This is a genomic window from Mycolicibacterium baixiangningiae (assembly GCF_016313185.1).
Lineage (GTDB): Bacteria > Actinomycetota > Actinomycetes > Mycobacteriales > Mycobacteriaceae > Mycobacterium > Mycobacterium baixiangningiae.
Window position 1 is genome coordinate 3271047 of record NZ_CP066218.1, and the last position, 115343, is coordinate 3386389.

A 115343-nucleotide genomic window follows, 5' to 3' on the forward strand; every position below is an offset into this window, starting at 1 on the left:
TCGCGGTGATCCAGCGGGGGTTGACCACGCGGGCGCGGAACACGCGGGTGGTCTCCTCGGACAGGGTCCTGGTCCGCACGGCGTCGGGCCGGGTGTTGTCCCCGATGTAGGCCGCGGGCGCCTTGCCGGTCAGCGCACGAACCGTCGCGACCATGCCACCGTGGTACTGGAAGTAGTCGTCGGAGTCGGCGATGTCATGTTCGCGGGTGTCGATGTTCTTGGCCGCCACCGCGATTCGACGGTAGCTGGTGTTCATGTCGTCGGCGGCAGGCCTACCGTCGAGACCGCGGCCGTAGGCGAATCCGCCCCACGCGGTGTAGACCTCCGCGAGATCGGCGTCGTCGCGCCAGTTGCGGCTGTCGATCAGCTGCAGAAGGCCCGCACCGTAGGTTCCCGGTTTGGAGCCGAAGATCCTGGTCGTGGCTCGTCGCCGGTCACCGTGCTCGGCGAGGTCCGCCTGCGCGTGGGCGCGGACGTAGTTGTCATCGTCGGATTCGTCGAGGCCCGCGGCGAGGGTGACGGCGTCGTCGAGCATGGTGACCACGTGCGGGAACGCATCGCGAAAGAAGCCCGAGATCCGCACGGTGACGTCGATGCGTGGGCGTCCCAGTTCCGCAAGAGAGATCGGCTCCAGGTCGACCACCCGGCGTGAGGCGTCGTCCCACACGGGCCGAATTCCCAGCAGCGCAAGGACTTCGGCGATGTCGTCGCCGGAGGTCCGCATGGCCGAGGTGCCCCACACCGACAGCCCGACCGAACGCGGCCAGGTCCCGTGGTCGTCGCGGTAGCGTTCCAGCAGCGAATCCGCCATGGCCACACCGGTTTCCCAGGCCAGCCGCGACGGCACGGCCTTGGGGTCCACTGAGTAGAAGTTACGCCCGGTCGGTAGGACGTTGACCAGGCCGCGCAGCGGGGAACCCGACGGGCCGGCCGCGATGTAGCGGCCGTCGAGGGCGCGCAACACCTGTCGGATCTCCCCGGCGGTGCCGGCCAGTCGCGGCACCACCTCGGTGGCGGCGAACCGCAGGATCGCGGCGACCTGTGCGTCGTCGGTGATCGTGTCCACGGCGGCGGCGTCCCAGTCGGCCGCCTGCAGCGCCGCCACCAGGTGGCGTGCCTGCGCTTCGACGGCGTCGACGCTGGTGCGTTCGTCGTGTCCGTCCTCGGCCAACCCGAGGGCCTGACGCAGCCCGGGAAGGGTCTGCTCCCCACCGAACAGTTGGCGGGCCCGCAGGATCGCCAGGACCAGGTTCAGTTCGGCGTCGTCGGCGGGCGGGGCGCCGAGGATGTGCAGACCGTCACGGATCTGGACGTCCTTGATCTCGCAGAGCCACCCGTCGACGTGCAGCAGCATGTCGTCGAACGAATTCTCGTCCGGGCGCTCCTCTAGACCCAGGTCGTGATCCATCTTGGCCGCACGCATCAGCGTCCAGATCTGTTGGCGCACCGCGGGAAGTTTGTTCGGATCGAGCGCGGAGACGTTGGCGTGCTCGTCGAGCAGTTGTTCCAGCCGGGCGATGTCACCGTAGGACTCGGCCCGCGCCATCGGCGGGATGAGGTGGTCCACCAGCGTCGCGTGGGCGCGCCGCTTGGCTTGGGTCCCCTCCCCCGGATCGTTGACCAGGAACGGGTAGATGAGCGGCAGATCGCCCAGCGCGGCGTCGGTGCCGCAGGCTGCCGACATGCCGAGTGTCTTGCCGGGCAGCCATTCGAGGTTGCCGTGCTTGCCCAGGTGCACGACGGCGTCGGCGCCGAAACCCGCGTCCAGCCAGCGGTACGCCGCGAGATAGTGGTGGCTGGGCGGCAGATCCGGGTCGTGGTAGATGGCCACGGGGTTCTCACCGAATCCGCGGGGTGGCTGCACCATCAGCACGACGTTGCCGGATTGCATTGCCGCGATGACGATTTCGCCATCTGGGTCATGGCTGCGGTCGACGAACAGTTCACCGGGCGGGGGCCCCCAGTGCTCGACCACGGCGTCGGTGAGCTCGGTCGGCAGGGTGGCGAACCATGCTCGGTACTCGCTCGCGGACAACCGAATCGGGTTGCCGGTCAACTGACCGTCGGTGAGCCAGTCCGGATCCTGACCGCCGCGTTCGATGAGGGCGTGGATCAACGCGTCACCATCACGCGCCTCGACACCGGGTACGTCACCGATGTCGTACCCGGCCTCGCGCATGGCTCGCAGCAGGGCCACGGCACTGGCCGGCGTATCGAGTCCGACGGCGTTGCCGATGCGGGCATGCTTGGTCGGATAAGCCGAGAATACGACCGCGATCCGCTTGTCCCGCACGGGAATCCGCCGCAGCCGCGCGTGGCGCAGGGCGATTCCCGCGACGCGGGCGCACCGCTCGGGGTCGGCGACGTAGGAGATCAGCCCTTCACTGTCGATCTCCTTGAACGAGAACGGGACTGTGATGATGCGACCGTCGAACTCCGGCACCGCGACCTGCGTGGCCACGTCCAGCGGCGAGAGGCCGTCGTCATTTCCGCTCCACTGCGCGCGGGAGCTGGTCAGGCACAAACCCTGCAGGATGGGCACATCCAGCGCGGCGAGGTGCGCGACGTTCCAGCTGTCGTCGCTGCCTCCGGCGCCCACCGCGGCCGGCGTGGCCGCGCCCGCCGCGAGCACCGTGGTGATGAGCGCGTCGGCGGACTCCAGGTGCGACAGTAGTTCGGGTTCGGCGCTGCGCAGCGACGCGCAGTAGACCGGAAGCGCCCGCCCGCCGAGGGTTTCAATGGCCTCGCACAGCGCCTCGATGTAGGCGGTGTTGCCGGCCAACTGCTGGGCGCGGTAGTACAAAACCGCGACCGTGGGGCCGTCGGTCGTCGGGGCGTCCCGCTCGAGCACTCCCCATGTGGGCGTGGCGACGGGTGGCGCGAAGCCGAAACCGGTCATCAGCAGTGTGTCGCAGAGGAACGCGTGCAACTGACGAAGGTTGTCGACGCCGCCCTGCGCCAGGTACACGTGGGCCTGCAGCGCGGCGCCCTGGGGCACGGTCGAGTGCCGCATCAGCTCCGCGTCGGGCGCCTGCTCACCGCTCACGACGACGGCCGGCACGCCGCTCGCGGCGACGGTGTCGATCCCGTCCTCCCACGCGCGGTGACCACCGAGGATCCGGATGACCACGACGTCGGCGCCGTCGAGCAACTCCTCGAGCTCCCCGGCGATCAGCCGGGACGGATTCGCCCAGCGGTACCGCGCCCCGCTGGAGCGGGCGGTGATCAGGTCGGTGTCAGACGTCGACAGCAGGAGAACGGTCGGCGCGGGGTGCGGCGGGGTCACTCACCATTCGTACCCCACCGCGTCGGTTCAACGGTCTGAGCCACCCCACCGGGCGTACCAGGACTGCTGGTAGGGCAGCCCGAGGAGAGTGACGAGGACGAACAGCGCCAGGACGATGGCGACGAGTGCAACCATGGTGCACGCCTTTCAGGTCAGTTACCGGTACCCGCGGTATCGGTTCACTGGAAACGTACGACGTGCACGGGGTTGGTGGCCACTGATTGTGCGGGACCGAATACCAGGGGCCAGCAAATGACCCATGTCACATCTTGAGGCGTTCGGGCAGCTCAGCGAGGGGTGACGAACCCTTGGGCGACCATCCAGTCGCGGGCGACGACGCTCGGATCCCGTCCCTCGACGTCGACTTGCTTGTTCATCTCGATGATGGCCTCGTTCGTCAGGGCGGCCGTCACCGGAGCGGTGACCTCGGCGATCTCCGGATGGGCGTCGAAGAACGGGCGCTTCATGGTCACCGAGGGGTTGTAGTGGGCGAAGAACTGCTTGTCGTCGGTCAGCACGGTCAGATCGAGGGCGGCGATCCGGCCGTCGGTGGTGAAGACCTCACCGAAATCGCACTGCCGCCCGTCGGCGGTGGCCTGGTAGATGATGCCGACCTGCAGGATCGGGGTCTGCGCCCGCGACGGGTCGAAGCCGTATGCGGCCGCCATCCCGGGGAAACCGTCCTGGCGCGCCCGGAACTCGGTGTCGACGCACGTCTTCGCCGCGGCGGGATTGGTCCGCACCAGGTCGGCGTACTGCGACAGGGTGCGTACGCCGGTGCGCTCGATGACCTGCTTGCTGGCGGCCAGCGCATACGTGTCGTCCATCGGACCCGGATCGAGCCAGACCATGTCGTTGCGCTCGAGGTCTTCGTCCCGCACGGCTTCGAACTGTTCGCGGGAGTCGGGGATCGGCTTCTCGTGGCCGAGGTAGTTGATCCAGGCGTTCCCCGTGAACTCGTAGGCCACGTCGACCTGACCCGACAGTTGCGCTCCGCGGGTGCTGCGGGAGCCGACGATGCCGGTCAGGTCGCGCACCTCGGCGCCGGCCGCCATCAGCGTGAACTCGAGGATGTAACCGAGGATGACCTGCTCGGTGTACTCCTTGGACCCGACGGTGATACGCACGCCCTCGAGTCCCGGCGTCGGGGTGATCGACCCGGGACCGACCATCAACGGCACGGTGCCCCCCGACCCGAGCCCGCACCCGCTCACGGTCAACAGCGCGACGATCACGAGCGTCACCACGCGATTTCGGCGTGCTCGGTTGCGCTGACCGCGACTGCGCACGCCGAAATCGCCGGTCATCGCAGCCCCTTGGGATTCAGGACGAACTCGGCGAGACCGCCCAGCCAGTCGACCAGCAGGGCCAGACACACCGCGAGCACGCTGCCCAGGATCAGCGTGACGTTGTCCTGCAGCTTGTACCCGGTGTCGATGAGGATGCCGAGCCCACCGGCGTTGACCAGGAACGACAGCGTCGCCGTACCGACGGCGAGCACCAGTGACGTGCGCAGGCCGGCGAGGATGTAGGGCACTGCCAGCGGCAGTTCCACCCGCAGCAGTAGCCCCGCGCGCGACAACCCCTGTCCAAGTCCTGCGTCGACGAGCGATCGGTCCACCTGATCGAGACCCAGGATCGTGCTGGCCAGCACCGGAAGCAGTGAGTACAGCGCGATCGGCAGGACCCCGATCCAGAAGCCGGTTCGTGCGGTGAGCAGGAAGAGCAGCACAAGCAGGCCGATCGCCGGCGCCGCCTGCCCGATGTTCGCCACACCGATGAACAACGGCCGCAACGCTTTTGCGCCCGGTCGGGTCACCAGGATGCCCAGCGGCACGCCGACCGCCAACACGATCGCCGTCACCGCGGCGGTGATGAGCAGATGCTGCCAGATCAGGGTCGCCACGTTGCCGGGGTTGATGTTCTCCTGCTGCGTCGCGGTGAGATCGCGGTTGAACGCCCAGAACACCACCGCCGCGCCGACCACCAGCACCAGCGCCGGCTGGATGAACAGCCGCAGCCGCTCGGCCGGTGTGGTGCCGGGTGCGGCCCGGTCGGTGAGAGTGCTCACGGCTCCGAGGTCTCCGCGTTGGCCTCTGCGCGGAGCCGGGTGATCGTGTCGATGAGCGTGTCCAGCGTGACCACACCGGCGTATCTGCCGCCGGGACCCGTCACCACGGCGGACGCATGTTGTTCGGCGAGAATGGCTTCAAGGGCGTCCTCGAGTGTCGAATGCGTGCTGACGACGCCGAGTTCCTCCACGGCCTCCGACAGCGTGGCGGCATGCCGCAGCCGGGCTTCGCGCACCCACTTGACCGGACGGTCACGCTGGTCGACCACGACCGCCCAGTCGAAGTCGCTGCCCGCCAATTGGGTCCGGACGTGCTCGACCGTGTCGTCGGCGGACACCGCCAGATGCTTGCGCAGTTCCACGTCCTTGATCCGCATGAGACCGAGCTGCCGCAGCGACGCACCGGATCCGACGAAACCGGCCACCGTCTCGTCGGCCGGGCTGGCCAGAATGGTCTGCGGGGTGTCGTACTGCAGGAGCTTCGAGCGAGGGCCCAGCACCGCGATGCGATCGCCGAGTTTGACCGCCTCCCCGAAGTCGTGGGTGACGAACACGATGGTCTTGCGCAATTCGCTTTGCAGCCGCAGTAATTCGTCTTGCAGGGTGCTGCGCGTGATCGGGTCGACCGCGCCGAAGGGCTCGTCCATCAACAGCACCGGCGGGTCGGCGGCGAGCGCCCGCGCGACGCCGACGCGCTGCTGCTGACCGCCCGAGAGCTGACGCGGATACCGGTCGGCGTACTGCCCCGGGTCGAGCCCGACCAGATCGAGCAGTTCGTCGACCCGAGAGTCGATGCGTTTTCGGTCCCAGCGCAACAGGCCGGGCACCAGGCCGACGTTCTGGCGGATCGTCATGTGCGGGAACAGGCCGGCCTGCTGGATGGAATAGCCGATCTTGCGGCGCAATTCGGTGGGTTTGATCGACAGCGCATCCTGATCGCCGATGCGGATGCGGCCCGAGGTCGGCTCGGAGAGCCGGTTGATCATCCGCATCATCGTCGTCTTGCCGCAGCCGGAGGGGCCGACGAAGACGACGATCTCGCCGGCGGGGATGTCCAGCGACGCATCGTCGACGGCGGGCTCGGTGGCACCCGGATAGATTTTGGACACGTGGTCGAGTTCGATGCGCACCCCGGAGGGGTCCGTCACCGTCGCACCGTTCTGTGGTGTCATCGAATGCCTTTCGATGTGGTGAGCCGCCCGATCAGAACCAGCACGGCATCGAGGACGAGCGCGAGGATGACGATCAGCAGCGTTCCGGTCAGCGCCATCGGCACTGCGGTGGGGCTGCCGACCCGGGCCAGGCCGGCGAAGATCAGGTTCCCCAGTCCGGGCCCTTTGACGTAGGCGGCGATGGCCAGCACACCCATCGACATCTGGGTGCTGATCCGCATGGCCGACAGGATGGACGGCCACACCAGCCGTAGCTCGACGCGGCCCAGCGTGGCCAGGCGGCTCATACCGATCCCCCGTGCGGCGTCGGTGAGCGCCGGATCGACGGCGTTGAGGCCGACGATCGTGTTCCGGATGATCGGGAGCAGCGAGTACAGCACCAGCGCCGCCACACTCGGGACGACGCCGAGCCCGAACATCGGGATCAGCAGACCCAGCAGTGCGAACGCCGGAACGGTCAGGATCACACTCGACGTCGCGGTGGCGAGATTGGCTGCGGTGGCGTTGCGGTACGTCAACACCCCGACCGCGACACCGATGACGGTCGCGAGGAGGACGCTCTGCACCACTGCGCTGACATGCTGGTAGGAGTCGAAGATCAGCTGTGCCTGGTGAGTTCTGAGGTAGTCCCACAGCTCCCCCACGACCACCTCCGCATGTTCGGCTCCCGGTGCCGGATTTGCTGGTACCCCCGCCCACGGGAAACGAAACGGCCCGCGCCCCGGACGGGGTTCGGTTCGCCGTGAGTCAAACCATGGTGTGCTCGGCCAGCGGCGGCCATCCTGACCGGCATGTCGTTACGTGTGGTGAAGCTGGGCGCGCACATCGGCGCCCGGATCGACGGTGTCCGCCTCGGCGGCGGGCTGGGCCCGGCTACGGTGGCCGCGATCAACGAGGCGTTGCTCGAACACAAGGTGATCTTCTTCCGCGGTCAGCACCACCTCGACGACGACGGACAGTTGGCCTTCGCGCGCCGGCTCGGCACCCCGACGACGGCGCATCCGACGGTCACCTCGCGCGGGCACCGGATCCTGCCGATCGACTCGCGGTACGACAAAGCCAACAGCTGGCACACCGACGTCACGTTCGTCGACCGCATCCCGAAAGCCTCACTGCTACGGGCGGTCACGCTGCCGGAGTACGGCGGGACGACGACGTGGGCGTCGACGGAGGCCGCCTACGATCAGCTGCCCGCACCGCTTCGCGCGCTGGTCGAAAACCTGTGGGCCGTGCACACCAACCAGTTCGACTACGCCGCCGACTACGACGGCCGCCGCGAGGCACTGACCGCGACCGAACGCGAATACCGCGACGAGTTCTACTCGGAGTACTTCGAGACCGAGCATCCGGTGGTGCGCGTGCACCCCGAGACCGGCCGCAAGGTCCTGGTGCTCGGCCACTTCATCAAGCAGTTCGTGGGCCTCGGCGTCGCGGAGTCCACCGCGCTGCTCGCGCTGCTGCAGAACCGGGTCACCAAACTGGAGAACACCGTGCGGTGGACCTGGGAGCTCGGTGATCTGGCCGTCTGGGACAACCGCGCCACCCAGCACTACGCGGTGGCCGACTACGACGACCAGTACCGGCGGCTGAGCCGCGTCACCCTGGCCGGCGACGTCCCGGTCGACGTGTACGGGCAACACAGCAGGGTGGTCGCCGGCGATGCGTCCGGCTACTCCGACGTGGTGCAGCCCATCGCGCTCGCGAGCTGAGCGCCCGCCGGTTCCTAGAATGGCCGGCAGTGACGATCCGATCCCGCGACCAGGACGCGTGCCCGGGTGCCCTCTCGGTGCACCGGGCGGCTGACGGCGCGCTGGCCCGGGTCCGGTTGCCCGGCGGCATGCTGTCCGGAGCCCAGCTCACCGCGCTGGCACAGGCGGCGATCCGCTTCGGCGCACCGGACCTCGAGCTGACCTCGCGTGGCAACGTGCAGATCCGCGGCATCACCGACACCGACGCGGTCGCGGTCGCCGACGCGGTCGCCGAGGCCGGACTCCTGCCGTCACCGACTCACGAGCGGGTCCGCAACGTCGTTGCCTCCCCGCTGTCGGGCCGCTCGGGCGGACTCGCCGACGTCCGGCCCCTGGTCGTCGCGCTCGATGCGGCCATTCAGCGCGAGCCGGCGCTCGCCGAGTCCTCCGGTCGGTTCTGGTTCGGTCTCGATGACGGCCGCGGCGACATCTCCGGTCTGGGTACCGACGTCGGTGTACACGCCGTCGACCGCGAGCATGCGGCGCTGCTGCTGGCCGGCCGGGACACCGGCGTGCGCCTGCGCCTCGACGTCGCGGTGCGCACGCTCATCGACGTGGCCGTCCGCTTTGTCAGGGTCCGGGGCACGGCCTGGCGGGTCGACGAGCTGCCCACCACACAGGATCTGCTCACGCTGCCGCCGACCGCGGAGCCGGGCGCGACCTGGCCGCCGGTCTTGCGCCCACCGGTCGGGTGGATCCCGCAGGACGACGGTCGGGTGACGCTCGGCGCGGCGGTACCGCTCGGGGTGCTGCCCGCCCGCACCGCCGAGTTCGTGGGGGCCATCGAGTCGCCGGTCGTCGTGACGCCGTGGCGCTCGCTGGCGATCTGCGACCTCGACGAAGGGGTCGCCGACGTGGCGCTGCGGGTGCTGGCGCCGATGGGGCTGGTGTTCGACGAGAACTCACGGTGGCTCGATGTCAGCGCCTGCACGGGAACCCCCGGTTGCGAACGCTCGGCCGCCGACGTGCGGGCCGATGCCGCCGCCGCGGTCGACGACCCCGCCGGGGGGCATCGCCACTTCGTGGGCTGTGAACGCTGCTGCGGCAGCCCACCGGTCGGTGAGGTGCTGATCGCGGGTCCGGACGGTTATCGGGCACGAGGGCGCCCGTCGTAGGGTGAGCGGCGTGCTGGACTACATCCGCGACGCCGCCGAGATCTACCGGCAGTCGTTCGCGACGATCCGCGCCGAGGCGGATCTGGCGCGATTCCCCGACGATGTGGCGCGGGTGGTGGTGCGGTTGATCCACACGTGCGGTCAGGTCGATGTGGCCGAGCACGTGGCGTTCAGCGACGACGTGGTGACCCGTGCGCACACCGCGCTGGCCGCGGGCGCACCGGTGCTGTGCGATTCGTCGATGGTCGCCGCCGGGATCACCCGGTCGCGGCTGCCCGCGGACAACGAGGTGGTGTCCTTGGTCGCCGACGCCCGCGCCCCCGAACTGGCGGCGAAGCTGGGATTCACGCGCTCGGCCGCGGCGGTCGATCTGTGGGCCGACCGCCTGGGCGGTGCGGTGCTGGCGATCGGGAACGCACCTACGGCCCTGTTCCGGTTGCTCGAGCTGATCGACCAGGGCGCCCCCGTTCCGGCTGCCGTGCTCGGCGGTCCGGTCGGATTCGTCGGCTCGGCGCAGTCCAAGGCGGAGCTCATCGCACGTCCCCGCGGAATGTCCTATCTCGTGGTGACCGGCCGCCGGGGCGGCAGTGCGATGGCCGCCGCCGCGGTGAATGCGATTGGGAGCGAACGCGAATGAGCCGGGGCACGCTGTACGGCGTCGGGCTCGGACCCGGCGACCCCGAACTCGTCACCGTCAAGGCGGCCCGGGTGATCGGGCAGGCCGATGTGGTGGCTTATCACAGCGCGCAGCACGGCCGCAGCATCGCGCGCCGCATCGCCGAGCCCTATCTGCGTGCCGGTCAGCTCGAGGAGCATCTGGTGTACCCGGTGACCACCGAGGTGACCGACCATCCGCGCGGCTATGCCGGCGCGATGGAGGACTTCTACCGCGAGGCGGCCGACCGCATCGCGGCGCACCTCGATGCCGGACGTGACGTGGCGCTGCTCGCCGAGGGCGACCCGCTGTTCTACAGCTCGTACATGCACATGCACACCCGCCTCACCGAACGGTTCGCCGCGGAGATCGTGCCGGGTGTGACGTCGGTGAGCGCGGCGTCCGCGGCGATCGCCACGCCGCTGGTGCAGGGCGAAGAGGTGCTCACCATCCTGCCGGGGACGCTGCCCCCCGACGAGCTCGAGCGCCGACTGGCCGACACCGACGCGGCCGTGGTGCTCAAGCTGGGCCGCTCGTATCCCGCAGTGCGGGCCGCCCTGGCGGCGGCGGGGCGGCTCGACGAGACCTACTACGTCGAACGCGCCAGCACCCCCGACCAGCGCTCCCTGTCCACCGCGGACGTCGACGGCGACGAGAAGGTGCCCTACTTCTCGCTGGCGATGATCCCGGGCGGTGCGCGCAGGCGTGCGGTGCCGGGCAGTGTCGCCGTCGTCGGGCTCGGACCCGGCGCGAGCGAGTGGATGACGCCGCAGAGCCGCCGCGAACTGGCCGCGGCGACGGACCTGATCGGTTACGGGCCCTACCTCGACCGGGTCGGATTTCGGGACGGCCAGCGGCGCCACCCGAGCGACAACACCGACGAACCCGCCCGCGCCCGGCTCGCGTGCACGCTCGCCGAGCAGGGCCGCGCCGTCGCGGTGGTGTCCTCGGGTGACCCGGGGGTGTTCGCGATGGCCACCGCGGTCCTGGAGGAGGCCAAACAGTGGCCCGGCGTCGAGGTGCGGGTGATCCCGGCGATGACGGCCGCCCAGGCCGTCGCCAGCCGCGTCGGCGCACCGCTCGGCCACGACTACGCGGTGATCTCGCTGTCGGACCGGCTCAAGCCGTGGGAGATCATCGAGGCCCGCCTGGCCGCGGCCGCCGCGGGAGACCTGGTGCTGGCGATCTACAACCCCGCGTCCAAGACCCGCACCTGGCAGGTCGCCGCGATGCGCGATCTGCTGCTGCGCCACCGCGATCCGGGTACGCCCGTGGTGATCGGCCGGGACGTCGCGGGACGACGCGAACAGGTCAAGGTCGTGCGCCTGGCCGACCTGGACCCCGCCGATGTCGACATGCGCTGCCTGTTGATCGTCGGTTCGTCGCAGACGCAGTGGTACACCGGCGATGCCGGCGACCGGGTGTTCACCCCGCGCTACTACCCCGGGTGATAGTGTCCCGCGTCACAGCGTGACGAAAGGTGGTGCCGTGCAGGCCCTCATTCCCGGTAAGCCCGCAGATGTCACCCCGGAATGGCTCGGGACTGCGCTGACCCGCGACGGCGTCCCCGTCGAGGTGGCGGCTGTCGACACCGTCCCCATCGGCACGGGACAGACCGGCGCCACCTACCGGGTGACCGTCACCTACTCCGATCCGCAACCCGATCTGCCGGTGTCGTTCGCGATCAAACTGCCGTCGCAGGACGAGACGGTCCGCGACCGTGTCGCGATCGGCTACCGCTCCGAGCATTCCTTCTACACCAACCTCGCCGATCAGGTGCAGATCCCGATACCGCCCTGCTATCACTGCGAGATCGCCGGCGACGGAATCGATTTCGTGTTGCTGCTGGGTGATATGGCGCCCGCGGTGCAGGGTGACCAGATCGCGGGCTGCAGCGCCGAGGAGGCGCGTCTGGCGGTCGAGGCGCTGGCCGACCTGCACGGGCCGACGTGGTGCGACCCGCAGTGGGCCGACTTTCCCGGCGTCGCCATGCCGAAGCCCGAACCCGCCTCGGCCAAGGGGTTCGGCGAGGTGGCCACCATGGCGGCCGGCATCACGCTGGACCGCCTCGGGGAGCGGATGCGGCCCGAGGACCGCGAGACGTTGACGGCCGCCATGGCGGTGGTGACGCCGTGGTTGCTGGCCGAACCGGAGCGATTCGCGGTGCTGCACGGTGACTACCGACTCGACAACATGCTGTTCGACCCGGACCGGTCGCGGATCACGGTGGTGGACTGGCAGACGCTGGGTTCCGGCCTGCCCGCCAGGGATCTCGCGTACTTCACCGCCACGAGCCTGCAGCCCGAGACCCGCGCCGCGGTCGAACGCGATCTGGTCGACGCCTACCACCGGCGGCTGCTCAGCCACGGCGTCACCGGCTACGATGTCGAAACTTGTTGGCGGGATTACCGGTTGGGCATGGTGCAGGCCCCACTGATCACCGTGCTCGGGTGCGCGTTCGCCACGTCGACCGAACGCGGCGACGAGATGATGATGGTGATGGCCGCGCGCGGATGTCAGGCGATCCGCGAGTTGGGCACCCTCGACCTCATCGCTCCTGCGACCTGACCCACGCGAGCGCGTCCTCCACGGTCGCCACCGTGCGGACTCCCGGCGGCACCGGTGGCCGGTCCACCATCACCACCGGTATGCCCAGGGCTGCCGCGGCATCCAGTTTCGGCCGGGTCATGTCGCCGCCGCTGTTCTTGGTGACCAGGGCGTCGATGCGATGGGTCCGCAGCACCGCGACTTCGTCGTCGTAGCGGTAGGGGCCGCGCGACAGCAGCAGGTGGTGGTGGCGCGGGAGCAGGTCGGCGTCGGGTGTGGTGACCGCCCTGATCAGAATCCACGCCTCGCTCTCACGGAAGGCGGCGACACCGGTGCGCCCGGTGGTGAGAAACACCCTGGAGAACCCCTGGTGTGCAACGGTTTCGGCGGCATCCCTGTCGGAGTGCACGACGATGGCGTCGCCCGCCGGCCAGGCGGGCCGGGCCAGCAGCAGGTGCGGCAGCGCCAGATCCGCGCACACCTCTGCGGCGTGCGCGGTGATGGTCGCCGCGAACGGATGGGTGGCGTCGACGACCGCGTCGACCGGGGTGTCGGCCAGCCAGCGTCGCATCCCGTCCACACCGCCGAACCCCCCGATCCGCACCTGCCCGACCGGCAGCGCCGGATCGGGCACCCGCCCGGCCAGCGAGCTGATGACCTCGACGCCGGGATGCAGGGCCGCGGCCAGTGCCCGCGCCTCCCCGGTACCGCCCAGCAGCAGGATCCGCATCAGTGTCGTCCGCGGCGTACGCGCCCCGAGGAGTACAGGTAACTGTCGGTGAACCCGTCGGCCGCCAGCACGTCACCGATGACGATCACCGCGGTGCGGGTGACGTCGGCTTCGTGCATCTGCGCGGCGATGTCGCCGAGCGTGCCGCGTAGTACGATCTCCTCGGGCCAGCTGGCGAATGCCACCACCGCACAGGGTGTTTCGGCCCGGTAACCACCGGCGAGCAGGTCGGGCACGATGTTGTCGATCTGCGCGGCGGCCAGATGCAGCACCAGTGTCGCGCCCGACGCGGACAGGGTGCGCAGATCCTCGCCCGGCGGCATCGCCGTCGACAGCGTCGCGACCCGGCTCAGGGTGACGGTCTGCGCGACGCCCGGCGCGGTGAGTTCGCGGCCCAGCGCGGCCGCCGCCGCGGCGAACGCAGGCACCCCCGGCACCACCTGGTAGTCGACGCCCAGCGCGTCGAGTCGCCGGCACTGTTCGGCCAGCGCACTGTAGATCGACGGATCACCGGAGTGCAGGCGCGCCACGTCTTTTCCGGCGGTGTGCGCCTTCGCGATCTCGTCGACGATCTGGTCGAGGGTCAGCGGACCGGTGTCGACGACGCGGGCGTCCGGTGGACACAGTGCGAGCAGGTCGTCGGGCATGATCGAGCCGGCGTACAGGCACACCGGACAACTGCTGAGCAACCGCTGACCGCGCACGGTGATCAGATCGGCCGCACCCGGACCCGCCCCGATGAAGTACACGGTCATGACTTGGTCACCGCCCACTGGGTGACCGGCATGGCGGGCCGCCACCCGGTGAAGGTGCCGACCGGCTCACCGCGGTAGTGCTGGTAGCGGCGCAACGTCCCTCCGATCTGCGAATAGTGTTGCAGTAGAATCACTTCCGACTCTGCGGTGACGGCGTTGGCGACCAATCGACCGCCGACCGGCAGGCGCTCGAGGCACGCGCCGAGGAGACCTGGATGCGTCAGCCCGCCGCCGATGAACACCACAGACGGCGGCTCCGCATCGCCGAAGGCAGACGGGACCGCGCCGTGCACGGCGACGTCGACGCCGTGTGCCGCGGCGTTGGCGAGGATCCGCTGCCGGCGCGTCTGGTCCTGCTCGAACGCGATCGCCCGGCAGCCAGGGCCGCTGCGGCACCACTCGATCGCGATACTCCCCGACCCGGCGCCCACGTCCCACAGCAGTTCCCCTGGGCGTGGTGCCAGCGCGGCGAGCGTCACCGCACGCATCGGTTGTTTGGTGATCTGGCCGTCATGGGCGAACGCGTCGTCGGACAGCACCTGGAACTGCCGAGCGTCGGGCAGGTAGCGCACCGCGACGACGTTGAGGGCGTCGACATCGCCTGGCGGGTCGGCCGCCCACTCCCGCGCGGTGGCGTCGCGTCGGCGCTCGGCGGGCCCGCCGAGTTGCTCGAGCACGCTCATCTCGGAGTCACCGCGTCCGGTGTCGGCGAGCACCCGGGCCAGCGCCGCGGGAGTGGATTCATCGCGTGACAGGACGACCGCACGGCCGCCGCGGCGCACCGCGGTCGGAAGTGGCGCGGTGACCAGGCTGATCACCTCGGTGTCCTGGACCGCCCAGCCGAGGCGGGCGCAGGCCAACGTCACCGACGACACATGCGGCAGCACCACGACACGGTTCGGGCCGAACACCCGCACCGCCGAACCACCGATCCCGTGCAGCATCGGGTCTCCGCTGGCCACGATGTGCACGTCTCCCGGCGGTTCGTCGCGGATGGCGTGCAGAGCGGGCACCAGCGGCGACGGCCATTCGCGGCGTTCGGCGCGCACGGTGTCATCGAGGAGGTCGAGTTGGCGCTTCGACCCGTAAATTGTTGTCGCGCCGCGCAGTTCGTCGGCGGAGGCGGGCGCCAACCCGGCCATACCGTCGGCGCCGATGCCGACCACGACGACCCTGCCCGTCACCGCGGCATCCTGCGCCACAGCGGTCGCGGCAGCATCCGCATCACCAGCACCGCGGCGCCCAGCGACCCCGGGATCCACACCGCGCGGCGCCCGTTGGCGAGTGCCCGCACCGTCGCCTCGGCCACCTGGGCGGGGGTGCTCGACAACGGTGCGGGGTCCATCCCTGCGGTCATCCTTCCGATCACGAAACCGGGCCGCACCAGCAGCAGATGCACACCCGACCCGTGCAGGGCGTCGGCGAGCCCACTGGCGAACCCGTCGAGCCCGGCTTTCGCCGAACCGTATACGTAGTTGGCCCGGCGGACGCGGGCGCCGGCCACCGACGAGAACACGACCATGGACCCGCTGCCCGCTTCGCGCATCGTGGCAGCCAGCACGGTGAGCAGGCTGACCTGCGCGACAAAATCGGTGTGCACGATCGCCGCCGCGTGCGCGGGGTCCCGCTCGGCGCGGGCCTGGTCACCGAGGATCCCGAACGCGACGACGGCGGTGCCGATCGGACCGTGCTCGGCGACCAGCTTCGCCACGAGTGGGGCATGGGAGGCCAGATCGTCGGCGTCGAACTCGGCGGTGTGCACCGCCGCCGCCCCCGCTTCCCGCACCGCGTGGACCTCCTCGTCGAGGCGGTCGGCGCGGCGCGCCGCCAGCACGACCGTCGCGCCCGGCGCCAACCGCTTCGCCACCTCGACCCCGATCTCGCTGCGCCCGCCGAAGATCACCACCACCTTGCCACCCGTGTCATTCACGGCTGCGATTATTCACCTGCGCTAGCGTGGACAACGATGGCTACATCAGGTCGCAAGGCCACCACGCGGCTCACCAGCGACGCGCTGGCGTTCCTCACCGAACGTCACCTCGCCATGCTCACCACCCTGCGATCGGACAACTCTCCACACGTCGTGGCGGTGGGGTTCACCTTCGACCCGAAGACCCACATCGCTCGGGTGATCACCTCCGGCGGCTCGCAGAAGGCGGTCAACGCCGAACAGCGCGGCGTCGCGGTGCTGAGCCAGGTGGACGGGGCACGTTGGCTGTCGCTGGAGGGCAAATCGACCGTCAACTCGGATCCCGACGCCGTCCGCGACGCCGAGCTGCGCTACGCCCAGCGGTACCGCACCCCCCGGGTCAACCCGGAGCGGGTCGTGATCGAGGTGCGCGTCGAACGCGTGCTGGGCTCCTCGCAGCTGCTCGACCGCTCCTCCACCGACTGACTCCTCCCCGCGAGCAGACAGAGAATCGCGTAATTTCTCGACCGATCACGCGATTCTCTGTCTGCTCGCGCAGGGACTCAGGCGGTCGCGTCCGGTCCGGAGGGCACCACGACGAGGTCATGCGGCCGGTTGTTCACCGACTCCACGCCGTCCGCGGTGACGATCACGATGTCCTCGATGCGCGCACCCCACTCGCCCGCGAAATAGATGCCCGGTTCCACGCTGAACGCCATACCCGCCTCGAGGGGCAGATCGTTGCCGGCCACGATGTAGGGCTCCTCGTGCACCGACAGCCCGATGCCGTGGCCCGTGCGGTGGACGAACGCCTCGGCAAGCCCTTCGGCGGCCAACACCTCACGCGCGGCGGCGTCGATCTGCTCGGCGGTGACGCCCGGCCGCACCGCCTCGACGGCGGCCCGCTGGGCACGCTGCAGGACGGCGTAGCGGCGCGCCACCTCGGGATCGGGTTCGCCGAGGCTGTAGGTCCGCGTGCAATCGGAGTTGTAACCCGGCTCGTAGGGTCCGCCGATGTCGACGACCACGACGTCGCCGGCCCGCAGTTCGCGGTCGGAGCATTCGTGGTGCGGGTCGGCGCCGTGCGGTCCGGACCCCACGATGATGAACGCCACCTCCGAATGCCCTTCGGCCACAATCGCTTCGGCGATGTCAGCTGCGACGTCGGCCTCGGTGCGCCCGGCCACCAGGAACTCCGGCACCCTCGCGTGGACACGGTCGATGGCCGCGCCGGCCTTGCGCAACGCGTCGATCTCGGCGGCGTCCTTCTGCATCCGCAGCCGCCGCAGCACGTCAGTGGCCAGCACGGGTACCTCGCCGAGCACCCCGGCCAGCGGCAGCAGGTGAAGCGCGGGCATCGAATCGGTCACCGCCGTGCGCGTCGGGCCGCCACCGAGCGCCTCGGCCACCAGCGCGTACGGATCGTCACCGTCGACCCAATCCCGCACGGTCACAACGAGTTCGGGGATGGCGGACTCCTTCAGTGCGGCCAACTCCAGACGCGGCACCACCACCGTCGGGTCGCCGTGGGCGGGTAGCACCAGGGCGGTCAGCCGTTCGAAGGTCTGCGCGTGCGAGCCCACCAGATAACGCAGGTCATAGCCGGGCGTGATGATCAGGCCGGCCAGTCCGGCGTCACCCGCCGCCGTGGCCGCGGCCTGCAGTCGGCGGGCGTAGACATCAGTGCTGAATCGGCTGCCGGTCATGGCAGTAAGGCTACTGCGGCGCAACGGGGCGCGGCCGGTAGCTTTGAGGACCATGGCCGCTCCCCTGTTGCTCCTCGACGGCGCCAGCATGTGGTTCCGCTCGTACTTCGCGCTGCCCTCGTCGATCACCGCGCCCGACGGGAGGCCGGTCAACGCCGTGCGGGGCTTCCTGGACACCGTCGCGATGCTCGTCGGCCGCGAGCGCCCGTCGCGCCTCGTGGTGTGTCGCGACGACGACTGGCGCCCGCAGTGGCGTGTCGACCTCATCCCGTCGTACAAGGCGCAACGGGTCGCCGAACCGCAGCCCGAGGGCACCGATGTCGAGGTGGTGCCCGACGACCTCACCCCGCAGGTCGACATGATCATGGCGATGCTCGACGCGTTCGGCATCCCCCACGCGGGCGCCCCGGGATACGAAGCCGACGACGTACTGGGCACGCTGGCCGCCGCCGAGACGCGGGACCGGGTGATCGTGGTCAGCGGCGACCGCGACCTGCTTCAGGTGGTGCGCGACGAGCCGGTTGAGGTGCGGGTGCTCTACCTGGGCCGCGGCATGTCGAAGGCGACGCTGTTCGGTCCGGACGAGGTGGCCGAGCAGTACGCCGTCCCCAAGGAGCGCGCCGGCGCGGCGTACGCCGAACTGGCGCTGCTGCGCGGAGATCCGTCCGACGGGCTGCCCGGCGTGGCGGGCGTCGGCGAAAAGACCGCCGCGACGCTGCTGGCCCAGTTCGGCTCGCTGGAGGCGATCGTCGCTGCCGCGCACGATCCGAAGTCGAAGATGTCGAAGGCGTATCGCAAGAAACTGCTGGCCGCCACCGACTACATCGAGGCCGCGGAGCCGGTGGTGCGCGTCGCCACCGACGCTCCCGTCACGATGTCCACGGCGTCGGACGAGTTGCCGCTGGCTGCAGCGCATCCGCGCAAGGTCGCCCAGCTGGCGGGCGACCTCGGCGTCACCTCGTCGGTCGGGCGCCTGCAGAAGGCGCTCGACTCCCTCGACTAACGGGGGCGGCCGACCTCGTAGGTGCCGTCGTCGTCCTGGAAGGTCACGGTGACTTCGCGTTTGGTGCCGTCGATGCTGACCTCGCAGTCGAACGTGCCGCCCTTCTTCACCTCGGGGCTCTCGCCGTTGTTGCACTTCACGTCGCGGACGTTCTTCGCGCCGTAGCCATTCGACTCGTCGGTGAGGATCTGCTGCACGCCGGATTGCGCGGCGGTGACGTCGAGCTTCGTCGTCACGAAGAAGCCGGGCTTCCAGAAGCCCAACACGCCGATCACCAGGAGAAGCACCACCAGCAAAGCGCCGACGATCCCGCCGATGACCTTCATCGACCGCTTTGAGCCCTCGTCACCGCCCGGGGGCGGGAACGCTCCGTACTGACCCGTCTGACCGTATTGCGGCGGCTGCTGACCGTACTGGCCCGGCTGACCGTACTGGGGCTGACCGTACTGCGGCTGCTGGCCGTACTGGCCCGGCTGACCGTACTGGGGCTGCTGCCCGTACTGCGGCTGACCGTATTGCGGCTGACCGTACTGTTCGGTCGGCGGGTAGGGCTGGTACGGCGGTTGCTGCCCGGTGGGCTGCGGGTACTGCGGATACTGCTGCGGCGTGTACGCCGGAGGCTGTTGCCACGACGGAGTCTCCGGGGTCCCCTGCTCCCCGCCCTGCCCGGGTGACTGCCAGTGCGTGTTCGACGGGTCGCCGGCCGGCTGATCCGTGCCCGCGTCCGGCTGTTGACCGGCCCACGGCTGCGCCGGATCAGATCCCTGCGGTCCGCTCATCGTGTCTCCTTGGTCTTCGCTCGGCTCGCTGGCACCACACACTACCCCGCATCAACTGCCACGACGCCGCGTCGAATGTCGTTGATCGCGCGTTTCGCGGCGGTGCGTAAAGCAGGCGTCGGCGCGGCATTGCGGACCTGGTCGAGCAGGTCGAGCACCTGCCGGCACCATCGCACGAAATCCCCCGCAGACAGGGGTGACCCACCGCCGGTGGCGTCCGACGCGGCCAGTGCGGTGGTCAGGTCGCCGGTCGTTGCCCAGCGGTAGATCGCGGTCACGAAACCCTCGTCGGGTTCCCGGCTGGGGCTGATGCGGTGGCGTTGCTCGTCGGCGCGCAGATCAGCCGAGACCCGTCGGGTCGCAGACAGCGCGCGGCGCACCTTCCCCGTAGGCGCCTCGGAACCGGCAGCGACACCGGGCGTGTCGCCGCGGGATTCGAACAGCACCGACGACAGCACCGCGGCCAATTCCGCGGCGTCGAGGCCGTCCCAGGTGCGTGCGCGCAGGCACTCGGCCACCAGCAGGTCGCTTTCGCTGTAGATGCGGGCCAGCAGACGTCCGTCGTCGGTAGCCGTCGGGTCATCGCCGGTGGTGTCGATGAAACCGCGTTCGCCGAGCAGCACGACGATCCGGTCGAAGGTGCGGGCCAGCGAGTTCGTCGCGGCGGCCACCTTGTTCTGGATCTGGGCGTTGTCCCGTTCGATGCGCAGGTAGCGCTCGGCCAGCCGGGCCTGCTCGTCGCGGTCGGGCAGGTGGTGTGCGGGGTGACGGCGCAACGTGTCGCGCAGCGATACCAGTTCCGGATCGGTGTCGTCATCCTGCTGGTGGGCGCCCTTGCGGCGGGGACGGCCCTCCGGCATCGCCATCCCGGCCGCCGCCGAGAGCAGCGCCGACGCCAGATCGCGGCGCACCCGCGGATTGCGGTGTTCGATGTGTTTGGGCAGCGTCATCGTGCCGACGCGGGGTGTCGCGCCGGTGTAGTCGGCGGAGGAGATGCGGCCGGCCCATCGGTGTTCTGTGAGCACGAGCGGCCGCGGATCGTCGGTGTCGCGGGCGGATTCGAGGACGACGGCCAGTCCACCGCGCCGTCCGTTGGTGATGGTGATGATGTCGCCGCGACGCAGCGCGCTGAGCGCGTCATCAGCGGCAGCGCGACGCTGCACTCGTGACGAACGCGACTGTGCGCGTTCACGTTCGGCAATGCGGGCCCGCAGCCGCACGTAGTCCAGGATCGGCGCGTCGCGGCCGCCGAGTTCGGTGGCGATGTCGTCGAGCATCCGTTCGCCGCGCTCGACACCGCGGCGCAGACCCACCACCGAACGGTCCGCCTGGAACTGGGCGAACGACTGCTCGAGGAGTTGACGCGCCTGCGCCGGCCCCATCTGCTGGACCAGGTTGATGGTCATGTTGTACGACGGCGCGAACGAACTGCGCAGCGGGAAGGTGCGTGTCGACGCGAGCCCGGCGACTTCGACCGGTTCCACGTCGGGGGTCCACAGCACCACGGCGTGCCCCTCGACGTCGATGCCGCGGCGCCCGGCCCGGCCGGTCAGCTGCGTGTACTCCCCCGGTGTCAGCGGCATGTGCTGCTCGCCGTTGAACTTGACCAGCTTCTCGAGCACCACGGTGCGGGCGGGCATGTTGATGCCCAATGCCAGTGTCTCGGTGGCGAACACCGCTTTGACCAGTCCGGCGGTGAAGAGTTCCTCGACGGTGTGACGGAAGACCGGCAGCATGCCGGCGTGGTGGGCGGCCAGGCCACGCAGCAGCCCCTCACGCCACTCGTGGTACTCGAGCACAATCAGGTCGGCCTCGGCGAGATCGGCGCAGCGGCGGTCGATGACCTCTGCGATGCGCACGCGTTCGTCGTTGGTGGTCAGCCGTAGCGGTGAGCGCAGACATTGTTTGACCGCGGCGTCGCAGCCGGCGCGGGAGAACACGAACGTGATGGCCGGAAGCAGTCCTTCGCGGTCGAGACTGGCGATCACGTCGGGCCGGGCGGGTGGCCGGTAGATCGTCGGCCTGCTGCGATGGCTCGACCGCCCCCGGCCGCGCGGCTGCCAGTCGGCGAGCCGGTCGGCTTCGCGCCGGTGGGCGATGTGGCGCAGCAGCTCCGGATCGACGACCAGTTCACGCCCACTGCGGACTTCGGTGTGTGCGCGGTAGTCGAACAGGTCGAAGAGTCGTTTGCCGACCAGCACGTGCTGCCACAGCGGAACGGGCCGGTGTTCGTCGACCACCACGGTGGTGTCCCCGCGCACGGTCTGGATCCAGCCGCCGAACTCCTCGGCGTTGCTCACCGTCGCCGACAGGCTGACCAGCCGGACCTCGTCGGGCAGGTGCAGGATCACCTCTTCCCAGACCGCACCGCGCATCCGGTCGGCCAGGAAGTGCACCTCGTCCATCACCACGTAGGACAAGCCGTGCAGCGCGGGCGAATTCGCATACAGCATGTTGCGCAGCACTTCGGTGGTCATCACGACGATGTCGGCGTCACCGTTGATGGACTGATCTCCGGTGAGCAGCCCGATCTTCTCGGGACCGTACCGGCGGACCAGGTCGGCGTGCTTCTGGTTGCTCAGCGCCTTGATGGGTGTGGTGTAGAAGCACTTGCCGCCCGCCGCCAGGGCGAGATGCACGGCGAATTCGCCGACGACGGTCTTGCCGGCGCCGGTCGGCGCGCACACCAGGACGCCGTGTCCGCTTTCGAGCGCCTCGCAGCCGCGGATCTGGAACGGGTCGAGCGCGAACGGCATCCCCGCGGCGAACGCCGCGAGCTGAAAGTCAGGTGGATTCGTCATGAAGGGTGGACCGCGACGGGGTCGACACCGCGCTGGGCGGCTCGATCGGTTCGACGCCGCCGATCGGTGCGGCCTCGTCCTCGGGCACGGACTGGGCGGCTTCCCGCTTCGCCTTGCGCTTGTCGTGGAGGCGGGCGACCTGGATGGCGACCTCGAGCAGCACGGTCAGGGCGCCAGCCAGCGCGAGCATGGAGAACGGGTCCGAGCCGGGGGTGAAGAAGGCCGCGAAGACGAACAGCCCGAAAATCAGGCCGCGACGCCACGCCTTGAGGCGCTCATAGGGCAGCATCCCGATGACGTTGAGCATCACGATCAACAACGGGAACTCGAAGCTGAACCCGAACACCAGCAGCAGGTTGATCAGGAAGCCGAAGTATTGGTCGCCAGACAGCGCGGTGACCTGAACGTCGCTGCCGACGGTGAGCAGGAAGCCCAAGGCCTGGGCGAGCACGATGTACGCCAGCACCGCGCCGCCGATGAACAGCACCGAGCCGACGGCCACGAAGGCCATCGCGAAACGGCGTTCGTTGCGGTACAGCCCAGGGGTGATGAACGCCCACAGCTGGTACAGCCACACTGGGCAGGCCATCACGATGCCCGCCATCAGCGCCACTTTCAGGCGCAGCATGAACTGGTCGAACGGGGCCGTGGCGAGCAGGCGGCACTGCCCGTCGTCGGTGATGGAGGCGCGCGCGTAATCCGGCAGCGCACAGTACGGACCACGCAGCCACTCGCCCAGGCTGTGGAAGCCGAAGATGCCGTGGCTGTACCAGAAGAACCCGAGAATCGTCGTCAGGACGACCGCCGCGGCGGCCACCAGAAGCCGGTTGCGCAGTTCGTGGAGGTGTTCGACCAACGACATGGTGCCGTCGGGATTGGCTCGGGCGCGCCGCTGGCGCGGGTTGAGCCGCTTGAGGAATCCGGGGGTTTGCACGTGTAGTCGCCTAGGGGCCGCCGACGGACGCCGACTGACAACGCGGCGTCAGGCCGCGTGGGACGGAGAGCGTGGGGTCAGGCCGGCCGTTTGTCGGACTGCTCGGCGGTGACCGTGGGATCAGCGGGGGTGACGCGCTCCGAGGCGATCGGCGTGGCCGGCGGGTTGTCCGTCTTGCCTTCCGCTTGCATCTCCTTGACCTCGGACTTGAAGATCCGCATGGACTTGCCCAGCGAGCGGGCCGCATCCGGCAGCCTCTTGGCGCCGAACAGCAGCACGAACACCGCGATGACGATAACCCAGTGCCAGGGTTGTAGACCGCCCAAAATGCACCTCCTCGAAGTCGTCGCCGAGTCTACCCGTCGGCGGGGTCTTTCTCGTAGGCGAGCAGCGCCGTGGCGGCCGATTCCCGGACCTTGTCCGCCAGGGTCTGCGGTTCGAGCACCCGCACCGCCGAGCCGAAGCCGAGCACGAAGCGCGCCATCCAGTCGTCCGAGGCGTAGGTCATCGCGGCTTCGCAGGCACCGTCGGGCAGTTCCCGCACCACCCGCAACGGGTAGTAGTCGAACATCCACGAGGCCGACCGGTCGATGAGCAGACTCGCCGACGGCAGCGCCGGATCGGCGTCGAACAGCGACGTATCGGGTCCGGCCTCCACCGCGGGCGGTGGCGGGACGGCGGGTTCGTCGAGCACACGGGCGTCGACGATGCGGTCGAAGCGGAACAGGCGCACGCCCTCGGCGGAGCGGCACCACGCTTCGAGGTAGGTGTGGTCGGCGACGAGGATCACCCGGATGGGGTCGACGACGCGGCTGGTCAGCATGTCGTGGGAGGCGGAGTAGTACTCGATCATCAGGGCGCGCGCGTTGCGCACCGCGGTGCGGACGGCGGTGGCGGCCTCGCTTTCCGCCGGCGCGGGTTCGTCGACGGCGGTGACCGCGTCGCCGATGTCTTGGCCCGCGGTTCCGGCGGCCTGCTCGATCTTCGCGATGGCGCTGCGGGCGGCTTCGGGGTCGACCATGCCGGGGACGTCCACGAGGGCGCGCAGCGCGACGAGCACGCCGGTGGCCTCGGGCGAGGTGAGCCGCAGCGGGTGGTCGATGCCGGCAGAGAAGGTGACCTCGATGGTGTCGCCGGAGAACTCGAAGTCGATGAGGTCGCCGGGTCCGTAGCCGGGCAGCCCGCACATCCACAGCTGGTTGAGGTCGTCCTGCAGTTGTTTGACGGTGACGCCGAGGTCGGAGGCGGCTTCGGCGTAGGTGATGCGAGGGTTGGCCTGGAAGTACGGGACCATGTTGAGCAGCCGGACCAGCCGGGTCGAGACGGCGCTCATGCGGTGGCCTGCGCTGTGAGACGGGCGATCACGTCGTCGCGCAGGGACTGCGGTTCGAGCGCGACGGCGTCGGCGCCGTAGCTGGCGATCTCGCGGGCGAGCTGGTCGAACATGCCGATCTCGACAGTGATGACCTCGCCGGTGCGGCCGCCCAGGGTCATAGGACCTTCGATGACGGCTTGGCGGCGCAGCGCGGTGGCGCGGCCGTCGGCGACCCAGACCCGGGCCTGGGTGCCGGTGGGCCATTCGGCGACGGCGCGGCGAACGACCTCGCGGAGGTCGATGTCGTCGGGCTTGTGGACGGCGCCGGGTGCACCGATGGTGGTGACGTCGTCGGCGATGCGCGACAGGCGGAAGGTGCGAGGGGCGTCGCGGTCGCGGTCGTGGCCGACGAGGTACCAGCGTCCGCGGTGGGTGACCACGCCCCAGGGTTCGACGGTGCGAGTGGTGTAGGGCTCGGAGCGGTCTCTGCGGTGACCGAACTGCACGGCCTGACCGTCGTCAATGGCTTGAAGCAGGGTGCGTAGCGTTTCTTCGTTGCCGCGGACGCCCGGCAGGGTGGCGGTGGAGATAGCAACGCCGTCGGCGGCGTCGACGTCCACACCGGCGGCGCGCAGTTTCAGCAAGGCGCCCTGGGTGGCGGTGACGAGTTCGGGTGACTCCCAGAGTTGGGTGGCGACGGCGACGGCGGCGGCTTCGTCGGCGGTGAGTTCCACGGCCGGGAGGGCGTAGGCGTCGCGGTTGATGCGATAGCCCTCGGTGGGGTCGAACTGCGAGACGCGGCCGGTCTCCAGGGGGATGCCGAGGTCGCGCAGTTCGTTCTTGTCGCGCTCGAACATGCGGGAGAACGCCTCGTCGCTGGGACTGTCGGCGTAGCCGGCGACGACCTGCCGGATGCGGTCGGCGGTGATGAAGGTGCGCGTCGAGAGCAGCGCGATGACGAGGTTCATCAGCCGTTCGACTTTGGAGGTCGCCACTCGTAGGAGCTTAGGGCGTCGGGGGGTTGGTCAGGGGTGACGACGCGGTGGTGGCCCGATTACTGCTTCACGACGATCCCGTCGCTACTCATGACGCTGACGTGCTGCCAGTACACCCAGTCGGCGATGGCAGCCCGCTGTGTGGTGGCATCGGCCGCTGTCTCTCGATCCGCCGAGGTGCTCATGAGTGGCTTCATCACCTCGAACCACAGCATTATCGAGTTGTCGGCTGGCGGAGCCGTGTGTCCGCGGGCGCAGCCGGCAGCAAGTCACCGAGCAGGGCGTCACCGACCGAGTCGAGTTGCCGCGCGGCACCCGGCGCAGCCGGGACATCGCCTGCGCCGAAATCGACGGAGGGGGATGGCGCCGTTGACGCACCTGCCGAGAGGTTCACACTAGGGCTCGACGTACGCACAGCGCTCATGACCCGCCCGTTATTCGGCGGAGAAGGTGGCCCGCCACCAAGATTCCCCGGGGGCCTGGCTGCGCTCTCCGCGATCCTGCCGACAGATTCCGCTCGGTCGAGGTTCGAAACAAGCGCAACAGGCGCCTGAGCTGGGCCGGACAGAGCAGGCGCCGGCTGGCGGCTGCAATCCAGATTCGCATTCCGAGTAAGCGTCGCGAGCGGCTCCTCCGGTGCCGAAGCCGAGGCTCGCTCCCCGCGCGACTCGCCATTGGACGCTCGCCCTCATCGAGGGCAGCTTCGGCGCCAGCGGCTTACCGCCCAGTGCTCCCGCCAATAAATTTACGAGGCGCAGGTTCTCGAGGTATTCCTTTTTAACCAGCTGTGAATGGCGTTGGAGGCATCGGTTTGATTTTCCGCAGCTTCTCGCTGCAGATCCGCTATAGCACCTTGCGTATTCTTGACGTTCGCTGCGATGGCATCTTTTGCACCAACGACAGAATTCGCCGCAACATTGCAACAACTGATCGCATCTCGAGATGTTGGTCATGATTTCCAAGTGCGACGGTATGTTTGTCTACTCGCGCGCCCGCTTTCCCCGCAGCCGTTGACAGCTGGCCAAGCTTCTCCCTTAGAGCGGCTTCGCGCTCCTCGAATATGGACTCGTTAGTTTCGGGCCACGCCCCCATGCGTCATTTCAGCGGCGTACGGCCCCGAAGGCTTGCTTACTACGCCGACGCTACGACTCAAGGCCACTATGCAACCGCCTTACAGGCCGAGTTCACCGTTCGCGCCAGGTAAGTCGCCGACTCCGATAAGAATCCGTCCTTCGACTCATATTCCGGAATTGTCAACGCAAAGGCTCGGCGATATTGCGCCGCCAACGCCGCAAGGTCTTCAAAGATTGGGTTCCGACTCTCGCGCCCTAATTCCTCCAGTACATCAGCATTGATGACCATGCTTTTCGCTGCAGCCTCATTTACCGACCTTTGCGCAGGACTCCAGTCCGGTGCTGATATTTGAGGATCAATTGCTAGCCAATCGGCGATCTTACGATCAAAATCAGAAAGTGATGACTCCCAGCCGTCACACGCTGGGTTGCTAGTAGTTAAGAACCGTTGAGGAGCGGCCCCGTCGTCTGGTAGTTCGACCGATGAAGGCGCGGGCGATTCCTCAACGAGTGGGGCAATTGGTTGCACGCTTCGATATTCGATTGCCGAGCATATGTGAGCAGCCGCAGTGCCCGAAGCATCCGTCACTACCGCGAGCCCATCGCTTTTTTCTGTGTAGCCCTCGAGCGTCGTGACGAATGCCGCCGAATAAGCGACAAATTGACCATACAACTCGCGCATCACACGGTGCGGCGTGGTCTTTGCAAGCTTTTCCGCTTGGCTCGCGGCGTCACGCATACCGTTGCTCACCACCTCATACATGTTGCGTTGTTCGGGTGTCCAGGCACTGGCCGGTATCGATGGATCCCGCTGCCCCCAGTTGACCGACTTAGACTTGTCCGAATACGCGCGAATAACCTTCCCCCACGCATCACACGTCGGATCTTCGGTGATGATATTGACCGGCCCGGTGTCGTTGGCGCTCGCGAACTCCGACGCCTGCCCGTCCCCCGGCGGCGTCGGCGAATTCCCATCCGACCCATCCCGCGTCACCAAGATCGTGACCGTCACCGCCAACGCGACGACCAGCAACACGATGACACCGCCGATGATCCACTTCCCCTTACCGCCGTTGGGCGGCGGAGGCCCAGAAGGCGGGCCACCCCACTGCGGTTGCTGCGGCGGCGGACCCCACGGCGGCGGCCCACTGAACTGCCCCTCACCCGCACCACCCGGCTGCGCACTACCCCACTGCGGCTGGCCTCCGTACTGGGGCTGCCCACCTTGCGGCGGCTGGCCACCATAGGGCGGCTGACCGCCGTACGGATTCGGAGGGGGAGGTAAAGTCATATGCGCACCTTCGCGTCAGAAACACTCACGGTCACAACACAATCGACGAGCCAGCGGGCCGAGTGGGCGCCGGCTTCGGCGCGGGCGGCGCAGTCTCTGGTGCGGCGTCGGCCTGTGGGGTCTCCGGCGCGGCATGGCGCGGTACGTATTCGGGTGCCCGCTCCCCAGCCGCGCCGCCATTAGCAGCACCCTCCGGCAGCGTCTCGTCCGCTGGATGGTCCTTCTTCTCGCGCAGTTCCTCTTCGAGCCGCTGCCCTCGCCTAATTGAGTCGCCCGATTGACCAAGACGGATTCATCAGTATCGGGCCAGGCGCCCGCGCCGCTCATCTCCGCCGCATACAGCCCTGATGGCCTCCCCCCGCTCGTCGTGGCCATTACGTCACGACCTCGCAGGCAACCAGGACAATATTCGTAAGGTATGTCGCGCTAGCCGAAAGGTAATTGTCCGCGCTGTGGTACTCGGGCACCGCCATCACGAATGCACGCCAGTACTGAGTTGCCAGGAAAGCGAAATCTTCGAATACGGGGTTCCCACTACCGCTGCCGAGCCTTTGCATAGTATCCGCGAGCGCTGACATTCGAGGTGTCGCCGACTCCACAGTGGCTCGTTCCACGGGTGTCCACTCGCTCGCAGGAATTTTGGTATTAACACCCCGCCAGTCAGCACTTTCGTCGGCAAACTTCATGGCTTCCGAATCCCACTCGGGGCAGGATGAGTTAGGCGATTGCAGAAACATTGTGGGTGCGGACATATCTGCCGGCGGCGCAACTTCTGACGGTGCGGGCACGGTAGGCAACAGCGGCGCAAACGCACGCGAGACGTCGTACGATATGGCAGAGCATACCGTTGATAACCCAGAGGAGAGGTTTTCTAAAACGACCGCTAGCCGGTTGTGTTTAGGTTCGTAATTCTGTAAAGACCCGGTGAATGAACGACTGTACGCGATGAATTGTTCGTACATTTCGCGCATCACTCGATTCGGAGTCGATCTCATTAAGTTAGCCGCCTTACCGGCAGCGAGTGTTATCGCCTCAGCAACGGACTCGTACTGCTGGCGTTGCTCTGGACCCCATGCCGCCCTCGGAACAGCATCGTTGCGATTAACCCAGTCAAGTCGAGAAGCCGTAACCGCCAGTTCTCGAGAAACTATTCCCCACGCTGGGCACGTCGGGTCCTCCGTGATGATGTTGACCGGCCCGGTGTCGTTGGCGCTCGCGAACTCCGACGCCTGCCCATCCCCCGGCGGCGTCGGCGAATTCCCATCCGACCCATCCCGCGTCACCAAGATCGTCATCGTCACCGCCAACGCGACGACCAGCAACACGACGACGCCGCCGATGATCCACTTCCCCTTACCGCCGTTGGACGGCGGAGGCCCAGGAGGCGGGCCACCCCACTGCGGTTGCTGCGGCGGACCCCACTGCGGTTGCTGCGGCGGACCCCACGGCGGCGGCCCACTGAACTGCCCCTCACCCGCACCACCCGGCTGCGGTCCGCCCCACTGCGGCTGTCCACCATAGGGAGATTGGTCACCGTACGAATTTGGTGGGGGTGGCAAAGTCATATGCGCACCTTCACATCCAGTCCTTCGGGCAAGTTCGGCCGACGGGGCGGCCGGTGGAGAGCAGCCTCGATTACTGCTTCACGACGATCGCGTCGCTACTCATCACGCTGACATGCTGCCAGTACACCCAGTCGGCGATGACTGCCCGCTGCGCAGCGGCGTCGGTCGCCGATTGCGCCTTGTGCAGCGCGAGTTCCAGGGCGTGGTTGGCGTAGTTCACCATCGCTTCCAGATGCGCGACTCCCCTATCCGCCGAGGTGCTCATGAGTGGTTTCATCACCTCGAACCACAGCATTATCGAGTTGTCGGCTGGCGGAGCCGTGTCCGCGGGCGCAGCCGGCAGCAAGTCACCGAGCATCGCGTCGTCCACCGAGTTGAGTTGCCGCGCGGCACCCGGCGCGATGACCTCCAGACGGGACCGGCCCGCCATGTCACCTTTCTCCGGAATGTCATCCGGCCTGAGGATCACGCGCGCCGCGCCTGGATCGAATCCGTCGAACTGCTCAGCCGTCGCGACCACGGCGCGCAACGGGACGTCATGATGCTGGGCCCAGCCATGTAACGCGAGCATCGGGAAAGTGGCCCACTTCGCGCGTTCTTCGAGCGGAATCGACTCGTCGGCGCTGACCATCTTCACGCCCTCAGGCAGCTTCACGTTGTCGGGGATGTAGCCGATTCCGTAGCTATTGGCCACCAGGATTGTGCCGTCCTTCGCGACGCCAGTGGCCCAGAAGAAGCCGAAATCCATTGACTCGACTGCATTTAGCGCCGCGGCAACGCGACGCGCGACCTGTACGGGGTCGCCGGTCGATTGACGGCGCATGGCGCCGGCGATGGCATCGCGCTCGGCGCGGGCTGCCGAAACCGGCACCGGAGCCGGAGCGCCGACCACCGAACCAGCGCTCGAGGGCGGAGCAGCGACCGGAGGGGGTGCGGCGGAGGCAGGCACGACCGGCGCAGCGGGCGATGGTGTCGGCGGCGGACCCAACGGCATCGGCGGCGGAGGCATCGCCGGACCGCCCGACATCGGGACACCACCGCCGCCACCCGACGGTGGGGCTACCGGTGCGACCGGCGTGTGCGCCGCACTGCTCGTCATAGGGTTGGAAGGAGCAGCCGAAGCTGGAGGTGCAGCATCCGTCGGTGCGGCCGGTGCGGCCATCGGCGCGGAGGCGGGCTGCATCGGAGGACCGATGTTCGACAAACTGTCCGCGATCGAAGGGGGCGGGACTGGCGCCTGCCCGCCAGAACCGGACGACGGGCCGGAAGCGCCCTTCGACGGGTCGACGCTTGGCTGGTCGCTAATCGACGATGGGCTGTCGCCGATTGGACTGCTTGAGGTGCCACCTCCCGATGTCCCGCCCCCGCTCGCACCGGACGAGGCGCCACCGCTCGAAACACTCGAGCTCCCGAGACTCGTCGCTCCGCCCGGCGTGGTCCCTCCGGTCAACGGAGACGATGGAGTCGCCGGCCCGGTTGGCATGCCTGGCGGAGAGGGCGTCGGCGGCCGGACCGGGGGCGCCGGCTGACCAGGACCAACGCCGGGTTGCATTTGGGGAGCTTGCTCCGCGCCGCGATCCGCTTCGCCACCTCTTAAGCCGTCAAAGGTCGGCTCCTGCGGTGGTGCAGCTGGCGGAGCGGCGGGTGAAGTGGTCAAGCCGGCCTCCGCCGTTCCACCCCGAGCAGGTATCGATTCCGGTCCTGGCCCTACCGGAGACCGGGTACCGACGTTTTCTGTGAGTCCTCCCCGTGTGAATGAGGCAAGGACTGTGCGTTGGGTCGACTCTTCCCCCTCCTCATTTCGTTCTTCACTTCGTTCCGTCGAGGTGGAATCGTCGTCGACATCGAATGGAGCTTCGGGCGGTCCTGGCGTTACTCCATATCTTGCCGCCAAGTCGCTTACGGTCTTGAAGTTCATGAAGTACCCGCCGTTAGCGAGGCATTGAACCGCACCCGTACAATCCGTATCGTTCGCAGCAGCTTCTTGCTCGACGCGGCGTATCTCATCCTGTACGAGTTTTACTTGGTCATGAATCGTTGCCTTTGCCCCGGTCAGGCAACTCGACGCCTCATTGCACCAGCTAATCGCCTCGCGGAGGCGCTGCTCGTGCCCCGAAATATCGTTGGAATGCTTGTCTACTCTTGAACCCGCCTTATTGGCCCCTTCGCCTGCCCAAATATGGTCGCCATTGAAGGTTTGCGCTTGGTGCCCGGCCCACGTTTGGTGCGCTTCCTGCAACATCGAGAGGGTGCGGCCAAGGGCAGCAGCACGATCGGAAAAGGTTGACTCGTCCGCCTGCGGCCAAGCGCCCTGTCCAGTCATTTCTTCTGCGTAAGGGCCGGACGGCTTGGAACTAACACTCTTGCCGATCATGAGGCGGCCCTACATGCGAAAGTTATCGACCGGCCTAGGTCACTCGCCGCTTCGGCTACGAAGTTGTCGTTCTGAGAATAGGCCGGGATCGCAGCAACGAAAGCTCGCCGATACTGCGCAGAAAGCGTAGCGAAGTCTTCGAGGACAGGGTTGTTGCTGTCACGTCCTAACTGCTCGGCCTTGTCCGCATTTCTCTCCATAACTGGTGCCACCGCTTCGTTCACCGCCCGTTGGTCTGGCGTCCAATCGGTGGCGGGCACACGAGGATCCGTCGAGCGCCACGATGCTATGGCTCGATCGAAATCTACCGCGGAGCGATCCCACTCTGGACAAATGTCGTTAGCTTCTGCAAGAAAAAGTTCTGATTGCGCCGTCGTGGCCGGGCGCGACGGGTCTTCAGGAGGCTCCGGTGCGCTGACCAATGGAGCCACTTGGGCTGCGCTTCGGAATTGAATTGCCTCACAGATATTTACCATCGAACTCTGCGTGGCATCGGACACAGCCAAGTAATTGTCATCATCCACGGTGTATGTCGGAATCAAGTCGACGAAGCGTGCTGTATAGGCCATGAACTGCTCATATAATTCACGCACAGCTCGGTGCGGTGTGAGGCGCACGAGACTAGAAGTTTGCTCGGCCGCTCTTGTCATTGCCGTCTTGGCGGACTCGTACATTGACCTCTGCTCAGGTGTCCATGCATTCGCGCCAATTGATTCGTTGCGGTTCTTCCAACCAAGGACGCTGAGCACGTCTGTGTACTCGCGGGCGATCCGGAGCCACGCATCACACGTCGGATCTTCGGTGATGATGTTGACCGGCCCGGTGTCGTTGGCGCTCGCGAACTCCGACGCCTGCCCGTCCCCCGGCGGCGTCGGCGAATTCCCATCCGACCCATCCCGCGTCACCAAGATCGTGACCGTCACCGCCAACGCGACGACCAGCAACACGATGACACCGCCGATGATCCACTTCCCCTTACCGCCGTTGGGCGGCGGAGGCCCAGAAGGCGGGCCACCCCACTGCGGTTGCTGCGGCGGCGGACCCCACGGCGGCGGCCCACTGAACTGCCCCTCACCCGCACCACCCGGTTGCGGACTACCCCACTGCGGCTGGCCCCCGTACTGGGGCTGCCCACCTTGCGGCGACTGACCTCCGTAGGGTGGCTGCCCGCCGTACGGATTCGGAGGGGGAGGCAAAGTCATATGCGCACCTTCGCGTCAGAAACACTCACGGTCACAACACAAACGACGAATCAGCGGGCCGAGTGGGCGCCGGCTTCGGCGCGGGCGGCGCAGTCTCTGGTGCGGCGTCGGCCTGTGGGGTCTCCGGCGCGGCATGGCGCGGAACGTATTCGGGTGCCCGCTCGCCGGTCCCCTCAGCTGGCGCGGCACCTTCCGGCTTCTGCTCGGACTCCTCGTCCTTCTTCTCGCGCAGTTCTTCTTCGAGCCGCGCCTTCTCGTCCTTTTCGGCGGACTCTTGCTCGCCGAACTGGCTCGTCATCTGCCCGATCTGCTGCAGCCCGCTCTGCACCCCCTGCATGATCCCCTGCGGAATCTGCATGGCCATGCCGGCGAGCTGCATCGGAATCTGAGCCGCCTGCTGCGCCATCTGCATCGGCATGCCCATCATCTGGCCCATATCCTGGCCCGTACCGGGAGCGCCAACCGCACCAGAAGGTGCACCGGCAGCACCACCTCCGACGGCACCACCAACTCCGGCGGCTCCACCAGTCGCCCCGACCGCACCACCTCCGCCCGCGACTTCACCAGCAGCCCCGGCTCCACCTCCAGCTGCGCCTCCACCGCCGCCCGGAGCCCCCGCGCCGTCCAACTCCGCCAACGCCTTGCGGATCTGGTCGGCGATCTGCTGATCGGTCTGCTCGTAGAGTCCGGCGGCTCGAATGATGTTCTCCGCGGTGGCCAGCGCTTCGGCTTTGGTCTTCGGCATGCCCTCGACGAGCGGGAGTTCGATCTCCTGCGTCTTGCTCTGCAGCGCCAGCGACAGGGCGTCCGTCCCGGACGTGACCAGCGGCTGCAGCGGCTCCGGTATGGCCTGGGCCCCGCTGACCAGACCACGGCCTCCGTTAGCCAGCTCCCCGGTATTGACCCTCAATTCGGTCATCGACGCCCCCAATCACCCAGTGCGCGAAGCGTCGCCGTCGGACCGCCCAGCAAGTGCTTCGCCGACAAGATCAGACCCTCATCTGCCTCAGGACACGTATCAGCCACCCGTTCACGAATCTTCCAGCAAATGTTACCTGAGCACGACTCAACCCCACTGCACGAAATCTGTGCGAGTGGGGCGAGAACTTACATGCTGGCGATGAGCCGCTTGACCCGCTCGTCGACCGACCGGAACGGGTCCTTGCACAACACGGTGCGCTGCGCCTGGTCGTTGAGCTTCAGATGCACCCAGTCGACCGTGAAGTCACGGCCGGCTTCCTGCGCGGCGCTGATGAACTCCCCGCGCAATTTCGCCCGCGTGGTCTGCGGCGGCGTATCGACCGCGGCGTCGATCTCCTCGTCGGTGGTGATCCGGGCCGCCAAACCCTTGCGCTGCAACAGGTCGAACACTCCGCGGCCGCGCTTGATGTCGTGGTAGGCGAGGTCGAGCTGGCTGATCTTCGGGTCGGACAGCTCCATGTTGTAGCGGTCCTGGTAGCGCTGGAACAGCTTGCGCTTGATCACCCAGTCGATCTCGGTGTCGACCTTCGCGAAGTCCTGGCTCTCGACCGCGTCGAGCTGGCGGCCCCACAGGTCCACGACCTGCTCGATCTGCGAGTTCGGCTCCCGGGTCTGCAGGTAGTCGACGGCCCGCGAGTAGTACTCCCGCTGAATGTCCAGGGCACTGGCCTGCCGCCCGCCGGCCAACCGCACGGGGCGCCGTCCGGTCAGATCGTGGCTGACCTCGCGGATCGCGCGGATGGGGTTGTCCAGCGAGAAGTCGCGGAACGGCACCCCGGCCTCGATCATCTCCAGCACCAGCGAGGCCGTGCCCACCTTCAGCATCGTGGTGGATTCGCACATGTTCGAGTCGCCGACGATGACGTGCAGCCGCCGGTACTTCTCGGCGTCGGCGTGCGGTTCGTCGCGCGTGTTGATGATCGGACGCGACCGGGTGGTCGCCGAGGAGACGCCCTCCCAGATGTGCTCGGCGCGCTGGCTCAGGCAGAACGTCGCGGCCTTCGGCGTCTGCAGCACCTTGCCCGCACCGCAGACCAGCTGTCGGGTGACCAGGAACGGCAGCAGCACATCCGAGATCCGGGAGAATTCACCGGCACGGACGATCAGGTAGTTCTCGTGGCACCCGTACGAGTTGCCCGCAGAGTCGGTGTTGTTCTTGAACAGGTAGATGTCGCCGCCGATGCCCTCGTCGGCGAGCCGCTGTTCGGCGTCGATGAGGAGGTCTTCGAGCACTCGCTCGCCGGCCCGGTCATGGGTGACCAACTGGATCAGGTTGTCGCATTCGGCGGTGGCGTACTCCGGGTGGGAACCGACGTCCAGATACAGCCGCGCGCCATTGCGCAGGAAGACGTTCGAACTGCGGCCCCACGACACCACCCGGCGGAACAGATATCGGGCGACCTCGTCCGGACTGAGCCGACGGTGGCCATGGAACGTGCAGGTCACGCCGAATTCGGTCTCGATCCCCATGATTCGTCGCTGCACCTCATCGAGCTTACGGGTTCGTCCCCGTTATCGGCATGCAAGCCGCTTGATGACGCGCCGTCACCGTGACATCGGACGAACGTTCTGTCACGTCGTGTCGGAGTCGATCCAACCCAGGCGGCGGCTGATGGCATCGGCGGCGGCGATGGTCTGTTTGGCGACCTCGCTGAACTTCTCCGCGCCCAGCCGGTACGACGGCCCCGACACGCTGAGTGCGGCGACCACCTGGGAGTCGGCATCGCGCACCGGGGCCGCGACCGCGTTGAGGCCCACCTCGAGTTCCTCGGTGACGCTGGCCCATCCGCGTTCGCGCACCATCGCCAGCTCGGCGAGCAGTTCTGCCGCCGTCGCGATGGTGTTCGGGGTGAACGATGCCAACGGATCGGCGAGCCGGCTACGCACCTCAGCCGGATCCAGCCCGGCCAGCAGCACCTTGCCGCTCGACGTCGTGTGTGCGGGGCAGCTCTGTCCGACCCAGGTCCGCAGCGTGATCTCGCCGGGCCCGATGGACTCGACGACGTTGACGATGCGGTCCTCGTCGAGGATGGCGACGTTCGTGGTCTCCCCGAGATCGTCGGTCAGGCCGTCGCAGATGTCCTGGCTCAACCGGCCCAGGTCGAGGTGGCCGCTGCTGGCGCGTGCCAACCGGGCGATCGCGAACCCGAGCCGGTATTTACCCCGGCCCGACACCTGTTCGACGAAGCCGCGCGACTCCAGCACCGCGATCAACCGCGAGGCCGTCGATTTGTGCACATCGAGCGCTGCGGCGATCTCGGTGACGCCGGCCTGGCCTGCCTTGGCCAGAATCTCCAGAACGACGAGGGCGCGGTCGACGGACTGCACCGCCGCCGCCGGCCTGTCGTCATCCCTGGGCATCGGCGCAAGCCTAAACGGGCGGGATGCCTGATTGGCGCACCCGCCGCTGGACGGCCGCGATCTCCCGCAGGCCTTCGTTGAGCAGGCTTCGATTGAGCGGCGACAATTCCGACATCGTGATGACGTCACCCGGGGTGTGCCCCGCGTCGAGTTGCTCCACCTGGTGGGTCATGCGCAGGCGCTGCAGCATCAGGTAGACGTCGCTCAGTGTGGTGGCGTCCTGCGCGCTGATGGCCCGGGCCTGCGCGGCGGCCGCCAGGCGGGCCGGGGTGGTCGCGGTGGTCAGTCCGGCCGTCAGGCCGCCCCACCGCGCCAGGTTGACGATCGGCGTGACGGCGTGACTCTTCAGATCGAAGGTGCCGCCGCGGCGGGCCAGGACGTCACGCAACGACCGGGTCCGCACCCGTCCCGAGAGCGCATCGAGCAGTTGCAGCCGCAGCGCTTCGGGGTGGTCGCGCGGCCGGCGATACGCGGCAGCCGCGGTGTGCAGGGCCGTGTCGCCCCACACCACGCGGGCGTCGATCAGCAGGGAGGACATCATGAGTCCGCGATCGCGCAGCGGATGGTCGAGCCACCCTTGCGCCGCGGTACGCCACTGCGAGGCCGGCCGGGAGAACCCGGCTTTGGTGGCGATGGCGCCGTTGCGGTCCGACGGCAGCCCACAGCCGTCGAGGATGTCGTGGGTTCGCTGAGCGATGGCGCGCAGTTCGGCTGCGTCCGACGAGAGTTCGTCGCGCCACGACAGGGCGCTGTCCACGTCCGAGGACGGCATCGCTTCCCGCCGCGCCACGCTGCCCAGGGTCAGCCACGCGAAATCTTCTGAGCCGGCGCCCGATTCGACGACGGCAATCTCGAGCGCTCGGCGCACCAGGCTGTCGACGACCACGGACAGCATCGCACTCGTCGCCGACGCTTTGGTGCCGTTGCGGAATTGTTCGCCGGCGATCCCCCGCACCCGATGCCCGACCCGCTGCAATTCACGGGCATCGGCCGCGGATCCGATCGAGCGGCGCAGGATGAAACTCTGCCGCGTCGACGCAGCGAGCAGATGCGCGTCCTCGAGCACACCGATGACGTCGCCGCGGCCCGTCAGCACCGGCATGTGCCGCACACCGCTCTCGAGCATCTCCATCAACACCGTCTCGGAGGTCAGGTCCGCGGTCACGGTGCGGGCCGGCGCACTCATCACCCGGCTGATCTCCACGTCGACCGGAATCCCCGCGGCCACGATCCGGGTCCGCAGATCCCGATCGGTGAAAATGCCCAATCCGCCGTCGGGCAGCCGGATCAACGCATACGACACCTGACGGTGCGCCATCTGGATGACGGCTTCCCGCACCGTGGTGCGCGGATCGACGAGGAGCACCTCGCCGTCCACCAACTCTCCGACCGGCTGACCACCTGACGTGTCAGACGGCCGCGGCGCGGTGGTCGCATTCCACGCCGACGAGGCCAGGAACGCCAAGCCGGCGGGGCTGGCGAACTGTGACCGCACCAGCCCGCCGGGCAGCCGGATCAGCCTGCTGGGCAACGCTGTTCGGGCTTCGAACTGCATCCCGCCGCCGACGAGCATCGGCGTGTAGCCGAAGACCCCGCCTGGGCCGACGGTGTCGATCACCGCGCCGTCGGCGCTGGCATGCAGGGTGACCTGGCCGTCGAACACCATCCAGACGTCGTCAGGAATCCGGCCGGTGTAGTCGGCGACCACGGTGCCCGCCGCGAACTCCTCGACGCGCGTGCCCCGGACCATCCGGTCGAGTTCCTCGGAGGGCATCGACTGAAACGGCGTGTGTTCGGCGAGGAAAGCCCGGACATCCCCGTCAGCGGTACCCATGCGCGGTCACGTCTTTCGGATCAGGTCAGCACATTTCTCGGCCATCGTCATGACCGTGATGTTCGGGTTGACCGCAGGCAGTTTGGGCATCGCGGACGCGTCGACCACCCGCAGCCGCGACACCCCCTTGACCCGTAGCTGCGGGTCGAGAACCGCCATCGGGTCCGACGGCGCGCCCATCCGCGCGGTGGCCGCCGGGTGGTAGACGGTGTTGTGGCACTGGTGGATGTAGTCGAGCAGTTCGTCGTCGGTGGTGGCGTCGGGACCCGGTGCGAGTTCGCGGTGCACCCACTCGGCCAGCGGAGTCTGCTCGGCGATCGTGCGGGCCAACCTGACCCCGGCCAGCATGATCCGTTCGTCGTAGCCGTCGGGGTCGGTGAAGTAGCGGGGATCGACACGCGCGCGGTCCCTGAAGTCCCGGCTGCGCAGCCGGACCGTACCGCGGCTGCGGCCCTGGGTGACGTTGGGTGTCAGGCAGAATCCGTTGTCGGTGGTCGGGTAGCCGCGCCGGAGAGTGTTCATGTCGAACGGCACACTGCCGTAGTGCATCATCAGGTCGGGCTGGCTGAGACCCTCGTCGATCGTGGTGAACAGCCCGATCTCCCACCACTGCGTCGAGGTGGTCACCATCGGGTGCGCGGCCTCCCAGAACACCAGACCCTCGACGTGGTCGTCGAGGTTCGCGCCCACCCCGGGCGAATCCACCCGCACCGGTATCCCGATCTCCCGCAAGTGGGCCGTTGGCCCGATCCCCGAGAGCATCAACAACTTCGGAGTGTCGATGGCGCCCGCACACAGGATGACTTCCCGCCGCGCCGTGACGGTGTCGTAGCCGGTCAGATCGGAGCGCTGGTAACGCACCCCGGTGGCGGCATTTGAGTCGTCGAAGAGGATCTCGGCGATCCAGCAGTCGGTGCGGACCTCGAGGTTGCGCCGGCTGTCGAGGATGGGATGCAGGAATGCGTGCGACGTGGAGTTGCGGGTGCCGTCGTCGTCGGCGTTGATCTGGAACCAGCCGGCGCCGTTGCGGACCGTCTCACCCCGGTTGAAGGCCACCGTGGGCAGCCCCACGAGCGCGGCCGCCTCCAGCACCGCCGCCCCGCACGGATCGTCGGGCGGCACGTCGCGCAACCCCACGGTCTTGGTCAATCTCTCGGTCAGCGGCAGGATCTCGGCGGCGCCCCAGCCGTGGGCGCCCATCGTCACCCACTCGTCGAGCGCCTCGGCCGGCGGCCAGAACGCGATGCACGAGTTGTGCGACGAGCAACCGCCGAGGACCCGCGCTCGGGCGTGCCGCATGAACGAGTTGCCCCGCTCCTGCGGTTCGATCGGATAGTCCCAGTCGTAGCCCGAATCGAGCAGGTGCATCCAGTCGGCGAGCACCAGGATCTTGTCGTCCCCGACGTCGGACGGTCCGGCCTCGACGAGGCAGACGGTGACGTCGGGATCCTCCGACAGCCGGGCGGCGAGCACACATCCCGCCGTGCCGCCGCCGGCGATGACGTAGTCGTAGGTGCCGGTTTCAGCCATCGAGGGCGGCGTCTTTCGTTGTCGCGGCGTGCGATTCGAGACATCCGATGTGATGGCGGCCCTTTACCGCGTACCAGAGCAACCCGGCGCCGAGGATGACGCCGATGTAGATGAAGGCGCCCCACTCGTAGTACCAACCTTCGCCGTACACGGCGGCCCGCGGCCACGCCAGGTTGAGCGCCATCCCGACGCCCCACACGACGGCGAAGATGTTCACCGGCAGACCCCAGCGGCCCATCGTGAAGTAACCGCCCTCTTTGAGGTCCTTGGGCGGCCACTGGCCCTGCAGGCGCTTCTTCAGCAGCGGTCCGGTCACCATCAGGTAGGCCAGGTAGATCATGATGATCGCGATCGACGTCAGCACGGTGAAGATCTTCGGCTGACCGATGTTGATGACGAGGATGATGACAGCGATGACGCCGATGGTCACCGCGGGCACGATCGGCGTCTGAGTCTTCGGGTTGACCGTGGCCAGCCGCTCCCCGAACGGCAGCGCATTGTCGCGGGCCATCGCGAAGGTGAGCCGGATCGCGGCGGTGTGCACTGCGAGCGTGCACACGGTGACCGCGATGACGATGCAGATCAAGAAGACCGTGCCGAGCGGCCCGGACAGCACCGATTGGAGGATGTACTGCAGGCCGCCAGTGCTCTCGCCGAGCGCGGGATCGTTCAGATCCGGTGCCGCCATCACGCCGAGGACCAGGATGCCGCCGCCGATCACGAACGACGCCAGGATGGCGCGGGCGATGGCTTTGGGTGCGGTGCGCCGCGGTTCGACGGTCTCCTCGCCCAGCGAGCTGGCGGTGTCGAAGCCGTACATCACGTATCCGGATGCCAGCGACGCGATCAGGAACGCCCCGAGGAATCCCATACTTTCGCCGGTGCCGTATCCATTGGTGGAGAAGAAGATATCGGGGCCGTGCTCGATATTCGCCGCGAACAACACGACGATCAGCACCGCGGCGATCAGTTCGATGAACACCCCCGCGCTGTTGATCCTCGACATCAGCTTGACACCCAGCGCGTTGATCAGCGTGGTGAACGCGATCAGCACGGTGCCGAGCAGCACGGCGTTCGCGGCGTAGTCGTACTCGCCGGTGCCGTCGCCGATGATCTGGAATCCGCTCCACAGCCGGGGCAGGTTCAACTGGTAAGCCAGCGCCACCGCGGAGATCGTCACGATGGACGCGGTGAGCATGAGCCAACCCGACATCCACCCGACCAGCCGGCTGGCGAGTTTCTTGCTCCAGTTGTAGACCGAGCCCGCCACGGGGTATTTCGCCGCGAGTTCCATGAAGCACAGAGCGACGGCCATCTGCCCGACGAACACGATCGGCCAGGACCACAGGTAAGCCGGTCCGGCGGTGCCGAATCCGAAGTAGAACAGCTGGAAGGTGCCGGTGAGGATCGAGATGTAGCTGACGCCCGCGGCGAAACTCGCGAACTTGCCGATGCTGCGGTCGAGCGATTCCCGGTAGCCGAAGTCCTCCATGCCACTGTCGGCCGACACATGCCCCGTCGCTCCGCTCGCCCCGGAAGGCTCTTTGATGACCACGATGGTGTCCTTTCTGCGGTCAGCCCTTGAACCAACCGGCCTTTTGCGGCGCGACGTTGTGCCAGATGTGTTTGGTCTCTTGGTATTCCGCGAGCCCGGTGGGTCCGAGTTCGCGACCGTTGCCTGACTTGCCGAACCCGCCCCACTCCGCGGCGGCGGTGTAGTAGCCGAAGTCGTTGAGCCACACCGTGCCGTGCCGCAAGGCCCGCACCACACGTTCGCCCCGCCCGGCGTCGGATGTCCGCACCCCGGCCGCGAGACCATACTGCGTGTCGTTGCCGAGGCGGATGGCCTCGGACTCGTCGGTGAACCGCTCCACCGTCAGGATCGGACCGAACGTCTCTTCGGTGACGATCCGCATCGACCGGTCGCACCGGTCGAAGATCGTGGGCAGGTAGTAACTGCCCTTCGCCAGCACGGGGTCACTCGGCCGGGCGCCACCGCACACCAGCGTGGCGCCCTCCGAGATGCCGAGCGCGACATAGGATTCCACTTTGCCGCGATGCTGCTCGGACACCAGCGGGCCGGTCTCGCTGGCGGGGTCCATCCCGTCGCCGACCCGGATCTTGGCCGCCCGCGCGGCGAGATCGGCGACGAAGTCGTCGGCGATCGACTCCTCGATGATGAGCCGGGTACCGGCCGAGCACACCTGCCCCGAGTGCAGAAACACCCCGGTCAGCACGTGGTCGACGGCGCTGTCCCAGCCTGCTGCCGTCCCGATGTCGGCGAAGACGAGGTGCGGGTTCTTGCCGCCGAGTTCCAGCGCCACCTTCGTGACGTGTTTGGCCGCGACCTGCGCGATCGTGCGACCCGTGGCCACTCCCCCCGTGAACGAGATGAAGTCGACCTCGGCGGTGTCGGTGAGCGCGTTGCCGAGGGTGGCGCCGCTGCCCTGGACGAGGTTGACCACGCCGGCCGGCACCCCCGCCTCCTCGAGGAGACGGGTGAACGCGATGGTGCTCAGCGGCGTGACCTCACTGGGCTTCACGACCATCGTGCAGCCCGCCGCCAGGGCGGGGGCGACCTTCCACGACATCTGCAGCAGCGGATAGTTCCACGGCGCGATGAGCACACACACGCCGACGGGTTCGCGCACCACGCGGCTGATGATCGACGGATCACCGACGTCGACGAGGCGGTCGGCCTGCACGGCGATCAAGCGCGCGTAGTAGCGGAACACCGATGTGATGTCGTCCATGTCGATGCGGCTCTCCGCCAGCGTCTTCCCGGTGTCGCGGGTCTCCAGCAGCGACAGCTCCTCCCTGTCGCGGACGAGCAGATCCGCCACCCGGTCGAGCAGGGCGGCGCGTTCGGCTACCGGCGTGGCCGCCCAGCTGCCGTCGTCGAAGACCCGTCGCGCGGCGGTGACGGCATCGCGGGCGTCGTGCGGGGTCGCCTCGTCGACGCGCGCCGCCAGGCTGCCGTCCGCCGGGTTGATGATGTCGCGGGTCGCACCGTCACCGGCATGACGCCATGAACCTCCGATGTAGAGGTCCGGTTCACCGTTCATGGGTCAACCCCTTGCGCAGCCGTCCGACGTGCCGAGACGGGACACTACCCACTGATGGAACTCCGCGAGGTGATGTTCGGCGGGTACGAGCACACCGCCGTGTCGGTAGGCCCGCGACGACATGGCCGGCTGGGTGCGTTCGCAGGCCTCGAAATCCTGCTGATTGACGCGGTGGAACAGCTCGACCGACCGGCTCACGTCGTGTCCGGCGGCCACGATGTCCGGTGCGTAGAGCCAGTCGCATTCGACGACGGTGCGGTCGGGTGCCATCGGATACATCCGGTGGAAGATGATGTGGTCGGGTACCAGGTTGACGAACACCGTCGGGCGCACGGTGATCGCGAAGTAGCGCCGGTCCTGGTTGTCGGACAGACCGGGCAGCGTGCCGAACCCCGCGGAGCCGTCGACCGTGAATCCGGTGACCTCGGAACCGAACTCGGCACCGTGACCGATGTAGGACTGGGCCGCCATACCCCGGGCGAACTCCGGCAGCACGTCGACGAGTTCGGGATGGATCGCCGCACAGTGGTAGCACTCCATGAAGTTCTCGACGATGAGCTTCCAGTTGGCGGCGACGTCGTAGACGATGCGGTGACCGAGATGAAGATCGTCGACGCCGTAGCGGGCGATGGCGTCCGCGTCACCGAGGCGCAGCGTCACCTCACCGACGACGGTGTCCTCGAAGGACGGCGGCGTATCGGCCAGACACACCCAGGCGTAGCCGAGCCATTCCCGGAGCGCGACGGGCACCAGCCCGTACCGATAGCGGTCGATGGCCGCGCCGGTGTCGTCGGTGAGCGCCGAGATGTTCGGTGCGGCGACGAGTTTGCCGTCCAGCGCGTAGGTCCATGCGTGGTAGGGACAGCGCAGTGTCCGCCGCACCTGGCCCTCGGATTCGGTGCACAGCTGTGCGCCCCGGTGCCGACAGACGTTGAGGAACCCCCGCAGCAGTCCGTCCCGGCCGCGCACCACCAGCACGCTCTCCCGGCCGATCTGGACCTTCTTGAACTGCCCCGACGCCGCCAGGTCGCCCACCCGGGCCGCGCAGATCCAGGAATCCTCGAAGATGTGGGTCTGCTCGGCGGTGAATATCCCCTCACTGGTGTAGAACTCGCCGCCCAGGGTGGCCAGCAGGGTCGCGGACTCATCGGTGGCGGTCATGCGTTCACCAGCCGGCGTGGGTCGAACAGGTCGATGGGGTGGGCGGTGGTGCCGGTGGTGGCGAGGTCGGCGAGGATCTCCCCGACCACCGGAACGAACTTGAACCCGTGTCCGGAGAAACCGCATGCGACGGTCACGTTGACGCTGTCGGGGTGGCGGGCGATCACGAAGTGCTGGTCGGGGGTGTTGGAGTACATGCACGTCGCCGAATGCACACACGGTCCGTCCAGTGCGGGCAGCAGCCGCGCCACCTCGTCGCGCATCTCGCGGATCTCCTGGTCGTGCACCACCCGGTCGATGGTTTCCGGGGTGCACACGACGCCCTTGCGGAAGAACGCGACCTTCACCCCGCCACCCGGCCCGTCGATCGCCGGGAAACCGTAGATCTGTTCGGCGCGTTCGTTCTCGGCGATGAAGATGGGGTGCCCGACGAACGGGTCGACGCCTCCGACCGGATCGAGCCAGTAGAGCACCTGGCGCTCGACCGTGATCGGGATGCCGAACTCGGCCAGCAGCTTCGGCGCCCACGCCCCGGGGCAGACCACCAATTGGCCCGCGGTGTACGTGCCGGTGGCGGTGGTCACGCGGACACCTCCGTCGGTGGCCGTCCACCCGGTTACCTCCTCCCCGAACCGCAGTGTGGCCCCGGCGTGTTCGGCGAGGTCGAGGTGTGCCTGCACCGTCATCTCGGGACGGGCGAAGCCTGCCTTCGCCTCGAAGAGGGCGATGTCGCCACCACGCGGCGTGAAGGCCGGATACCGGGTGCGGATCTCGTCGGCGTCGAGAACCTCGTGTGGCAGACCCCACTGCCGGCTCGCGAGCAGGCTCCCGGCCACCGTGAGGCAGTCGGGTGGTCCGATGAACAGGCCGCCGGTCAGCCGGTACACCTCGCGCGCCGAGTCGGTGGCGAGCTGCTCCCACAGTTCGTAGGCGCGCAGCAGTAGCGGAACGTAGGCGGGGTCCTCGAAGTAGGACTGCCGGATGATGCGGGACCCGCCGTGGCTGGAACCCTTGTCGTGAGCGGGGGTGAACTTCTCCAGCCCGAGCACCCGCTGCCCCCGGGCGGCGAGGTGGTAGGCGGCGGCGCTGCCCATCCCGCCGAGCCCGATGACGATGACGTCGTAGGACATGACTACCTCCGGATCCGCAGCATGTCGGGATCCACGACCGGTTCGCTGTGGATGGTGGCCGCGTGACGGGTGCCGCGATAATCGACGGTGACCGCGTCGCCAGTGTGTGCGTCGGCGGGCAGCCAGGCATAGGCGATCGTGCGCCCCACCGTCGGGGAGAAGCCTGCGCTGGTGACGTATCCGGCGCAGACACCGCCGAGGTATACCGGCTCCTTGCCGAGCACCACCGCGTCGGCGTCGTCGAAGACGATGCTGCGCATGATGTTTCGGGGCGGCGGAGTCTGGTCGAGTGCCGCTCGGCCAACGAAGTCACCCTTGTCCGTGCGCACCGCGAAGCCCAGCCCCGCCGCGGCGGGCTGGTGTTCGGCGGTCATATCGGTGCCCCAGCTGCGGTACCCCTTTTCGATGCGCAGGCTGTTGAATGCCACCCGGCCCGCAGCGATGACACCGTGGTCGCGACCCGCCTCGAACAGCAGATCCCACAGGGCGCTCCCGTATTCCGCGCCGGCGTAGATCTCCCAGCCGAGCTCACCGACGTAGGACACCCGCATCATGGTGACCGGGATGGCGCCCAGATGGGTGCGCAGGGCGCGGAAGTACCGGAACGCGGTGTGGGACAGATCGTCCGGGCACAGCGGCTGGACCATGTCGCGCGCCAGCGGACCCCAGACGCCGACGCAGCAGGTGCCGCCGGTGATGTCGCGAAGGACGACGTCATCGGGTCGGTGGCGTTCGAACCAGTCGTAGTCGCAGGGTGAGTTGGCACCCACCTGGAATGTCGTGGGACCGAGGCGGGCGACGGTGAGGTCACTGCGGACTCCGCCGGCGTCGTCGAGCAGCAGCGTGTAGGTGACCGACCCGACGCTCTTGTCGACGTTGTTGGTGGTCATCCGCTGCAGGAACGCCGCTGCTCCGGGACCGGACACCTCGTAGCGGGTCAGCGGTGTCATGTCGTACATCGCGACCCGTTCGCGGGTGGCGCGGGCCTCCGCGACGGCTATCGGCGACCAGTGGCGGGCCGACCACTCGTCACGGTCCGGGATGTCGACCTCACCCACCAGCGCGGCGTTGGCCTCGAACCATGCGGGACGTTCCCAGCCACCGCCCTCGTAGAAGTGCGCACCGAGTTCGACGTGTCGCGCATGGAACGGGCTGGTGCGCAATCCGCGCAGCGCGGTGCGGAACTGGTAGGGGTGGATGACGTCGTAGACCTCCACGAAGGCCTGTGAACTGGTGCGCATGATGAATTCGGGGCTGCGGGCCACGTCCTCGAAGCGGTACAGATCGCATTCGCTGACGTCGACGCCCGGGGTGCCGTCGAGGATCCACTCCGCGGTCGCCTTCGCCACGCCCGCGGAGTGCGTCACCCACACCGCCTCGGCCACCCAGAAGCCGGCCAGCTCTCGGTGCTCACCCATGATCGAGAAGCCGTCGGGTGTGAACGAGAAGATCCCGTTGAACGCCTCCTCCACCTTCGAATCCTCCAGTGTGGGAAGGAGTTCGACCGCGTCGCGCCACGCAGGCGCGAAGTCCTCGTCGGTGAACGGCAGCATCGACGGCATGGACTCGCCTGCGGTGTCGGCCATCAGCGTGGACATGTCGACCGGCATGGGCCGATGGCCGTAGGACCCGATGCCGATGCGGTCGACATGTTCGCGGAAGTAGAGGTCGGCGTCCTGATGGCGCAGGATCGGCAGACCGGCCTCGGTGCGCTCGGTGTTGCGGCCCACCAGGGGGGCGATCTGCCCGGTCCTGGCGTACTGGTGCGCCATCGGCACCAGCGGCAACACCAGGTCGACCTGTCTGGCCAGTTCGGCGCCCCAGAACCCGGCGGCGCACACGACGACGTCGGCGTCGAGCACACCGTTCGACGTCCGCACACCGGTGACCCGCCCTGCCTTCTCCACGACGCCGAGCACCTCGGTGTGCGGCAGGAAGGCCGCCCCCCGCGCCGTCGCTCGGCGGGCCTGCGCCTCGGCCGCCCGCACAGCTTTCGCCAAACCATCTGTGGGCGTGTGGAATCCGCCGAGGATGCGGTCGCGGTCGACCAACGGATGCAGGGCTGCGCACTCGTCGGCCGACACCAGGCGACCTTCCACACCCCACGCCTGCGCCCACCCCGCCTTGCGGTGCAGATCGGCCCAACGTTCCGGCGTCGCGGCGACCTCGAGTCCGCCGACCTGGTTGAACGCCCAGCCGTCGGGATGCTCTAGGGCACAGAACTTCTCGACGGTATAACGGGCGAACGCGGTCATCGTCTTGGACGGGTTGGTCTGGAAGACCAGGCCCGGCGCATGCGAGGTCGACCCGCCGGTGGAGAACAGCGGACCCCGATCGAGCACGGTGACGTCGGTGGCACCGCGCGCCGTCAACTCGTCGGCCAGCGACGTGCCGACGATGCCGGCACCGATCACGACGATCTTGGGCATGGGCGGACCGCTTCCACTCAGGGGAGTGATGTTGCGCTTTACGCAACTCGATGTTTATTACGCAACAGTGATCCTCCACCTACCCGGCGGTGGGCGCAAGACAAACACGCTTCGAGTTTCTTACGGCTGGCGCCTTCCCGCGAGACTGAACTCAAGCAGACCGGCTCTCTCGCACTTTCGCTGCGTGGCTTCAGCCTCGCGGCCGGCCTCATGGCACAGTCAGCTGGTGATGCGGGCGACGCAGCGCGGCGAATCGGCGCAGGTGGTGCCGTCGACGCTGAACAGGCAACCCGGTGCCGGGTCGGCCCCGACCACGCGCGACGGCGCCCGGTCCTCGCGGAGTTCGTCGACCAGACCAAGAGCGAGCCGGGCGTAGCGTCGGTCCGCGTTGGGTGTGCTCGCCCGGGCCATCGCGATTCCGAGCCCGGCGGCCTGTTCGCGCACCTCGCTGTCGAGGTCCCACACCACCTCGATGTGGTCGGCGACGAACCCGATAGGACAGATGATGACCGCCCTGGTTCCCTGTTCGGCCAGCGTGACGACATGGTCACCGATGTCGGGTTCCAGCCACGGGATCTGCGGCGGACCCGACCGCGACTGCCACACCTGGTCGAACTCGGCGTAGCCGGCCGCCGCGGCCACCAGCCGGGCGGCGTAGTCGACCTGGCGGCTGTACAGCTTCGGGCCGTGCCGCTCGTCGGCGGCGACCGGGATGGAGTGGGCGGTGAACACCAGCCGGGCGTCGTCGCGCAACTCGGCTGGAAGTGACTGCGCCGCAACGCCGATCGATTCGGCGAACATCTCGACCAGCAGCGGGTGGTCGAAGTAGTGCCGCATCTTCACCAGCTCGGGGGCGCCGTCACCGGCCGCCGCTCTGCCCCTGGCGATGTCTTCGTTGTACTGGGTGCAGCTGGAATACCCGCCCCACGCCGAGGTCGCGAACACCGCCGCACGCCGCACTCCGTCGTCGCGCATCGCGGTCACGGTGTCCTCGACGTACGGTGCCCAGTTGCGATTGCCGAAGTACACCGGCAACGTCTGCCCGCGGTCACGCAGTTCGGCCTCGATCTCGGCGATCAGCGCGCGGTTGATGCCGTTGATCGGTGAGACACCACCGAAGTGCAGATAGTGTTCGGCGACGCTCTCCAGCCGCTCCCGCGGGATCCCCCGGCCCCGGGTGACGTTCTCGAGGAACGGCATCACCTCATCGGGGCCCTCGGGTCCGCCGAAGGACAACAGCAGCAGCGCGTCGAACTCCACGATCTAGAGCAACTGGGTGCTGGCGCCGCCGTCGGCGTACACGATCGTTCCGGTGGTGGCCGGCAGCCAGTCGGACAGCAGCGCGCAAACCGTCTTGGCGACCGGGGTGGGATCCTTCATGTTCCAGCCGAGCGGCGCCCGCTGATCCCAGCCCTCTTCGAGCAGCTGCATCTGGGCACCGGCCTCGTCACCGAGGGCCCCACCGACGATCGCGCTCATCGCCAGCGTCCGGATCGGCCCGGCCGCAACGAGATTCGAGCGCACGCCTACCTTGCCGGCCTCGCGGGCCACGAACCGGTTGACCGACTCGAGCGCGCTCTTGGCGACCGTCATCCAGTTGTACGCGGGCATCGCCCGGGTCGGGTCGAAGTCCATGCCGACGATGCCGCCGCCGGAGTTCATCACCGGCAGCACGGCCTTGGCCAGCGAGGCGTAGGAATACGCCGAGATGTGGATGCCCTTGGCGACGTCCTCATACGGCGCGTCGAAGAACGGGTTGATGCCCATCCCGGTCTGCGGCATGAAGCCGATCGAGTGCACCACGCCGTCGAGCTTGTTGCCCTCGCCGATCACCTCGGTCACCCGGTCGGCGAGCGTGTCGAGGTGCTTCTCGTTCTGCACGTCGAGTTCGAGCAGCGGCGCCGGGCTCGGTAACCGGTCGATGATGCGCTGGATCAGGCGAAGCCGGTCGAAACCGGTGCACACGACCTCGGCGCCCGCCTCCTGCGCCACCTTGGCGATGTGGAACGCGATCGACGAGTCGGTGATGATCCCCGTGACGAGGATGCGCTTGCCTTCGAGAAGCCCTGTCATGTCCTGGTTCCTGTTCTGTCGAGATCCTCTAGTGGCCCATGCCCATACCGCCGTCGACCGGGATCACCGCACCGGCGATGTAGCTCGCATCCTCGGACGCCAGGAAGCTGACCGCCCCGGCGACCTCCTCGGCAGTGCCGACCCGCTTCGCCGGGATGAAGTCCAGCGCCCCCGCCTGGATCCGCTCGTCCAGCGCACGGGTCATCTCGGTGTCGATGTAGCCGGGTGCGACGACGTTGGCGGTGACGTTGGCCTTCGACAGCTCACGCGAGATCGAGCGGGCCATGCCGATCAGGCCCGCCTTGGCGGCCGCGTAGTTGGCCTGGTTGCCGATCCCCCACATGCCCGACACCGAACCGATGAAGATGATCCGGCCGAACCGCTTGCGCTGCATGCTGCGCGACGCGCGCTGGGCCACCCGGAACGCCCCGGTGAGGTTGGCGTCGATGACCTTCTCGAACCTCTCCTCGGTCATCCGCATGAGGAACGCGTCCTGGGAGATGCCGGCGTTGGACACCAGCACCTCGACCGCACCCTGGTGCTCCTCGACCTCCTTGAAGGCACGGTCGACGGCGTCGTTGTCGGTGACGTCACACTCGACGCCGAACAGGCCCTCGGGGGCGCCGGAGCCGCGATGGGTCACCGCGACCTTGTGACCGTCGGCTGCAAGGCGCTGCGCGATCGCCAGCCCGATACCGCGGTTGCCACCGGTGACCAGGACAGATCGCGATACGAACGGCGGCCTGCCGCCCGCTGACTGGCTTTCCGTCTCGGCCACTGCGCTGTCGGTCATGTCCGTCAACTTAACGTCTGGCCCGTCCTCCGCCGAAATCGACTCGGGCTCCGGCGTCATCCCGGCAGGCGCCGGTTGAACAGCAGTGCGGCCAGTGCCGAAAGTGCCAGCACCAGCGCACCCAGGCGCAGCCAGCCCACGCTGGCGTCGCCCTTGATGGTCTCGTAACCGATCTGCTGCTGCAGGTTGGCGTAGACCTCGCGCAGCTGCTCGAGGCTGGACGCGGTGAACGCCTCCCCGCCAGAGAGGTCGGCGATCTTCTTGAGCATCTGGTCGTCGACCGGAACCGGCTGTCGCTGCTCGTTGATCTCGACGTACCCGTACGGGGTGCCGAACGAGATGGTCGAGATCGGCACACCCTGGTCCTTCGCGGTGCGCGCCGCGGTGAAGGCGCCCTTGGGGTTGTCCGGATTCGACGGCACGGTCTCCTTGCCGTCGGAGAACAGCACGACGCGCGCCGGAGGCGGTTCGTCCCCGCCACCGATGACGGCGCCCACGGTGGCGATGGCCTGCAGCGCGGTGAAGATGCCCTCACCGGTCGCGGTCCGGTCGGCCAGTTGCAGTTTGTCGATCGCGTTCTTGGTGGCCTCGCGGTTGGTGGTCGGCGATACCAGCACCGTCGCGGTTCCCGCGTAGGCGATGAGGCCGAGATTGATGCCGGGGGTCAACTCGTCGGCGAACTGCTTGGAGGCTTCCTGGGCGGCGGCCAGCCGGCTCGGCGACACATCGGTGGCGCGCATCGACTGCGACACGTCGATCACCAGCATCACCACCGCGCGGTTCCGCGGGATGCGCACGTCACGCGTCGGACCCGCCATGGCGACGGTGAGCAGCACCAGCGAGGCGACGAGCAGGATCGCCGGGACGTGCCGCCAGCGGTTCGGCCGGTTCGGCGCGACGCTCTCCAGCAGCTCCATGTTCGCGAAGCGCAGCACCCGGCGCTGCCGGGCCAGGGCGACGATGACGTACAGGCCGACCAGGGCCAGCACGACGAGCAGGAACAGAAAGAACCACGGGTGTTCGAAACCCGACAGAGAAATCGGGCCGAGCAACGGTAATGTCATGTGCGGCTTGTCATTTCATTGTCACGAGACAGTGGACAGTTCTTCCGGCTACCGGGATCGTTTCCTCTTCGCGCAAGCGCTCATCGGGATCGTTTCCTCTTCGCGCAAGCGCTCATCGGCCGGCCATGGCCCCGCGCCGTCGGCTCGCCACGAACCTGACCACGTCGGCGATCCAGTCCCGGTCGGTCCGCAGGCTCAGCAGCGGGGCGTCGCAGCGCCGCAGCGTGCGGGCCACCTCGGCCCGGTGCTCGGCGGCCGCCCGCTCGAAGTCCTCACGCAGTTGGTGGTCGATGGTGAATTCCCGCGTCACGCCGGTCTCGGCGTCCTGCAGGATGACGTCGCCGACCTCGGGTAGCTCCACGTCGCGCGGATCGAGCACCTCGATGCCCAGCACCTCGTGGCGCCCGGCGATCGCGCGCAGCGGGCGCATCCAGTTGATCGGTCCGAGGAAGTCACTGATGACGACCACCATGCCCCGCCTGCGCTCGGGCCGGCGCAACGCGTCGATCGCCTCGGCGAGGTTGCCCCGCACGCCCGCAGGCGCCCGCGGCGTGGTGGCGATGGTGCGCAGGAGTTCCTGCTCGTGCATGCGGCCCGACAGCGCGGGCACGCGCCGCATGGTCTCGCCGTTGGAGATCACCGCGCCCAGCCGGTTGCCGCCACCGCTGTTGAGGAACGTGATCGCCGCTGCCGCCGCCACGGCGAGGTCGCGCTTCTCGCACCCCGCAGTGCCGAAGTCCAGGCTGGCCGACATGTCGACCACGAGCCAGGTCTCGAGCTCGCGGTCGGCGATCATCGTCCGCACGTGCGGAACCGTGGTGCGTGCGGTGACCGACCAGTCCATCCGGCGCACGTCGTCGCCGGGCTGGTAGATGCGCGACTCCCCCGGTTCGGATCCGGGGCCGGGGATGAGGCCGAGGTGGTCGCCGTGCAGCACCCCGTCGAGCTTGCGGCGCACCGTCAGCTCGAGTTTGCGCAGCGCGGCCGACAGCGCCGGATCGCGGATCTCGCCGCGTTCCAGTGACGGCAGGTCTACCGACCGGCCTTTGCCGTCGGTCACCGACCGCCCGCCACACCCGCCCCGGCCGGGACTGCGGGCTGTGCCGAAGGCCCTTGTTGCGGAATGGCATTGACCTGCGGCAGCGCGACGGTCTGCATGATCCGGTTGATCACCGTCTCGGAGGAGACCTCGTCGGCCAGCGCGTCGTAGGTCAGCACCAACCGGTGGCGCAGCACGTCGGGGATCACCTCGACGACGTCCTGCGGGATGACGTAGTCGCGACCGCGCACCAACGCCAGCGCGCGTGAGGCGGCGATGATGCCCAGCGACGCGCGCGGTGAGGCGCCGTAGGCGATCCACGACTTGGCGTCGGGCATCCCGAACTTCTCCGGCTCGCGGGTCGCGGTGACGATGCGCACCACGTAGTCGACCAGCGCGTGGTGCACGAAGTTGTTGGCGGCGACGTCCTGCAGGCGCAGCAGGTCACCGGGGGCGAGGATCTGCTTCGGCTCCGGCGGCTTCACACCCATCCGGTAGATGATCTCGCGCTCTTCCTCCGGCGTCGGGTAGTCGATGTTGAGCTTGAACAGGAAGCGGTCGCGCTGGGCTTCGGGCAGCGCGTAGACGCCCTCCTGCTCGATCGGGTTCTGGGTCGCCATGACGAGGAAGGGCTGGGGCAGCGGGAAGGTCTTGCCGCCGATGGAGATCTTCCGTTCGGCCATGACCTCGAGCAGGGCGGACTGCACCTTCGCCGGGGCACGGTTGATCTCGTCGGCCAGCAGGAAGTTCACCACCACCGGACCGAGTTCGATGTCGAACTCCTCCTTGCCCTGCCGGAAGATGCGGGTACCGACGATGTCGGTGGGCACCAGGTCGGGCGTGAACTGGATGCGCGCGAACGTGCCGCCGACGACCTTGGCGAAGGTCTCCACCGCGAGCGTCTTGGCGACACCCGGCACACCTTCGAGCAGCACGTGGCCCTTGGCGAGCAGGCCGACGAGCATCCGCTCGACCAACCGGTCCTGACCGACGATGATCCGCTTGACCTCGAAGATCGCGCGCTCCAGCGTGTGCACCTCAGCCTGCAGGCCACCGTTGTTCTGCGCGGAGCCCGGGCCCTGCGGCGCGGCGTGGGAACCGGCGGGATAACCCTGCGCGGGGTTCGGACCGGAATAACCTCCGGCGCCCTGCGGCGGCCCACTCGGTGACGTCATCGAGATCCTCCCACTGTTTTCGCTGGTCGTGCCATGGACGCGAGGGCGCCCGCCGTCAACTATTCCAGGCACTTCGGAATCCGTCGACGTTGCCCGCTCCGCCTCAGGCTGAACTCAGGATTCGATGATTCGGGCCACGTACGGCTGCAGGCCGGATTGGCGCACCGGGCTGATCGTCACCTTGCCCGCACTGCCCGACGCCTCGAGCATCCGCCCGTCGCCGAGATACATGGCCACGTGCTGGCTGCCGCCCGGACCCCAGAAGAGCAGGTCGCCCCGTTTCGCCTGCGAGGTCGGCACCTTGCGTCCGGTGTTGTACTGGTCGCCCGAATACTTCGGGATCAGCACCCCGACCCCGGCGTAGGAGAACTGGGTGAAACCCGAGCAGTCGTAGCCGACGGTGTTGGCGCCCGAATCGATGCCGCGGCTCGGGCCGTTCGGCTTACCGCCGCCCCACGAGTACGGCGTGCCCATCTGGGAGCCACCCCGCCGGATCACGTACTCGATGGCCTGCGGGCCACGCACCCGACCCGGGGCCACACCGGCCGGGGCGGCACCGCCGAGACCGATGCTCGACAGGAACTTTCGACCCATGTCCATGGTCACCTGGGTGGCCTGGGCGGTGGCCGCCAGCGAGGCGTTGGCGATCGCCAGCGGATCGCCCGGCGCGCCGGCGCTGAGCAGTTTGGGCAGGGTGGGGTCCCACTGACCGTCCTCGGGCGCCGCCGTCGCCGGGCCGGTCACACCGACCAGCATCGCGACCGCGGCCGCCGCCACCACCAACAACTTGACGCCGTGAAAAACTGTGCGGCGCAACAACTCCAACAATCTCACCATTCAATCAGCCGGGTGACGTACGGGGTCATACCGCTGGTGCGGACCGGCGAGATCTTGACCACCGACCCGGTGTAGGGGGCTTCGAGCATCTGACCGTCGCCGAGATACATCGCGACGTGCTGGCTGGCGTTGGGCCCGTAGAAGATCATGTCGCCGCGGCGCATCTGAGAGGTGGGCACCTTCCGGCCGGCGTTGTACTGCGAGCCGGAGTAGTGGTCGAGTTTGATGCCGACCCCGGCGAACATGTACAGCATCAGGCCGGAGCAGTCGAAGCCGACGGTCCCTGCGCCGGAATCGATGCCGCGGGCCGGGCCCGCCGCGTTGCCGCCTCCCCACGAGTACGGCACGCCCATCTGTGACATTCCGCGGCGGATCACGTATTCGGTGGCCTGGCGGCCGTAGACCCGCGGGATGGCCCCGTTGGTATAGCCGGTCGGGGTCGGCAGCAGGCCGATCTTCTGCAGGAACGAGCGGCCCAACTGCGAGGTGACCTGCGCTGAGGTCGAGGTGATTCCGAGGACGGCGTTGATGATCGCGATCGGGTCACCGCTGACGAATGCGCTGGGGATCGCGGGCAGCGTGGGATCCCACGCGGTGTCCCATTTGGCGGCCGCCGGTGCCGGAGCGCCGGTTGCACGGTCCCAATTCGCCGCGGGGCCGGATGCTTTGGCCTGCGGGGCGGCGGGCGGCGCCGCGGGTGCGAGTGTCGCGGAGGCCTTGCGGACCTCGGCGAGGCGGGCCTGGGCTGCGGCGCGCTCAGCGGTCAGACGGTTGAGCTCGGACTGCTGGCCGCCGAAGTTCTGCTGCGCTGCGGTGAGCGCCGCAACCGCATTGCGTTGACTGGCCTCGGCGTCCGCGGCGGCCTGGTCGGCCTTCTGCTTGGCCAGTCGCGCCGCGGACTCCTTGTTGACCTGCTCGGTACGCGCACGCTGCAGGTTCTCCATCACGCGGGCCGAACTGAGCGAGAGGGTCTCGGCTGTCGACGCGGTGTGCAGGACGTCGGCGGGATCCCCGGCGGTGACGTACGACGACGACGGGCCGCTGACGTAGGTGGCGGCGGCGAAGGTGTCGAACCGCTTCTGCGCCGCGGAGATTGCGATGGTGGCGTCTTCGATCCCCCGCTGGCTGGCCTCGAGGTCACGCTGGGCCGTCGCGGCCGCGTCGCGGGCGTTCTGCACGTCGAGGATGGCCTTGTTGACGCCTTCCTGCGTGCTCTGCACGGCGGCGCCGAGGTCCTGCAACTTCTGGTTGGCATTGGCCACGGCGGCCACGAGGGTCGCGACGTTTTCGGTGTCCGCCGACGCCGCACCACCCCACAGCGCCGTGGACATCAGAAGTCCGACGGTCAGGGGCAGTGCACACATCCGGCCGGCAAGCCGGGAAGCGGAGGCGCGAGCGGTGCGTCTCATTCGACTCAAGTCTCCTAGGGGTCGACGCGAACGTGGCGGCACGTTCGTGAGGGGCACCGATGCACACAAGTCACATCAGGCACAGCTACAACATTGGGTACCGAATGCACCGTACGTCACTATCGACGCTAAAGAAACTTTAGTAACAAATTACACGAATGTAATTGAATTAACCGTTATCGAACGGTGATCCTCGAATTTCCGCCCCATGGCGGCAGTGGGTGTCAGCCCACGTCAGCGTCGGTGGCAGAGGTCTCGGCGGCCGCCGCGCGTTTGCCTCGATTCTGTAACCAGCGGGTCGCCGCGGCCGCCGCGGCCACACCGATTACGAGGACAATCGTCAATGCCGTCCAGGGAAAGTCCGGAGTGGTGAGTTGGTCGACAAAATTCTTCGACGACTGCACCGGATCACCCGTCTTGGCCAGGTCCTGGCCGGCCTCCAGCGTGACGCGGTCGAACTCCGCGCTGTAGGTCCCGGCGTAGGACGGGCTCAGCGCCAGCACCGTGGACCCCGGGTAGGCGTGACCCACCTCGGTCGCGATATCGCGCAGCGGGGTGTCGATGTGCGGGTTCTCGTCGATGACGACGATCTTGAGGTCGATCCCGTCGGCCCGGGCCTCGGAGACCACCTGGCGCAGTGCCGCCTGGTCGGCGCCCGGCGCACTGACGCCGTCGTCCCCGACGTCGGCGATCACCTTGTCCATGTCGACGTCGGGCGGGATGAACGCGGGCAGGAACGGGATGACATGTGGCATGAGGCCGCCTTGAGTCACAGCACAGCACCGTACCGCGCGAGCGGGTATCCGAGTGGCAGCACCCGGGCGTGACGACAAGACTGGTCGACAAATCCGACACCGCCCTGGGGTGTTTGCAGGACAAGCGTACTGTTAGAATCAGCACGCCGCCGACACAGCCCGTCGCGGCGAGAACAACCGGGAGTTGATGTGAGCAGCAAGGATTCTTTTGGAGCCAGTGACACCCTGAGCGTCGGGGACAAATCGTACGAAATCTACCGCCTCGACGCCGTTCCCGGCACGGAGAAGCTGCCGTACAGCCTCAAGGTTCTCGCCGAGAACCTGCTGCGCACCGAGGACGGTGTGAACATCACCAAGGATCACATCGAGGCCATCGCGAACTGGGATCCCCAGGCCGATCCGAGCATCGAGATCCAGTTCACCCCCGCGCGCGTGATCATGCAGGACTTCACCGGCGTGCCCTGCATCGTCGACCTCGCGACGATGCGCGAGGCGGTCGGTAACCTCGGTGGTGACCCGCAGAAGGTCAACCCGCTCGCGCCCGCGGACCTCGTCATCGACCACTCCGTGATCGCCGACCTGTTCGGCACCGCGAACGCGTTCGAGCGCAACGTGGAGATCGAATACGACCGCAACGGTGAGCGCTACCAGTTCCTGCGTTGGGGCCAGGGCGCCTTCGACGACTTCAAGGTCGTCCCCCCGGGCACCGGCATCGTCCACCAGGTCAACATCGAATACCTGGCCAGCGTCGTGATGGAACGCGACGGTGTGGCCTACCCCGACACCTGTGTGGGCACCGACTCCCACACCACCATGGAGAACGGCCTCGGCGTACTGGGCTGGGGCGTCGGCGGCATCGAGGCCGAGGCCGCCATGCTCGGACAGCCCGTGTCGATGCTCATCCCCCGCGTCGTCGGGTTCAAGCTTTCCGGTGAGCGCAGGCCCGGCGTGACGGCCACCGACGTGGTGCTGACCGCCACCGAGATGCTGCGCAAGCACGGCGTGGTCGGCAAGTTCGTCGAGTTCTACGGTGAAGGCGTCGCCGAGGTGCCGCTGGCCAACCGCGCGACGCTGGGCAACATGAGCCCCGAATTCGGTTCCACCGCAGCGATCTTCCCGATCGACGACGTGACCATCGACTACCTGCGCATGACGGGCCGCAGCGACGAGCAGTTGGCGTTGGTCGAGGCCTACGCGAAGGAACAGGGCATGTGGCACGACCCGAGCCGCGAGCCGAAGTTCTCCGAGTACATCGAGCTCGACCTGTCCGACGTGGTGCCGTCCATCGCAGGCCCGAAGCGCCCGCAGGACCGCATCGCCCTCGACGACGCGAAGTCGGCGTTCCGCAAGGACATCCACAACTACGTCGAGAACGGCAACTCCGCCGCGCATTCCAACGTCGACGAGGCCGTGGAGGAGACGTTCCCGGGCAGCGATCCGGTATCGCTTTCGTTCGCCGAAGAGGACGCAGTGGACGTCGGCCCGTCCGCAGCCAACGGCGCCGAAGGCCGGCCCACCAAGCCGGTCACCGTGAGATCCGACGAGCGTGGTGAATTCGTGATCGACCACGGCGCGGTGGTGATCGCCGCGATCACCTCCTGCACCAACACCTCCAACCCCGAGGTCATGATCGGCGCCGCGCTGCTGGCCAAGAACGCCGTCGACAAGGGCCTGACCACCAAGCCGTGGGTCAAGACGACGATGGCCCCCGGCTCACAGGTCGTCACCGACTACTACGACAAGGCCGGTCTGTGGCCGTACCTTGAGAAGCTCGGCTTCTTCCTGGTCGGCTACGGCTGCACCACCTGCATCGGCAACTCGGGGCCGCTGCCCGACGAGGTCAGCCAGGCCATCAACGACAACGACCTGTCGGTGACGGCCGTGCTGTCGGGCAACCGCAACTTCGAGGGCCGCATCAACCCCGACGTGAAGATGAACTACCTCGCGTCGCCGCCGCTGGTCATCGCCTACGCACTGGCCGGCAGCATGGACTTCGACTTCGAATCGGACTGCCTCGGCACCGACACCGAGGGCAATCAGGTGTTCCTCAAGGACATCTGGCCGACACAGCAGGACATCAACGACACCATCGCCTCGGCGATCAACACCGAGATGTTCGTGAAGAACTACGCCGATGTGTTCAAGGGCGACGAGCGTTGGCGCAACCTGCCCACCCCGAGCGGTGACACGTTCGAGTGGGCCGAGGATTCCACGTACGTGCGCAAGCCTCCGTACTTCGACGGGATGCCCGCTGAGCCGCAACCGGTCAGCGACATCACCGGGGCTCGGGTGCTCGCTCTACTGGGTGACTCGGTGACCACCGACCACATCTCGCCGGCCGGCAACATCAAGGCGGGCACGCCTGCCGCGCAGTACCTCGACGAGCACGGCGTCGACAAGGCGGACTACAACTCCTACGGTTCGCGTCGCGGCAACCACGAGGTGATGATCCGCGGCACGTTCGCGAACATCAGGCTCAAGAACCAGCTGCTCGACGACGTCTCGGGCGGGTACACGCGGGACTTCACCAACGGCGGCGAGCAGGCATTCATCTACGACGCCGCGCAGAACTACGCCGAACAGGGCACCCCGCTGGTGGTGTTGGGCGGCAAGGAATACGGGTCCGGCTCGTCGCGGGACTGGGCGGCCAAGGGCACGAGCCTGCTCGGCGTGCGGGCCGTGATCACGGAGTCTTTCGAGCGCATCCACCGGTCGAATCTCATCGGCATGGGCGTCATCCCGCTGCAGTTCCCCGAGGGTGAATCCGCGGCGAGCCTCAAGCTCGACGGCACCGAGACGTTCGACATCACGGGAATCGAGGCGCTCAACGAGGGCAAGACCCCGAAGACCGTGCACGTCAAGGCCGGCAAGGAGGGCGGCGAGACCGTCGAGTTCGACGCGGTGGTGCGCATCGACACGCCCGGCGAGGCGGACTACTACCGCAACGGCGGCATCCTGCAGTACGTGCTGCGCAACATGCTGAAGTCCAAGTAGCAGGACTCGGACGATGCCGCGGGTTACCGACGATCATCTGGCGGCACGCCGCCGCCAGATCCTCGACGGCGCCCGGCGCTGCTTCGCGGAGTACGGGTACGACAAGGCGACCGTGCGACGGCTCGAACACACCATCGGGCTGTCGCGCGGCGCCATCTTCCACCACTTCCGCGACAAGGACACACTGTTCTTCGAGCTGGCGCGCGAGGACGCCGAACGGATGGCCGACGTCGCCTCCCGCGAGGGGCTGATCCAGGTCATGCGCGACCTACTGGCCGCGCCGGACCAGTTCGACTGGCTGGCCACCCGGTTGGAGATCGCGCGCAAACTGCGCAACGATCCTGTCTTCCACCAGGGCTGGGAGGAGCGCTCCGCCGAACTCTCCGCCGCCACCACAGCACGGCTGCGAAGACAGAAGAAGGCCGGCCGACTGCGAGACGACGTCCCCAGCGAGGTACTCCAGACCTACCTCGACCTGGTTCTCGACGGGCTCGTGGCACGGCTCGCCTCCGGCGATGACCCCAAGAAGCTGGGCGCCGTGCTCGACCTGGTCGAGGCGTCGGTGCGCCAGCAGGGTCCGACGTCAGGTGACGCTGGAACGACGCGAACGGTGGTTGGGCCCACCCCGGCTCCGCATCGTGGTCCCTGATTCGCGCAACATGCTGTGGATCGACCCGTACGAACGTCCGGTCGTCGCTACCAACGCACGAATGCTCGCACCCCCCTCGTACGCGGCCCGCAACTCGTTGAGCAGTTCCTCCCGGGACTTATTGTTGGACTTCTTCATGACATCTCCCCGCTGTTGATGCCCCGACTGCCTGGAGGGAATACCCAGCGGTCGGACGCCTAACCGGCGGCCCAGAGATTTCGTTAATCGGTTCGTAATGCGGCTCTCGCGAGGGTGCGCGACTTTGACTCAGGCCAGTTCGATGAGGTCCCGGTAGTCGTCCGACCAGTAGTCCTCGGTGGCGTCAGGCAGCAGGACCACCCGCTGCGGGTCGAGCGCCTCGGCGGCGCCGGGGTCGTGGGTGACCAGCACGACCGCGCCCTGATAGCTGCGCAGCGCGTCGAGCACCTGCTCGCGCGACGCCGGGTCGAGGTTGTTGGTCGGTTCGTCGAGCAACAGCACGTTCGCCGTCGAGGCCACCAAACCGGCCAGCGCCAGGCGGGTCTTCTCACCGCCGGACAGCGTGCCCGCCGGCTGATCGAGCTGCGGGCCGGTGAACATGAACGCCCCGAGCAGGCTGCGCAGATCCTGCTCGCCGGTATCGGGTGCGGCGTGGCGGATGTTCTCCCACACCGAGACGTTGCCGTCGATGGTGTCATGCTCCTGCGCGAAGTAGCCCACCTTCAGGCCGTGGCCCGGTTCGATGGCACCGGCGTCGGCTTTTTCCACCCCGGCCAGGATCCGCAACAGCGTGGTCTTACCCGCGCCGTTGAGCCCGAGCACAACGACGCGGGAACCCTTGTCGATCGCCAGGTCGACGCCTGTGAAGATCTCCAGCGAGCCGTACGTCTTGGTGAGACCCTTGGCCACCAACGGCGTACGACCGCATACCGCAGGCGTAGGGAACCTGATCTTGGCCACCTTGTCGGCCACCCGCTCGTCATCGAGCTCGGAGATCATGCGCTCGGCACGCCGCAGCATATTTTGTGCCGCAACGGCTTTGGTGGCCTTGGCGCCCATTTTCGCGGCCTGGGTGCGCAGCGCGGAGGCTTTCTTCTCCGCATTCGCCCGTTCCCGGCGCCTACGCTGCTCGTCGGTGGCCCGGGCGTCGAGATACTTCTGCCAGCCCATGTTGTAGACGTCCGCCTCGCCGCGCACCGCGTCGAGGAACCACACCCGGTTCACGACCGCGGCGAGCAGGTCCACGTCGTGGCTGATCACCACGAGTCCACCGGAGTGGTTCTGCAGGAACGTTCGCAACCAGCCGATCGAATCCGCGTCGAGGTGGTTGGTCGGCTCGTCGAGCAGCAGGGTCGTGTCCGAGCCTGAACCCGTATCGGACGCCGCGAACAGGATGCGGGCCAGTTCGACGCGCCGTCGCTGACCGCCGGACAGGGTGCGCAGCGCCTGGGTCAGGATCCGTTCGGGCAGACCGAGGCTCGCGCAGATGCGACCCGCCTCGCTTTCCGCGGCGTATCCACCGAGCGCGGAGAAGCGCTCCTCGAGTTCGCCGTAACGACGAACCGCCTTGTCCCGCGCCGCGTCGTCGGCGACCTCGGCCATGATCGTCTGCTGCTTCTCCAGGTCGGACAGCAGAGTGTCCAGCCCGCGAGCCGACAGAACCCGGTCGCGCGCCATCATGTCGAGGTCACCTTCGCGCGGGTCCTGCGGCAGGTAGCCGACCTCACCGGTGCGGGTGATGCTGCCGGCGTACGGTTCGCCTTCGCCGGCGAGGATCCGCATGGTGGTGGTCTTGCCCGCGCCGTTGCGGCCGACGAGCCCGATGCGGTCGCCCGGCTGTATGCGCAGCGCGGGCCCCTCGATGGACAGCAGCGTGCGCGCGCCGGCGCGGACCTCGAGGTCCGTTGCGGTGATCACGGGCACTGCTCCTTGCGGGGGTGTGAAGACGGATTCGGGCGTGGCAAAGCCGGCCGCCGAATGGAATGGCTGCTTCGAGGCTAGTCGCAGGCCGGCGCCGCGCGCCAACTGATAACGGCGGTCGTGGCGACGCTCACGGTTTGTCGTCGGTGAACACCGCGGGCCGTTGCTCGGCGCGCGCGGCGACCGCCTCCTCGAAATTCGCAGTGAGCAGGCGGACGTAGAGCTGACCGAGGCCTTCGGCCTGCATGTGTCCCTCGAGGCTGGTGGCATCCAGCCCGCTCCACAGCGTGCGCTTGGTCAACTCCACCCCGGGGCGGGAGAACCCCGCGATGCGCTCGGCCATCCCGCAGCACACCTCGAGCAGATCTCGCTCGGGGACTGTGTGTGAGACCAGACCGATGCGCTGCGCCTCGTCGGCGTCGACGTCACGGCCGGTCAGCATGATCTCGAACGCGCGCGACGAGCCGATGGCACGCGGCAGAAGGTAGCTCAGGCCCAGTTCGCTGGCGGTGAGGCCGTTGTTGATGCCGGCTGCCCGGAAGTAGGCACCCGAGGCCGCCACCCGGATGTCGGCGGCCAGTGCCAGACACAGACCGCCACCGATGGCCGCGCCGTTGACCGCCGCGATCACGGGCTGGTGCATCTTGCGCAGCGCGAGGATGACGTCGTCGAGGATCTCCATGGACCGCAGGCCGTACGACGGGCGGGTCAGCCCCTCGACGTGCGGCACCGAACCCGCCGATTTGTGGTCGGCGCCCGACGAGAATCCGCGACCGGCACCGGTCAGCACGACCGCGCGGACGTCGTTGTCGTAGGTGAGCTCGTGCAGCACGTCGCGCAGCGGCACCATGACGTCGAAGGCCATGGAGTTCATCCGCTCGGGGCGGTTGAGCGTCACGACCGCGACCTGCGGACGCGGGCGATCGACGAGCACGTGCGAGTCTTGAGCGGTCACGCAGAGCACGCTATCGCGTGCCCAACCTCACTCGGGCTGAGCGTTCCCCTGCTCGGCCATCGCGGCGTCGATGTCGAAGTCCTTGACCTTCTGCACTAGATCCTCGAGCGCGGCGGGCGGAAGAGCACCGGCCTGGTTGAAGACCAGCTTGCCCTTCTTGAACACCATCAGCGTCGGGATGGAACGGATGTCCGCCGCGGCGGCGAGCTGCTGTTCGGCCTCGGTGTCGACCTTGGCGTGGACGACGTCCGGATGCTTCTCGGAGGAGGCCGCGAAAGTCGGTGCGAACTGCTTACACGGCCCGCACCACGACGCCCAGAAATCGACGAGCACGATCTCGTTGCCGGCGATCGTCTCGTTGAACTGATCTGCGGTGATGTCTTGAGTAGCCATAGCTGTCCTAACGTTGTGACGAAGGTGTCTGTTCCCCGGTCGGCGCAGCGCAAACCCCGACCGCGAGCGGAACGACAGCCGCGTCCGAGGAGCTCGTACTCGCCTCGACGGTCAGGACAATGCGTCGTAGATCAGACCAAGGTAACGCTGCGTGCGGTCGCTTCCCACCACACCCGGGCCCATCTTGTTCATGACGTAGGAAACGGTGGCGCGTTGATCGGGGTTCATGGTCTGCCACGAACCACCCCATCCGCCCCAGTGGCAAATCTTGCCCTGCGGGACGAACGGGAACGTCGTGGGCTCGGGCAGCGCGAAACCGAGCCCCCACCTGATCGGCAGACCGGCCAGGATCAGATCGGGTCCGGCGATCTGCTCCCGGAATATCCGCTCGACCGTATCCGGGCGGATCAGCTGCACTCCCCCGACGGTGCCGCCCAACGAGATCGCCGAGAGTATTCGAGCCAGCGCCCTGGCGTTCGCGTGCCCGTTCGCGCCGCCGACATCGGCGGCGCGCCACGCGTCGGTGTTGGCCACCGTGGGGGTGGGCGCCAAGGGGGCCAACGTCTTCACCATCAGCTCAGGCCACTGCTCCATCGGTGGCACACCTGCGAACGGGTCGTCGGCTGGGACTATCTCGGCGATCCTCGCCGCGTCCTGAGGCTGCGCCCCGATCTGGAAGTCTGCCTCGAGGGGACCGGCGATGTCCTCGGCGACGAATTGCTTCAGAGTCTTGCCGGTGAGCCGGCGGAGCACCTCCCCGATCAGATGACCGAAATTCGTTGCGTGGTACCCCGACGCCGATCCCGGCTCCCACCACGGCGACTGGGCGGCGAGTGCCGTCGTCGATTTATCCCAATCGAGGATGTCCTCCAACACGACGGTGCGCTCCCAGCCGGACACGCCCGACGAATGCGTGAGCAGATGCCGAAACTCGATGCCGGCCTTGCCGTTCGCGCCGAACTCCGGCCACACCTGGGCGACCGGCGTACCGGGTTCGATCAAGCCGCGGTCGATCAGCATGAGACCGGCCAGGGCCGTGACGGTCTTGGTCGAGGACCATACGTTGACGATGGTGTCCGCAGTCCACGGGCGGCTGCGCGCCCCGTCGGCATGCCCACCCCAGATGTCGACGACGAGTTCGCCGTCGATGTCGACCGCGATGGCCGCTCCGACCTCCTCGCCGCTCTCGATCGCCTGGCCGAGTGCATCAGCCACCTTACGGAATCGAGCGTCGCAGTGGCCGTGCACATTCTCGTTCATACGGTTCATACGGTTCATACGGGCAAGAACGAGCCCTCACGGTAAATCATTCTGCCGCTGAGCCATGACAGAGCAACGAACGCCTCCGGCTTCTCCGGTCACGGGGCGACGCGGGCACCCACCGTGGGTCAGGAAATCGCCGACAGCCGGTCTCGAGACGAACGCCCTGGCCTGCGAGCTCACCGGGCACGGATCGCTAGACGGTGAAACCGAGCGCGCGAAGCTGGTCGCGACCGTCCTCGGTGATCTTGTCCGGACCCCACGGTGGGTTCCACACCCAGTTGATCTTGATCTCCGAGACGAGCCCGGCGCCCACCAGCGCGGTCCGCGACTGATCCTCGATCACGTCGGTCAGCGGGCACGCCGCGGAGGTCAACGTCATGTCGATCAGTGCCACATCCCCGGCGTCACCCTTCTCGACGCCGAGCCCGTACACGAGCCCGAGATCGACGACGTTGATGCCGAGTTCGGGGTCGACGACATCGCGCATCGCCTCCTCTAGATCGGCGAGCAGTTCCTCGTTGGGTGCGGTCATCTGCGTTGTCTCCTCTTCGCGCAAGCGCTCACTGGTGCACCATCCTTGTGTCGGTGATCTTGGATGGGTTGCCGATGCACCCGAGGTGCCGTCGGATCACTGCCACAAGCGCTGGACGCTGTGACGTCCTTGATGAGTTTTGCAGGACCCGGCGGTTACCCGGGGTGTGCTGACCGTCGACAGGGCTGAGCGCCACCGAGCGCCGAACAGTGAGCGATCCGGCCGCCGCGCCCCGGCACCGAAGTTTGGGTGCCTCCCCACTGGGACTAGCAGCGAGGAGGCTGTGATGAAGTATGCCCCACCGGTGTTGGCGCCGAAACCCGCCAACAACATGACCTGCGGAATCGACTGGGCTGGGCGCGATCACGCGATCTCGATCGTGATGCCCGTGGCAGCGAGATCCATCGAAGCGCCGTTGAGCACAACGCTGTCGGGCTGCGAGTTCTGCTGGGTCTGCTGGCCCGCATGGGAGTCAGCGAGGTAGCCATCGAACGCCCCGATGGGCCACTGGTCGAGGCGCTGCTCGACGCCGAGGTCACCGTCGTGGTGATCAGCCCCAACCAGCTCAAGAACCTGCGCAGCCGCTACGGCTCGGCCGGCAACAAAGACGACCGGTTCGACGCCTTCGTGCTGGCCGACACCCTGCGCACCGACCGCACCCGACTGCGTCCCCTGGTGCCTGACACCGCGGCCACCACCGCGCTGCGCACCGCCTGCCGGGCCCGCAAAGACCTCATCAAACACCGGGTCGCACTGGCCAACCAGCTGCGTGAACACCTCAACCGCGTCTTTCCCGGTGCCGTCGGATTGTTCAGCGATCTCGACTCGCCGATCAGCCTGGCGTTCCTGGCCCGATTCGACTGCCAAGACCGCGCCGACTGGTTGACCCCCAAACGTCTGAGCGCCTGGCTGGCCTCGGTCGGCTACACCGGCGGTACCGATCCCGCTGTGTTGCACGCACACCTGGCCAGTGCGCCTCACGGCATCACCGGCGAGCACAGCCGCGCTCATGCCGGCGTCACCGCCGCCCTGGTCACCAGCCTCAAGACCCTCGTCGCACAGATCAAGGTGCTGTACCGCCAGATCGGCGACCAGCTCGACGCTCACGTCGATGCGCACATCTTCACCAGCCTGCCCCGCAGCGGAACTGTCAGGGCCGCAAAGCTTGTCGCTGAAATCGGCGACTGCCGCGCACGATTCCCCACCCCCGAATCGCTGGCCTGCCTGGCCGGGGTCGCACCGTCGACCCGCCAATCGGGCACCATGCGTTCGGTCGGATTCCGATGGGCCTGCGATAAACACCTGCGCGACGCCGTCACCGACTTCGCCGCCGATTCCCGCGCCGCGAACCCCTGGGCTGAAAACCTCTACCGCCAAGCCCGATCCCGCGGACACGACCATCAACACGCCGTGCGCATCCTGGCCAGAGCCTGGCTCTACGTCATCTGGCACTGCTGGCAAGACCACACTGCCTACAACCCCGACCGACATGGGGCCCTGCAGGCATTCCTGCGAAGCCAACCACCCACTGCTTGACACAGGGCTACTCATCGGCGCTCCTCCTGGGAATCGTGGGACGCCTGGGCCACCGCGTCCTTGAAAGCCATCCACCCGAGCAGCGCGCACTTCACGCGTGCCGGGTACTTCGAGACACCGGCGAAGGCGATGCCGTCGCCGATCACGTCCTCATCCCCGTCGATGGTGCCCCGTGACGAGACCATCTCGGTGAACGCGGCCACGGTCTTGAGCGCGTCACCTGCACTCACCCCGATCACCAGATCGGTCAGCACCGACGTGGACGCCTGGCTGATCGAACACCCTTGTCCGTCGTAGGACACGTCCGCGACCGTTTCACCGTCGTCAGCCAGGGCGACCCGCAGCGTCACCTCGTCACCACATGTGGGGTTCACGTGGTGCACCTCGGCGCCGAACGGTTCACGCAGCCCGCGGTGATGCGGATGCTTGTAGTGGTCCAGGATGACTTCCTGGTAGATCTGATCGAGGCGCACGCGAAACCTCAACCCCTGCCGAAGAATTCGACGGCGTGACGGACACCGGCCACCAACCGCTCGACCTCGTCGAGGGTGTTGTACACGGCGAACGAGGCCCGCGCGGTCGCGGTGATACCGAACCGGCGGTGCAGCGGCCACGCGCAGTGGTGGCCGACGCGGACCGCCACCCCGTCGTCGTCGAGCACCTGGCCAACGTCGTGGGCGTGAACCCCGTCGACGACGAACGACACCGGCGACCCGCGATCGGTCATCGAGTGCGGTCCGACGATCCGGACGCCGTCCACCCCCGAGAGCCCTTCGAGTGCGGCGGCCACCAGTTCGGCCTCGTGCGCCTCGACTTCGGCCATCCCGATGGCCGACAGATACCGTGCCGCGGCCGCCAACCCGACGACCTGCGACGTCATCGGTGTGCCCGCTTCGAAGCGCTGGGGTGCGGGCGCGTAGGTGGCGCCCGCCATGGTGACGGTCTCGATCATCGACCCACCGGTGAGGAACGGCGGCATCTCGGCCAGCAGCTGACGCCGCCCGTAGAGCACGCCGATTCCGTTGGGCCCCAACATCTTGTGGCCGGAGAAGGCGGCGTAGTCGACACCGAGCGCGTGGAAGTCGATCGGCTGGTGCGGTACCGACTGGCAGGCGTCGAGCACCGTGAGCGCCCCGACCGCCTTCGCCCGCGAGACCAGTTCGGCGACCGGGGCCACCGCGCCGGTCACGTTGGAGTGGTGCGTGAAGGCCACCACCTTCACGCGCTCGTCGAGCGCCAGCGAGTCGAGGTCGATGCGGCCGTCTTCGGTGGCGCCGTACCAGCGCAGCGTCGCACCGGTCCGACGGGCCAGCTCCTGCCACGGAATCAGGTTGGCGTGGTGTTCGAGTTCGGTGGTGACGATGACGTCACCCGGGCCGACCGCATGGCCCTCGAACCGCTCGTCACCCAACACATAGGCGACGAGATTGAGCGCCTCGGTGGCGTTCTTCGTGAACACCAGCTCGTCGGTGTCGGCGCCGACGAACGCCGCAATGGCCGCGCGACCGTCCTCGTAGGCGTCGGTCGACTCCTCCATCAACTGGTGAGCGCCGCGGTGCACCGCACCGTACGACGTGATGAGGAAGCCCCGTTCGGCGTCGAGCACCTGCAGCGGACGCTGCGAGGTCGCACCGGAATCGAGGTAGGCCAGCTGATTTCCGCCGCGCATCACCCGCTGCAGGATCGGGAAGTCCGCGCGGATCCCCGCCACGTCCAGCCGGCTCGCCGCGGTTGTCATGGCAACAGCCCCTCAGGCGCCCGTCGAGGCAGCCTGCGCGGAGAACCGCTCGTAGCCGTTGGCCTCGAGTTCGTCGGCCAATTCCGGACCGCCGGACTCGACGATGCGGCCACCGACGAACACGTGCACGAACTGCGGTTGGATGTAGCGCAGGATGCGGGTGTAGTGGGTGATCACCAGGACGCCACCGTCGTTGTCCCGGGCGTAGCGGTTCACGCCTTCGCTGACCACCTTCAGCGCGTCGACGTCGAGACCGGAGTCCGTCTCGTCGAGGATCGCGATCTTCGGCTTGAGCAGCGCGAGCTGCAGGATCTCGTGGCGCTTCTTCTCGCCGCCCGAGAAGCCTTCGTTCACACTGCGTTCGGAGAAGGACGGGTCGATATCGAGGTCGGTCATCGCGCCTTTGACCTCTTTGATCCAGTGCCGCAGCTTCGGCGCCTCACCGCGCACCGCCGTCGCCGCCGTGCGCAGGAAGTTCGACATCGACACCCCGGGCACCTCGACCGGGTATTGCATGGCCAGGAATAGCCCGGCGCGCGCCCGCTCGTCGACGCTCATCTCCAGGACGTCCTGGCCGTCGAGGGTGATCGAACCGGACGTCACCGTGTACTTCGGGTGACCGGCGACCGCATACGAAAGGGTCGACTTCCCGGACCCGTTCGGGCCCATCAGCGCGTGGATCTCGCCCGAGTTCACGGTGAGATCGACGCCCTTGAGGATCTCCTTGGCCCCGCCGTCGGCGCCGCTGGCATCCGCGCCGGCGGCGACGGTGACGTGGAGGTCCTTGATTTCGAGTGTGGTCATGACTGGTTTCCTTCAGTGAGGGCTAGCTCGCGTTCGATGGCGTCGGTCAGGCGTTCGCGCACGGCGGGCACGGCGATCTTCGAGATGATCTCGCCGAAGAACCCCCGCACGATGAGCCGTCGGGCCTGGTCCTCGGGGATGCCGCGGGCCTGCAGGTAGAACATCTGCTCGTCGTCGAAACGTCCGGTGGCGCTGGCGTGGCCGGCGCCGACGATCTCGCCGGTCTCGATCTCGAGGTTGGGCACCGAGTCGGCGCGGGCGCCGTCGGTGAGCACCAAGTTGCGGTTCGCCTCGTAGGTGTCGGTACCGGTGGCCTCGGCGCGGATCAGAACGTCACCCACCCAGACGGTGTGCGCATCGGGTTTGTCGGAGTTCGGATCGCCTTGCAGGGCACCCTTGTACAGCACGTCGGACTTGCAGTTCGGGTGCGCGTGGTCGACGAGCAGGCGCGCCTCGAGGTGCTGACCGTCGTCGGCGAAGTAGGTGCCCAGCATCTGGGCGTCGCCACCGGACGCGGTGAACCGCACGGTCGCCGAGGTCCGCACGACGTCGCCGCCGAGCATGACGTTGACGTGGCCGAGCACGGAGTCCTTGCCGAGGCGGGCGTGGTGGGCGCTGACGTGGACCATGTCGTCGGCCCAGTCGGCGAGCCAGATAACCCCGACACCCGCGGCGTCGCCGACGATGATCTCGACGTTGTCGGCGTAGGTGCCGCTGCCGCGCAGGTCGACGACGACGATGGCCTTGGCGAGCTCCTCGACGCGGATCTGCAGATGCCCGTAGGCGACCTTGCCCTCGCCGGGTCCGGCGACGGTGATCTCGATCGGTTCGGCCACCACGGTGTCACGCGCGACGGTGACCACCGTCGCGGACTCGAACGAGGAGAAGGCTTGTGCCGCAACCCGATCCGCGGGCACACCGCCCTGACCGAGCCGTTCGTCGCCGCGCTGCACCGTCTCGACCGTCACACCGGGGCGATCCGCCACCTCGATGCGGGCGGTGCCGGACGCGACGGCCGAACCGTCGTGCAGCCCGCGCAGCCGGCGCAGGGGGGTGAACCGCCAGATCTCGTCGCGGCCACCGGGGACCTCGAAGGCATCGACGTCGAACGAGGTGAACACCTCACCCTTGTTCAACGCCGATCCGGCCGGAGTCCCTTCTGCCGCAGTTGTCAGCTCTGAGGGCACTTATCCCACCGCCCCTTCCATCTGCAGCTCGATGAGCCGGTTGAGCTCGAGCGCATACTCCATCGGCAGCTCCTTGGCGATCGGCTCGACGAAGCCGCGCACCACCATCGCCATCGCCTCGTCCTCGGTCATCCCGCGGCTCATCAGGTAGAACAGCTGATCCTCGCTGACCTTCGACACCGTCGCCTCGTGGCCCATCGTGACGTCGTCCTCGCGGATGTCGACGTACGGGTAGGTGTCGCTGCGGCTGATCGTATCGACCAGCAGCGCATCGCATTTCACGCTCGAGCGCGAACCGTAGGCACCCTTGTTCACCTGGACGAGGCCACGGTAGGAGGCGCGGCCGCCGCCGCGGGCGACCGACTTGGACACGATGTTGCTCGAGGTGTGGGGCGCCAGATGCAGCATCTTCGCGCCGGTGTCCTGGTGCTGACCCTCACCCGCGAACGCCACCGAGAGCACCTCGCCCTTGGCGTGCTCACCGGTCATCCACACGGCCGGGTACTTCATCGTGACCTTGGAGCCGATGTTGCCGTCGACCCACTCCATGGTCGCGCCGGCCTCGGCGCGGGCCCGCTTGGTGACCAGGTTGTAGACGTTGTTCGACCAGTTCTGGATGGTCGTGTAGCGGCATCGGCCGCCCGGTTTGACGATGATCTCCACGACCGCGGAGTGCAGCGAGTCGCTCTTGTAGATCGGTGCCGTGCACCCCTCGACGTAGTGCACGTAGGCTTCCTCGTCGACGATGATCAGGGTGCGCTCGAACTGGCCCATGTTCTCGGTGTTGATGCGGAAGTAGGCCTGCAGCGGGATGTCGACGTGCACGCCCTTCGGCACGTAGATGAAGGAACCACCCGACCACACCGCGGTGTTGAGCGCGGAGAACTTGTTGTCCCCGGCCGGGATGACGGTGCCGAAGTACTGCTTGAACAGCTCCGGGTGCTCCTTGAGCGCGGTGTCCGTGTCGAGGAAGATCACGCCCAGCTTCTCCAGGTCCTCGCGGATGGAGTGGTAGACCACCTCGGACTCGTACTGTGCGGCGACGCCGGACACCAGGCGCTGCTTCTCCGCCTCGGGGATGCCGAGCCGGTCGTAGGTGTTCTTGATGTCAGCGGGCAGGTCATCCCACGTCGCGGCCTGCTTCTCACTGGACCGCACGAAGTACTTGATGTTGTCGAAGTGGATGCCTTCGAGGTCTGAGCCCCAGTTCGGCATGGGCTTCTTGTCGAACGTGCGCAGCGCGCGCAGCCGGACGTCGAGCATCCACTCCGGCTCACTCTTCTTGGCCGAGATGTCGCGCACGACGTGCTCGGACAGTCCACGCTGGGCGCTGGCGCCCGCGACGTCGGAGTCCGCCCAGCCGAAGCCGTAACGACCCAGCGAGGCGATGGCCTCCTCCTGCGACAGCGGCTCCCCGATCGTGTGCTCGGGGGTGACGCTCGTCGTCTCCGGGGTGGCGGTCATGTCGACGCTCCTTGAGGGGTCGTAACGGATCCGGCGCGGGCTGTGCGCCGGGAGGATTCTTGCGTGTCGGGCTGTAGCGGTACGTGGGTAGTGCAGGCGCAGTCGCCGTTGACGATCGTGGCCAGCCGTTGCACGTGTGTGCCGAGGATGTCGGCGAACGCCTCGCGCTCGGCTTCACACAACTCCGGGAACTCCTCGGCGACGTGCGAGACCGGGCAGTGGTGCTGGCAGATCTGCACACCGCTGATCGGGCCGCTTACCCGGGTCGTGGTGGTCGCGTACCCGGCCTCCGTCAGCGCGTCGGCCACTCGGTCCGCAGTGGGTTCAACACCGTCTGCAACACCATCGACCCCCTCGGTTACTCCCGAGAGGATGGTGTCGATGCGCCGCCGGGCGAATGTACGGACGGCGTCATCGCCGCCGATCTCCCGGAGCTGCCGGATCGCGGCGAGCGCGAGGTCGTCATAGGTGTGGCCGAGCTTCGCGCGGCCGGCCGCCGTCAGCCGGTAGCGCTTGGCCGGACGCCCCCGGCCGCTGTGCTGCCACGCCGCGGCGGCGGCCGCCTGCGCGTCGCCCGCCTCGATCAACGCGTCCAGATGTCGCCGCACCCCGGCCGCAGAGATGCCCAGCCGTTCGCCGATCGCCGATGCGGTGACCGGACCCTGCAGCAACATCTGGATGATCGCACTGCGGGTGTGCCCGTCCGAGACATGCGCAGCGGACGCGCCGGCAGCCTCAGTAGGGATTTTCACAACACCATTGTGACGGAATTCCCCAGACGGTTCCACCAAGGTCACCCTTACTGGAGCGTGATTGTGCCCATAGGCCTGGCGGCTAGTCTGCTCGAATGGCTCGTTTCGCCGGGCGGCTGCAGTCCTTCAGTTCCTCGATCGCCCGCTGGCACGGCGACGAGCGAACCGTCGGCTCACCGCTCACCGAGGCCGATCTGGTCGCATTGCGCAGAACGCGGCTGTTCGGGGCCACCGGCACGGTGCTGATGGCGATCGGCGCGCTCGGGGCCGGGGCGCGGCCCGTGGTCCAGGACCCGACCTTCGGCGTCCGGTTGCTCAACCTGCCGTCCCGCATCCAGACCGTCTCCCTGACGATGACGACCACCGGCGCGGTGATGATGGCCCTGGCCTGGCTGATGCTGGGCCGATTCGCCCTCGGCAGCCGCCGCATGTCGCGCAGCCAGGTCGACCGCACCCTACTGCTGTGGGCGATACCGCTGCTCATCGCGCCCCCGATGTACAGCAAAGACGTCTACTCCTATCTGGCCCAGAGCGAGATCTCGCTGCAGGGCCTCGACCCGTACAAGGTCGGCCCCGCCACCGGGCTCGGACTCGACCACGTGTTCACGCTGTCGGTGCCCAGCCTGTGGCGCGAGACGCCCGCGCCCTACGGACCGCTGTTCCTGTGGATCGGGCAGACCATCTCCTCCATCACCGGCGAGAACATCGTCTGGGCGGTGCTGTTCCACCGCTTGATCGTGCTACTCGGCGTCGGCCTCATCGTCTGGGCCACCCCGCGACTGGCCCGCCGCTGCGGCGTCGCGGAGGTCAGCGCGGTGTGGCTGGGGCCCTGCAACCCCCTGCTGTTCATGCATCTGGTCGCCGGCATCCACAACGAGGCGCTGATGCTCGGCCTGATGCTGGCGGGCACCGAATTCGCCCTGCGCGGCGTCGACGCCTCCCGACCGCTCGTCCCGCGACCGTTGCACTGGCCGTCGGGACGCCCGCAATGGGCGCGCTGGTACCCGATGGCGATGCTGCTCGCCGGCACCGTGCTGATCGCGATGTCGTCCCAGGTGAAGCTTCCGTCGTTGCTGGCGCTCGGCTTCGTCGCGATGGCGCTGGCCTGCCGGTGGGGCGGCACGGTCAAGGCGTTCTTCATCGCCGGCGGTTCGCTGACCGCGGTCGCGGTGGCGGTGATGGCGCTCATCGGCTGGGCCAGCGGGCTGGGGTTCGGCTGGCTGTTCACCCTCGGCACCGCCAACGTGGTGCGCAGCTGGATGTCCCCGCCGACGCTGATCGCGCTGGGCACCGGTCAGGTCGGCATCCTGTTGGGACTCGGCGACCACACCACCGCGATCCTCGCGCTCACCCGAGCCATCGGCGTCAGCATCATCGCCGTACTGGTCAGCGGTCTACTGCTGGCGGTGCTGCGCGGACGGCTGCATCCGGTCGGCGGTCTTGGCGTCGCGCTGGGTGCGACGGTGCTGCTCTTCCCCGTCGTGCAGCCCTGGTACCTGCTGTGGGCGATCATCCCGCTCGCGACCTGGGCCACCCGTCCTGGCTTCCGCGGCGCGACCATCGCGCTCACCCTGATCGTCGGCATCTTCGGGCCCACCGCCAACGGCGACCGCTTCGCCCTGTTCCAGATCGTGATGGCGACACTGGCCAGCTTGGTCATCGTCGCTGCGCTGATGGCGCTGACGTGGCGGCGACTGCCCTGGCAACCGCTGCCCGAGGGTGACCCGCCGGCCATGCCGGGAATCCCTGCCCCGTCTCCTGAACCCGCCGAATCCGGTCCACGACCACCGCAACCACGGTCGGCCGCGCCGGGCGCATACGCTGATTCCCCGTGACCACCGGACCCGAAGCCGTCGGCTCTGCGCGCGAGCGCTCGTCCGCTCAGCCTGTGCGGCTGCGCGGGGTGACCAAGCGCTACGGGTCGACGACGGCGGTCGACGGGCTCGACCTCGACGTGCACCGCGCAGAAGTGCTGGCACTGCTGGGACCCAACGGCGCGGGCAAGACGACGACCGTCGAGATGTGCGAAGGGTTCCTGCGCCCCGATTCGGGCAGCATCGAGATCCTCGGCATGGACCCGGCGGCCCACAACACCCGCGTGCGCGAGCGCATCGGCGTCATGTTGCAGGGCGGCGGAGGCTATCCGGCGGCCCGGGCCGGCGAGATGCTGAACCTCGTCGCCGCCTACGCCGCCAATCCGCTCGACCCGCAGTGGCTCCTCGACACCCTCGGGCTGACCGACGTCGCGCGCACCACCTACCGCAGACTCTCCGGCGGCCAGCAGCAGCGGCTGGCGCTGGCCTGCGCGGTCGTCGGCCGTCCCGAGCTGGTGTTCCTCGACGAGCCGACGGCCGGGATGGATGCGCACGCCCGCATCGTCGTCTGGGAGCTGATCGACGCGCTGCGCCGCGACGGGGTCACCATCGTGCTGACCACCCACCAGCTGACCGAGGCCGAACAACTGGCCGACCGGCTGGTGATCATCGACCGCGGGGTCGCGGTGGCCACCGGAACGCCTACCGAGTTGATGCGCAGCGGCGCGGAGAACCAGCTGCGGTTCAGCGCGCCACCCAAGCTGGATCTATCGCTGCTGATGACTGCGTTGCCGGAGAGCTACCGCGCCACCGAGGGGTCACCGGGCGAATACCTCGTCGAGGGTCACGTCGACCCGCAGGTGCTGGCCACAGTGACGGCCTGGTGCGCTCGGCTCGACGTGCTGGCGACCGACATGCGCGTCGAGCAGCGCAGCCTCGAAGACGTGTTCTTGGACCTGACCGGCCGGGAGTTACGGAAATGACGCGGGCGAGGCGGTCACCGAGACTGCGCACAGATCGTCGCCGCGGCCGGAATCGTGATCTCACCGCGGTCTCGACGAAGGGCGGGCGATCGTGACGACCAACCAGTTCGCACCGGGCACCTTCACGCCCGACCCGCGGCCCGCCGCCGTGCCGAAGATGCTGGCCGCCCAGTTCGGCCTCGAACTGCGGCTGCTGCTGCGCAACGGTGAACAGCTGCTGCTGACGATGTTCATCCCGATCACCCTGCTCGTCGGCCTGGTCCTGTTGCCGCTGGGCGACTTCGGCGACGACCGGGCGGGCACCTTCGTACCCGCGATCATGGCGCTCGCGGTGATATCGACGGCGTTCACCGGCCAGGCCATCGCGGTGGCGTTCGACCGTCGCTACGGCGCGCTCAAACGGCTCGGCGCGACCGCGCTCCCGGTCTGGGGCATCATCGCCGGCAAGTCGCTGGCCGTGGTGGCGGTGGTCTTCCTGCAGTCGATCCTGTTGGGCGCCATCGGTCTTGCGCTCGGCTGGCGTCCCGAGGTGGTCGGGTTACTCCTGGGCGGGGTGATCATCGCGCTGGGCACCGCGGGTTTCGCGGCGCTGGGCCTGCTACTCGGCGGCACGCTGCGCGCCGAGATCGTGCTGGCGGTCGCCAACCTGCTGTGGTTCATCTTCGCGGGGCTGGGCGCGCTGACGCTCGAGGGTCAGGCCGTGCCCGGCCCTCTCGCATGGGCCGCGCGGCTCACCCCGTCGGGTGCGCTGACCGAGGCGTTGACCCGGGCGATGACGCTGTCGGTCGACTGGCTGGGGCTGGCCGTGCTCGCTGTCTGGGGTGGCGTGGCGGCACTATGTGCGCTGCGCTGGTTCCGCTTCACCTGAGACCAGCGCCGGCAGCAGATACTCCAGCTGACCGACCTCTTCGATGTTGTGCCGCACCCACGCGCGCAGCTTGTCGTCGGGAAAGTGCCGCGACACCAGCCGGTTGACGGGTGTGAGCAGCGCCGAGCGTGCGCCGAGATCCATCACCGTCACGTAGTGCGCCCCGTCCGCCCCGGCCGACCACGTGTGCTCGAGCTGGAAGAACACCGCGCCCGCCACCCTTTTCACCAGCCGGATGCCCGTCTCGTCGAGTTTCTCGACCCGCGCCACCTCGTCGATCGTGAACTCGGGCCGTCCGCCGAACGCCTCCACCATCCGGAACCGTGCCCCGTCGGCCGCGCCGCCGCCGGGCGCCGGCCGCGCGAGTTCCCATCGGATGTGGTCGATCGGGTGCCAGGCGAGGTAGCGGTGGATCACCTCGCCGCCGTAGGTCATCGTCTCGCCGAGGTGGGTGAACCAGTCGAGGAGCATCGCGGGCGTCACACCGGCGAGCGGTCGATGGTCGATGGTCACGCGCCGGCGGTGCCGCGGCGCGGCGATGATGTGCACCGCGGCGGTGTCGACCGAACGCAGCGGATACAGCACGGGACGGGCCATGGCCTACCTCCGAGATACGGTTTCGTTTCTTGAACCGTAGAAGCCCGCGATAGGATACGCAAGCGTCTCTTAGAGGAGGTCCCATGGCCCGGCGACACGGTGCAGAACTCGACACCGCCATCCGCACCGCCGTGCTGAGCCTGCTTGCCGAGCGCGGGCCCGGCGGCGTGACGATGGAATCCGTCGCCGCGGCGGCGCGCACCAGCAAGCCGGTCCTGTACCGGCGGTGGCCCGACCGCGCGAGCCTGCTGCGGGACACGCTGATGCGGATCGCGACGACGGCCATTCCGCACGAGGACACCGGCAGCTTCCGCGGCGACATGCTGGCGGTGCTGCGCGGGTGGGCCGCACTGTTCACCGGACCCGAAGCCGCGGTGCTGAAGGCCGCCGTCGCGGCCGCCGCCCACGACCAGGAGCTGACGGCCGCCTTCCGCGACGACGTCATCGGCTGGCGGAAGCGCGAGATGGCCGCTCTGCTGCAGCGCGGCGTCGACCGCGGTGACGTACGACCGGACGTTCCGGTGGAGATCGCCCGCGAACTCGGCCAGAGCGTGCTGTGGCACCGGCTGCTGATCACCGGCGATCCGATCACCGACGACCTGGTGGTCCGCCTGGTCGACGACGTGCTCGTACCGTTCGTCGCACCGCGGTGACGGCCGGGCCTACTACGAGGCGTAGTTAGGGCTGCTCTACCATCGATTCGTGCCCGTCAGACGACTCTTCCTGCGGCTGGTCGACCTGCTGCCGCTGCCCAGTCTGCGGGTCCAGCGCGCGATCGCGTTCGCGGTCATCCTGACCCAGGGCGGCATCTCGGTCACCGGTGCGATCGTCCGCGTCACCGCATCCGGGCTGGGTTGCCCCACCTGGCCGCAGTGCTTCCCGGGCAGCTTCACCCCCGTGCCGCACGCCGAGGTCCCCGGCATCCACCAGGCCGTCGAGTTCGGGAACCGCCTCATCACGTTCCTGGTGGTGCTGACCGCCGCGGCCGCCGTACTGGCCGTCACGCGCGCCCGGCGCCGTCGGGAAGTCCTCGTCTACGCGTGGTTGATGCCCGCGTCGACAGTGGCGCAGGCGGTGATCGGCGGCATCACGGTGCTGACCGGACTGCTGTGGTGGACGGTCGCGATCCACCTGCTGGTCTCCATGGCCATGGTGTGGCTGTCGGTGCTGCTCTTCGTGAAGATCGGCGAACCCGACCCGGCGGGCGGGGGCAGCGCTCCGGTACGGACGGTGCCGAAACCGTTGCGCCAGTTGACCTTCTTGAGTGCCGTGGCTCTATCCGCCATCCTGGTGACCGGCACCCTGGTGACCGGCGCCGGCCCGCACGCCGGCGACAAGAGCATCGAGGAACCCGTGCCGCGCCTCCAGGTCGAGATCACCACCCTGGTGCACCTGCACTCATCTCTGCTCGTGGCCTACCTGTCGCTGCTCATCGCGCTCGGCTTCGGCCTGCTCGCGGTGCGGGCGCCGCGGCCGGTGATGATCCGGCTGTACGTCCTGGTCGCGGTCGTCGTCGCGCAGGGCTTGGTCGGCGCCATTCAGTTCCTCAACGACGTACCCGCCGCGCTCGTCGCGGTGCACGTGGCCGGCGCGGCCGCCTGCACGGCGGCCACCGCGGCGCTATGGGCGTCGATGCGACAGCGGACCGAGCCCGAGGCGCTCGAGCGCGACCTCGACGGCGACGGCGAAGTCGCGCTGGCGGTCCGCACGCGTGGCGGCGTCGACTTGCCGCCAACCCAGTGACGGTTCCACCAGTTCCACTTCGAGCACCTGCGCATCGTCGCGGTCGCCGATGACGTCGACGCGGGCGTAGAGGAACTCGGCGGCGGTGATCCCGAGCGTCGCCGCGGCCGCCCGCAGCGCGGCGTGCCCGACATCCCACAGTTCGAAATCCGGCTCTGCGGGCGTGAGCATCTCCACGGCGTAGGTACCCGACTCGTCGAATACGGGCGGACCGTCCGGTGGCAGGATCGCGGCCTTGGTGAACGCGTGCGACTGCTCACCGCCGAGGAACACCAGCGCGGTCTCCCCGTACTCCACCCGCGCGTCGTAGGGCTGCACGAGCACCGCGCGCCCCTGCGCCTGCAGGTCTGCCGCGTGTCCGGCCGCCGCTTCGGCGTCGGTGAACCGCTGCGCTCCGGCCGAACCCCCACCGACGGCGGGTTTGACCACGACCTCACCGGCGGGCACGGCGACGGCGTCCCCCGCGGCGAAATAGTGGGTCGGCACCGTCGGCACCCCGTGGCGCGCCAGATCCACGAGGTAGCGCTTGTCGGTGTTCCACGCCACCACCGCCGGGTCGTTGAGCAGGTGGCGCACCCGCCGCGTCCATGCCAGGAATTCGTCGAGGCGCTCGATGTAGTCCCATGTCGCACGCAGGATCACCACGTCCGCGTCCAGGGTCCCCGGGTCGTCCCAGGGCAGCCAACGGGCGTGCAGACCCCGGCCGCGCAGGGCGTCGACCAGCCCGTCGTCGTCGCCGTCACCCTGCGGCAACGCCGGGCAGGCGGCCAGCACGATGCGCGGATGGAACACGTCGGGACGCGCGAGCCTCACCCGGGTCATGCTAAGCGGTGGATGATGGTTCGCATGTACGCCATCGAAGTCTCCGAAACCGGCGGTCCGGAAGTCCTCAACCACGTCGAGAGGGCGCAACCCGCCCCCGGCCCGGGTCAGGTCCTGATCAGGGCCGAGGCCATCGGCGTCAACTTCATCGACACCTACTTCAGGTCGGGTCTCTATCCCCGTGAGGTGCCGTTCGTCGTCGGCACCGAGGTGTGCGGGACCATCGAGGCCATCGGCGACGACGTCGCGGCGTTGCGGGTCGGGGATCGGGTGGTCACCGACAAGGCGGTGGGTGCCTACGCCGAATACACCTTGGCCCCAGCAGATTTCGTGGCCTACGTACCCGACGGGGTGGCTCCCGCGGTCGCCGCCTCCGCACTGCTGAAGGGGATGACCGCCCACTACCTGATCAAGTCGACCTATCCGGTCGCCCAGGGTGACACGGTTCTGCTGCACGCGGGCGCCGGCGGGGTCGGCCTGATCCTCACCCAGTGGGTGACAAGCATGGCCGCCAAGGTCATCACGACGGTGTCCACGCCGGAGAAGGCCGAACTCTCCCGCCGGGCCGGGGCCATCGAGGTGCTCGACTACCCGGACGACCCACAGGAATTCGGCGCGAAGATCCGAGAATTGACCGGCGGCAACGGCGTCGCCGCTGTCTACGACGGGGTGGGTGCCGCGACGTTCGACGCCAGCCTGGCCAGTCTCGCGGTGCGCGGCACGCTGGCGCTCTTCGGCGCCGCGAGCGGACCCGTCCCGCCGGTCGACCCGCAGCGGCTCAACACCGCCGGCTCGGTGTTCCTGACCCGCCCCAACCTGGCGCACCACACCCGCACCCCCGACGAATTCTCCTGGCGTGCAGGCGAAGTGCTCGACGCCATCGCCAAGGGTACGTTCGCGGTGACCGTCAGCGAGCACTATCCCCTCGGCGAGGCCGAGCGGGCACATCGTGATCTTCAGGGCCGTAAGACGGTCGGCTCGGTGGTGCTGGTGCCGTGACGGCGTGACGCGAGACCTCGTCGTGACACCGACGTTCGTCGTGCCCGCATCGGAGTTGAGCGAACGCTTCTCCAGGTCCTCGGGCCCGGGCGGCCAGGGCGTCAACACCACCGACAGCAGGGTCGAGCTGTCCTTCGACGTGGGGCGAGCACCGTCGGTGCCGCCACACCTGCGTCATCGCATGCTCTGCCGGCTGCGCGGTCGGCTCACCGCAGGGGTGCTCACGGTGACGGCCAGTGAGCATCGCGCACAACTGCAGAACCGCACGGCGGCCCGCGAACGGATGGCCCGCCTGCTGCGCGAGGCCGCGGCCCCTCCCTCGCCTGCGCGCCGGCCGACCCGGCCCACCAGGGGGTCGAAGGAACGCCGGATCACCGCGAAGAAGCAACGGGGCCAGACCAAGCAGGGTCGCCGCACCGGATGGGACCCGAGCTAGCCGAACAGCGTCGCGCAGACGCCCGCCGGGATCAGAGCCAGGTAGCCGACACGCTGTCGTCGCCGTCGGTCGACCGGTACACCGTCGCCCCCGCTTCTTCGGCGATGAGCGCCCCCGCAGCCCAGTAGTGGCCGCGAGGTCGGCTTCCACGAACGCATGCAGACTGCCGTGGGCGACCAGGCACAGGTCCACAGCCGCGGCGCCGAACCGGCGCACGTCGATGTGGTCGGCCAGCAGGGCGCCGAGGTCGCCGGGAGCTGAAGCGGCAGCACCGACCGCTGCGCCGGTGACCTCAGCTGCGCACCTGTCTGGGCGGCGGTCAGCTCAGCAGCGTCGGCAGCGCCAGCACCGAATCGACTGCCAGCGCGCAGAACACCACGGCCAGATAGTTGTTCGACTGCAGGAACAGCCGCAGCGGCTTGACCGGCTCGCCGCGCTTGACGCCGCTGTAGAGCTGGTGGGCCATCACCAGGAACCAGGTGCCCGCGAGCAGCGCCACCACGGCGTAGAGCCAGCCGGTGGCCAACGCCAGCACGAGCGTTGTGAGCACGGTCAGCCAGGTGTAGATCAGGATCTGGCGGGTCACCTGGCGCTCGGTGGCCACCGCGGGCAGCATCGGCACACCCGCCGCTTTGTAGTCGTCCTTGTACCGCATCGCCAGCGCCCAGGTGTGCGGCGGTGTCCAGAAGAAGATGATCGCGAACATCACCAGCGCTGGCCACTGGACCGTGCCGGTGACCGCAGACCAGCCGATCATCACCGGCATGCATCCGGCCGCCCCACCCCACACCACGTTCTGGGAGGTGCGGCGCTTGAGCAGCAGGGTGTAGACGAAGACGTAGAACGCGATGGTCGCCACGGCCAGCAGGCCGGACAGCAGGTTACTGGTGGCCCACAGCCAGAAGAACGATCCGACCGACAGTACGAGCCCGAAGATCAGGGCGTTGCGGGTGGGGACGGTCGCGCGCGCCAGCGGACGGCGCGCGGTCCGCTTCATCATCTTGTCGATATCGGCGTCGGCGACGCAGTTGAGCGTGTTCGCGCCCGCCGCGGCCAGCATTCCGCCGATGAGGGTGTTGAGAATCAGCAGCGGTTCGACCGTGCCGCGATCGGCCAGCAGCATCGCCGGAATGGCGGTGACCAGCAGCAACTCGATCACACGTGGTTTGGTCAGCGCCAGATATGCCAACACCGTGGTGCGGATGCGAGACGGCGCCCCATGGCTGAGGTGGCGCTCGCGAATGCTCACGCAGTCAACTCCTCATCGTTGGCGGTGGTCGTCCGATGTTGATGGTCTTCCGCTTGGTGATGGTCACAGCCGCCGCGCAACATCTACTACAGACGATGGTAGACCGCTGGAGACCCTGCGGATGACCGCAGGGTCGATTCCGCGTTGATACCGTAACGGGACGACTAATTCCGCCCGCATGCAGCATGCGGGGGCCCGCCGGTGAGCACTAGTGTTGGAGCTGCGGTCCGGATGGTTGTGTGCGGCCGCTGACCGAACATCACCAAGGAGCGCCAGTGACCACCGTCGACGAGATCGCGACGCTGACCGAACCCCACCACCCCGACGACTGGACCGAGTTGGACTCGACCGCGGTCGACACCGTCCGGGTGCTGGCGGCGGATGCGGTGCAGAAGGTCGGCAACGGCCACCCCGGGACCGCGATGAGCCTGGCGCCGCTGGCGTACACGCTGTTCCAGCGGCAGATGCGCCACGACCCGAGCGACGTGCACTGGCTGGGCCGGGACCGCTTCATCCTGTCCTGCGGACATTCCAGCCTGACGCTCTACATCCAGCTCTACCTGGGTGGCTTCGGGCTCGAACTCGGCGACATCGAGTCGCTGCGGACCTTCAAGTCGAAGACCCCGGGCCACCCGGAGTTCCGCCACACCAAGGGCGTGGAGATCACCACCGGGCCGCTCGGCCAGGGTCTGGCCTCGGCGGTTGGCATGGCGATGGCGGCCCGCTACGAGCGGGGGCTCTTCGATCCCGACGCCGCCCCGGGCACCAGCCCGTTCGACCACTTCATCTACGTGATCGCCTCCGACGGTGACATCGAGGAGGGCATCACCAGCGAGGCGAGCTCGCTGGCGGGCACCCAGCAGCTCGGCAACCTGATCGTGTTCTACGACCAGAACCAGATCTCCATCGAGCACGACACGAACATCGCGCTGTCGGAGAACGTCGCCGATCGTTACCGCGCCTACGGCTGGCACGTCCAGGAAGTCGAGGGCGGCGAGAACGTCACCGGTATCGAGCAGGCGATCGAAGAGGCCAAGAAGGTCACCGACAAGCCGTCGTTCATCGCGCTGCGCACGATCATCGGCTATCCGGCCCCCACCAAGATGAACACCGGCGGCGTGCACGGTTCGGCGCTCGGCGACGACGAGGTGGCCGCCACCAAGAAGATCCTGGGCTTCGACCCGGACAAGACGTTCGAGGTGCGCGACGAGGTCATCGAGCACACCCGCAAGCTGGTGGACCGTGGCCGCGAGGCGCACGAGAAGTGGCAGCCCGAGTTCGACGCCTGGGCCGAGCGCGAACCCGAGCGCAAGAAGCTGCTCGACCGGCTGACCGCCGAAGAGCTGCCCGACGGCTGGGACGCCGACATCACCTACTGGGAGCCGGGTAGCAAGGCAGTGGCCACCCGCGCCGCATTCGGTCAGGTGCTCAACGACGTCGCCCCTAAGCTCCCCGAATTGTGGGGTGGCTCAGCCGACCTCGCGGGTAGCAACAACACCACCATCAAGGGCGTCAACTCTTTCGGTCCCCCGTCGATCTCCACCGAGGACTTCACCGCCGACTGGTACGGGCGGGTGCTGCACTTCGGCATCCGCGAGCACGCGATGGGCTCGATCCTGTCGGGCATCGTGCTGCACGGACCGACCCGCGCCTTCGGCGGTACGTTCCTGCAGTTCTCCGACTACATGCGGCCCGCGGTGCGGTTGGCGTCGCTGATGGACATCGACACCATCTACATCTGGACCCACGATTCGATCGGCCTCGGCGAGGACGGCCCCACCCATCAGCCGATCGAACACCTGGCGGCGCTGCGGGCGATCCCGAATCTGTCGGTGGTCCGGCCCGGCGACCCCAACGAGACGGCGTACGCGTGGCGCAGCATCATCGCCCGCGGCAACGGCAGCGGTCCGGTCGGGTTCATCCTGACCCGTCAGGGCATCCCGGTGCTGGAGGGCACCGACTCCGACGGCGTCGCTCGCGGCGGTTACGTCCTCGGCGGCGGTGACGCGACGGGGGCCGACGTGATCCTCATCGGCACCGGCTCCGAGCTGCAGCTCGCGGTGGAGGCGAAGAAGCTCCTCGCAGAGAAGGACATCACCGCGGCGGTGGTGTCGATGCCGTGTGTGGAGTGGTTCGAATCGCAGCCGCGGGAGTACCGCGACAGCGTGCTGCCGCCCAACGTCTCCGCCCGGGTCGCCGTGGAGGCCGCCGTCGCCCAGAGTTGGTACAAGCTCGTCGGCGACACCGGCGAGATCATCTCCATCGAGCACTACGGGGAGTCCGCCGACGACAAGACGTTGTTCCGCGAGTTCGGCTTCACGGCCGAAGCCGTCGCCGCCGCAGCGGAGCGATCAATCGCAAACTGACTGGAAACCCTCTGAAAGGCAAGACCATGTCGCAGAACGAGAACTTGGCCGCACTAGCGGCCGCCGGTGTGTCCGTATGGCTAGACGATCTGTCCCGTGAGCGTCTGCAGACCGGCAATCTGCAGAACCTCATTGACACCCGCAGCGTCGTCGGGGTCACCACCAACCCGTCGATCTTCCAGGCCGCGCTGTCGAAGGGCGATGCGTACGACGCGCAGGTGAAGGAACTCGCCGAGCGCGGTGCCGACGTCGACGCCACCATCCGCACCGTCACCACCGACGACGTGCGCAACGCGTGCGACGTGCTCGCCAAGCAGTACGAACAGTCCGGCGGCGTCGACGGTCGGGTGTCGATCGAGGTCGACCCGCGGCTGGCCCGCGACGCGGACAAGACGATCCTGCAGGCCATCGAACTGTGGAAGATCGTCGACCGGCCCAACGTACTGATCAAGATCCCCGCGATGAAGGAAGGTATTCCGGCCATCACCGCCGTGCTCGCGGAGGGCATTTCGGTCAACGTAACGCTGATCTTCTCCGTCGAACGCCACCGCGCGGTCATGGACGCTTACCTCGAGGGGCTGGAGAAGGCCAAGGAGGCCGGCCACGACCTGTCCAAGATCCATTCGGTTGCCTCGTTCTTCGTCTCCCGTGTGGACACCGAGATCGACAGCCGGCTGGAGAAGATCGGCTCCGAGGAGGCGCTGGCGCTGCGCGGGCAGGCCGGTGTGGCCAACGCCCGACTGGCCTACGCCGCCTACGAAGAGGTGTTCGTCGGCGGATCACGCTTCAAACCGCTCGAGGAGGCCGGGGCCCGGGTGCAGCGGCCGCTGTGGGCGTCGACCGGGGTGAAGAACCCCGACTACTCCGACACCCTCTACGTCACCGAACTGGTCGCACCGAACACGGTGAACACGATGCCGGAGAAGACGCTCGAGGCCGTCGCCGACCACGGCGTGATCACCGGCGACACGGTGACCGGGAAGGCCGCCGAATCGCAGGAGGTCTTCGACAAGCTCGAGGCGGTGGGAATCGACCTCACCGACGTGTTCCTGGCCCTCGAGAACGAAGGCGTGGAGAAGTTCGACAAGTCGTGGCAGGAGCTGCTCGAGGCGACACAGGGGCAGCTCGACGAGAAGAAGTCCTGAGCCGGATATGAGCGAAGGTGACGCCGCCACGGAGTGGCGCAATCCGCTGCGGGACAAGCGCGACAAGCGAATGCCCCGGATCGCCGGGCCGTGCAGCGTGGTCATCTTCGGCGTGACCGGCGATCTGGCCCGCAAAAAGCTGATGCCGGCCATCTACGACCTCGCCAACCGCGGGATGTTGCCGCCGACCTTCGCGCTCGTCGGATTCGCCCGGCGGGACTGGGTCGACGAGGACTTCTCCCAAGTCGTCCACGACGCGGTGAAGCAGCACGCCCGCACCCCCTTTCGCCAGGAGGTGTGGGACAGGCTGTCCGAGGGGATCCGGTTCGTTCAGGGCACGTTCGACGACGAGAAGGCGTTCGAGCAGCTAGCGGAAACGCTCAACAAGCTCGACGCGGAACGCGGGACCGGCGGCAATCACGCCTTCTACCTGTCCATCCCGCCGAAAGCATTCCCGCAGGTGCTCGAGCAGCTGTCGAGTACGGGCCTGGCCAAGAAGGCGGACGGCCACTGGAGCCGCGTTGTCATCGAGAAGCCGTTCGGTCACGACCTGAAGAGCGCCGAAGAGCTCAACGGCATCGTCAACAACGTCTTCCCGGAGTCGTCGGTCTTCCGGATCGATCACTACCTCGGTAAGGAGACCGTCCAGAACATCCTCGCCCTGCGGTTCGCCAACGAGCTCTTCGAGCCGGTGTGGAATTCGCACTACGTGGACAGCGTGCAGATCACGATGGCCGAGGACATCGGGCTCGGCGGGCGCGGCGGCTATTACGACGGCGTCGGCGCCGCACGCGACGTCATCCAGAACCACCTGCTGCAGCTGTTGGCTCTCACCGCCATGGAGGAGCCCGTCAGCTTCTCCCCCGACGAGTTGCAGGCGGAGAAGATCAAGGTGCTCTCGGCCAGCAGGCTCGCCGAGCCGCTTGACCAGACCACGTCGCGCGGTCAGTACACGGCGGGGTGGCAGGGCGGCGAGCGGGTCGTCGGGCTCTTGGAGGAGGAGGGCTTCTCGAAGACCTCCGTCACCGAGACGTTCGCGGCGATCACCGTGGACGTCGACACGCGCCGCTGGGCCGGCGTCCCGTTCTACTTGCGTACCGGAAAGCGCCTGGGCCGCAGGGTCACCGAGATCGCACTGATCTTCAAGCGGGCGCCACATCTTCCGTTTGACGCCACCATGACCGAGGAGCTCGGACAGAACGCGTTGGTGATCCGCGTGCAACCCGACGAGGGCATCACGCTGCGGTTCGGATCGAAGGTTCCGGGCAACCAGATGGAGGTCCGCGATGTCAGCATGGACTTCTCGTATGGATCTGCGTTCGCCGAGGAGTCGCCCGAGGCCTACGAGCGGCTGATCCTCGACGTCCTGCTCGGCGAGCCGTCGTTGTTCCCGGTGAACGAAGAGGTCGAATTGTCCTGGAGGATCCTGGATCCCGCGCTGGACTACTGGGCGTCCCATGGCAAACCCGACCCCTATGAGTCCGGCGACTGGGGACCCGATTCGGCGTTCGAGATGCTGCGGCGGACCGGACGAGAGTGGAGGCGTCCGTAACCATGATCATCGATCTGCCCGACACCAGCACCGGAACCATCAACAAGAAGATCCAGGCGCTGCGCGAAGAGGGCGGCGCGATCACCCTCGGCCGCGTCCTCACCCTCGTCATCGCACCGAACACCGAGGCCGTCCTCGAGGAGTCCATCGACGCGGCCAACGCGGCAAGCCGCGAACATCCGTGTCGCGTCATCGTTGCCGCCCCCGGCGATCGGCGCGCAGAGAAGGCTCGATTGGACGCCCAACTTCGGGTCGGCAGCGATGCCGGCGCCAACGAGGTCGTGGTGCTACGCCTGTCGGGGCCGCTCGCCAATCACGCCAGCAGCGTGGTGACGCCGTTCCTGCTGCCCGACACGCCCGTGGTGACCTGGTGGCCGGATGTCGCACCCCAGGTCCCCGCGCAGGATCCGTTGGGCAGGTTGGCGATTCGGCGGATCACAGATGCCACCAACGGCGCCGATCCGCTGGCGTCGATCAAAGGCAGGTTGACGGGTTACACCCCGGGAGACACCGACCTGGCCTGGAGCCGGATCACCTATTGGCGAGCGCTGCTCACCGCGGCGGTGGATCAGGCACCCCACGAGAAGATCAACTCGGCGCTGGTGTCCGGCCTGGAGACCGAGCCCGCGCTGGACGTCCTGGCGGGCTGGCTGGCCAGTCGCATAGACGGTCCGGTGCAACGCACCGTCGGCGAACTCAAGGTCGAACTGGTTCGGGACAGCGAGACCATCACCCTGAGCCGGCCGCAGGACGGCATCACCGCGAAGATCACCCGAACCGCCAAGCCGGAGGCGCTGATTCCATTGGCGCGCAGGGAGACTCGCGAATGCCTGGCCGAGGACATGCGTAGGTTGGATGCCGACGAGATCTACTTCGAGGCGCTGCAGGGTATCGAGAAGGTGCAATACGTATGACGGCTTCGATCAAGCGCTATCCGGACGGCGATGCCCTCGTCGCAGCGGTCGGCGACCGACTGGCCGACGAGATCGTCTCCGCCATCGACGTGCGCGGCCGGGCCGACATCGTGCTGACCGGTGGCGGCACCGGGATCAAGCTGCTGGCGCGCGTGGGAACCCACGACGACCGCATCGACTGGTCGAAGGTGCATCTGTTCTTCGGCGACGAGCGGTACGTGCCCGAGGGAGACGACGAGCGCAACGACAAGCAGACCCGCGAAGCCCTCCTGGACCGCGTCGACATCCCGACCGCGAACGTGCACGCGATGCCCGCGGCCGACGGTGAGTTCGGAGACGACCTCGACGCCGCCGCGCTGGCCTACGAGCAGGTGCTGGCGGCGCAGGCCGAAGGCGGGGAACCCACTCCGGTGTTCGACGTGCACTTGCTCGGCATGGGACCGGAGGGGCACGTCAACTCGTTGTTCCCGCATACGCCCGCGGTCCGCGAGACAGCCCGGATGGTGGTCGGCGTGCCGGACTCCCCCAAACCGCCGCCCCAGCGGATCACGTTGACGCTGCCCGCGATTGCGCGTTCCCGCGAGGTGTGGCTGGTGGTGTCGGGTGAGGGTAAGGCCGAGGCGGTCGCCGCCGCGGTCGGCGGCGCCGCACCCGACGACTGGCCCGCCGCGGGCGCCGTCGGGCGTGAGGCGACGGTGTGGTTCCTCGACGAGGACGCGGCTTCTAAGCTCTGATCATGGTGGACAGAGGCGGTCGCGGCACGCGTACGGGCACCGAGCGCATCCGGAAGCTCGCACAGGCGGCGCTCAACGCCGACATGACGGTCGAGCAGGTCGACACCATCCTCGAGGGGCTCGGCGACACGCTGGAGGACCTCAACAAGTCGATGGCCAACCTCGATGTCACCCTCGATCGGTTCAACGAGACCATGAACCAGATCAACGCGCTGGCACCACGCCTCGACGCGGTCGTGGACCGCATGGAAGGCGTGGTCAGCCGCGTCGAGCGCCTCGTCGGCATGGGCGAGGCGGTGCTCGGCCCGCTGGCCGCGACGGAGAAGACGGTGCGGGGCGCGTTGAACGTGGTGCGCCGCAGCACGGGCCTTTAGCTTCGGAGTTTCACCAATTGGGCGGTGACACAGGCTGCTGATGCACGAAGTGCCTGTCCCGCTTGCAAACAGGGATGCGACGTCCGAAGTTGATCCGAGCGGGAAGGCACTCGTTGGTGTCCTCAGCTGGTGGGGTTCTGCTGCGTCAGGCGTGGCGGGCCGCTCTCGACGGTGACGGCGCACCGCGCGACGGTGCCCAGGTCGCCTTCAAAGCGGAAGGGAGCTAGCTGGTAGGGGTCTGTTCAAGCCGAGAAAGCATCGGAGGCGTCTGAACGACGGGGAAGGTCTGCATAAACAGATCCTCGACCCGGCGGAAGGAAATCCTCCACCCCTCGGCGGTGCGAATCCAGTCGTCATGCCAATAGCCAACGGCGAGGGTGTTGCTCGACCCATCTCTGCTGGCGTGCATATGAAGGTGTGGTGAAACTGAGTGGGCGACGTCGCCATCGATCGTGACGGTCGCGTGCCCTTCGATATGCAGCCATGCGTTGAAGCTGAGCCCAAGCCCCTCGGTTCCACCCACGAGGCCTTCGCCGCGCATGAGTTCGCAGTACTCGTCCAGCTCAAATATTCCCGCCCCTGCATCGGTGGCGTCAATCTTGGCATCGTGGGCAAAAAGCTTGCCCCACTCTGCCATTACGTTGCCATCGCCACTGTCCGCCTGGTGCCGATCCTGCCCTAAACCGTACAACGCCACTTTGTCCTGTATTTCAATCCGATCGAGCAGGTACTGCATCTGCGGATCCAGCGTCATATCACTTCCCTATTCCACACTTCCAATAAATTGGAAATGCTAGCGTGAGCGCATGACGAGAGTCCAGCGGACTTCAACGCCGATGCCTCTGCCGAGTGTGGACAGAATTTTCGCTGCCCTCGGAGACCAAAGCCGACTGGCGATCGTTCACTTGTTACTCGACGGCCACCTACGGACCGCCGGCGACATAGCGGCGCACTTATCGTTGCCGACGTCGACTTGCTCCTATCATCTGTCCAAGTTGCTCAACTCTGGCCTCACGGTTTGCAAAGCCGATGGCGCCTACCGATTCCCGGTACTTCGCCGCGAAGAGTTGAACGAAGACTTCCCTGGCCTTCTCGACCTCATCGCCAGGTTCGGCATCCCCAACAGCTGACGGCAGCTCGCCATCGACTGGTTGCGGTGCGGATGAGGGATAGGTCAAGAATTTACTCGCCTAGTCGTTGAGTCTTGGCGGGATCGGGTCGTGTTTTGACAGCGCCACCCGATCCGGTTCTAAGTTCCGCCTTGGTTCAGGATGTCGTGCACGGTGTGTTTCTCGAGTTCGGTGGTGACGGCGTCGGCGACGGCGTGATCCAGTGTGGTGAGCGATGTTTGGACGTTGCGACCGACCGCGCACGCGGGGTTGGGTCCGTGCAGACCCAGTATCGGGTCGGTGCCTTGCAGTAGCCGCCAGATCTGGGCGAGGGTGATGTCGTTGGCGTCGGTGGCCAGTTCCCACCCTCCGCTTGGGCCTGGGCGCGAGCACACCAGCCCGGCGGCGCGCAGGGGGCCGAGGACTCGGCGCACGTAGACGGGGTTGACGTTGGTGCTGCGGGAGAGTTCCTCGGAACTGACGGGGCGGCCCGGGGCGATGCCGGCGAGGTAGGTCAGCACGTGCACGGCGACCGCGAATTGAGTGTTCGTCGAGCGCGCCATGCGACCCATCTTGCCATACCGCAACCAGCGTGGTTACGATTTCGATAATTCGTAGTTATGATGAGTGCAAATTGGGAGTGGGAATGACGATCGCCATCAGCGGGGCCTCGGGCGCCCTGGGACGCGCCACCGCCGAGCTGCTGCTGCGAACGGTCGACCCGCGCGAAATCGTCCTTAGCACCCGTCGCCCGCAGGTGCTGGCCGACTTCGCCGCTCGCGGTGCTCAGGTGCGGCGGGTCGACTTCGCCGAGCCGGACACCCTGCCCACCGCCTTCGCCGGGGTGGAGCGGCTGCTACTGATCTCCACCGACGCGATCGGATCGCGCCTGGATCAGCACCGCGCCGCCATCGCGGCTGCCGCCGATGCCGGAGTGGGCCACGTCGTGTACACCTCGGTTCCCGAGCCGGTTGCGGCCAACCCTGCGCTGGTGGTCCCCGATCACGCCGGGACCGAAGCGGCGCTGCGCGAGAGCAGCATGCGGTGGACGATGCTGCGCAACAACCTCTACGCACACATGCAGGTGCCAGGCATCGAATCGGCGGCGGCCTCGGGTCAACTGATCAGCAACAGCGGGGGCGGCGGCGCCGCCTACATCACCCGGGAGGACTGCGCCGCGGTCGCCGCGGCGGTCCTCACTCAGGACGGGCACGAAGGCCGGGTCTATGACGTCACCGGACCCGAGGCCATCGCCGCCGCGGATCTGGTCGCCCTCGCGTCCGAGATCGGTGGGCGCGACGTGGAACTGCTCAGCGTCGAGGACGCCGCCTTCCTGGCCGGGTTGCGGGCAGCCGGGATGCCCGCGGAGGTTGCGGAGCTGGTGACCTCGTTCGGCGCGGCTACGCGCGGTGGATACCTGGCCACGGTCAACTCCGTGGTCACCGACCTCACCGGGCACCCGCCACGAGTGTTCGACACCGTCGTTCGGGCCGCGCTGGCGCCCTGACCGCTGCTCCCCCGACGCCCGCTGTCACCCCACACGACGACACTGCATGTGGAAGGGATGGATCCCCTTGAAGATTCGACGTCTCGGCTGGGCCGGGATCGAAGTCATCAGCGCAAATGGCTCGTCGCTGGTCGTGGACTACATCCACGACTTCGCGCTGCTGACCGCGACACAACCCCACGGCGTCTACGCCGCGCACGGTCAACCCGCCATCGCGGCACTGGTCACCCACCTGCACGAAGACCACACCGACATCGGTGCGGTCGTGTCCGCGGTAGGCCCCACCGGGCTGCTCCTGCGTCCCCCACCGTTGGCCGCCACCGCCGAGGAGGCGGCGTTCACCGAGCCCCGAGAAGCCGATCTCGCCGACAGCACGTTGCAGGTCCGCGCCGTCGCCGACTGGGAGCGCGTGGAGGTGGCGCCGTTCACGGTCACCGCGGTCCCCGCCGTCGACGGTCTGGGCGACCCCCAGGTGAACTGGGTCATCGAGGCCGATGGTCACCGCATCTTCCACGGCGGGGACACCGTGTTCCACGGGTACTGGTGGCTGATCGCCCAGCGTGCCGGACCGATCGACGTGGCCGTGCTGCCGATCAACGGGCCTACGGTCCGGGCGCCGCACCTACTCCCCCCCAGCACGGTGCCCGCGGTGATGACACCCGAACAAGCCGTGCAGGCCGCGGTGATCCTGCACGCGACCACCGTGGTGCCCATTCACTTCGGCGTGCACCAGCCGCCCGTCTACGTCGAGCAGGACGATGCCTTGCACCGGCTCGCCGCTGCCGCCGACGGGTCGGGGCTCACCGTGGTGACGTTGGCTCCCGGGGAGAGCACCGACGTGCCGACGGCGTCCTGACCCCGGGGCCGTCGAACCGCCACGGATCGCGGCAACCCTGTCCTCGACGGAGGCAACGCCGGAACCCACTGCCGCCCAACGTCACACCCACCCAACCACGCGAAAGATCGAGGTTAGCCGCTGTTGCGCAGCGCGGTCGCCAACCCGCTCATGGTGAGCAGGATGCCCCGCTGCACCAACTCGTCCTCGTCGCCGGACCGGTACCGGCGCAGCAGCTCGACCTGTAGGTGGTTGAGCGGTTCGAGGTAGGGGAACCGATTGAACACCGACCGCGCCAGCGCCGGGTTGTCGGCGAGCAGATCGTCCTGGCCGGTGACGAGCCGGTGCATGCGAATGGTGCGCTCGTGCTCTTCCGCGATCTTGTCGAACACCCGGCGCCGCAGGGCCTCGTCGGAGACCAGTTCGGAATACCGCGCGGCCAGACCGAGATCCGACTTCGCCAGCACCTGCGCCATGTTGGACAGCACCGTGCGGAAGAACGGCCAGCGCCGGTAGAGATCCTGCAGCACCTCCAGCCGGTCCTCACCGTCGGCCTCCCCTTCGGCAATGTACTGCTCGAACGCGCTGCCGGTGCCGTACCAGCCGGGCAGCATGACCCGTGACTGGCTCCAGGCGAGCACCCACGGAATGGCACGCAGATCGGAGATCGACGTCGTCGGCTTGCGCGAGGCCGGCCTGCTGCCGATGTTGAGCGCCCCGATCTCACTCACCGGCGTGGACGCCTTGAAGTAGTCGACGAATCCCGGTGTCTCGTGGACGAGTTCGGCATACGCGCGCTGGGCCCGCGACGCGAGGTCGTCGAGCACCTCGTAGGCGCTGTTGGCGAGTCCCCCAAGACCTTCGATGTCGAGCAGCGTCGACTCCAGCGTCGCGGCCACCAGCGTCTCGAGGTTGCGGTGGGCGGTGCGCGGTTCGGCGTACTTGGCGGCGATCACCTCACCCTGTTCGGTGATCCGCAGCGAACCGTTCACCGCGCCCGGCGGTTGGGCCAGGATCGCGTCGTAACTCGGTCCACCGCCGCGGCCGACGGTGCCACCGCGGCCGTGGAAGAGCCGCAGCCGGATCCCGGTTTTGCGGGCCGATTCGACGAGGTCGAGTTCGGCTCGGTAGAGCGCCCAGTTCGCGGCGAGGTATCCGCCGTCCTTGTTCGAGTCTGAGTAGCCGAGCATGACCTCCTGGCTGTCGCCCCGGGCGGTGACCATCCCGCGGTACAGCGGAAGGTCGAGGGCCGCCTCGAGGATCGACGATCCGCGCTGCAGGTCGTCGATCGTCTCGAACAGCGGAACGATGCCCACCGGCGCATACGGTTCGTCTCCCGAGACGTCAAGCAGCCCGGCCTCTTTGAGCAGGACCGCCGCCTCGAGCATGTCCGACACCGACTCGCACATCGAGATGACGTAGTTGGGCACCGCTCGCGCCCCGAACACCCGCACCGCGCGTGCCGCCGCCCGGACGATGCCCAGTTCCTTGTGCGCCAGCTCCGACAGCTCGGCCCGCTCGGAAGTCAGCGGGCGGCGGGTGGCGAGCTCGGCGGCCAGCAACTCGATACGTTCCGGTTCCGGCAGCGACGCGTAGTCGTCGTGCACCCCGGCCCACGCGAACAGCTCGGCCACGACCTCCTCGTGCACGTCGGAGTTCTGTCGCATGTCCAGGCCGGACAGGTGGAAACCGAACACGCGCACGGCTTCTCGGAGCCGTAACAGCCGGTCGTCGGCCAGTACGGCGCTACCGTGGGCTCGCAGCGACGCGTCGACGACATCCAGATCCGCCAACAACTCGGCGGGCGACTCGTAGCGGTCCAGCCCGAGGTCGAGCTCGTGTTCGGGTTGGCTCTCCAGGATGTCGCCGGCAGTGGCGGTGAGCCTGCCGTGAATCACCCGCAGCGCCCGACGGTACGGCTCGTCGGCGCGGGCGGACTCGTGACACGCATCGGCGAGCGCGGCGAGTTCGTCGCTGACGTGGACCAGCCGCGCCGACATGGACAGTTCCTGTTGGAGCGCGGTCAACTCGACGAAATAGTGTTCGAGTGCGGTGTAGGCGGCGCGAGAGGTGGCCAGGCGGACCACGTCTGCGGTGACGTTGGGGTTGCCGTCCCGGTCGCCGCCGATCCACGAGCCCGGCCGCAGGATTGGTTCGGACAGCAGGTCGGCATCGGGCCACCTGGCCTGCAGCGCCGACCGCACCTCGGCGTTGACGCGCGGGATGACGTCGAAGAACGCCGCCCGGTAGTAGCGCAGGCCGGTCTCGATCTCGTCCTGGATCTTCAAGCGTGACAACCGGATCAGCGCGGTCTGCCACAGCGTGAGGATGTGCCGGCGCAGCTCGAGTTCGACGTCGCGGCCGTCGTCGGTGGTGTCGTTCCCGTGGGCCCGCAGGCGCATGAGTTCGGTGATGCGGTGCTGGGTGTCGAAGACCGTGCGCCTGCGGGTCTCGGTCGGATGCGCGGTGATGACCGGTGACACCAGGGCCCCGGCCAGCGCCGTGGCCACCTGGCCGGAATCGAGTTGTGCAGAGTCGAGTTTCGCGTATGTCGCGGCGAGGCTGCTGTTCTGGGGCGGTTCGCCCGCCGCCACGTGGACGGCGCGGCGGCGTTCGCGGTGGATGTCCTCGGCCACGTTGGCCAACAAAGCGAAGTGCGTGAACGCGCGGATGACGGGGATCGCGGAGCGCACCCCGATGCCGTCGAACATTCCGGCGAGTTCGGCGCGGTCGATCTCTGAGCGGCGCACCCGGAAGGACTCCACCCGGGCGCGTTCGACGAGGTCGAAGACGTCCTCGCCGTTCTGTTCGCGCACCGTGTCGCCGAGGATGGCACCCAACAGCCGGATGTCTTCCCGCATCGGCTCGCTGGCTTCGCGACCTACCTCGGTACGGGTCACCGAGCCGATCGGTTCGAGCGCTTCTGGGAGGTCAGCCATGCGTTCCAGTATCGGTGCCCCGCGGACCCGCCGCATGGCGGGCGCGTTCGCGGCACCCCGCCTGTGACCGGGTCAGCTGTACTTGATCTGCAGTGCGACGCCGACGATCGAGACCACCCAGATACCGACCACGAACAAGGTCAGCCGGTCGAGGTTCTTCTCGACGACCGTGGAGCCCGAGAGGCTCGACTGGACACCGCCACCGAACAGGGTCGACAGACCGCCGCCCTTGGCGCGATGCAGCAGCACCAGAAGCACCACCAGCAAGCTGGTGACGATCAACGTGATCTGCAGCGCTAAAACCATGGGGGACAGCTTACAGGCCGCGTGGAGCGGTCAAGGTAGCGGCCCACCTGCGGCGATCGCCGACAAGATGGCGAATTGTTCGCCGTCGAGCGAGGCACCGCCCACCAGCGCGCCGTCCACATCCTCCTGCGCGACGATCTCGCCGACGTTCTTGGCACTGACCGAACCGCCGTAGAGCACGCGGACCCCGGCGGCCAGCTGCGGCGAGGACAGCTTGCCGAGCTCGTCCCGGATCGCCTTGCACACCTCCTGCGCGTCGGCGGCGCTGGCCACCCGGCCGGTTCCGATCGCCCAGACCGGTTCGTATGCGATGACAGCCTGACCGATCTGCTCCGAGGTCAGGCCCGCCAGCGAACCACGCAGCTGCTCGACGTTGTGCTCGACGTGGTTGCCCGCCTCACGCACCTCGAGGTGCTCACCGATGCAGACGATCGGCGTGATGCCGTGCCGGAATGCTGCGGTGGCCTTGGCGGCCACCAGCGCGTCGTCTTCGTGGTGATAGGTGCGGCGCTCCGAGTGCCCGACGACGGCGAAGGTGCAGCCCAGCTTGGCCAGGAACGCCCCGCTGATCTCGCCGGTGTAGGCGCCGGAGTCGTGCTGGGAGACGTCCTGGGCGCCGTACGTCAGGCGCAGCCTGTCGCCGTCGACCAGGGTCTGCACGCTGCGCAGGTCGGTGAACGGCGGGATCACCGTCACGTCCACCTTGTCGAAGTACTTGTCCGGCAGCGAGAAGGCGATCTTCTGTACCAGTGCGATGGCCTCGAAGTGGTTGAGGTTCATCTTCCAGTTGCCGGCGATCAGCGGCTTACGGGCCATGGGTCAGGACTCCAGTACTCGGATGCCGGGCAGTTCTTTGCCTTCGAGGTATTCCAGCGACGCGCCACCACCGGTCGAGATGTGGGAGAAGCCGTCCTCCCCCAGACCGAGTTGGCGCACCGCCGCGGCACTGTCCCCGCCACCGACGACGCTGAACCCGCCCTTACCGGTCGCGCCGATGATCGCCTCGGCCACACCCTTCGTGCCCGCGGCGAACGCGGGGAATTCGAACACCCCCATCGGGCCGTTCCAGAACACCGTCTTGGCGTTCGACAGCAGTGTGGTGAACCGCTTCACCGACTCCGGGCCGATGTCCAGGCCCATCTTGTCGTCCGGAATACGTTCCGCAGAAACGGTTTCCGGCTCGGCGTCGGCGGAAAACTCCGGGGCGACCACGATGTCGACGGGCAGGTGGATCACGTCGCCGTAGGTCTCGAGCAGTTCGCGGCAGGTGTCGACCATCTCCGGCTGCACCAGCGACTTGCCGACCGAGACCCCTTGGGAGGCAAGGAATGTGAAGCACATCCCGCCGCCGATCACCAGGCTGTCGGCCTTCTTCGCCAGCGATTCGATGACCGCGAGCTTGTCGGAGACCTTCGAGCCGCCGAGCACCACCGCATACGGGCGGTCGGTCGAGCTGGTGAGTTGTTCGAGGACCTTCACCTCGGCGGCCACCAGCGTGCCCGCGTAATGCGGTAGCAGCGTGGCGATGTCGTACACCGACGCCTGCTTGCGGTGCACCACGCCGAAGCCGTCGGAGACGAAAGCGGGCGTCGGCCCACCTGGTGAGTCGACGAGTTCGACCAGCGCCTTGGCCAGAGCCAACCGTTCGCCGTCGTCCTTGCTGGTCTCCCGCGCGTCGAAGCGGATGTTCTCCAGGAGCAGGACGTCACCGTCGGTGAGGCCTTCGGCGCGCGCGAGCGCATCGGTGCCGACGACGTCGCCTGCCAGCTGCACGTGCCGGCCGAGGTGTTCACCGAGGGCGGCGGCGACGGGCTTCAGCGAGAACTTCGGGTCGGGCCCGCCCTTCGGCCTGCCGAGGTGGGCGGTGACGATGACCTTCGCGCCGGCTTCGGCCAGCTTCTGCAACGTCGGAACCGAGGCGATGATCCGGCCCGGATCGGTGATGGCGCCGTCATCGTCGAGGGGCACGTTGAGGTCGGAGCGCACCAAGACGCCCCGGCCCTCGACGCCGTCCTTCAGCAGATCGTCAAGCGTCTTGACGGCCATCTAGAGCGACTTACCCACCAGCGCGACCAGGTCGACGAGGCGGTTCGAGTAGCCCCACTCGTTGTCGTACCAGGAGACGACCTTGGCCTGGTTGTCGATGACCTTGGTCAGACCGCTGTCGAAGAGCGAGCTGTGCGGGTCGGTGACGATGTCGCTGGAGACGATCGGGGCGTCGTAGTACTTGAGAATGCCCTTGAGCGGTCCGTCCGCGGCGGCCTTGAACGCGGCGTTGATCTCGTCGACGGTGCCCGGCTTGTTGAGCTCCGCGGTCAGGTCGGTGACCGAACCCGTGGGGATCGGCACGCGCAGCGCATAGCCGTCGAGCTTGCCCTTGAGCTCCGGGAGCACCAGGCCGATGGCCTTCGCGGCGCCCGTCGAGGTGGGCACGATGTTGATGGCGGCGGCGCGGGCGCGGCGCAGGTCCTTGTGCGGCCCGTCCTGCAGGTTCTGGTCCTGGGTGTAGGCGTGGATCGTCGTCATCAGGCCCTTGACGATGCCGAATTCGTCATTGAGGACCTTGGCCAGCGGGCCGAGGCAGTTCGTGGTGCACGAGGCGTTGGAGATGATGTTCTGGCTGCCGTCGTACTTGTCGTCGTTGACGCCGAGCACGATGGTGATGTCCTCGTCGCTGGCCGGCGCGGAGATGATGACCTTCTTGGCACCCGCGTCGAGGTGGCCCTGCGCTTTGGCGCGGGCGGTGAAGATACCGGTCGACTCGACGACGACGTCGACACCGAGGTCACCCCAGGGCAGCGCTGCGGGACCTTCTTTGATCGACAGGCCCTTGAGCTTGTTTCCGCCGACGATGATCTCGTCGCCGTCGACGCTGACGTCGTACGGGAGCCGGCCGAGGATCGAGTCGAATTTCAGCAGGTGCGCGAGGGTCGCGTTGTCGGTGAGGTCGTTGACCGCCACGATCTCGACGTCGGTGTTCTTACCCTCGAGCTTCTGGGCGGCCAATGCCCGGAAGAAGTTACGGCCGATGCGGCCGAAGCCGTTGACGCCTACCCGGATGGTCACGTGGATCTCCCCTGTCTGCCTCTGGTGTATTACTCATTCGTGTCTGCCTCTGGTGTATTACTCATTCGCCAGCCTAGTGGGGCCGGTTTTTCCGTGCGCGGGCTGGTCAGTGCACGGCCAGGGTCTGGTCGGCGTACGGATTGCCGAGCCATTTCCGGCGGATCTGCTGCAGGGTGCCCGCTTCCTCCAACTCGGCCTGCGCGACGGCGATCCGGCTCAGCATCTGCTGATCGTGGTCGGCGACCGCGACCGCGACGTTCTCGACGGACAGGCCCTTCTGCACGACGTCGACACCGGTGAGCGGTTTGGTCAGCTCGGTGAGTACCGGGGCGAGCGCGATGAACGCGTCGCAGTCACCGATGGGCAGTCCCGCCTGGTCGCACACGGCGACCGCCTTCGCCCGGCCCTCGGCGACGAGCCGCTCGGCGATCGGCCGGCCGGTGCTGCCCCGCCGTACGCCGATCGTGAGGCCGCCGAGGTCGTCGACGGAGTGCACGTGTGGGTGCCGCCCGGTGTCGGCCGCGAGCGCCTGGCCGGTGATCAGGTAGGGCGGCGCGAAGGTCGCCCTCTTCTCCCGCTCGGGGGTGACGGTGGCGCCGCCCGTCACGCAGTCGACGTCACCGGCCGCGAGCGCGTCGAAGAGGGCGTCGAAAGTCTCGTGACCGACGAACTCCACCTCGTCGCCCAAGGAGCTCGCGATCGCGGACATGAGGTCGATGTCGAGTCCGGCGGGCTCGCCGCCGTCGCCCTGCGTGAACGGCGGGACCGGGACCATGACGCCGACTCTGAGAGTGCCCATATCGGCCACGGTAGTCCGATCAATGTCGGTGGGTCTCGATAGAATCGCACACATGTTCGATGAATCCTCGTCAGACGAGTTGGTGGCGGTTATCGCTGACTCCTATCGTGAGGAGTCGAAGCTGGTGGGGCGCCGGTTGGCGGCGGTGGCGGAGTTGTTGGGTCGGCGCACGTGGGAGGCTGAGTCCGAGGACCCCGACTGCGGTTACATGATCGTGACGGGGTTGCAGCGCACCAGCGCCGAAGTGGCTGCGGCGATGAATCTGCCCCCGGGTACGGCCAGCACGCTGGTGGCCAACGCCGAAGCCTTGGACAGCCGCTTCTCGAAAGTCATGGCGGTGCTGTCGGCGGGGGACACTGATTGGCGCACGGTGCAGATCATTCTCAAGCGCACCGAACTGGTTCGGGATTTGTCGGTGCTCGCCGCCCTCGACAGCAGGTTGTCGGCCGGGGTGGCGCGCTGGCAGTCGTGGTCACGTAAACGGGTCAACAACACTGTCGACGCCGCGGTACGCGCGTTGGATCCCGATGCCATCCGGGAACGCGAAACCGCTGAAGACAATCGGCATTTCGACGTCATCCCGGTGGGGAACGGCACCGCCAAAGTCGACGGGGTCCTCGACGCGGAATCGGCGGTGATCGTGGATGAGAAGATCGCCGCCCTGGCCAACGGGGTGTGCCCGCAGGATCCGCGCACCCTGGACCAGCGGCGCGCCGATGCGGTGACGGCGATGGCCCAAGGCATCACGCTGGCGTGCCGATGCCCCGCCTGCTCGAACGCCGACACACCCGCGCCGACCGTGGACGAGGCACGAGGCGTGCGGACGGTGATCAACGTGATCGCCGACCAATCCACCGTGCTGGGTATCGGGAACAAGCCCGGGTATCTGGCCGGGTTCGGGGTGATCGACGCCGAGGTGGTGCGGCGCATGGTCGAGCGGGCCACCTTGCGGGTGCTCACCGTGCCGACCGTGCCCGCCGAGGAGATGAGGCGCTATCAGCCGACGGCGGCGGTGGAACGGTTTGTGCGGATGCGGGATCTGACGTGCCGGTTCCCGGGGTGTGACCGCCCCGCCGAACGCTGCGATCTGGACCATACGATTCCGTTCAACCATGTCGACCCGTCCAAGGGTGGCTTCACCACCCCGAACAATCTGAAATGCCTGTGCCGCCAACATCATCGGCTCAAAACGTTCGACAACGGGTGGCATGATGTGCAATTGCCCGACGGCACCATTGTGTGGACGTCACCGACCGGGCGGATGTACTGCACCGCTCCCGGCGGCATCGAATTGTTCCCCCGGATGGGACCACCGGCGTGTGTGGAGCCAAAAGCACGCCGACGCAACCTGTCTCGGGAACGCGCAAAACGTACCGCCCGTACCCGGGAGCGCAACCGCACCCTGCGGCCGATCAACGCCGAAGCCCGGCGGGTGGCCTACGCCCGTGAACGCGAGATCGAATACCGCAAAGACCGCAACCGACAACGCAACACACTGATGTTCTTCAAAGGACACCGCCACAGCAAGAGTCCCTACATGCGCTGGGTCAACGACCCCTACGAATCCGAAACACTCCCACCGGACTGGCAGCCCCCGCCAGAACCGCCAACCCCCGACGAATGCCCGTTCTGACCTATCAGGCGTCTTCGAGCAGGTCCGGGGTCACGGCGGACTCGGTGTCCGGGATGCCGTCCTGCTTGGCCTTGCGGTCTGCCATCGACAGCAGTCGCCGAATACGCCCTGCCACAGCGTCTTTCGTCATCGGCGGATCGGCGAGCCGGCCCAGTTCCTCCAGCGAGGCCTGCCGGTGCTCGACCCGCAGTTTGCCCGCAGTGGCCAGATGGTCGGGCACCGTGTCGCCGAGGATGTAGAGCGCCCGCTCCACCCGAGCGGCCGCCGCCACCGCTGCGCGCGCGGAACGGCGCAGGTTCGCATCGTCGAAGTTCGCCAACCGGTTGGCGGTCGCCCGCACTTCGCGCCGCATCCGGCGCTCTTCCCACGTCAGCCGGGTGTCCTGGGCGCCCATCCGGGTCAACAGCGCACCGATGGCCTCCCCGTCGCGCACCACCACCCGGTCGCTGCCGCGCACCTCGCGCGCCTTGGCGCTCACCCCGAGCCTGCGGGCCGCCCCGACCAGTGCCAGCGCGGCCTCGGGTCCCGGGCAGCTCACCTCGAGCGCCGAGGAGCGCCCCGGTTCGGTGAGCGAACCGTGCGCCAGGAATGCGCCGCGCCAGGCTGCCTCCGCATCGCCCACACTGCCGCCGACCACCTGAGCGGGCAGGCCCCGCACCGGCCGGCCCCGCAGATCCAGCAGACCCGTCTGGCGTGCGAGCGCCTCCCCGTCCTTGGCCACCCGCACCACATACCGGGTGCCCTTGCGAATTCCGCTGGCCGACAACATGTGTACGACAGCGTTGTAGCCGTACAGGTCGTAGATGTCCTTGCGCAGCCGGCGGGCGATGATGCCGAGGTCGACCTCGGCCTCCACGACCACCCGGCCGGACACGATGTGCAGCCCCCCGGCGAAGCGCAGCAGCGACGCGACCTCGGCGCGGCGAGCGCTGACCGAATTCACCACGAGTCGGCTCAGCTCGTCTTTCACCTCGGCTGTCATCGCCACGAGTCGTCACCTCTCGGTCGGGTCGAAGTCGGGGTGGAGGCAGTCGGCATCCCGTCGCGGTCCCCCACCGCTCCGCGAAGCCGGACACCTTCCAGTGCCGCGGCCAGTCTTGCCGGATCATGTAAAGGTGTACCAGGTCGGCAGACGTCGGCGAACTCCACTCGGGCATCGAGAATCTTCGCCGTCCGGCTCAGCTGCTCCCGTTCCCGATCGCTGGGCACCCGGCTGGCCTCCACGATGATGTCGTGCACGGTGAAGTTCGGCGCATGCTGCGACAAGACGTGGATGTGCCGCTCGACCGAGAACCCGGCGGTCTCCCCCGGCTCGGCCGCCAGGTTGAGCACCAGCGCCCGACGCGCCGCGGTGGCACGCAGGGCCGCGGCCAGCTCCGGCACCAGCACGTGCGGGATGACGCTGGTGAACCACGACCCGGGCCCGAGCACCACCAGATCGGCCGACATGATCGCGTCGACCGCCTGCCGGGTGGCCGGCGGATTGCCCGGCAGCAGCCGCACCCGGCGCACTTTGCCGACTGTCGTCGCGATCGCCACCTGTCCGCGGATGACGCGACTCATCCGCGGATCGGATTCCAGCCCGGCGACGTCGGCCTCGATCTGCAGCGCGATCGGGCACATCGGCAGCACCCTGCCCTTGACGCCGAGCACACGGCCCAGCTCGTCGAGCGCGGCGACCGGATCGGCCAGCACCTCCGAGAGGCCGGCCAGCATCAGGTTGCCGATCGGGTGCCCGGCCAGCGCTCCGCTGCCACCGAACCGATGCTGGATGATGGTCGCCCAGAGCCGGCCATGCGGGCTGTCGGATGCCAACGCGGCCAACGCCATTCGCAGATCCCCCGGCGGCACGACGTCGAGTTCGCTGCGCAGCCGGCCCGAGGAGCCGCCGTCGTCGGCGACGGTGACCACCGCGGTGACGTGCGGGGTGAGCCGGCGTGCGGCGGACAGCGTCGCGTACAGCCCGTGCCCACCGCCGAGGGCGACGATACGCGGGCTCATTCGCGGCCCAGATCCCGGTGCAGCACCCGCACCGTGAGCTCGTCACCGCCTTGCAAGCGCCCCGCCAACGCTTCGGCCATCGCCACACTGCGGTGTTTGCCGCCGGTGCAACCGATCGCGACGGTCATGTAGCGCTTCCCCTCCCGCCGGTAACCGTCGATCACGACGTTCAGCAGTCGATGGTAAGTGTCGAGAAACTCTTCGGCCCCGGCCTGTCCCAGCACGTAGTCGCGGACGTCGGGATGCTGTCCGGTGTGCGGGCGCAGTGCGTCTACCCAGTGCGGATTGGGCAGGAACCGCACATCCATCACGGTGTCGGCGTCCATCGGCAGCCCGTATTTGTAGCCGAACGACTCCACCGTGACGTTGGTCTCCGCGACCACCTCTTCACCGAAGGCGCGTTCGATGCTCTCCCGGAGGGCGTGCACCGACAGCGTCGAGGTGTCGATCACCAGATCCGCCGACGCGCGGACGGAGGCGAGCAGGGCACGCTCCCGCGCGATCCCCTCGGCGAGCGTCTCGCCGCCCTGCAGAGGGTGGCTGCGCCGGTTCTGCTCGTAGCGGCGCACCAGAATGTCGTCACTGGCCTCGAGGAACAGCACCCGCGGGGCGATGTCGCGGGTCGCCAGCTCACGACGCACCCAGTCCAGGTCGCCGGTGAACCCGCGCGATCGCACGTCCATCACCACCGCTAGCTGGGTGATCCGCGAACCCGCGGCCAAGCCGAGTTCCACCATGCGGGCGATCAGCTCCGGCGGAAGGTTGTCGGCGACGTACCAGCCAAGGTCCTCGAGCACCTTCGCCGCGGTCCCCCGTCCGGCTCCGGACAGCCCGGTGACCAGGACGACGTCGATCCCCGAGTGATCGACATCCCCCCGCAACTGTTCGCTCATGTCTGAATCTGTCATCCCGATATCCTGCGTTGATCATCCTCGATGACCGCTGCCTCCGCCGCCGAATCGGCTGGCGTGTGCTGTGGCACCCCCAGCGCCTCCAGCACCGCACGCGCGGTGGTCACCCCGATACCCGGCACCGCCGTGATCTCCTCGACCGACGCCTCCTTCAACCGCGCCACCGAACCGAAGTGCGTGACCAACGCCTTGCGCCGGTGCTCACCGAGCCCGCGCACCGAGTCCAGCGCCGAGGCCGTCATGCGTTTGGACCGCTTGCTGCGGTGGTAGGCGATCGCGAAGCGGTGCGCCTCGTCGCGCACCCGCTGCAGCAGATAGAGGCCTTCGCTGTTGCGCGGCATGATCAGCGGCTCGGGTTCGGCGGGCACCCATACCTCCTCGAGGCGTTTGGCCAGCCCGATCACCGCCACATCGCTGATCCCCAGGTCGTCGAGCACGGCCTGCGCCGCGTTCACCTGCGGTGCGCCGCCGTCGACGACGAACAGGTTGGGGGGATAGGCGAACTTGCGCGACTTCCCCTCCGGGGACACTTCCGTCGGATGCTGGGTGTCGTGCAGGTGCCGGTAGAAGCGGCGGCGAGTGACCTCGGCGATCGACGCGACGTCATCGCTGCGGCCGTCGCCTGCGGCTTCGCGGATCGCGTAGTGGCGGTAGTCCGACTTGCGGGGCAGCCCGTCCTCGAACACCACCAGTGACGCCACCACATCGGTGCCCTGTACGTGGCTGATGTCGACGCATTCGATGCGCAACGGTGCCTCGGCCAGTCCGAGGTTCTCCTGAATGCTCTGCAGCGCAGCGGTTCTCGCCGTGAAGTCTCCGGCACGCTTGAGTTTGTGCTGAGCGAGGGCGTCCATCGCGTTACGCCTGACCGTATCGGCCAGCGCCTTCTTGTCCCCGCGCTGGGCCACCCGCAGAGACACCCGCGAGCCGCGCAGGCCGCTCAGCCAGGCGGCCAGTTCGTCGGCGTTGTCCGGCAGACACGGCACCAGCACCTCACGCGGCACCGGATTGGTCGCCTCGTCCAGGCCGTTGTCGTCCAGGCTGTTGTCGCCGGCCCCGCCGAGCTCGGCCTGATCGCCGTAGAACTGCGTGAGAAACTGTTCGACCAACTGCGCCTGACCGGATTCGCCCGGCTCGCCGGGCTTCTCGACGATCCAGCCGCGCTGACCGCGGACCCGGCCGCCGCGGACGTGGAACACCTGCACGGCCGCTTCGAGGTCGTCGTCGGCGAAGGACACGACGTCGGCGTCGGTCCCGTCGCCGAACACCACCGCCTGCTTCTCCAGGGCCCGCTTGAGAGCCCCGATGTTGTCGCGCAACCGTGCCGCGCGCTCGAAGTCGAGCTGCTCGGCCGCCTCGGCCATCTGCACTTCCAGGTCGCGGGCCAGGCGGTCGGTCTTGCCGGCCAGGAAGTCGCAGAAGTCCAGGACGATGCGGCGGTGCTCTTCGGCGCTGACCCGCCCCACGCACGGCGCCGAACACTTGTCGATGTAGCCGAGCAGGCAGGGCCGGTCGATCTGGCTGTGGCGCTTGAACACTCCGGCCGAGCAGGTGCGAGCGGGGAACACCCGGGTGAGCAGGTCGACGGTCTCACGGATGGCCCACGCATGCGAGTAGGGCCCGAAGTAGCGCACCCCTTTGCGGCGCGGCCCCCGGTACACCATCAGCCGCGGGTATTCCTCGTTGAGCGTGACGGCCAGCACCGGATAGGACTTGTCGTCGCGGTACCGGATGTTGAACCGCGGATCGAACTCCTTGATCCAGTTGTACTCGAGCTGCAGCGCCTCGACTTCGGTGGTGACGACCGTCCACTCGACGCTGCCCGCGGCGGTGACCATCTGCCGGGTGCGCGGGGCCCGGCTCGTGATGTCGGCGAAATACGACGTCAGACGGCTGCGAAGGCTCTTGGCCTTGCCGACATAGATCACCCGGCCGTGCGGATCGCGGAACCGGTAGACACCGGGCTGCACGGGGATCGACCCGGGCGCCGGCCGGTACGTCGCTGGATCGGGCACGCTCCCAGGTTACTGCCGAGGGTCCGACAGCTCGGCGCCGCGCGACACGGAAAAGAGGACCGCCGCGACCCGGGGACAGGCCGCGCGTGACTCAGCTACCGTCGAAGGGTGCGGATCCTCGCGTCGGTGCAGAAGGCCACCGCCCTGTTCGGAGGGGTCGCGTTGATCGTGTCCGGATGCTCCGATGCGCAACAACCGCCACCGACCCCGCCGCCGGTGCCCTGCGAAATCGTGTCGAACGGCACTCCCACCCCCAAGACGCCAGCCGCCTCACCGTCGGCTCAGCCTTCGCCCGATCTGGCCAACGAACCCGAGGTCGACACCGGTTACCGCAAGGACATGACAGCCGTGCGCACCGCGCGGTACTCGGTGGCGACGGCCAATCCGCTGGCCACGCAGGCCGCCTGCCGGGTGCTGCGCGACGGCGGCACCGCGGCCGACGCGCTGGTGGCCGCCCAGGCGATGCTCGGGCTCGTCGAACCGCAGTCCTCGGGCATCGGCGGCGGCGGGTTCCTGCTGTACTTCGACGCCGCATCGGGCGCGCTACAGGCCTACGACGGCCGCGAGGTCGCCCCCGCCGCGGCCATCGAGAACTACCTGCGGTGGGTGAGCGACACCGACCGCACCGCACCCAAACCCGATGCGCGGGCGTCCGGACGGTCGATCGGCGTCCCCGGGATCCTGCGCATGATGCAGACGGTCCACGATGCGCACGGCAAGACCGCATGGCGCGAATTGTTCGAGCCGGCCGTCTCGCTCGCCGACGACGGCTTCGACGTCAGTCCCCGGCTGGCGGCCGCGATCGCCGACAGCCGCACCGAACTGCGCCTCGACCGCGCCGCGGGCGGCTACTTCCTGAACCCCGACGGCAGCCCCAAGACCGCGGGCAGCCGCCTCACCAACCCCGCCTATGCGAAGACCCTGGGCGCCATCGCGGCCGAAGGCGCCGACGCGTTCTACACGGGTGCGATCGCCGAGGCCGTCGTCGAGGCCGCGGCGGACACCTCCGGCGGCCGCACGCCGGGCGCGCTGACGATGCAGGACCTGGCCGGCTACACCGTCGAGGTCCGCGAACCGGTGTGCCGCCCGTACCGCGGCAAGGAGATCTGCGGAATGCCCCCGCCGTCGTCGGGGGGTATCGCGGTGCTCGCGACGCTCGGCATGCTGGAGCGCTTCCCGATGAGCACGTACCGGCCCGACGACATCGACCGCAACGGCGGGCGGCCCGACGTCATGGGGGTGCATCTCATCACGGAGGCCGAGCGACTGGCCTACGCCGACCGTGACCGCTACGTCGCCGACACCGCGTTCGTCCCCCTCCCCGGCGGGACGCCGGACACGTTGCTCAACAACGCCTATCTGGCGGGCCGGTCCGCGCTGATCTCCGAACAGCGCAGTATGGGCACCGCCAAACCCGGCGAGTTCGGGCCGCCGGCCGCCCCGACGCCGCAGCCGCCGGAACACGGGACCAGCCAGGTCAGCATCGTCGACTCCTACGGCAACGCGGCGTCCCTGACCACCACCGTGGAATCGGCGTTCGGCTCGTTCCACATGGTCGACGGGTTCCTGCTGAACAACCAGCTGACCGACTTCTCGGCCGAACCGGCGGGCCCGGACGGTGTGCCGGTCGCCAACCGACTGGAACCCGGTAAGCGGCCGCGCAGCACCATGGCCCCGACGCTGGTGTTCGACACGGCGGCGGGCCCGCCCGGGACCAGGGGACCGCTCTACGCGGTGCTCGGCTCACCCGGCGGCGCGGTGATCATCCAGTTCGTGGTGAAAACCGTTGTGGGAATGCTCGATTGGGGTCTGGATCCGCAGCAGGCGGTGGGCATGGTGGACTTCGGGTCCGACAACACCCCCGAGACCAACGTCGGCGGTGAACATCCCAACGTCGACGTCGCCAACAACGGTGACGACGATCCGCTCGTGACGGGTCTGCGCAAGCTGGGTCACCGCGTCGACCTCGCCGACCAGTCCAGCGGACTGTCCGCGATCGTCCGTGACCAGCCGGGCTGGATCGGCGGCGCCGACCCCCGTCGCGAGGGAATGGTCATGGGCGACGCGCGGTGAGCGCACCGCACGTGACCAGGCTGACCGAAGCGAACTGGCGGGAGTTCGCCGTCGTGCGGTTGAAGGCGCTGACCGATTCGCTGGGCGTCGACGACCCCCAGTACCGGCACGAGTCGTCCTACACCGCCGCGCAGTGGCGTCGCCGGTTACGGGAGCACGCACAGTTCGCCGTGGTGATCGACGGCCGAGCGGTCGGGCTGATCAGCGCACAGCACGAGAATCCGGAGTCGGTCTACCTCTACTCGCTGTGGCTCGACCCCGAGGCGCGCGGACACGGGCTGGCGCGTCTGCTGGTCGAGGCGGCGGTGGACTGGGCGCGCCACCAGCGGGTGCACACGGTGACGCTGCGGGTCGCCGCCGACAATGCGGTGGCGCGTGGGGTGTACGAGAGTTTGGGTTTCCGTGTCGCGGCCGCGCTCGTGGGACCGCGCCACGAGCTGGCGATGTCACTGAGTGTGTGAGCGGTAGCGCGCCATCGCGTCGCGCAGTTGCCGCATCGCCTGCACGGCGCGGTCCTTGTCCACGGCCTGGATGGCCATCAGCGGGATGTACTCGTCGTCGGGCAGGTCGACCCGGGCCCACCGCGCACCGCGCGGAAACGACACCCCGACCACGTCGGACCACTCGAGAACCCGGTCGCTCCACAGGTTCCGGACCGAAAGGCCCCGCGGGCCGACCCGCACCCGGGGGCGCGCGAACAGTGTCACCACCCCGCCGATGATCACGCCGAGCAGCGCGATCGCCACCTGGTCGGCGGTCTGGAAGATGACGCCGCTCGAACGGATCTTGAGCAGCAATCCGACGGTGACGTGCGCGGCCACGATCACCGCGGCCGCGGCGTAGGCGAAGTAGGGCGTGAGGTGTGGCCGGATCACCACATCCCACTCGCTCCCGGGGCGCCCGTCGCTCATGATCGGCCGCGCAGCCCCTGCAGGGTCAGCGCGGTGGACAGCGCCGCGGCGGCGGCCTGGGCGCCCTTGTCCTCGGCCGAATCCGGCAGCCCGGCCCGGTCGAGCGCCTGCTCCTCGGTGTTGGTGGTCAGCACCCCGTTGGCGATCGGCGTCGAGGCGTCCAGCGACACCCGCGTCAGGCCCTGGGTGACCGCATCACACACGTAGTCGAAATGCGGCGTCTGCCCGCGGATCACGACGCCGAGCGCCACCACTGCGTCGTGCTCGACGGCCAACGCCTGTGCGACGACCGGGATTTCGATGGCACCCAGCACGCGCACCACCGTCGGGTCATTCACGTTGGCCTCGGCGGCGACCTTGAGCGCACCGTCGAGCAGTGCGTCGCAGATCGTCTCGTGCCAGGTGCTCGCCACGATGCCCAGCTTCAGCGTCGAACCGTCGATCTGTGGCAGATCCGGTACTCCCGCGCCACCGCTCAACGGGCACCGCCGTGATCGGTCGGGCGGCGGTCGCCGAGCAGGTACACACCTTCGTCGTAGTCGTCCATGCTGGTGGCCTCGTCGTATTCGTCGAGTCCGGCGAGATCGTGGCCCATCCGGTCCCGTTTGGTCATCAGATAGCGGATGTTCTCGGCGTTGACCCGGACCGGCAGCGGCACCCGTTCGATGACGTGCAATCCGTAACCGTCCAGTCCGACCCGTTTCGCCGGGTTGTTGGTCAGCAGCCGCATCGACCGCACCCCGAGGTCAACGAGGATCTGCGCGCCGATGCCGTAGTCGCGGGCGTCCGCCGGTAGCCCCAGTTTGAGGTTCGCGTCGACGGTGTCGTCGCCGGCGTCCTGCAGTTGGTAGGCCTGCAGCTTGTGCATCAGGCCGATGCCGCGGCCCTCGTGACCGCGCATGTAGAGCACGATGCCGCGGCCTTCACGGGCGACCATGGCCATCGCGGCGTCGAGTTGCGGGCCGCAGTCGCAGCGCCGGGAACCGAAGACGTCACCGGTCAGGCATTCGGAGTGCACCCGCACCAGGACGTCGTGGCCGTCGCCGTGGGGACCGGCCACGTCACCGCGGACCAGCGCGACGTGTTCGACGTCGTCATAGATGCTCGTGTAGCCGACCGCGCGGAATTCACCGTGTCGGGTGGGGATGCGGGCCTCGGCGATGCGCTCGATGTGCCGTTCGTGCTTACGCCGCCACTCGATCAGATCGGCGATCGAGATGAGCGCCAGATCGTGCTCGTCGGCAAAGATCCGCAACTCGTCGGTCTGCGCCATCGCGCCTTCGTCCTTCTGGCTGACGATTTCGCAGATGGTGCCCGCCGGCTGCAGCCCGGCGAGCCGGGACAGATCGACCGCGGCCTCGGTGTGGCCCGGGCGACGCAGCACACCACCGTCTTTCGCGCGCAGCGGCACCACGTGGCCGGGTTTGGTGAACTCGTCGGCGTTACTGGTCGGATCGGCGAGCAGACGCATGGTGGTGGCCCGGTCGGATGCCGAGATACCCGTTCCCACACCGTGTCTCGCATCGACGGTGACCGTGTAGGCGGTGCCGTGCTTGTCCTGGTTGACCGCGTACATCGGCAGCAGCCCGAGCCGGTCGCAGATGGCACCGTCGAGCGGTACGCACAGATAGCCGGAGGTGTAGCGGACCATGAACGCGACCAGTTCCGGAGTGGCCTTCTCCGCGGCGAAGATGAGATCGCCTTCGTTCTCGCGGTCCTCGTCGTCGATCACGACGACGGCCTTACCGGCCGCGATGTCCGCGATCGCCCGTTCGACCGAATCGAGCCTGGTCATTGTCTGCCACCCTTACCGGTCCCCGAACGCGCGGAACCAGGAAAAATCAACGTCTCGCCTCAGTATGAACCACTGGAGCGCATCGAATATTGCCGGTGTTACTCAGTGTCACTCGCTGGAAGCGCTCATCAGCCGTTCGACGTACTTGGCGATGACGTCGACCTCCAGATTCACCTGGGTGCCGACGGGCGCGGTTCCGAGCGTGGTGAGCTCCCGCGTGGTGGGGATCAACGACACCTCGAACCAGTCGTTTTCCGAGGCACGGCCCAACGAAGACACGGTCAGCGACACCCCGTCGACGGTGATCGACCCCTTCTCCACGACGTAGCGCGCCAACGCCGGAGGCAGCGCGATGCGCACCACCTCCCAGTTCTCCGACGGTGTGCGCGCAATCACATGACCGGTTCCGTCGACGTGGCCCTGCACGATGTGTCCACCGAGCCGGCTGTTGACCGCCGCGGCGCGTTCGAGGTTGACGTGGCTGCCGACCCCGACGTCGCCCAGGCTCGAGCGATCCAGGGTCTCACCCATCACATCGGCGCTGAAAACCCCGCCGGGCTGGATCTCGACGACGGTCAGACACACCCCGTTGACCGCGATCGAGTCACCGTGGCCGGCGTCGGCGGTGACGACCGGGCCGCGGATCACCAACCGCGCCGCATCGGAGAGATCTTCTTTGCCGACGACCTCGCCCACTTCTTCGACGATTCCCGTGAACACCCGACCAGGCTAGTACCCGCAGTGCCGTGTCCGCGCCGCAGCGCAAACCGGGTCCTCGGCCGGTCACCCTCTACGATGCAGTCATGCCGACGAGCTCTCGCCATGCTGCCCAGGCCTTCATCGCCGTCCTCCTCGCCGCCGCGCTGTTCGTCGCCGGCTGCTCCTCGTCCTCCGATAACGCGGACAAACCGCTACCCGACGCGGCGCAACTGGTGCAGGAATCCACCCAGACGACCCGTGACCTGCAGAGCGTGCACCTGAAGCTGACGGTGCAGGGCACCATCGAACAGTTGCCGATCGAATCGCTCGAAGGCGATCTGACCAACACCCCCGCGGTCGCCGCCTCCGGAAAGGCCAACATCGTCTTCCTCGGGCAGCGTCTCGACGGTGTCGAGTTCGTGGTCGCCGACGGCAACCTGTACGGCGCCATCAGCGCCGGCAGCTTCCAGGACTTCGGCCCCGCCGCCGACATCTACGACGTCGCGGCCATCCTCAGCCCCGACAAGGGCCTGGCCAACGTGCTTGCCAACTTCAGCGATCCGAAGGCCGACGGCCGCGAGAACGTCAGCGGCGTGGACACGGTGCGCGTCACCGGCACCGTCAGCGCCGACGCCGTCAATGCGATCGCCCCGCAGATCGGTGCGACCGGCCCGGTACCCGCGACGGCGTGGATCGAAGAGGACGGCAGCCACAACCTGGCGCAGGTCAAGCTGGAGCCCAGCCCCGGCAACAGCGTCACCATGACCCTGTCTGACTGGGGTAAGCAGGTCACCGTCACAAAGCCGGCGGTGTGATGCCGACCAACGTGTCCGATTCGGCGATCACCAGCCGGAGCCGCCGGATCGCGATCAGCGCGGGAAGCCTCGCGGTCCTGCTCGGCGCCCTCGACACCTATGTCGTGGTGACGATCATCCGCGACATCATGTTCGACATCGGCATCGCGATCAACCAGATCCAGCGGGTCACGCCGATCATCACCTGGTACCTGCTCGGCTACATCGCCGCCATGCCGCTGCTCGGCCGTGCGTCGGACCGGTTCGGTCGCAAGTTCGTCCTGCAGCTCAGCCTGGCCGGGTTTGCGGTCGGCTCGGTGATCACCGCGCTGTCGAGCGACCTGATCCCGATGGTCATCGGCCGCACCATTCAAGGCACCGCCAGTGGCGCGCTGCTCCCGGTCACCCTGGCGCTGGCCGCGGACCTGTGGTCCGCCCGCAACCGGGCCTCGGTGCTCGGCGGGATCGGCGCCGCCCAGGAACTGGGCAGCGTGCTGGGGCCGCTCTACGGCATCGCCGTGGTGGCCGCGCTGAACACCTGGCGCGACGTCTTCTGGATCAACGTGCCGCTCGCGGCCATCGCGATGGTGATGATCCACTTCAGCCTCCCGGCCCGGCAGAAACCCGACCAGCCCGAACGGGTCGACGTCATGGGTGGTCTGCTGCTCGCGCTCGCACTGGGACTCGCCGTCATCGGGCTCTACAACCCGGCGCCCGACGGGAAGCAGATCCTGCCGACGTGGGGTCCGCCGGTGCTCATCGGCGCGGCGGCGGCCGCGATCGCCTTCTTCGTGTGGGAACGCTTCGCACGCACCCGGCTGATCGAACCGGCCGGTGTGCACTTCCGGCCGTTCCTGGCGGCGCTCGGTGCGTCGCTGTGCGCGGGCGCGGCGTTGATGGTGACGCTGGTCAACGTCGAACTGTTCGGGCAGGGCATCCTCGGCCAGGATCAGAATCAGGCCGCCTTCCTGCTGCTGCGCTTCCTGGTGGCGCTGCCCATCGGCGCGCTCCTCGGCGGATGGCTGGCGAGCCGCATCGGTGACCGGATGGTGGCGTTCGCCGGCCTGCTGATCGCCTCGGGCGGCTACTTCCTGATCAGCAAGTGGCCGGTCGACCTGTTGTCGTCCCGCCACGACCTGGGCTTCGTCAGCCTGCCCGTCCTCGACACCGACCTGGTGATCGCCGGGATCGGCCTCGGCCTGGTGATCGGGCCCCTGACGTCGGCGACGCTGCGCGTGGTGCCCGCCGCACAGCACGGCATCGCCTCGGCCGCCGTCGTGGTGTCCCGCATGATCGGCATGCTGATCGGGATCGCGGCCCTGTCCGCGTGGGGTCTGTACCGGCTCAACCAGCACCTTCAGACGCTGCCGTTCCCGCCCGGGGCCGATACGTTGGTCGAACGGTTGGCCGCCGAAGCGGACCGCTACCGCGCGGCCTACGTGCTGCAGTTCGGCGACATCTTCATCGTCACCACGATCGTCTGCGTGGTGGGCGCACTGCTCGGCCTACTGATCAGCGGCCGGCACGAGCACGCGGACGAACCTGGGGCCGGCGACATCGGTGACGGTGACATCGGTGATGACGCGCCCACGCAGTTCATCAATGTGGCAGCGCAGCCGACGGACAGCGATCAGACCACCCAGCTGCCGCGGCAGACCCCGCCCGGCAGGCACCGACACGAGACCTGAGTCAGCAGCGCTCGATACCGGGACTGATCAGGCGCGGGTCCTCCTGCTCGTCGGAACGGCCGGGCAGCACGCTGCGCAGCGGCCCCCAGACGAACGACCCCACAGCGCGGGGTGCCACCGTCGGGAAACTCAGCCAGTCCTGCAGTGCTGTCACGCTCACGTCCTTCGGTCAGTGCTCATCGCGCGCACATCGTCGGTGAAAGCGCTCCGTCACAAAGTCTAACGACGCGGGCCACCGAATTGACTCCCTGACCGTGAACAGCCGGGAAACGGCCTAGTCACTCGGGGATCAGCGAGAGAAGCACGTCCGGCCCGATGGGGGTGACCCCGTCGAAGCGCCACCGCTGGGCGTGCGCGATGCTCAACACGCCGACGTCGTCGACCGCGGTGATCGGTCCACCCAACAGGATCGGCGCGACATAGGCCACGATCCGGTCGATCACCCCGGCCCGCAGGAAAGCGCCGGCCAGCGTGGGGCCACCCTCGAGCAGGACGTCGGTGCGGTCGGACAACGCCCGCAGCACCTCGTGCGGATCACGGGTGCGGATCACCATGGTGCGCGAATCGTCGTTGAGCACACGGGAATCCTGCGAGATCTCCCGCTCACCGACGACCACCCGCAGCGGTTGACGCTCGGCGAGGCTGCCGTCGGGCAGCCGCGCGGTCAGCACCGGATCGTCGACGAACACCGTGCCGGTACCGACCACGATCGCATCGGCGACCGCCCGGCGCCGGTGCACGTCCGCCCTGGCCGCCTCACTGGTGATCCACTGGCTGCTGCCATCGGCGGCGGCGCTGCGGCCGTCCACGCTGGTGGCGAATTTCCATGTCACGTGCG

103 protein-coding genes and 1 pseudogene (2 of these 104 cut by a window edge) are annotated in these 115343 nt (G+C 68.0%); 32 read left to right on the top strand and 72 right to left on the bottom strand.

Annotated features, from left to right (window positions below; all coding sequences use genetic code 11):
• The 5 genes from cobN to I7X18_RS15340 form a co-directional block, all read right to left on the bottom strand.
• Nucleotides 1-3286, bottom strand: the 5' portion of a protein-coding gene (cobN, locus tag I7X18_RS15320) for a cobaltochelatase subunit CobN (protein WP_193048352.1). It extends 299 nt beyond the left edge of the window; only the first 3286 of its 3585 coding nucleotides appear in the window; the start codon lies at nucleotides 3284-3286; its stop codon lies off the left edge, out of view.
• A gap of 287 nt (nucleotides 3287-3573) precedes the next feature.
• The gene (locus I7X18_RS15325) at nucleotides 3574-4593 is read right to left on the bottom strand and encodes a glycine betaine ABC transporter substrate-binding protein (RefSeq protein ID WP_193048351.1); all 1020 of its coding nucleotides are present in this window, start codon (nucleotides 4591-4593) and stop codon (nucleotides 3574-3576) included.
• Nucleotides 4590-5357 carry an ABC transporter permease gene (locus I7X18_RS15330; RefSeq protein ID WP_193048350.1) on the bottom strand — a complete coding sequence of 256 codons (768 nt, stop codon included), beginning with the start codon at nucleotides 5355-5357 and terminating at the stop codon, nucleotides 4590-4592. Before I7X18_RS15330 ends, I7X18_RS15325 begins: the two co-directional genes overlap by 4 nt.
• On the bottom strand, nucleotides 5354-6529 hold the full coding sequence (locus tag I7X18_RS15335) for an ATP-binding cassette domain-containing protein (protein WP_193048349.1): 1176 nt from the start codon (nucleotides 6527-6529) through the stop codon (nucleotides 5354-5356). Before I7X18_RS15335 ends, I7X18_RS15330 begins: the two co-directional genes overlap by 4 nt.
• Entirely contained in the window at nucleotides 6526-7173 is a 648-nt protein-coding gene (locus tag I7X18_RS15340) for an ABC transporter permease (protein WP_193048348.1), read from the bottom strand. Before I7X18_RS15340 ends, I7X18_RS15335 begins: the two co-directional genes overlap by 4 nt.
• Before the next feature lie 147 nt (nucleotides 7174-7320).
• Here I7X18_RS15340 and I7X18_RS15345 point away from each other — a divergent pair, with 147 nt between their 5' ends.
• From I7X18_RS15345 to I7X18_RS15365, 5 genes are read left to right on the top strand one after another with little or no spacing between them, the layout of a single operon-like run.
• The gene (locus tag I7X18_RS15345; RefSeq protein WP_269751272.1) at nucleotides 7321-8238 is read left to right on the top strand and encodes a TauD/TfdA dioxygenase family protein; all 918 of its coding nucleotides are present in this window, start codon (nucleotides 7321-7323) and stop codon (nucleotides 8236-8238) included.
• Nucleotides 8239-8267: 29 nt separating this feature from the next.
• A complete protein-coding gene (gene cobG, locus I7X18_RS15350; protein WP_193048347.1) occupies nucleotides 8268-9392 on the top strand; it encodes a precorrin-3B synthase in 1125 nt (374 codons plus the stop codon).
• Between the two features lie 10 nt (nucleotides 9393-9402).
• Nucleotides 9403-10029 (top strand): precorrin-8X methylmutase, encoded by a 627-nt coding sequence (locus tag I7X18_RS15355; protein ID WP_193048346.1) that lies wholly within the window; start codon nucleotides 9403-9405, stop codon nucleotides 10027-10029.
• Complete coding sequence (locus I7X18_RS15360) at nucleotides 10026-11498, top strand: precorrin-2 C(20)-methyltransferase (protein ID WP_193048345.1); 1473 nt, start codon at nucleotides 10026-10028, stop codon at nucleotides 11496-11498. The genes I7X18_RS15355 and I7X18_RS15360 overlap by 4 nt, the downstream gene beginning before the upstream one ends.
• Nucleotides 11499-11535: 37 nt before the next feature.
• The gene (locus tag I7X18_RS15365; RefSeq protein WP_193048344.1) at nucleotides 11536-12615 is read left to right on the top strand and encodes a phosphotransferase family protein; all 1080 of its coding nucleotides are present in this window, start codon (nucleotides 11536-11538) and stop codon (nucleotides 12613-12615) included.
• Here the strand turns inward: I7X18_RS15365 and I7X18_RS15370 are convergent.
• The 4 genes from I7X18_RS15370 to I7X18_RS15385 are packed head-to-tail and all read right to left on the bottom strand — an operon-like array spanning nucleotide 12596 to nucleotide 16009.
• Nucleotides 12596-13324: a cobalt-precorrin-6A reductase gene (locus tag I7X18_RS15370; protein ID WP_193048343.1), complete on the bottom strand. Its 729-nt coding sequence runs from the start codon at nucleotides 13322-13324 to the stop codon at nucleotides 12596-12598. The two genes, I7X18_RS15365 and I7X18_RS15370, sit on opposite strands and share 20 nt — an antisense overlap.
• Complete coding sequence (cobM, locus tag I7X18_RS15375; protein WP_193048342.1) at nucleotides 13324-14079, bottom strand: precorrin-4 C(11)-methyltransferase; 756 nt, start codon at nucleotides 14077-14079, stop codon at nucleotides 13324-13326. Before cobM ends, I7X18_RS15370 begins: the two co-directional genes overlap by 1 nt.
• Nucleotides 14076-15221 carry a precorrin-6y C5,15-methyltransferase (decarboxylating) subunit CbiE gene (gene cbiE, locus I7X18_RS15380; protein WP_226864430.1) on the bottom strand — a complete coding sequence of 382 codons (1146 nt, stop codon included), beginning with the start codon at nucleotides 15219-15221 and terminating at the stop codon, nucleotides 14076-14078. Before cbiE ends, cobM begins: the two co-directional genes overlap by 4 nt.
• A 38-nt stretch (nucleotides 15222-15259) precedes the next feature.
• A complete protein-coding gene (locus I7X18_RS15385; protein ID WP_193048340.1) occupies nucleotides 15260-16009 on the bottom strand; it encodes a decaprenylphospho-beta-D-erythro-pentofuranosid-2-ulose 2-reductase in 750 nt (249 codons plus the stop codon).
• A gap of 36 nt (nucleotides 16010-16045) precedes the next feature.
• Here I7X18_RS15385 and I7X18_RS15390 point away from each other — a divergent pair, with 36 nt between their 5' ends.
• Entirely contained in the window at nucleotides 16046-16474 is a 429-nt protein-coding gene (locus I7X18_RS15390) for a F420-dependent biliverdin reductase (protein ID WP_193048339.1), read from the top strand.
• A gap of 77 nt (nucleotides 16475-16551) precedes the next feature.
• Here I7X18_RS15390 and I7X18_RS15395 read toward each other — a convergent pair whose 3' ends face one another.
• Nucleotides 16552-17694, bottom strand: coding sequence for a M24 family metallopeptidase (locus tag I7X18_RS15395; protein WP_193048338.1), 1143 nt, complete (start codon nucleotides 17692-17694; stop codon nucleotides 16552-16554).
• 52 nt (nucleotides 17695-17746) lie between these two features.
• Here I7X18_RS15395 and I7X18_RS15400 point away from each other — a divergent pair, with 52 nt between their 5' ends.
• The gene (locus I7X18_RS15400) at nucleotides 17747-18697 is read left to right on the top strand and encodes a 5'-3' exonuclease (protein ID WP_193048337.1); all 951 of its coding nucleotides are present in this window, start codon (nucleotides 17747-17749) and stop codon (nucleotides 18695-18697) included.
• Here I7X18_RS15400 and I7X18_RS15405 read toward each other — a convergent pair.
• The 10 genes from I7X18_RS15405 to I7X18_RS29640 all read right to left on the bottom strand — a co-directional run bounded on the left by I7X18_RS15405 (nucleotide 18694) and on the right by I7X18_RS29640 (nucleotide 30198).
• A complete protein-coding gene (locus I7X18_RS15405; protein ID WP_193048336.1) occupies nucleotides 18694-19476 on the bottom strand; it encodes a DUF4333 domain-containing protein in 783 nt (260 codons plus the stop codon). The genes I7X18_RS15400 and I7X18_RS15405 overlap by 4 nt on opposite strands.
• Before the next feature lie 41 nt (nucleotides 19477-19517).
• Complete coding sequence (locus I7X18_RS15410; protein ID WP_193048335.1) at nucleotides 19518-22277, bottom strand: DEAD/DEAH box helicase; 2760 nt, start codon at nucleotides 22275-22277, stop codon at nucleotides 19518-19520.
• A complete protein-coding gene (tatC, locus tag I7X18_RS15415; RefSeq protein ID WP_193048334.1) occupies nucleotides 22261-23211 on the bottom strand; it encodes a twin-arginine translocase subunit TatC in 951 nt (316 codons plus the stop codon). Before tatC ends, I7X18_RS15410 begins: the two co-directional genes overlap by 17 nt.
• 77 nt (nucleotides 23212-23288) lie before the next feature.
• Nucleotides 23289-23537, bottom strand: a complete 249-nt coding sequence (gene tatA / locus I7X18_RS15420) for a Sec-independent protein translocase subunit TatA (RefSeq protein ID WP_193048333.1) — start codon at nucleotides 23535-23537, stop codon at nucleotides 23289-23291.
• A gap of 29 nt (nucleotides 23538-23566) precedes the next feature.
• The gene (locus I7X18_RS15425; RefSeq protein WP_193048332.1) at nucleotides 23567-24544 is read right to left on the bottom strand and encodes a helix-turn-helix transcriptional regulator; all 978 of its coding nucleotides are present in this window, start codon (nucleotides 24542-24544) and stop codon (nucleotides 23567-23569) included.
• On the bottom strand, nucleotides 24541-25521 hold the full coding sequence (locus I7X18_RS15430; RefSeq protein WP_193048331.1) for a helix-turn-helix transcriptional regulator: 981 nt from the start codon (nucleotides 25519-25521) through the stop codon (nucleotides 24541-24543). The genes I7X18_RS15425 and I7X18_RS15430 overlap by 4 nt, the downstream gene beginning before the upstream one ends.
• 59 nt (nucleotides 25522-25580) lie before the next feature.
• Nucleotides 25581-25706: a hypothetical protein gene (locus I7X18_RS29860; RefSeq protein WP_269751273.1), complete on the bottom strand. Its 126-nt coding sequence runs from the start codon at nucleotides 25704-25706 to the stop codon at nucleotides 25581-25583.
• Nucleotides 25707-26679: 973 nt separating this feature from the next.
• On the bottom strand, nucleotides 26680-27630 hold the full coding sequence (locus I7X18_RS15440; protein ID WP_226864421.1) for an ESX-1 system-associated protein: 951 nt from the start codon (nucleotides 27628-27630) through the stop codon (nucleotides 26680-26682).
• A gap of 629 nt (nucleotides 27631-28259) precedes the next feature.
• Nucleotides 28260-29210 carry an ESX-1 system-associated protein gene (locus I7X18_RS15445; protein ID WP_226864420.1) on the bottom strand — a complete coding sequence of 317 codons (951 nt, stop codon included), beginning with the start codon at nucleotides 29208-29210 and terminating at the stop codon, nucleotides 28260-28262.
• A gap of 310 nt (nucleotides 29211-29520) precedes the next feature.
• On the bottom strand, nucleotides 29521-30198 hold the full coding sequence (locus tag I7X18_RS29640; protein WP_226864419.1) for an EspK C-terminal domain-containing protein: 678 nt from the start codon (nucleotides 30196-30198) through the stop codon (nucleotides 29521-29523).
• Nucleotides 30199-30283: 85 nt separating this feature from the next.
• On the opposite strand from I7X18_RS29640, the gene I7X18_RS29645 reads away from it, so the two are divergent.
• The gene (locus I7X18_RS29645; protein WP_226864418.1) at nucleotides 30284-30979 is read left to right on the top strand and encodes a hypothetical protein; all 696 of its coding nucleotides are present in this window, start codon (nucleotides 30284-30286) and stop codon (nucleotides 30977-30979) included.
• A gap of 841 nt (nucleotides 30980-31820) precedes the next feature.
• Here I7X18_RS29645 and I7X18_RS15455 read toward each other — a convergent pair.
• From I7X18_RS15455 to I7X18_RS15550, 20 genes are all read right to left on the bottom strand, one after another.
• The gene (locus tag I7X18_RS15455) at nucleotides 31821-32771 is read right to left on the bottom strand and encodes an ESX-1 system-associated protein (protein ID WP_193048328.1); all 951 of its coding nucleotides are present in this window, start codon (nucleotides 32769-32771) and stop codon (nucleotides 31821-31823) included.
• A gap of 286 nt (nucleotides 32772-33057) precedes the next feature.
• On the bottom strand, nucleotides 33058-33945 hold the full coding sequence (locus tag I7X18_RS15460; RefSeq protein ID WP_193048672.1) for a hypothetical protein: 888 nt from the start codon (nucleotides 33943-33945) through the stop codon (nucleotides 33058-33060).
• A 188-nt stretch (nucleotides 33946-34133) separates the two neighbouring features.
• Nucleotides 34134-35492: a Pup--protein ligase gene (gene pafA, locus I7X18_RS15465; protein ID WP_193048671.1), complete on the bottom strand. Its 1359-nt coding sequence runs from the start codon at nucleotides 35490-35492 to the stop codon at nucleotides 34134-34136.
• Between the two features lie 87 nt (nucleotides 35493-35579).
• Entirely contained in the window at nucleotides 35580-36368 is a 789-nt protein-coding gene (locus tag I7X18_RS15470; RefSeq protein WP_193048670.1) for an IclR family transcriptional regulator, read from the bottom strand.
• Between the two features lie 10 nt (nucleotides 36369-36378).
• Nucleotides 36379-38202, bottom strand: a complete 1824-nt coding sequence (locus tag I7X18_RS15475) for a putative nucleotidyltransferase substrate binding domain-containing protein (RefSeq protein WP_193048669.1) — start codon at nucleotides 38200-38202, stop codon at nucleotides 36379-36381.
• A 6-nt stretch (nucleotides 38203-38208) separates the two neighbouring features.
• A complete protein-coding gene (locus I7X18_RS15480; RefSeq protein ID WP_193048668.1) occupies nucleotides 38209-39732 on the bottom strand; it encodes a GMC family oxidoreductase in 1524 nt (507 codons plus the stop codon).
• The gene (locus I7X18_RS15485) at nucleotides 39725-41224 is read right to left on the bottom strand and encodes an APC family permease (protein WP_193048673.1); all 1500 of its coding nucleotides are present in this window, start codon (nucleotides 41222-41224) and stop codon (nucleotides 39725-39727) included. The genes I7X18_RS15480 and I7X18_RS15485 overlap by 8 nt, the downstream gene beginning before the upstream one ends.
• Before the next feature lie 82 nt (nucleotides 41225-41306).
• A complete protein-coding gene (locus I7X18_RS15490) occupies nucleotides 41307-42797 on the bottom strand; it encodes an aldehyde dehydrogenase family protein (protein ID WP_193048667.1) in 1491 nt (496 codons plus the stop codon).
• Between the two features lie 3 nt (nucleotides 42798-42800).
• Nucleotides 42801-43958 (bottom strand): aromatic ring-hydroxylating oxygenase subunit alpha, encoded by a 1158-nt coding sequence (locus tag I7X18_RS15495; protein WP_193048666.1) that lies wholly within the window; start codon nucleotides 43956-43958, stop codon nucleotides 42801-42803.
• Nucleotides 43955-45088 carry an N-methyl-L-tryptophan oxidase gene (solA, locus tag I7X18_RS15500; RefSeq protein ID WP_193048665.1) on the bottom strand — a complete coding sequence of 378 codons (1134 nt, stop codon included), beginning with the start codon at nucleotides 45086-45088 and terminating at the stop codon, nucleotides 43955-43957. The genes I7X18_RS15495 and solA overlap by 4 nt, the downstream gene beginning before the upstream one ends.
• 2 nt (nucleotides 45089-45090) lie before the next feature.
• The gene (locus tag I7X18_RS15505; RefSeq protein ID WP_193048664.1) at nucleotides 45091-47517 is read right to left on the bottom strand and encodes a GcvT family protein; all 2427 of its coding nucleotides are present in this window, start codon (nucleotides 47515-47517) and stop codon (nucleotides 45091-45093) included.
• A 219-nt stretch (nucleotides 47518-47736) separates the two neighbouring features.
• Nucleotides 47737-48777 (bottom strand): ferrochelatase, encoded by a 1041-nt coding sequence (locus I7X18_RS15510; RefSeq protein ID WP_193048663.1) that lies wholly within the window; start codon nucleotides 48775-48777, stop codon nucleotides 47737-47739.
• Nucleotides 48778-48780: 3 nt separating this feature from the next.
• On the bottom strand, nucleotides 48781-49590 hold the full coding sequence (inhA, locus tag I7X18_RS15515; protein ID WP_193048662.1) for an NADH-dependent enoyl-ACP reductase InhA: 810 nt from the start codon (nucleotides 49588-49590) through the stop codon (nucleotides 48781-48783).
• A 28-nt stretch (nucleotides 49591-49618) separates the two neighbouring features.
• The gene (gene fabG1 / locus I7X18_RS15520; protein ID WP_193048661.1) at nucleotides 49619-50383 is read right to left on the bottom strand and encodes a 3-oxoacyl-ACP reductase FabG1; all 765 of its coding nucleotides are present in this window, start codon (nucleotides 50381-50383) and stop codon (nucleotides 49619-49621) included.
• Between the two features lie 56 nt (nucleotides 50384-50439).
• Nucleotides 50440-51447 carry a VWA domain-containing protein gene (locus I7X18_RS15525; RefSeq protein ID WP_193048660.1) on the bottom strand — a complete coding sequence of 336 codons (1008 nt, stop codon included), beginning with the start codon at nucleotides 51445-51447 and terminating at the stop codon, nucleotides 50440-50442.
• Between the two features lie 112 nt (nucleotides 51448-51559).
• Nucleotides 51560-52507 carry a DUF58 domain-containing protein gene (locus I7X18_RS15530; protein ID WP_193048659.1) on the bottom strand — a complete coding sequence of 316 codons (948 nt, stop codon included), beginning with the start codon at nucleotides 52505-52507 and terminating at the stop codon, nucleotides 51560-51562.
• Nucleotides 52504-53661: a chaperone MoxR1 gene (gene moxR1, locus I7X18_RS15535; RefSeq protein WP_193048658.1), complete on the bottom strand. Its 1158-nt coding sequence runs from the start codon at nucleotides 53659-53661 to the stop codon at nucleotides 52504-52506. The genes I7X18_RS15530 and moxR1 overlap by 4 nt, the downstream gene beginning before the upstream one ends.
• 114 nt (nucleotides 53662-53775) lie before the next feature.
• The gene (gene ripB / locus I7X18_RS15540; RefSeq protein WP_193048657.1) at nucleotides 53776-54498 is read right to left on the bottom strand and encodes an NlpC/P60 family peptidoglycan endopeptidase RipB; all 723 of its coding nucleotides are present in this window, start codon (nucleotides 54496-54498) and stop codon (nucleotides 53776-53778) included.
• Nucleotides 54492-55907: an NlpC/P60 family peptidoglycan endopeptidase RipA gene (gene ripA, locus I7X18_RS15545; RefSeq protein WP_193048656.1), complete on the bottom strand. Its 1416-nt coding sequence runs from the start codon at nucleotides 55905-55907 to the stop codon at nucleotides 54492-54494. The genes ripB and ripA overlap by 7 nt, the downstream gene beginning before the upstream one ends.
• Nucleotides 55908-56131: 224 nt before the next feature.
• Nucleotides 56132-56662, bottom strand: coding sequence for an Rv1476 family membrane protein (locus I7X18_RS15550; protein WP_193048655.1), 531 nt, complete (start codon nucleotides 56660-56662; stop codon nucleotides 56132-56134).
• Nucleotides 56663-56851: 189 nt separating this feature from the next.
• On the opposite strand from I7X18_RS15550, the gene I7X18_RS15555 reads away from it, so the two are divergent.
• Both I7X18_RS15555 and I7X18_RS15560 read left to right on the top strand, forming a co-directional pair.
• Complete coding sequence (locus tag I7X18_RS15555; RefSeq protein WP_193048654.1) at nucleotides 56852-59656, top strand: aconitate hydratase; 2805 nt, start codon at nucleotides 56852-56854, stop codon at nucleotides 59654-59656.
• Nucleotides 59657-59669: 13 nt separating this feature from the next.
• Nucleotides 59670-60305 (top strand): TetR/AcrR family transcriptional regulator, encoded by a 636-nt coding sequence (locus tag I7X18_RS15560; RefSeq protein ID WP_193048653.1) that lies wholly within the window; start codon nucleotides 59670-59672, stop codon nucleotides 60303-60305.
• On the opposite strand, the gene I7X18_RS29650 is transcribed toward I7X18_RS15560, so the two are convergent.
• From I7X18_RS29650 to I7X18_RS15585, 6 genes are all read right to left on the bottom strand, one after another.
• Entirely contained in the window at nucleotides 60240-60443 is a 204-nt protein-coding gene (locus I7X18_RS29650; RefSeq protein WP_226864526.1) for a helix-turn-helix domain-containing protein, read from the bottom strand. The genes I7X18_RS15560 and I7X18_RS29650 overlap by 66 nt on opposite strands.
• Nucleotides 60444-60572: 129 nt before the next feature.
• Nucleotides 60573-62201, bottom strand: coding sequence for an ABC-F family ATP-binding cassette domain-containing protein (locus I7X18_RS15565; RefSeq protein ID WP_193048652.1), 1629 nt, complete (start codon nucleotides 62199-62201; stop codon nucleotides 60573-60575).
• Nucleotides 62202-62334: 133 nt separating this feature from the next.
• Complete coding sequence (locus I7X18_RS15570; protein ID WP_193048651.1) at nucleotides 62335-63168, bottom strand: enoyl-CoA hydratase; 834 nt, start codon at nucleotides 63166-63168, stop codon at nucleotides 62335-62337.
• Nucleotides 63169-63186: 18 nt separating this feature from the next.
• Nucleotides 63187-63552, bottom strand: coding sequence for a thioredoxin (gene trxA, locus I7X18_RS15575; protein WP_193048650.1), 366 nt, complete (start codon nucleotides 63550-63552; stop codon nucleotides 63187-63189).
• Nucleotides 63553-63663: 111 nt separating this feature from the next.
• Nucleotides 63664-64812 carry a serine hydrolase domain-containing protein gene (locus tag I7X18_RS15580; RefSeq protein WP_193048649.1) on the bottom strand — a complete coding sequence of 383 codons (1149 nt, stop codon included), beginning with the start codon at nucleotides 64810-64812 and terminating at the stop codon, nucleotides 63664-63666.
• Between the two features lie 196 nt (nucleotides 64813-65008).
• Nucleotides 65009-65347 carry a metal-sulfur cluster assembly factor gene (locus I7X18_RS15585; protein WP_193048648.1) on the bottom strand — a complete coding sequence of 113 codons (339 nt, stop codon included), beginning with the start codon at nucleotides 65345-65347 and terminating at the stop codon, nucleotides 65009-65011.
• 286 nt (nucleotides 65348-65633) lie between these two features.
• On the opposite strand from I7X18_RS15585, the pseudogene I7X18_RS15590 reads away from it, so the two are divergent.
• Nucleotides 65634-66883 (top strand): annotated as a pseudogene (locus I7X18_RS15590) (IS110 family RNA-guided transposase).
• 11 nt (nucleotides 66884-66894) lie between these two features.
• Here the strand turns inward: I7X18_RS15590 and sufU are convergent.
• Genes sufU through I7X18_RS15620 form a run of 6 tightly spaced genes read right to left on the bottom strand, consistent with a single transcriptional unit; the run spans nucleotide 66895 to nucleotide 72750 of the window.
• Entirely contained in the window at nucleotides 66895-67356 is a 462-nt protein-coding gene (gene sufU / locus I7X18_RS15595; RefSeq protein ID WP_193042985.1) for a Fe-S cluster assembly sulfur transfer protein SufU, read from the bottom strand.
• Nucleotides 67357-67364: 8 nt separating this feature from the next.
• Complete coding sequence (locus I7X18_RS15600; RefSeq protein WP_193042986.1) at nucleotides 67365-68621, bottom strand: cysteine desulfurase; 1257 nt, start codon at nucleotides 68619-68621, stop codon at nucleotides 67365-67367.
• Nucleotides 68622-68633: 12 nt separating this feature from the next.
• On the bottom strand, nucleotides 68634-69425 hold the full coding sequence (sufC, locus tag I7X18_RS15605) for a Fe-S cluster assembly ATPase SufC (protein WP_193042987.1): 792 nt from the start codon (nucleotides 69423-69425) through the stop codon (nucleotides 68634-68636).
• Complete coding sequence (gene sufD, locus I7X18_RS15610) at nucleotides 69422-70612, bottom strand: Fe-S cluster assembly protein SufD (protein ID WP_193042988.1); 1191 nt, start codon at nucleotides 70610-70612, stop codon at nucleotides 69422-69424. The genes sufC and sufD overlap by 4 nt, the downstream gene beginning before the upstream one ends.
• Nucleotides 70613-72076 (bottom strand): Fe-S cluster assembly protein SufB, encoded by a 1464-nt coding sequence (gene sufB, locus I7X18_RS15615; protein WP_193042989.1) that lies wholly within the window; start codon nucleotides 72074-72076, stop codon nucleotides 70613-70615. It abuts the gene before it with no gap.
• Nucleotides 72073-72750, bottom strand: a complete 678-nt coding sequence (locus I7X18_RS15620; protein WP_232375507.1) for a helix-turn-helix transcriptional regulator — start codon at nucleotides 72748-72750, stop codon at nucleotides 72073-72075. Before I7X18_RS15620 ends, sufB begins: the two co-directional genes overlap by 4 nt.
• Before the next feature lie 173 nt (nucleotides 72751-72923).
• On the opposite strand from I7X18_RS15620, the gene mptB reads away from it, so the two are divergent.
• The 3 genes from mptB (at nucleotide 72924) to I7X18_RS15635 (ending at nucleotide 76493) form a co-directional block, all read left to right on the top strand.
• Nucleotides 72924-74663, top strand: coding sequence for a polyprenol phosphomannose-dependent alpha 1,6 mannosyltransferase MptB (gene mptB, locus I7X18_RS15625; protein ID WP_193042990.1), 1740 nt, complete (start codon nucleotides 72924-72926; stop codon nucleotides 74661-74663).
• Complete coding sequence (locus I7X18_RS15630) at nucleotides 74660-75625, top strand: ABC transporter ATP-binding protein (RefSeq protein WP_232375253.1); 966 nt, start codon at nucleotides 74660-74662, stop codon at nucleotides 75623-75625. The genes mptB and I7X18_RS15630 overlap by 4 nt, the downstream gene beginning before the upstream one ends.
• Before the next feature lie 91 nt (nucleotides 75626-75716).
• The gene (locus I7X18_RS15635) at nucleotides 75717-76493 is read left to right on the top strand and encodes an ABC transporter permease (protein WP_193042991.1); all 777 of its coding nucleotides are present in this window, start codon (nucleotides 75717-75719) and stop codon (nucleotides 76491-76493) included.
• Here the strand turns inward: I7X18_RS15635 and I7X18_RS15640 are convergent.
• Nucleotides 76461-77090, bottom strand: coding sequence for a hypothetical protein (locus I7X18_RS15640; RefSeq protein WP_193042992.1), 630 nt, complete (start codon nucleotides 77088-77090; stop codon nucleotides 76461-76463). The two genes, I7X18_RS15635 and I7X18_RS15640, sit on opposite strands and share 33 nt — an antisense overlap.
• A gap of 83 nt (nucleotides 77091-77173) precedes the next feature.
• Here I7X18_RS15640 and I7X18_RS15645 point away from each other — a divergent pair, with 83 nt between their 5' ends.
• From I7X18_RS15645 to arfB, 4 genes are all read left to right on the top strand, one after another.
• Nucleotides 77174-77743, top strand: a complete 570-nt coding sequence (locus I7X18_RS15645; protein ID WP_193042993.1) for a TetR/AcrR family transcriptional regulator — start codon at nucleotides 77174-77176, stop codon at nucleotides 77741-77743.
• 49 nt (nucleotides 77744-77792) lie between these two features.
• Nucleotides 77793-78833, top strand: a complete 1041-nt coding sequence (locus I7X18_RS15650; RefSeq protein WP_193042994.1) for a COX15/CtaA family protein — start codon at nucleotides 77793-77795, stop codon at nucleotides 78831-78833.
• 846 nt (nucleotides 78834-79679) lie between these two features.
• The gene (locus I7X18_RS15655) at nucleotides 79680-80654 is read left to right on the top strand and encodes a quinone oxidoreductase family protein (RefSeq protein ID WP_193042995.1); all 975 of its coding nucleotides are present in this window, start codon (nucleotides 79680-79682) and stop codon (nucleotides 80652-80654) included.
• Nucleotides 80655-80658: 4 nt separating this feature from the next.
• Nucleotides 80659-81090 (top strand): alternative ribosome rescue aminoacyl-tRNA hydrolase ArfB, encoded by a 432-nt coding sequence (arfB, locus tag I7X18_RS15660; protein ID WP_193042996.1) that lies wholly within the window; start codon nucleotides 80659-80661, stop codon nucleotides 81088-81090.
• Nucleotides 81091-81409: 319 nt separating this feature from the next.
• Here the strand turns inward: arfB and I7X18_RS15665 are convergent, their stop codons facing one another.
• A complete protein-coding gene (locus I7X18_RS15665; protein ID WP_193042997.1) occupies nucleotides 81410-82339 on the bottom strand; it encodes a heme o synthase in 930 nt (309 codons plus the stop codon).
• 275 nt (nucleotides 82340-82614) lie between these two features.
• Here I7X18_RS15665 and tkt point away from each other — a divergent pair, with 275 nt between their 5' ends.
• The 6 genes from tkt to I7X18_RS15695 are packed head-to-tail and all read left to right on the top strand — an operon-like array spanning nucleotide 82615 to nucleotide 89424.
• Nucleotides 82615-84705, top strand: coding sequence for a transketolase (tkt, locus tag I7X18_RS15670; RefSeq protein WP_193042998.1), 2091 nt, complete (start codon nucleotides 82615-82617; stop codon nucleotides 84703-84705).
• Nucleotides 84706-84731: 26 nt separating this feature from the next.
• The gene (gene tal / locus I7X18_RS15675) at nucleotides 84732-85850 is read left to right on the top strand and encodes a transaldolase (RefSeq protein ID WP_193042999.1); all 1119 of its coding nucleotides are present in this window, start codon (nucleotides 84732-84734) and stop codon (nucleotides 85848-85850) included.
• Between the two features lie 7 nt (nucleotides 85851-85857).
• Complete coding sequence (gene zwf / locus I7X18_RS15680; protein ID WP_193043000.1) at nucleotides 85858-87402, top strand: glucose-6-phosphate dehydrogenase; 1545 nt, start codon at nucleotides 85858-85860, stop codon at nucleotides 87400-87402.
• A gap of 2 nt (nucleotides 87403-87404) precedes the next feature.
• Nucleotides 87405-88316, top strand: a complete 912-nt coding sequence (gene opcA, locus I7X18_RS15685) for a glucose-6-phosphate dehydrogenase assembly protein OpcA (protein ID WP_193043001.1) — start codon at nucleotides 87405-87407, stop codon at nucleotides 88314-88316.
• Complete coding sequence (gene pgl / locus I7X18_RS15690) at nucleotides 88313-89050, top strand: 6-phosphogluconolactonase (protein ID WP_193043002.1); 738 nt, start codon at nucleotides 88313-88315, stop codon at nucleotides 89048-89050. Before opcA ends, pgl begins: the two co-directional genes overlap by 4 nt.
• A 2-nt stretch (nucleotides 89051-89052) precedes the next feature.
• The gene (locus I7X18_RS15695; RefSeq protein ID WP_193043003.1) at nucleotides 89053-89424 is read left to right on the top strand and encodes an ATPase; all 372 of its coding nucleotides are present in this window, start codon (nucleotides 89053-89055) and stop codon (nucleotides 89422-89424) included.
• A 223-nt stretch (nucleotides 89425-89647) separates the two neighbouring features.
• Here the strand turns inward: I7X18_RS15695 and I7X18_RS15700 are convergent, their stop codons facing one another.
• Nucleotides 89648-90178 carry a nuclear transport factor 2 family protein gene (locus I7X18_RS15700; RefSeq protein WP_193043004.1) on the bottom strand — a complete coding sequence of 177 codons (531 nt, stop codon included), beginning with the start codon at nucleotides 90176-90178 and terminating at the stop codon, nucleotides 89648-89650.
• An 82-nt stretch (nucleotides 90179-90260) separates the two neighbouring features.
• On the opposite strand from I7X18_RS15700, the gene I7X18_RS30115 reads away from it, so the two are divergent.
• Nucleotides 90261-90554: an ArsR/SmtB family transcription factor gene (locus I7X18_RS30115; RefSeq protein WP_226862624.1), complete on the top strand. Its 294-nt coding sequence runs from the start codon at nucleotides 90261-90263 to the stop codon at nucleotides 90552-90554.
• A gap of 119 nt (nucleotides 90555-90673) precedes the next feature.
• Here I7X18_RS30115 and I7X18_RS15710 read toward each other — a convergent pair whose 3' ends face one another.
• Nucleotides 90674-91096 carry an RrF2 family transcriptional regulator gene (locus I7X18_RS15710; protein WP_193043006.1) on the bottom strand — a complete coding sequence of 141 codons (423 nt, stop codon included), beginning with the start codon at nucleotides 91094-91096 and terminating at the stop codon, nucleotides 90674-90676.
• A gap of 83 nt (nucleotides 91097-91179) precedes the next feature.
• Here I7X18_RS15710 and I7X18_RS15715 point away from each other — a divergent pair, with 83 nt between their 5' ends.
• A complete protein-coding gene (locus tag I7X18_RS15715; RefSeq protein WP_193043007.1) occupies nucleotides 91180-92040 on the top strand; it encodes an SDR family oxidoreductase in 861 nt (286 codons plus the stop codon).
• A 67-nt stretch (nucleotides 92041-92107) separates the two neighbouring features.
• Nucleotides 92108-92896, top strand: a complete 789-nt coding sequence (locus I7X18_RS15720; protein ID WP_193043008.1) for an MBL fold metallo-hydrolase — start codon at nucleotides 92108-92110, stop codon at nucleotides 92894-92896.
• 113 nt (nucleotides 92897-93009) lie between these two features.
• Here I7X18_RS15720 and ppc read toward each other — a convergent pair whose 3' ends face one another.
• The 6 genes from ppc to I7X18_RS15750 form a co-directional block, all read right to left on the bottom strand.
• Nucleotides 93010-95814: a phosphoenolpyruvate carboxylase gene (ppc, locus tag I7X18_RS15725; RefSeq protein WP_193043009.1), complete on the bottom strand. Its 2805-nt coding sequence runs from the start codon at nucleotides 95812-95814 to the stop codon at nucleotides 93010-93012.
• Nucleotides 95815-95886: 72 nt separating this feature from the next.
• Nucleotides 95887-96120, bottom strand: a complete 234-nt coding sequence (gene secG / locus I7X18_RS15730) for a preprotein translocase subunit SecG (RefSeq protein WP_011559804.1) — start codon at nucleotides 96118-96120, stop codon at nucleotides 95887-95889.
• Between the two features lie 30 nt (nucleotides 96121-96150).
• The gene (gene tpiA / locus I7X18_RS15735; protein WP_193043010.1) at nucleotides 96151-96936 is read right to left on the bottom strand and encodes a triose-phosphate isomerase; all 786 of its coding nucleotides are present in this window, start codon (nucleotides 96934-96936) and stop codon (nucleotides 96151-96153) included.
• Between the two features lie 3 nt (nucleotides 96937-96939).
• Entirely contained in the window at nucleotides 96940-98166 is a 1227-nt protein-coding gene (locus I7X18_RS15740; RefSeq protein ID WP_193043011.1) for a phosphoglycerate kinase, read from the bottom strand.
• Complete coding sequence (gene gap / locus I7X18_RS15745; protein WP_193043012.1) at nucleotides 98167-99186, bottom strand: type I glyceraldehyde-3-phosphate dehydrogenase; 1020 nt, start codon at nucleotides 99184-99186, stop codon at nucleotides 98167-98169.
• Nucleotides 99187-99292: 106 nt separating this feature from the next.
• Entirely contained in the window at nucleotides 99293-99985 is a 693-nt protein-coding gene (locus tag I7X18_RS15750) for an ABC transporter substrate-binding protein (protein WP_193043013.1), read from the bottom strand.
• Nucleotides 99986-100037: 52 nt separating this feature from the next.
• Between I7X18_RS15750 and I7X18_RS15755 the strand changes: the two genes are divergently transcribed.
• Nucleotides 100038-101618: an HNH endonuclease signature motif containing protein gene (locus tag I7X18_RS15755; protein WP_193043014.1), complete on the top strand. Its 1581-nt coding sequence runs from the start codon at nucleotides 100038-100040 to the stop codon at nucleotides 101616-101618.
• A gap of 4 nt (nucleotides 101619-101622) precedes the next feature.
• Here I7X18_RS15755 and whiA read toward each other — a convergent pair whose 3' ends face one another.
• The 4 genes from whiA to uvrC are packed head-to-tail and all read right to left on the bottom strand — an operon-like array spanning nucleotide 101623 to nucleotide 106545.
• On the bottom strand, nucleotides 101623-102600 hold the full coding sequence (gene whiA / locus I7X18_RS15760) for a DNA-binding protein WhiA (RefSeq protein ID WP_193043940.1): 978 nt from the start codon (nucleotides 102598-102600) through the stop codon (nucleotides 101623-101625).
• On the bottom strand, nucleotides 102597-103619 hold the full coding sequence (gene yvcK, locus I7X18_RS15765; protein ID WP_193043015.1) for a uridine diphosphate-N-acetylglucosamine-binding protein YvcK: 1023 nt from the start codon (nucleotides 103617-103619) through the stop codon (nucleotides 102597-102599). The genes whiA and yvcK overlap by 4 nt, the downstream gene beginning before the upstream one ends.
• A complete protein-coding gene (gene rapZ, locus I7X18_RS15770; protein ID WP_193043016.1) occupies nucleotides 103616-104527 on the bottom strand; it encodes an RNase adapter RapZ in 912 nt (303 codons plus the stop codon). The genes yvcK and rapZ overlap by 4 nt, the downstream gene beginning before the upstream one ends.
• A complete protein-coding gene (gene uvrC, locus I7X18_RS15775) occupies nucleotides 104524-106545 on the bottom strand; it encodes an excinuclease ABC subunit UvrC (protein WP_193043017.1) in 2022 nt (673 codons plus the stop codon). Before uvrC ends, rapZ begins: the two co-directional genes overlap by 4 nt.
• Before the next feature lie 108 nt (nucleotides 106546-106653).
• On the opposite strand from uvrC, the gene I7X18_RS15780 reads away from it, so the two are divergent.
• Both I7X18_RS15780 and I7X18_RS15785 read left to right on the top strand, forming a co-directional pair.
• Entirely contained in the window at nucleotides 106654-108618 is a 1965-nt protein-coding gene (locus tag I7X18_RS15780) for a gamma-glutamyltransferase family protein (protein WP_193043018.1), read from the top strand.
• Complete coding sequence (locus I7X18_RS15785) at nucleotides 108615-109079, top strand: GNAT family N-acetyltransferase (RefSeq protein ID WP_193043019.1); 465 nt, start codon at nucleotides 108615-108617, stop codon at nucleotides 109077-109079. The genes I7X18_RS15780 and I7X18_RS15785 overlap by 4 nt, the downstream gene beginning before the upstream one ends.
• Here the strand turns inward: I7X18_RS15785 and I7X18_RS15790 are convergent.
• The 4 genes from I7X18_RS15790 to I7X18_RS15805 form a co-directional block, all read right to left on the bottom strand.
• The gene (locus tag I7X18_RS15790; protein ID WP_193043020.1) at nucleotides 109065-109529 is read right to left on the bottom strand and encodes a PH domain-containing protein; all 465 of its coding nucleotides are present in this window, start codon (nucleotides 109527-109529) and stop codon (nucleotides 109065-109067) included. The two genes, I7X18_RS15785 and I7X18_RS15790, sit on opposite strands and share 15 nt — an antisense overlap.
• Entirely contained in the window at nucleotides 109526-110008 is a 483-nt protein-coding gene (gene ribH / locus I7X18_RS15795; RefSeq protein WP_193043021.1) for a 6,7-dimethyl-8-ribityllumazine synthase, read from the bottom strand. Before ribH ends, I7X18_RS15790 begins: the two co-directional genes overlap by 4 nt.
• Nucleotides 110005-111324, bottom strand: a complete 1320-nt coding sequence (locus tag I7X18_RS15800) for a bifunctional 3,4-dihydroxy-2-butanone-4-phosphate synthase/GTP cyclohydrolase II (protein WP_193043022.1) — start codon at nucleotides 111322-111324, stop codon at nucleotides 110005-110007. Before I7X18_RS15800 ends, ribH begins: the two co-directional genes overlap by 4 nt.
• Nucleotides 111325-111432: 108 nt before the next feature.
• Nucleotides 111433-112044: a riboflavin synthase gene (locus I7X18_RS15805; RefSeq protein WP_193043023.1), complete on the bottom strand. Its 612-nt coding sequence runs from the start codon at nucleotides 112042-112044 to the stop codon at nucleotides 111433-111435.
• 83 nt (nucleotides 112045-112127) lie between these two features.
• Between I7X18_RS15805 and I7X18_RS15810 the strand changes: the two genes are divergently transcribed.
• Entirely contained in the window at nucleotides 112128-112838 is a 711-nt protein-coding gene (locus I7X18_RS15810) for an LppX_LprAFG lipoprotein (protein ID WP_193043024.1), read from the top strand.
• The gene (locus tag I7X18_RS15815; RefSeq protein ID WP_193043025.1) at nucleotides 112838-114505 is read left to right on the top strand and encodes an MFS transporter; all 1668 of its coding nucleotides are present in this window, start codon (nucleotides 112838-112840) and stop codon (nucleotides 114503-114505) included. The genes I7X18_RS15810 and I7X18_RS15815 overlap by 1 nt, the downstream gene beginning before the upstream one ends.
• A 1-nt stretch (nucleotide 114506) precedes the next feature.
• Here I7X18_RS15815 and I7X18_RS15820 read toward each other — a convergent pair whose 3' ends face one another.
• Nucleotides 114507-114659: a hypothetical protein gene (locus I7X18_RS15820; RefSeq protein WP_193043026.1), complete on the bottom strand. Its 153-nt coding sequence runs from the start codon at nucleotides 114657-114659 to the stop codon at nucleotides 114507-114509.
• A gap of 124 nt (nucleotides 114660-114783) precedes the next feature.
• Nucleotides 114784-115343, bottom strand: the 3' portion of a protein-coding gene (gene ribD / locus I7X18_RS15825) for a bifunctional diaminohydroxyphosphoribosylaminopyrimidine deaminase/5-amino-6-(5-phosphoribosylamino)uracil reductase RibD (protein WP_193043941.1). It continues 442 nt past the right edge of the window; 560 of the gene's 1002 nt are visible here — the last part of the coding sequence; the start codon falls outside the window, past its right edge; its stop codon occupies nucleotides 114784-114786.

Excerpts from the sequence above, each read along its gene's own strand:
- I7X18_RS15325 (WP_193048351.1), bottom strand. The coding sequence starts at position 4,593 with ATGACCGGCGATTTCGGCGTGCGCAGTCGCGGTCAGCGCAACCGAGCA.
- I7X18_RS15335 (WP_193048349.1), bottom strand. The coding sequence starts at position 6,529 with ATGACACCACAGAACGGTGCGACGGTGACGGACCCCTCCGGGGTGCGC.
- I7X18_RS15345 (WP_269751272.1), top strand. The coding sequence starts at position 7,321 with ATGTCGTTACGTGTGGTGAAGCTGGGCGCGCACATCGGCGCCCGGATC.
- I7X18_RS15360 (WP_193048345.1), top strand. The coding sequence starts at position 10,026 with ATGAGCCGGGGCACGCTGTACGGCGTCGGGCTCGGACCCGGCGACCCC.
- I7X18_RS15370 (WP_193048343.1), bottom strand. The coding sequence starts at position 13,324 with ATGCGGATCCTGCTGCTGGGCGGTACCGGGGAGGCGCGGGCACTGGCC.
- cobM (WP_193048342.1), bottom strand. The coding sequence starts at position 14,079 with ATGACCGTGTACTTCATCGGGGCGGGTCCGGGTGCGGCCGATCTGATC.
- cbiE (WP_226864430.1), bottom strand. The coding sequence starts at position 15,221 with ATGGCCGGGTTGGCGCCCGCCTCCGCCGACGAACTGCGCGGCGCGACA.
- I7X18_RS15390 (WP_193048339.1), top strand. The coding sequence starts at position 16,046 with ATGGCTACATCAGGTCGCAAGGCCACCACGCGGCTCACCAGCGACGCG.
- I7X18_RS15395 (WP_193048338.1), bottom strand. The coding sequence starts at position 17,694 with ATGACCGGCAGCCGATTCAGCACTGATGTCTACGCCCGCCGACTGCAG.
- I7X18_RS15400 (WP_193048337.1), top strand. The coding sequence starts at position 17,747 with ATGGCCGCTCCCCTGTTGCTCCTCGACGGCGCCAGCATGTGGTTCCGC.
- I7X18_RS15405 (WP_193048336.1), bottom strand. The coding sequence starts at position 19,476 with ATGAGCGGACCGCAGGGATCTGATCCGGCGCAGCCGTGGGCCGGTCAA.
- I7X18_RS15410 (WP_193048335.1), bottom strand. The coding sequence starts at position 22,277 with ATGACGAATCCACCTGACTTTCAGCTCGCGGCGTTCGCCGCGGGGATG.
- I7X18_RS15425 (WP_193048332.1), bottom strand. The coding sequence starts at position 24,544 with ATGAGCGCCGTCTCGACCCGGCTGGTCCGGCTGCTCAACATGGTCCCG.
- I7X18_RS29860 (WP_269751273.1), bottom strand. The coding sequence starts at position 25,706 with ATGAGCACCTCGGCGGATCGAGAGACAGCGGCCGATGCCACCACACAG.
- I7X18_RS29640 (WP_226864419.1), bottom strand. The coding sequence starts at position 30,198 with ATGGATTTCGGCTTCTTCTGGGCCACTGGCGTCGCGAAGGACGGCACA.
- I7X18_RS29645 (WP_226864418.1), top strand. The coding sequence starts at position 30,284 with ATGGCATCGCGCTCGGCGCGGGCTGCCGAAACCGGCACCGGAGCCGGA.
- I7X18_RS15460 (WP_193048672.1), bottom strand. The coding sequence starts at position 33,945 with ATGACCGAATTGAGGGTCAATACCGGGGAGCTGGCTAACGGAGGCCGT.
- I7X18_RS15470 (WP_193048670.1), bottom strand. The coding sequence starts at position 36,368 with ATGCCCAGGGATGACGACAGGCCGGCGGCGGCGGTGCAGTCCGTCGAC.
- I7X18_RS15475 (WP_193048669.1), bottom strand. The coding sequence starts at position 38,202 with ATGGGTACCGCTGACGGGGATGTCCGGGCTTTCCTCGCCGAACACACG.
- I7X18_RS15480 (WP_193048668.1), bottom strand. The coding sequence starts at position 39,732 with ATGGCTGAAACCGGCACCTACGACTACGTCATCGCCGGCGGCGGCACG.
- I7X18_RS15485 (WP_193048673.1), bottom strand. The coding sequence starts at position 41,224 with ATGGAGGACTTCGGCTACCGGGAATCGCTCGACCGCAGCATCGGCAAG.
- I7X18_RS15490 (WP_193048667.1), bottom strand. The coding sequence starts at position 42,797 with ATGAACGGTGAACCGGACCTCTACATCGGAGGTTCATGGCGTCATGCC.
- I7X18_RS15495 (WP_193048666.1), bottom strand. The coding sequence starts at position 43,958 with ATGACCGCCACCGATGAGTCCGCGACCCTGCTGGCCACCCTGGGCGGC.
- solA (WP_193048665.1), bottom strand. The coding sequence starts at position 45,088 with ATGTCCTACGACGTCATCGTCATCGGGCTCGGCGGGATGGGCAGCGCC.
- I7X18_RS15505 (WP_193048664.1), bottom strand. The coding sequence starts at position 47,517 with ATGCCCAAGATCGTCGTGATCGGTGCCGGCATCGTCGGCACGTCGCTG.
- inhA (WP_193048662.1), bottom strand. The coding sequence starts at position 49,590 with ATGACAGGGCTTCTCGAAGGCAAGCGCATCCTCGTCACGGGGATCATC.
- fabG1 (WP_193048661.1), bottom strand. The coding sequence starts at position 50,383 with ATGACCGACAGCGCAGTGGCCGAGACGGAAAGCCAGTCAGCGGGCGGC.
- I7X18_RS15525 (WP_193048660.1), bottom strand. The coding sequence starts at position 51,447 with ATGACATTACCGTTGCTCGGCCCGATTTCTCTGTCGGGTTTCGAACAC.
- moxR1 (WP_193048658.1), bottom strand. The coding sequence starts at position 53,661 with ATGACGTCACCGAGTGGGCCGCCGCAGGGCGCCGGAGGTTATTCCGGT.
- ripB (WP_193048657.1), bottom strand. The coding sequence starts at position 54,498 with ATGGTGAGATTGTTGGAGTTGTTGCGCCGCACAGTTTTTCACGGCGTC.
- ripA (WP_193048656.1), bottom strand. The coding sequence starts at position 55,907 with ATGAGACGCACCGCTCGCGCCTCCGCTTCCCGGCTTGCCGGCCGGATG.
- I7X18_RS15550 (WP_193048655.1), bottom strand. The coding sequence starts at position 56,662 with ATGCCACATGTCATCCCGTTCCTGCCCGCGTTCATCCCGCCCGACGTC.
- I7X18_RS15560 (WP_193048653.1), top strand. The coding sequence starts at position 59,670 with ATGCCGCGGGTTACCGACGATCATCTGGCGGCACGCCGCCGCCAGATC.
- I7X18_RS29650 (WP_226864526.1), bottom strand. The coding sequence starts at position 60,443 with ATGAAGAAGTCCAACAATAAGTCCCGGGAGGAACTGCTCAACGAGTTG.
- trxA (WP_193048650.1), bottom strand. The coding sequence starts at position 63,552 with ATGGCTACTCAAGACATCACCGCAGATCAGTTCAACGAGACGATCGCC.
- I7X18_RS15580 (WP_193048649.1), bottom strand. The coding sequence starts at position 64,812 with ATGAACGAGAATGTGCACGGCCACTGCGACGCTCGATTCCGTAAGGTG.
- I7X18_RS15585 (WP_193048648.1), bottom strand. The coding sequence starts at position 65,347 with ATGACCGCACCCAACGAGGAACTGCTCGCCGATCTAGAGGAGGCGATG.
- I7X18_RS15600 (WP_193042986.1), bottom strand. The coding sequence starts at position 68,621 with ATGACAACCGCGGCGAGCCGGCTGGACGTGGCGGGGATCCGCGCGGAC.
- sufC (WP_193042987.1), bottom strand. The coding sequence starts at position 69,425 with ATGACCACACTCGAAATCAAGGACCTCCACGTCACCGTCGCCGCCGGC.
- sufB (WP_193042989.1), bottom strand. The coding sequence starts at position 72,076 with ATGACCGCCACCCCGGAGACGACGAGCGTCACCCCCGAGCACACGATC.
- I7X18_RS15620 (WP_232375507.1), bottom strand. The coding sequence starts at position 72,750 with ATGTTGCTGCAGGGTCCGGTCACCGCATCGGCGATCGGCGAACGGCTG.
- mptB (WP_193042990.1), top strand. The coding sequence starts at position 72,924 with ATGGCTCGTTTCGCCGGGCGGCTGCAGTCCTTCAGTTCCTCGATCGCC.
- I7X18_RS15640 (WP_193042992.1), bottom strand. The coding sequence starts at position 77,090 with ATGGCCCGTCCCGTGCTGTATCCGCTGCGTTCGGTCGACACCGCCGCG.
- I7X18_RS15645 (WP_193042993.1), top strand. The coding sequence starts at position 77,174 with ATGGCCCGGCGACACGGTGCAGAACTCGACACCGCCATCCGCACCGCC.
- I7X18_RS15655 (WP_193042995.1), top strand. The coding sequence starts at position 79,680 with ATGTACGCCATCGAAGTCTCCGAAACCGGCGGTCCGGAAGTCCTCAAC.
- tal (WP_193042999.1), top strand. The coding sequence starts at position 84,732 with ATGTCGCAGAACGAGAACTTGGCCGCACTAGCGGCCGCCGGTGTGTCC.
- zwf (WP_193043000.1), top strand. The coding sequence starts at position 85,858 with ATGAGCGAAGGTGACGCCGCCACGGAGTGGCGCAATCCGCTGCGGGAC.
- opcA (WP_193043001.1), top strand. The coding sequence starts at position 87,405 with ATGATCATCGATCTGCCCGACACCAGCACCGGAACCATCAACAAGAAG.
- pgl (WP_193043002.1), top strand. The coding sequence starts at position 88,313 with ATGACGGCTTCGATCAAGCGCTATCCGGACGGCGATGCCCTCGTCGCA.
- I7X18_RS15695 (WP_193043003.1), top strand. The coding sequence starts at position 89,053 with ATGGTGGACAGAGGCGGTCGCGGCACGCGTACGGGCACCGAGCGCATC.
- I7X18_RS15700 (WP_193043004.1), bottom strand. The coding sequence starts at position 90,178 with ATGACGCTGGATCCGCAGATGCAGTACCTGCTCGATCGGATTGAAATA.
- I7X18_RS30115 (WP_226862624.1), top strand. The coding sequence starts at position 90,261 with ATGCCTCTGCCGAGTGTGGACAGAATTTTCGCTGCCCTCGGAGACCAA.
- I7X18_RS15710 (WP_193043006.1), bottom strand. The coding sequence starts at position 91,096 with ATGGCGCGCTCGACGAACACTCAATTCGCGGTCGCCGTGCACGTGCTG.
- I7X18_RS15715 (WP_193043007.1), top strand. The coding sequence starts at position 91,180 with ATGACGATCGCCATCAGCGGGGCCTCGGGCGCCCTGGGACGCGCCACC.
- ppc (WP_193043009.1), bottom strand. The coding sequence starts at position 95,814 with ATGGCTGACCTCCCAGAAGCGCTCGAACCGATCGGCTCGGTGACCCGT.
- secG (WP_011559804.1), bottom strand. The coding sequence starts at position 96,120 with ATGGTTTTAGCGCTGCAGATCACGTTGATCGTCACCAGCTTGCTGGTG.
- tpiA (WP_193043010.1), bottom strand. The coding sequence starts at position 96,936 with ATGGCCCGTAAGCCGCTGATCGCCGGCAACTGGAAGATGAACCTCAAC.
- I7X18_RS15740 (WP_193043011.1), bottom strand. The coding sequence starts at position 98,166 with ATGGCCGTCAAGACGCTTGACGATCTGCTGAAGGACGGCGTCGAGGGC.
- I7X18_RS15750 (WP_193043013.1), bottom strand. The coding sequence starts at position 99,985 with ATGGGCACTCTCAGAGTCGGCGTCATGGTCCCGGTCCCGCCGTTCACG.
- I7X18_RS15755 (WP_193043014.1), top strand. The coding sequence starts at position 100,038 with ATGTTCGATGAATCCTCGTCAGACGAGTTGGTGGCGGTTATCGCTGAC.
- whiA (WP_193043940.1), bottom strand. The coding sequence starts at position 102,600 with ATGACAGCCGAGGTGAAAGACGAGCTGAGCCGACTCGTGGTGAATTCG.
- yvcK (WP_193043015.1), bottom strand. The coding sequence starts at position 103,619 with ATGAGCCCGCGTATCGTCGCCCTCGGCGGTGGGCACGGGCTGTACGCG.
- rapZ (WP_193043016.1), bottom strand. The coding sequence starts at position 104,527 with ATGACAGATTCAGACATGAGCGAACAGTTGCGGGGGGATGTCGATCAC.
- I7X18_RS15790 (WP_193043020.1), bottom strand. The coding sequence starts at position 109,529 with ATGAGCGACGGGCGCCCCGGGAGCGAGTGGGATGTGGTGATCCGGCCA.
- I7X18_RS15800 (WP_193043022.1), bottom strand. The coding sequence starts at position 111,324 with ATGACCAGGCTCGATTCGGTCGAACGGGCGATCGCGGACATCGCGGCC.
- I7X18_RS15810 (WP_193043024.1), top strand. The coding sequence starts at position 112,128 with ATGCCGACGAGCTCTCGCCATGCTGCCCAGGCCTTCATCGCCGTCCTC.
- I7X18_RS15815 (WP_193043025.1), top strand. The coding sequence starts at position 112,838 with ATGCCGACCAACGTGTCCGATTCGGCGATCACCAGCCGGAGCCGCCGG.